The organism is Massilia sp. LXY-5, assembly GCF_059801075.1.
In genome coordinates, this window is sequence record NZ_JBNNEH010000005.1 from 621,598 (window position 1) to 736,940 (window position 115,343).

At 66.5% G+C, this 115,343-nt stretch carries 84 protein-coding genes and 2 pseudogenes (1 of these 86 running past the window's edge); 45 read left to right on the top strand and 41 right to left on the bottom strand.

Translation table 11 applies throughout. The features are described from left to right. From proA to ACI48I_RS17910, 5 genes are all read left to right on the top strand, one after another. Positions 1 to 4,875, top strand: partial view of an anti-phage protein ProA gene (proA, locus tag ACI48I_RS17890; RefSeq protein ID WP_498574966.1) — the 3' portion only. The gene continues 1,065 nt to the left of window position 1, outside the view; 4,875 of the gene's 5,940 nt are visible here — the last part of the coding sequence; the start codon falls outside the window, past its left edge; the stop codon is at positions 4,873 to 4,875. A 19-nt stretch (positions 4,876 to 4,894) separates the two neighbouring features. Beyond that, on the top strand, positions 4,895 to 5,566 hold the full coding sequence (locus tag ACI48I_RS17895; protein ID WP_193686065.1) for an MOSC domain-containing protein: 672 nt from the start codon (positions 4,895 to 4,897) through the stop codon (positions 5,564 to 5,566). 148 nt (positions 5,567 to 5,714) lie between these two features. Continuing rightward, entirely contained in the window at positions 5,715 to 6,209 is a 495-nt protein-coding gene (locus tag ACI48I_RS17900; protein ID WP_193686066.1) for a dihydrofolate reductase, read from the top strand. Further along, a complete protein-coding gene (locus tag ACI48I_RS17905; protein ID WP_193686067.1) occupies positions 6,206 to 6,829 on the top strand; it encodes a DUF4337 domain-containing protein in 624 nt (207 codons plus the stop codon). Before ACI48I_RS17900 ends, ACI48I_RS17905 begins: the two co-directional genes overlap by 4 nt. 181 nt (positions 6,830 to 7,010) lie before the next feature. Further along, a complete protein-coding gene (locus tag ACI48I_RS17910) occupies positions 7,011 to 9,266 on the top strand; it encodes an arginine/lysine/ornithine decarboxylase (RefSeq protein ID WP_193686068.1) in 2,256 nt (751 codons plus the stop codon). Positions 9,267 to 9,331: 65 nt separating this feature from the next. On the opposite strand, the gene ACI48I_RS17915 is transcribed toward ACI48I_RS17910, so the two are convergent. The 5 genes from ACI48I_RS17915 to ACI48I_RS17935 form a co-directional block, all read right to left on the bottom strand. After that, positions 9,332 to 9,994, bottom strand: coding sequence for a cation efflux transmembrane domain-containing protein (locus tag ACI48I_RS17915; protein WP_193686069.1), 663 nt, complete (start codon positions 9,992 to 9,994; stop codon positions 9,332 to 9,334). Between the two features lie 15 nt (positions 9,995 to 10,009). Continuing rightward, positions 10,010 to 10,576 (bottom strand): dCTP deaminase, encoded by a 567-nt coding sequence (gene dcd, locus ACI48I_RS17920; protein ID WP_193686070.1) that lies wholly within the window; start codon positions 10,574 to 10,576, stop codon positions 10,010 to 10,012. Between the two features lie 65 nt (positions 10,577 to 10,641). After that, complete coding sequence (locus ACI48I_RS17925) at positions 10,642 to 11,475, bottom strand: alpha/beta hydrolase (protein ID WP_193686071.1); 834 nt, start codon at positions 11,473 to 11,475, stop codon at positions 10,642 to 10,644. A gap of 75 nt (positions 11,476 to 11,550) precedes the next feature. Further along, positions 11,551 to 12,411 (bottom strand): dioxygenase family protein, encoded by an 861-nt coding sequence (locus tag ACI48I_RS17930; RefSeq protein WP_193686072.1) that lies wholly within the window; start codon positions 12,409 to 12,411, stop codon positions 11,551 to 11,553. A gap of 15 nt (positions 12,412 to 12,426) precedes the next feature. Next, the gene (locus ACI48I_RS17935) at positions 12,427 to 12,945 is read right to left on the bottom strand and encodes a Spy/CpxP family protein refolding chaperone (RefSeq protein WP_227496484.1); all 519 of its coding nucleotides are present in this window, start codon (positions 12,943 to 12,945) and stop codon (positions 12,427 to 12,429) included. Positions 12,946 to 13,128: 183 nt separating this feature from the next. On the opposite strand from ACI48I_RS17935, the gene ACI48I_RS17940 reads away from it, so the two are divergent. Both ACI48I_RS17940 and ACI48I_RS17945 read left to right on the top strand, forming a co-directional pair. Then, positions 13,129 to 13,818, top strand: a complete 690-nt coding sequence (locus ACI48I_RS17940; protein ID WP_193686073.1) for a response regulator transcription factor — start codon at positions 13,129 to 13,131, stop codon at positions 13,816 to 13,818. A gap of 11 nt (positions 13,819 to 13,829) precedes the next feature. Then, positions 13,830 to 15,341: a sensor histidine kinase gene (locus ACI48I_RS17945; protein WP_498574967.1), complete on the top strand. Its 1,512-nt coding sequence runs from the start codon at positions 13,830 to 13,832 to the stop codon at positions 15,339 to 15,341. On the opposite strand, the gene ACI48I_RS17950 is transcribed toward ACI48I_RS17945, so the two are convergent. The 8 genes from ACI48I_RS17950 to ACI48I_RS17985 all read right to left on the bottom strand — a co-directional run bounded on the left by ACI48I_RS17950 (position 15,265) and on the right by ACI48I_RS17985 (position 28,165). Further along, positions 15,265 to 17,610, bottom strand: coding sequence for a DNA internalization-related competence protein ComEC/Rec2 (locus tag ACI48I_RS17950; protein WP_498574968.1), 2,346 nt, complete (start codon positions 17,608 to 17,610; stop codon positions 15,265 to 15,267). The genes ACI48I_RS17945 and ACI48I_RS17950 overlap by 77 nt on opposite strands. A gap of 29 nt (positions 17,611 to 17,639) precedes the next feature. After that, on the bottom strand, positions 17,640 to 19,370 hold the full coding sequence (locus ACI48I_RS17955; RefSeq protein ID WP_498574969.1) for a T6SS immunity protein Tli4 family protein: 1,731 nt from the start codon (positions 19,368 to 19,370) through the stop codon (positions 17,640 to 17,642). After that, positions 19,367 to 21,106, bottom strand: coding sequence for an esterase/lipase family protein (locus ACI48I_RS17960; RefSeq protein WP_498574970.1), 1,740 nt, complete (start codon positions 21,104 to 21,106; stop codon positions 19,367 to 19,369). The genes ACI48I_RS17955 and ACI48I_RS17960 overlap by 4 nt, the downstream gene beginning before the upstream one ends. Positions 21,107 to 21,129: 23 nt before the next feature. Next, on the bottom strand, positions 21,130 to 23,898 hold the full coding sequence (locus ACI48I_RS17965) for a type VI secretion system Vgr family protein (RefSeq protein ID WP_498574971.1): 2,769 nt from the start codon (positions 23,896 to 23,898) through the stop codon (positions 21,130 to 21,132). A gap of 182 nt (positions 23,899 to 24,080) precedes the next feature. Next, complete coding sequence (locus ACI48I_RS17970) at positions 24,081 to 24,884, bottom strand: TatD family hydrolase (protein WP_498574972.1); 804 nt, start codon at positions 24,882 to 24,884, stop codon at positions 24,081 to 24,083. 9 nt (positions 24,885 to 24,893) lie between these two features. After that, positions 24,894 to 25,616: a lipoprotein-releasing ABC transporter ATP-binding protein LolD gene (lolD, locus tag ACI48I_RS17975; RefSeq protein ID WP_498574973.1), complete on the bottom strand. Its 723-nt coding sequence runs from the start codon at positions 25,614 to 25,616 to the stop codon at positions 24,894 to 24,896. Continuing rightward, positions 25,609 to 26,886, bottom strand: a complete 1,278-nt coding sequence (locus ACI48I_RS17980; protein ID WP_498574974.1) for a lipoprotein-releasing ABC transporter permease subunit — start codon at positions 26,884 to 26,886, stop codon at positions 25,609 to 25,611. The genes lolD and ACI48I_RS17980 overlap by 8 nt, the downstream gene beginning before the upstream one ends. Before the next feature lie 10 nt (positions 26,887 to 26,896). Beyond that, positions 26,897 to 28,165, bottom strand: coding sequence for a lipoprotein-releasing ABC transporter permease subunit (locus ACI48I_RS17985; RefSeq protein WP_498574975.1), 1,269 nt, complete (start codon positions 28,163 to 28,165; stop codon positions 26,897 to 26,899). Positions 28,166 to 28,435: 270 nt separating this feature from the next. Between ACI48I_RS17985 and ACI48I_RS17990 the strand changes: the two genes are divergently transcribed. The 4 genes from ACI48I_RS17990 (at position 28,436) to ACI48I_RS18005 (ending at position 33,109) form a co-directional block, all read left to right on the top strand. Further along, complete coding sequence (locus ACI48I_RS17990; RefSeq protein WP_498574976.1) at positions 28,436 to 29,473, top strand: hypothetical protein; 1,038 nt, start codon at positions 28,436 to 28,438, stop codon at positions 29,471 to 29,473. A 44-nt stretch (positions 29,474 to 29,517) separates the two neighbouring features. Further along, the gene (recJ, locus tag ACI48I_RS17995) at positions 29,518 to 31,167 is read left to right on the top strand and encodes a single-stranded-DNA-specific exonuclease RecJ (RefSeq protein ID WP_498575045.1); all 1,650 of its coding nucleotides are present in this window, start codon (positions 29,518 to 29,520) and stop codon (positions 31,165 to 31,167) included. A gap of 174 nt (positions 31,168 to 31,341) precedes the next feature. After that, positions 31,342 to 32,073, top strand: a complete 732-nt coding sequence (locus ACI48I_RS18000; RefSeq protein ID WP_498574977.1) for an SDR family NAD(P)-dependent oxidoreductase — start codon at positions 31,342 to 31,344, stop codon at positions 32,071 to 32,073. Positions 32,074 to 32,116: 43 nt separating this feature from the next. Continuing rightward, a complete protein-coding gene (locus ACI48I_RS18005; RefSeq protein WP_498574978.1) occupies positions 32,117 to 33,109 on the top strand; it encodes a Bug family tripartite tricarboxylate transporter substrate binding protein in 993 nt (330 codons plus the stop codon). Positions 33,110 to 33,170: 61 nt separating this feature from the next. Here ACI48I_RS18005 and ACI48I_RS18010 read toward each other — a convergent pair whose 3' ends face one another. Next, entirely contained in the window at positions 33,171 to 33,629 is a 459-nt protein-coding gene (locus ACI48I_RS18010; protein ID WP_498574979.1) for a YybH family protein, read from the bottom strand. 135 nt (positions 33,630 to 33,764) lie between these two features. Between ACI48I_RS18010 and ACI48I_RS18015 the strand changes: the two genes are divergently transcribed. The 5 genes from ACI48I_RS18015 (at position 33,765) to ACI48I_RS18035 (ending at position 38,049) form a co-directional block, all read left to right on the top strand. Further along, entirely contained in the window at positions 33,765 to 34,202 is a 438-nt protein-coding gene (locus tag ACI48I_RS18015) for an antitoxin Xre-like helix-turn-helix domain-containing protein (RefSeq protein WP_193686085.1), read from the top strand. Positions 34,203 to 34,204: 2 nt separating this feature from the next. Continuing rightward, a complete protein-coding gene (locus ACI48I_RS18020) occupies positions 34,205 to 34,888 on the top strand; it encodes an RES family NAD+ phosphorylase (RefSeq protein ID WP_498574980.1) in 684 nt (227 codons plus the stop codon). 16 nt (positions 34,889 to 34,904) lie between these two features. Further along, a complete protein-coding gene (locus ACI48I_RS18025; RefSeq protein ID WP_498574981.1) occupies positions 34,905 to 35,225 on the top strand; it encodes a DUF2288 domain-containing protein in 321 nt (106 codons plus the stop codon). Between the two features lie 228 nt (positions 35,226 to 35,453). Continuing rightward, complete coding sequence (locus ACI48I_RS18030; RefSeq protein WP_498574982.1) at positions 35,454 to 37,064, top strand: methyl-accepting chemotaxis protein; 1,611 nt, start codon at positions 35,454 to 35,456, stop codon at positions 37,062 to 37,064. Positions 37,065 to 37,299: 235 nt separating this feature from the next. Next, entirely contained in the window at positions 37,300 to 38,049 is a 750-nt protein-coding gene (locus tag ACI48I_RS18035; protein ID WP_193686089.1) for a GAF domain-containing protein, read from the top strand. A 60-nt stretch (positions 38,050 to 38,109) separates the two neighbouring features. On the opposite strand, the gene ACI48I_RS18040 is transcribed toward ACI48I_RS18035, so the two are convergent. Both ACI48I_RS18040 and ACI48I_RS18045 read right to left on the bottom strand, forming a co-directional pair. Beyond that, positions 38,110 to 38,481, bottom strand: a complete 372-nt coding sequence (locus ACI48I_RS18040; RefSeq protein WP_193686090.1) for an SEL1-like repeat protein — start codon at positions 38,479 to 38,481, stop codon at positions 38,110 to 38,112. After that, positions 38,478 to 40,490, bottom strand: a complete 2,013-nt coding sequence (locus ACI48I_RS18045; RefSeq protein ID WP_498574983.1) for a bifunctional 2',3'-cyclic-nucleotide 2'-phosphodiesterase/3'-nucleotidase — start codon at positions 40,488 to 40,490, stop codon at positions 38,478 to 38,480. The genes ACI48I_RS18040 and ACI48I_RS18045 overlap by 4 nt, the downstream gene beginning before the upstream one ends. Before the next feature lie 122 nt (positions 40,491 to 40,612). Here ACI48I_RS18045 and prfB point away from each other — a divergent pair. The 3 genes from prfB to lysS all read left to right on the top strand — a co-directional run bounded on the left by prfB (position 40,613) and on the right by lysS (position 43,993). Continuing rightward, positions 40,613 to 41,735 (top strand): peptide chain release factor 2 gene (gene prfB, locus ACI48I_RS18050; protein ID WP_193686092.1). Its coding sequence is split into 2 segments (ribosomal slippage): positions 40,613 to 40,693 and positions 40,695 to 41,735, totalling 1,122 coding nucleotides; the frame shifts between segments, so codons are not numbered across the junction. Further along, positions 41,732 to 42,409: an HAD family hydrolase gene (locus ACI48I_RS18055; protein WP_498574984.1), complete on the top strand. Its 678-nt coding sequence runs from the start codon at positions 41,732 to 41,734 to the stop codon at positions 42,407 to 42,409. The genes prfB and ACI48I_RS18055 overlap by 4 nt, the downstream gene beginning before the upstream one ends. A 39-nt stretch (positions 42,410 to 42,448) precedes the next feature. Then, positions 42,449 to 43,993 (top strand): lysine--tRNA ligase, encoded by a 1,545-nt coding sequence (gene lysS, locus ACI48I_RS18060; RefSeq protein WP_498574985.1) that lies wholly within the window; start codon positions 42,449 to 42,451, stop codon positions 43,991 to 43,993. A gap of 69 nt (positions 43,994 to 44,062) precedes the next feature. Here the strand turns inward: lysS and ppnN are convergent, their stop codons facing one another. Then, positions 44,063 to 45,433 carry a nucleotide 5'-monophosphate nucleosidase PpnN gene (gene ppnN, locus ACI48I_RS18065; RefSeq protein WP_193686095.1) on the bottom strand — a complete coding sequence of 457 codons (1,371 nt, stop codon included), beginning with the start codon at positions 45,431 to 45,433 and terminating at the stop codon, positions 44,063 to 44,065. Positions 45,434 to 45,715: 282 nt separating this feature from the next. Between ppnN and ACI48I_RS18070 the strand changes: the two genes are divergently transcribed. Beyond that, positions 45,716 to 47,221, top strand: a complete 1,506-nt coding sequence (locus ACI48I_RS18070) for a peptide MFS transporter (RefSeq protein WP_498574986.1) — start codon at positions 45,716 to 45,718, stop codon at positions 47,219 to 47,221. Positions 47,222 to 47,277: 56 nt separating this feature from the next. Here ACI48I_RS18070 and ACI48I_RS18075 read toward each other — a convergent pair whose 3' ends face one another. After that, positions 47,278 to 48,189: a LysR substrate-binding domain-containing protein gene (locus tag ACI48I_RS18075; RefSeq protein WP_193689095.1), complete on the bottom strand. Its 912-nt coding sequence runs from the start codon at positions 48,187 to 48,189 to the stop codon at positions 47,278 to 47,280. Positions 48,190 to 48,294: 105 nt separating this feature from the next. Between ACI48I_RS18075 and ACI48I_RS18080 the strand changes: the two genes are divergently transcribed. After that, a complete protein-coding gene (locus tag ACI48I_RS18080) occupies positions 48,295 to 49,215 on the top strand; it encodes an NAD-dependent epimerase/dehydratase family protein (RefSeq protein ID WP_498574987.1) in 921 nt (306 codons plus the stop codon). A 135-nt stretch (positions 49,216 to 49,350) separates the two neighbouring features. Here ACI48I_RS18080 and ACI48I_RS18085 read toward each other — a convergent pair whose 3' ends face one another. Further along, positions 49,351 to 51,621, bottom strand: coding sequence for an OPT family oligopeptide transporter (locus ACI48I_RS18085; protein ID WP_498574988.1), 2,271 nt, complete (start codon positions 51,619 to 51,621; stop codon positions 49,351 to 49,353). 214 nt (positions 51,622 to 51,835) lie between these two features. On the opposite strand from ACI48I_RS18085, the gene ACI48I_RS18090 reads away from it, so the two are divergent. Continuing rightward, on the top strand, positions 51,836 to 54,181 hold the full coding sequence (locus ACI48I_RS18090) for a penicillin-binding protein 1A (RefSeq protein WP_498575046.1): 2,346 nt from the start codon (positions 51,836 to 51,838) through the stop codon (positions 54,179 to 54,181). Between the two features lie 72 nt (positions 54,182 to 54,253). Here ACI48I_RS18090 and ACI48I_RS18095 read toward each other — a convergent pair whose 3' ends face one another. The 3 genes from ACI48I_RS18095 to ACI48I_RS18105 form a co-directional block, all read right to left on the bottom strand. Further along, on the bottom strand, positions 54,254 to 55,567 hold the full coding sequence (locus ACI48I_RS18095; RefSeq protein WP_193686099.1) for an MFS transporter: 1,314 nt from the start codon (positions 55,565 to 55,567) through the stop codon (positions 54,254 to 54,256). A gap of 164 nt (positions 55,568 to 55,731) precedes the next feature. After that, positions 55,732 to 57,006 carry an MFS transporter gene (locus ACI48I_RS18100; RefSeq protein ID WP_498574989.1) on the bottom strand — a complete coding sequence of 425 codons (1,275 nt, stop codon included), beginning with the start codon at positions 57,004 to 57,006 and terminating at the stop codon, positions 55,732 to 55,734. A gap of 10 nt (positions 57,007 to 57,016) precedes the next feature. Beyond that, positions 57,017 to 58,228: an AMP-binding protein gene (locus ACI48I_RS18105; RefSeq protein WP_498574990.1), complete on the bottom strand. Its 1,212-nt coding sequence runs from the start codon at positions 58,226 to 58,228 to the stop codon at positions 57,017 to 57,019. Positions 58,229 to 58,410: 182 nt separating this feature from the next. On the opposite strand from ACI48I_RS18105, the gene ACI48I_RS18110 reads away from it, so the two are divergent. The 4 genes from ACI48I_RS18110 to ACI48I_RS18125 all read left to right on the top strand — a co-directional run bounded on the left by ACI48I_RS18110 (position 58,411) and on the right by ACI48I_RS18125 (position 62,552). Further along, complete coding sequence (locus tag ACI48I_RS18110; RefSeq protein ID WP_193686102.1) at positions 58,411 to 58,797, top strand: PAS domain-containing protein; 387 nt, start codon at positions 58,411 to 58,413, stop codon at positions 58,795 to 58,797. Next, a complete protein-coding gene (locus ACI48I_RS18115) occupies positions 58,794 to 60,161 on the top strand; it encodes a sensor domain-containing diguanylate cyclase (protein ID WP_227496487.1) in 1,368 nt (455 codons plus the stop codon). Before ACI48I_RS18110 ends, ACI48I_RS18115 begins: the two co-directional genes overlap by 4 nt. Beyond that, entirely contained in the window at positions 60,124 to 61,935 is a 1,812-nt protein-coding gene (locus ACI48I_RS18120; RefSeq protein ID WP_498574991.1) for a putative bifunctional diguanylate cyclase/phosphodiesterase, read from the top strand. The genes ACI48I_RS18115 and ACI48I_RS18120 overlap by 38 nt, the downstream gene beginning before the upstream one ends. A gap of 266 nt (positions 61,936 to 62,201) precedes the next feature. Next, complete coding sequence (locus tag ACI48I_RS18125) at positions 62,202 to 62,552, top strand: hypothetical protein (protein ID WP_193686103.1); 351 nt, start codon at positions 62,202 to 62,204, stop codon at positions 62,550 to 62,552. 90 nt (positions 62,553 to 62,642) lie between these two features. On the opposite strand, the gene ACI48I_RS18130 is transcribed toward ACI48I_RS18125, so the two are convergent. From ACI48I_RS18130 to ACI48I_RS18150, 5 genes and pseudogenes are all read right to left on the bottom strand, one after another. Beyond that, complete coding sequence (locus ACI48I_RS18130; RefSeq protein WP_498574992.1) at positions 62,643 to 63,284, bottom strand: response regulator; 642 nt, start codon at positions 63,282 to 63,284, stop codon at positions 62,643 to 62,645. Positions 63,285 to 63,334: 50 nt separating this feature from the next. Beyond that, positions 63,335 to 64,225 (bottom strand): GGDEF domain-containing response regulator, encoded by an 891-nt coding sequence (locus ACI48I_RS18135; protein ID WP_498574993.1) that lies wholly within the window; start codon positions 64,223 to 64,225, stop codon positions 63,335 to 63,337. Continuing rightward, a complete protein-coding gene (locus tag ACI48I_RS18140; protein ID WP_498574994.1) occupies positions 64,222 to 69,318 on the bottom strand; it encodes a PAS domain S-box protein in 5,097 nt (1,698 codons plus the stop codon). Before ACI48I_RS18140 ends, ACI48I_RS18135 begins: the two co-directional genes overlap by 4 nt. Before the next feature lie 361 nt (positions 69,319 to 69,679). Continuing rightward, positions 69,680 to 70,531: pseudogene (locus tag ACI48I_RS18145) on the bottom strand (putative bifunctional diguanylate cyclase/phosphodiesterase); the annotation flags it as partial. A gap of 192 nt (positions 70,532 to 70,723) precedes the next feature. After that, positions 70,724 to 71,179, bottom strand: a pseudogene (locus ACI48I_RS18150) (GAF domain-containing protein); the annotation flags it as partial. A 226-nt stretch (positions 71,180 to 71,405) separates the two neighbouring features. Here ACI48I_RS18150 and ACI48I_RS18155 point away from each other — a divergent pair. Continuing rightward, the gene (locus ACI48I_RS18155) at positions 71,406 to 72,392 is read left to right on the top strand and encodes an HDOD domain-containing protein (protein WP_498574995.1); all 987 of its coding nucleotides are present in this window, start codon (positions 71,406 to 71,408) and stop codon (positions 72,390 to 72,392) included. Next, complete coding sequence (locus ACI48I_RS18160) at positions 72,376 to 73,335, top strand: 5'-nucleotidase (RefSeq protein ID WP_193686107.1); 960 nt, start codon at positions 72,376 to 72,378, stop codon at positions 73,333 to 73,335. The genes ACI48I_RS18155 and ACI48I_RS18160 overlap by 17 nt, the downstream gene beginning before the upstream one ends. Here the strand turns inward: ACI48I_RS18160 and ACI48I_RS18165 are convergent. After that, positions 73,324 to 74,262 (bottom strand): diguanylate cyclase, encoded by a 939-nt coding sequence (locus tag ACI48I_RS18165; protein WP_498574996.1) that lies wholly within the window; start codon positions 74,260 to 74,262, stop codon positions 73,324 to 73,326. The two genes, ACI48I_RS18160 and ACI48I_RS18165, sit on opposite strands and share 12 nt — an antisense overlap. Before the next feature lie 280 nt (positions 74,263 to 74,542). Here ACI48I_RS18165 and ACI48I_RS18170 point away from each other — a divergent pair, with 280 nt between their 5' ends. After that, entirely contained in the window at positions 74,543 to 75,292 is a 750-nt protein-coding gene (locus tag ACI48I_RS18170; RefSeq protein ID WP_498574997.1) for a DNA-binding protein, read from the top strand. A gap of 101 nt (positions 75,293 to 75,393) precedes the next feature. On the opposite strand, the gene ACI48I_RS18175 is transcribed toward ACI48I_RS18170, so the two are convergent. Next, positions 75,394 to 75,861 carry an Lrp/AsnC family transcriptional regulator gene (locus tag ACI48I_RS18175; RefSeq protein ID WP_193686110.1) on the bottom strand — a complete coding sequence of 156 codons (468 nt, stop codon included), beginning with the start codon at positions 75,859 to 75,861 and terminating at the stop codon, positions 75,394 to 75,396. Between the two features lie 298 nt (positions 75,862 to 76,159). Here ACI48I_RS18175 and ACI48I_RS18180 point away from each other — a divergent pair, with 298 nt between their 5' ends. The 11 genes from ACI48I_RS18180 (at position 76,160) to ACI48I_RS18230 (ending at position 89,739) form a co-directional block, all read left to right on the top strand. Next, a complete protein-coding gene (locus ACI48I_RS18180; protein WP_498574998.1) occupies positions 76,160 to 77,026 on the top strand; it encodes a DMT family transporter in 867 nt (288 codons plus the stop codon). An 84-nt stretch (positions 77,027 to 77,110) separates the two neighbouring features. Further along, positions 77,111 to 80,557 (top strand): transcription-repair coupling factor, encoded by a 3,447-nt coding sequence (gene mfd, locus ACI48I_RS18185; protein WP_498574999.1) that lies wholly within the window; start codon positions 77,111 to 77,113, stop codon positions 80,555 to 80,557. 5 nt (positions 80,558 to 80,562) lie between these two features. Then, complete coding sequence (gene serB, locus ACI48I_RS18190; RefSeq protein WP_498575000.1) at positions 80,563 to 81,405, top strand: phosphoserine phosphatase SerB; 843 nt, start codon at positions 80,563 to 80,565, stop codon at positions 81,403 to 81,405. A gap of 247 nt (positions 81,406 to 81,652) precedes the next feature. Beyond that, positions 81,653 to 82,039: a hypothetical protein gene (locus ACI48I_RS18195; RefSeq protein WP_498575001.1), complete on the top strand. Its 387-nt coding sequence runs from the start codon at positions 81,653 to 81,655 to the stop codon at positions 82,037 to 82,039. 285 nt (positions 82,040 to 82,324) lie between these two features. Then, on the top strand, positions 82,325 to 83,482 hold the full coding sequence (locus ACI48I_RS18200) for an ABC transporter substrate-binding protein (protein WP_193686113.1): 1,158 nt from the start codon (positions 82,325 to 82,327) through the stop codon (positions 83,480 to 83,482). 114 nt (positions 83,483 to 83,596) lie between these two features. Next, entirely contained in the window at positions 83,597 to 84,487 is an 891-nt protein-coding gene (locus ACI48I_RS18205) for a branched-chain amino acid ABC transporter permease (RefSeq protein ID WP_193686114.1), read from the top strand. Position 84,488: 1 nt separating this feature from the next. Then, complete coding sequence (locus tag ACI48I_RS18210; protein ID WP_498575002.1) at positions 84,489 to 86,441, top strand: branched-chain amino acid ABC transporter ATP-binding protein/permease; 1,953 nt, start codon at positions 84,489 to 84,491, stop codon at positions 86,439 to 86,441. 11 nt (positions 86,442 to 86,452) lie between these two features. After that, complete coding sequence (locus ACI48I_RS18215) at positions 86,453 to 87,181, top strand: ABC transporter ATP-binding protein (protein WP_193686116.1); 729 nt, start codon at positions 86,453 to 86,455, stop codon at positions 87,179 to 87,181. Between the two features lie 12 nt (positions 87,182 to 87,193). Then, on the top strand, positions 87,194 to 88,105 hold the full coding sequence (locus tag ACI48I_RS18220) for an EamA family transporter (RefSeq protein ID WP_193686117.1): 912 nt from the start codon (positions 87,194 to 87,196) through the stop codon (positions 88,103 to 88,105). A gap of 38 nt (positions 88,106 to 88,143) precedes the next feature. Next, the gene (locus ACI48I_RS18225; protein WP_193686118.1) at positions 88,144 to 88,464 is read left to right on the top strand and encodes a hypothetical protein; all 321 of its coding nucleotides are present in this window, start codon (positions 88,144 to 88,146) and stop codon (positions 88,462 to 88,464) included. A gap of 219 nt (positions 88,465 to 88,683) precedes the next feature. After that, entirely contained in the window at positions 88,684 to 89,739 is a 1,056-nt protein-coding gene (locus ACI48I_RS18230; RefSeq protein ID WP_498575003.1) for a PEP-CTERM sorting domain-containing protein, read from the top strand. 10 nt (positions 89,740 to 89,749) lie between these two features. Here ACI48I_RS18230 and ACI48I_RS18235 read toward each other — a convergent pair whose 3' ends face one another. From ACI48I_RS18235 to ACI48I_RS18245, 3 genes are read right to left on the bottom strand one after another with little or no spacing between them, the layout of a single operon-like run. Beyond that, on the bottom strand, positions 89,750 to 90,166 hold the full coding sequence (locus ACI48I_RS18235) for a hypothetical protein (protein WP_227496490.1): 417 nt from the start codon (positions 90,164 to 90,166) through the stop codon (positions 89,750 to 89,752). Then, positions 90,163 to 90,915, bottom strand: coding sequence for a Mut7-C RNAse domain-containing protein (locus ACI48I_RS18240; protein ID WP_498575004.1), 753 nt, complete (start codon positions 90,913 to 90,915; stop codon positions 90,163 to 90,165). The genes ACI48I_RS18235 and ACI48I_RS18240 overlap by 4 nt, the downstream gene beginning before the upstream one ends. 18 nt (positions 90,916 to 90,933) lie before the next feature. Continuing rightward, entirely contained in the window at positions 90,934 to 91,677 is a 744-nt protein-coding gene (locus tag ACI48I_RS18245; RefSeq protein WP_498575005.1) for a DUF72 domain-containing protein, read from the bottom strand. Positions 91,678 to 91,828: 151 nt separating this feature from the next. Between ACI48I_RS18245 and trxC the strand changes: the two genes are divergently transcribed. The 3 genes from trxC (at position 91,829) to ACI48I_RS18260 (ending at position 93,752) form a co-directional block, all read left to right on the top strand. Further along, the gene (gene trxC, locus ACI48I_RS18250; RefSeq protein ID WP_193686122.1) at positions 91,829 to 92,263 is read left to right on the top strand and encodes a thioredoxin TrxC; all 435 of its coding nucleotides are present in this window, start codon (positions 91,829 to 91,831) and stop codon (positions 92,261 to 92,263) included. Between the two features lie 90 nt (positions 92,264 to 92,353). Further along, positions 92,354 to 92,716, top strand: coding sequence for a DUF4870 family protein (locus ACI48I_RS18255; protein ID WP_193686123.1), 363 nt, complete (start codon positions 92,354 to 92,356; stop codon positions 92,714 to 92,716). Between the two features lie 76 nt (positions 92,717 to 92,792). Continuing rightward, positions 92,793 to 93,752: a chemotaxis protein gene (locus ACI48I_RS18260; protein WP_193686124.1), complete on the top strand. Its 960-nt coding sequence runs from the start codon at positions 92,793 to 92,795 to the stop codon at positions 93,750 to 93,752. An 84-nt stretch (positions 93,753 to 93,836) separates the two neighbouring features. Here ACI48I_RS18260 and ACI48I_RS18265 read toward each other — a convergent pair whose 3' ends face one another. From ACI48I_RS18265 to rimO, 5 genes are all read right to left on the bottom strand, one after another. Beyond that, a complete protein-coding gene (locus tag ACI48I_RS18265; protein ID WP_498575006.1) occupies positions 93,837 to 95,207 on the bottom strand; it encodes an HlyD family type I secretion periplasmic adaptor subunit in 1,371 nt (456 codons plus the stop codon). A 61-nt stretch (positions 95,208 to 95,268) separates the two neighbouring features. Next, positions 95,269 to 103,491, bottom strand: coding sequence for a beta strand repeat-containing protein (locus ACI48I_RS18270; RefSeq protein WP_498575007.1), 8,223 nt, complete (start codon positions 103,489 to 103,491; stop codon positions 95,269 to 95,271). A 36-nt stretch (positions 103,492 to 103,527) separates the two neighbouring features. Next, entirely contained in the window at positions 103,528 to 105,690 is a 2,163-nt protein-coding gene (locus ACI48I_RS18275) for a peptidase domain-containing ABC transporter (RefSeq protein ID WP_498575008.1), read from the bottom strand. 244 nt (positions 105,691 to 105,934) lie between these two features. Beyond that, positions 105,935 to 107,104: a cystathionine beta-lyase gene (locus ACI48I_RS18280; RefSeq protein WP_498575009.1), complete on the bottom strand. Its 1,170-nt coding sequence runs from the start codon at positions 107,102 to 107,104 to the stop codon at positions 105,935 to 105,937. Between the two features lie 14 nt (positions 107,105 to 107,118). Next, on the bottom strand, positions 107,119 to 108,546 hold the full coding sequence (gene rimO / locus ACI48I_RS18285) for a 30S ribosomal protein S12 methylthiotransferase RimO (protein ID WP_193686129.1): 1,428 nt from the start codon (positions 108,544 to 108,546) through the stop codon (positions 107,119 to 107,121). 195 nt (positions 108,547 to 108,741) lie between these two features. Here rimO and ACI48I_RS18290 point away from each other — a divergent pair, with 195 nt between their 5' ends. After that, positions 108,742 to 110,409 carry a methyl-accepting chemotaxis protein gene (locus ACI48I_RS18290; protein WP_498575010.1) on the top strand — a complete coding sequence of 556 codons (1,668 nt, stop codon included), beginning with the start codon at positions 108,742 to 108,744 and terminating at the stop codon, positions 110,407 to 110,409. A gap of 209 nt (positions 110,410 to 110,618) precedes the next feature. Here ACI48I_RS18290 and phaR read toward each other — a convergent pair whose 3' ends face one another. Together phaR and phaC are read right to left on the bottom strand one after the other, a co-directional pair. Beyond that, a complete protein-coding gene (gene phaR / locus ACI48I_RS18295) occupies positions 110,619 to 111,179 on the bottom strand; it encodes a polyhydroxyalkanoate synthesis repressor PhaR (protein WP_193686131.1) in 561 nt (186 codons plus the stop codon). A 209-nt stretch (positions 111,180 to 111,388) separates the two neighbouring features. Next, complete coding sequence (phaC, locus tag ACI48I_RS18300) at positions 111,389 to 113,146, bottom strand: class I poly(R)-hydroxyalkanoic acid synthase (RefSeq protein ID WP_498575011.1); 1,758 nt, start codon at positions 113,144 to 113,146, stop codon at positions 111,389 to 111,391. 69 nt (positions 113,147 to 113,215) lie between these two features. Between phaC and ACI48I_RS18305 the strand changes: the two genes are divergently transcribed. Continuing rightward, complete coding sequence (locus ACI48I_RS18305; RefSeq protein ID WP_498575012.1) at positions 113,216 to 113,452, top strand: hypothetical protein; 237 nt, start codon at positions 113,216 to 113,218, stop codon at positions 113,450 to 113,452. A gap of 15 nt (positions 113,453 to 113,467) precedes the next feature. On the opposite strand, the gene pgeF is transcribed toward ACI48I_RS18305, so the two are convergent. Next, a complete protein-coding gene (pgeF, locus tag ACI48I_RS18310; protein ID WP_193686134.1) occupies positions 113,468 to 114,244 on the bottom strand; it encodes a peptidoglycan editing factor PgeF in 777 nt (258 codons plus the stop codon). Further along, positions 114,244 to 115,287, bottom strand: a complete 1,044-nt coding sequence (locus ACI48I_RS18315) for an RluA family pseudouridine synthase (RefSeq protein ID WP_498575013.1) — start codon at positions 115,285 to 115,287, stop codon at positions 114,244 to 114,246. The genes pgeF and ACI48I_RS18315 overlap by 1 nt, the downstream gene beginning before the upstream one ends. Positions 115,288 to 115,343 lie beyond the last annotated feature (56 nt).

A 115,343-nucleotide genomic window follows, 5' to 3' on the forward strand; every position in this document is an offset into this window, starting at 1 on the left:
GCCCTGCCCGCGCTGGAGGCCGGCGCGCCGGCGATCGAAGAGATGCCGCCCCTGCCGCCGCTCGATCCCGGCCTCCTTCCCGTGCGCGAGCTCGCAGCCGACACCCCGGAAGGCCGCCTCGCCAAGTGGAAAAGCCGCCTGCTCGACCTGACGCTGCGTAACCGCCTGCTCAACTTCAAACCATCGAAGACGACGCTGCGCGTGATCTGCCCCGACCTGGGTGCGTTCGAGGACAGCCTGGCCGAGGGCAAGGAATTCAGGATCAGGGCGACGCCGCCGCTGATGACGGGCGTCGACCAGCGCGATGCCGCCGTCTACAGCGCGCGCCATGGCGCGACGCCGCTCGACGCGCTGGCGCTTGACGCGCTCGGCCGCGGCGAGATCGTCGTCGACAGCACGGGCGACGCGCTGGAGGCGCGGCTGCTGGAATTGTTCCGGACCGCCTCGACCGGCCTGGAGGAAGGCGGCGCGAACACCCTGTTCCTGGCCTTCGGTTTCCTCCAGTGGCAGGAAAGCGCGGACGCCGAGGCGACCCACCTGGCGCCGATCCTGCTGGTTCCGGTCACGCTCTCGCGGCAGTCGGTGCGCAGCGGTTTCCGCCTGGCCCGCCACGACGACGAGGCATTGGTGAACCCGACCCTGCGCCAGAAACTGGCCCAGGACTTCGACCTGAAGATGCCCGCGTTCGACGTGTTGCCGGGCGACGAAAAAGGCATCGACGTCGCGGCCATCCTGCAAACCTTCCGCCTGCACGTGGGCGAACTGAAGGGATGGGAAGTGAAGGAGACGGTCGAACTCGGGATCTTCTCGTTCACCAAATACCTGATGTGGAAAGACCTGCAGGACCGCCATCGGCAGCTGCAGGAAAACAGCGTCGTCGCCCACCTGATCAACAACCCGGGCAAGGCCTTTGCCAGCGAGCCGCTCGGGTTCGAGCCGCGTACGCTCGATGCGACGCACAGGCCGCACGACCTGTTCGCGCCGATGCTCTCGGACTCCTCGCAGCTGCGCGCCATTTGCGTGGCCAGCGGCGGCAAGAACCTGGTGATCGAGGGCCCGCCCGGTACCGGCAAGAGCCAGACCATCACGAACCTGATCACGCATCTGCTGGCTACCGGGCGCACCGTGCTGTTCGTCTCCGAAAAGATGGCCGCGCTCGACGTCGTGCACCGCCGCCTGAGCAGCCTGGGACTGGGGGCCTTCTGCCTCGAGCTGCACTCGGCCAAGGCACGCAAGGCCGATGTGCTCAAGCAGCTCGGCACGGCACTCGACGCCGCCGGCACGCGCACCGTGCGCGACTGGGAGCTCGAAGCCGGGCGCCTGTGGGCGCTGCGCCAGGACCTGAACGGCGTGGCCGAAGCCCTGCACCGGGTGCACCGCAACGACCTGACAATCTACGACGCCATCGGCACCACGGTCGCGCACCCGCTGTGGCGCCCCGCGCACATGAACTTCCCGTCGCTCGACGCGCATTCGCGGGAGGAACTCGATGCGCTGCGCGCCAGTTGCCGCCAGATGGCCGCATTGGCGGGCCAGCTCGCCCAGCTGGCCGGCCATCCGCTGGCGCTCATCTCGCGCCGCGACTGGACGCCGGCTTGGGAACAGGCGCTGCTGCAAGGAGCCGCCGGCCTGGAAGCGAAGGCTGGCGCCCTCCAGGATGCGGCCGGCCGCTATTTCGGCTTGCTGGGCCTGGACCACAGCGGCCTGTCGCTGGCCGAACTGGCCCTGCTCGACGAACTGGCCGATATCCTGTTGACGGCGCCGGCCGTGCCGCCGGGAGTGGCGCGCGCCGCCCACGACGAAGCCGCGCGCAGCCGCCTCTCCGTATTGCGCGGGCACGGCCAGGCACGCGCACAGGCGTGGGATACGCTCGGCGGTGCCTGGCGCGAAGACCTGGCCACCCTCGACGCGCAGGCGCTGCGCCTCGAATGGAGCGCCGCGACCCAGGCCTGGTGGCCAAAAAGCTGGTTTGCAAAACGCGCTGTCCTCAGGCGCATGAGCGCTTACCGCAGCGATGGACAGCGTCCGTTCGAGACCGCCATGCCCGGCCTGCTCGATACCCTTGCCACGCTCAACGCCGAGGACGGCGCGCTCGACGCGATGGCGCCCGAATCGGCAACCCTGCTCCAGCAGGATTTCGCCGGCCACAAGACCGACTGGACGAAAATCGAGGCGGCCGAACGCTGGGCGGCGCGCTTCGCCCAGGCCGTCCTGCGCCTGGGCGGCGGCGACCCCGAACTGGCGGCGGTGCTGCGCGAGAAGCTGGGCGCCCTGGTCGACGGCCAGCGCGCACTGCTGGGTGGCGACATGGCCCATGGCCGGACCCTGCTCGCCTATCGCGAGGCATGGCGCGCATGCGCCGGTGCCATGGACCAGGTGGGGCAACTGGCAGGCGGCACAGGCCTGGCGGGCGACGATTCCACCCCGGCAGCGCTGGTGCGCCTGCTCGCGATGCTCCAGGGCTGGCGCCAGGCTGCGCGCCAGCTCCAGCCCTGGAGCCTGTGGCAGCGCGCACGGTACGAGGCGCTCGGCAACGGCCTGCAGGGCATCGTCGACGCCCTGGAAGCGGGCGACACGCCGCTCGCGAGCGTGGCGGACTATTTCGAATTCAGCTACCGCAACTGGTGGGTGCGCGAGGCGATTGGCGCCGAGCCGGTCCTGTGCGCCTTTTCGAGTGCGGACCACGAGCGCAAGATCGCGGAATTCCGCCAGGCCGACGCGCGCTTCCAGGCCTTGACCCAGCAGTACGTGGCGGCGAAGCTGGCCGGACAGATCCCGGCGGCCGGCAGCGTGGCGCCGGGTGCCGACTCCGAGATGGGCAAGCTGCGGCGCGAGCTGCAAAAACAGCGCAAGCACATGCCGGTGCGCCAGCTGGTGCAGAACCTCCCGACCCTGATGCCGCGCCTGAAACCCTGCCTGCTGATGTCGCCGCTGTCGGTGGCGCAGTATCTCGACGCGGGCCACGCCCAGTTCGACGTCGTCATTTTCGACGAAGCCTCGCAGATTCCGGTATGGGACGCGGTCGGCGCGATCGCGCGCGGCCGCCAGCTGGTCTGCGTGGGCGACCCCAAGCAGCTGCCGCCGACCAGCTTCTTCAGCAAGGTCGATGAAGGCGAAGGCGACACCGGGGAGGAATTGCAGGACCTGGAAAGCATCCTCGACGAGTGCCTCGGCATCGGCATGCCGCAGCTGACGCTGCAGTGGCATTACCGCAGCCGCCACGAAAGCCTGATCACCTTCAGCAACGTCACCTATTACGACAATGCGCTGGTCACCTTCCCCTCGCCCTACACCGCGGACACGGGCGTGCGCTTCCAGCGCGTGCACGGCGTGTATGACCGCGGCGGCTCGCGCACCAACCGCGCCGAAGCCGACGCGATCGTGAAAGCCATCGAGGCGCACTACCTCGATGCGGCGCGGCGCCGGCAGTCGGTCGGCGTCGTCACCTTCAACCAGGCGCAGCAAAACCTGGTCGAACGCCTGCTCGACGAGCGCCGGCGCGCGTCGCCGCAGCTCGACGCGGCGCTGGCGCAGGCCAGCGCCGAGCCGCTGTTCATCAAGAACCTGGAAAATGTGCAGGGCGACGAGCGCGATATCATCTATTTCTCGATCACCTACGGACCTGACGCCGCCGGCAAGGTGAGCCTGAATTTCGGGCCGCTGAACCTGGAAGGCGGACACCGGCGCCTGAACGTGGCGGTCTCGCGCGCGCGCCAGCAGGTCGTGGTCTACAGCACGCTCATGCCCGAACAGATCGACCTGTCGCGCGTGCGCGCCAGCGGCGTGCGCGACCTCAAGCACTACCTTGAGTTCGCCATCCGCGGTCCGCGCGCGCTGGCCGAGCAGCGCATCCCGACCGGGCGCGAGCCGGACAGCCCGTTCGAGCGCCAGGTCATCGCGCTGCTGCGCGAACGCGGCTGGGAAGCGCACCCGCAAGTCGGCGTATCGGGCTTCAGGATCGATATCGGCGTGGTCGATCCGCGCGCGCCCGGCCGCTACCTGCTCGGAGTCGAATGCGACGGCGCGAGCTATCACTCGGCCGCCAGCGCGCGCGACCGCGACCGGCTGCGCAGGCACGTGCTCGAGGGCCTGGGCTGGGAATTGCACCGGATCTGGTCGACAGACTGGTGGATCAACCCGGAAGAACCGGCACGCCGGCTCATCGCGCGCCTGGAGGCGCTGGCGAGCCAGCCGCTCGAGAGCGAGCCCGAGGTCGTTCCCGAGCCGGACTACAGGCCGGAGGCGCCTGGCGAGGACGCCACGCCAACGACGGACGCGGCGGGACCGTCCGAGGCCACGCCCACCTCGGGCATGGCCCCTGGCCTGGCCCCCTATTGCGCCACCCCGATCGACGGCGGCGACGCCGATCTGTTCTACGAAAAGGCATCGATTCCGCTGATCCGCGCGCAGCTTGCGAACGTGATTCGCTACGAAGGACCGGTGAGCCGCGACCTGCTCTTCCGACGTGTGGCGCGTGCCTGGGGCGTGGCCCGCCTGACCCGCCGGGTCGAGGAACACCTGGCGCGCCTGGTGCCGCATGCGCCCGTCACGGCGGACGGCGAGGCCCCGGTATATTGGCCGGAAAACGTCAACGCGGCCGATTGGGAAGGCCTGCGTGTCCCGGACGGGAATGCCGATTCGCGCCGCGCGATCGACGATATCTGCATCGAGGAACTCGGCAATGCCGCGCTGTACGTGCTGGACCGGCAGGGCGCGACCGGCAAGGATGGGCTGGCGCGGGCGGTGTGCAGGCTGTTCGGCATCAGCCGCACCACGGCCGACGCGGAAGAACGCATCGCACGCGCGCTGCTGGCCGAACCGGCGGCAAGCCGGATCGCTATCGAGGGCGGCGTCGTGCGCAGCCTGCGGCGCTAGCCTGCGTACTGCGGACGCCATGGAGATCGGTACCGTTGCCGGGCTGGCGGCGCGCTTGGCGCGCGGCGCGCCGCCACGCTCGTTCGAGCGCCTCGTTACCCACGCGGGCATCGGCATCGTAGGCGACGTCCATGCCGACGCGCTGTCCCCGCGCCAGCTGCTGCTCGCGAGCAGCGGTGCCTATGCGGACTTCGATTTGCCGATGCATGCGCTGCGCGAGAACCTGCTGATCGACGCCGACACGGCGCAGCTGGCGTCGGGCACGGTCCTGCAGATAGGCGCCGAGGTGCGGCTGCGGATGATGTTCCAGTGCGAAGCCTGCGGCCAGCTCGACGCCACGGCGCCGCGCCTGGCGCAGCGCATCGGGAAGCGGCGCGGCATGCTGGCGCGCGTGCTGGCGGGTGGCGTCATCCGGCTGGGCGACCAAGTGTGCGACCTGGGCATGCTGGAATCAGCGTGGTCCGACGATTGGCGCGAGCGCGTGCGGCAGGTGCTCGACGCAGCGCCCGACGGCACGGTGATCGAATACCGCGCGCTCGCGCGCCTGGCCGGCATCCAGTCCAGCTATTGCCGCGCTTTTCCACGGCTGTTGGCCAGGCTGGGCGAGCGCTACGCAGCGACGGCGGTGTCGTCGCAATCGCCCGTTGCGCTGCCGCGCTGGGAAGGCGCAGGCCTGTTCGAGCGCTTCTGACCCGCCGCCGCGGCTGGCGCAGCCCACAGAAAGCTTGACACGCCGCCGCGCTCGCGACACCATCTGGCCTCCCATTTGCCCAATCGACAAGGACACCCGACATGCGCCTTCCCGCCCCTGCCTTTTACCGTTCCACAGGGGATGCCCGATGAGCCGCCTGACCCTGGTCGTGGCGATCGACGCGCAGCGCGGGATCGGTATCGACAACAAGCTGCCCTGGCACCTGCCCGAAGATCTCGCCCACTTCAAGCGCGTCACCCTCGGCCAGCCGATCATCATGGGCCGCAAGACCTTCGATTCGATCGGCCGCCCGCTGCCGGGCCGGCGCAACATCGTCGTCACCCGCAACGGCGACTGGAGCCACGCCGGCGTGGAGGCGGTGACCTCGCTCGAGGCGGCGATCGCACTCGTCGGCGAGGAACCGGCCAGCATCATCGGCGGCGCGCAGATCTTCGCCCAGGCGATGGACGTCGCCGAGCGCATGATCGTCACCGAGATCGCCCACAGCTTCGCCTGCGATACCTTCTTCCCTCCGCTCGACCCGGCGGTCTGGCTTGAAACCGCGCGCGACACCCATCATTCGGACGCGAACGGCTACGACTACGCCTTCGTGACCTACGAGCGCAAAGGCAGCGCACAGTGAAGCCGCCAGCTTCGCGTGCCGGCGACGGCTTCGCCGGCAAGGTCGCGGTCCTGATCGCGGTGCTGGCCACCATCGGCACGCTGTTCGGTTTCCTCGGCAGCAGCATGCACAACGACGCCTCGCTCTACAAGAGCAATGCCGCGATCGACAAGACCAGCGCCACCAACGCCTGGAACCATTACCAGGCCAAGTCGAACAAGCAGAACCTCGCGGAACTGGCCACCAATATTCCCGGCGTGGACAAGGCGCGCTACCAGCTCGAGGTGGACCGCTATCGCCTCGAAAAGGAAGAGATCCGCAAGGAGGCCGAGCGCTGGGAAGCCTCGTCCAGCGAGTGGAACGCGAGATCCGAACGGGCGCTGCACCGCCATCGCCAGTGGCTGCTGGCCTCGGTGGTCCAGCAGGTCGCGATCTCGCTGGCGGCCGTCGCCCTGCTGGCGCGCCGCACCTGGCTCCTGACCGCCACCTGCGCGGTGGCGACCTTCGGCCTGACCCTGGGCGTGTTCGCCGCCCTGCGCGCCGATCCGATGCCGATGATGGTCGCCCCCTTCGGCGCGGCCTTCGGCGCCGTCGTGCTGGCCGCGCTGTTCCAGCGTTTCGGGCGGGGCCGCCGGGGCTAGCTCACTGCATGGCATACTGATGTGCGCCATGCCGGGCCGCATCCCTATAACCTAGTAAAAAAATCTACACCGGACAGCGGTTTTTCTGCGAAAATCCGCTTCTTATTTTTCGGTGCCGTGCGTGGCAGGCCGTCCAACCCGGGCGCCCCTGCTCCCACGGCGCTTCGCATTGGAGCTGTCAATGAAATTTCGTTTCCCCATCATCATTATTGACGAGGACTTCCGGTCCGAGAACACCTCGGGCCTGGGCATTCGCGCCCTCGCCGCCGCGATGGAAAAGGAAGGCATGGAAGTGCTGGGCCTGACCAGCTACGGCGACATGTCGTCGTTCGCCCAGCAGCAGTCGCGCGCCTCGGCCTTCGTGCTGTCGATCGACGATGAGGAATTCGGCGGCGGCTCGCTCGAGGAGACCGATACCGCGCTGACCCGCCTGCGCGCCTTTGTGGAGGAAATCCGCCACAAGAACTCGAACATCCCGATCTACATCTACGGCGAGACCCGCACCAGCCGCCACATCCCGAACGACATCCTGAAGGAGCTGCACGGTTTCATCCACATGTTCGAGGACACGCCGGAATTCGTCGCGCGCCACATCATCCGCGAAGCGAAAGCCTATCTCGATTCGCTGGCGCCGCCCTTCTTCCGCGCCCTGGTCAACTACGCCTACGACGGTTCGTATTCCTGGCACTGCCCGGGCCACTCGGGCGGCGTCGCCTTCCTGAAGTCGCCGGTTGGCCAGATGTTCCACCAGTTCTTCGGCGAGAACATGCTGCGCGCCGACGTCTGCAACGCGGTCGAGGAACTGGGCCAGCTGCTGGACCACACCGGTCCGGTCGCGAAATCCGAGCGCAACGCCGCCCGCATCTACGGCGCCGACCACTGCTATTTCGTCACCAACGGCACCTCGACCTCGAACAAGATGGTCTGGCACTCGACGGTGGCGCCGGGCGACATCGTCGTCGTCGACCGCAACTGCCACAAGTCGATCCTGCACTCGATCATCATGTGCGGCGCGATCCCCGTGTTCCTGATGCCGACCCGGAACAACCTCGGCATCATCGGTCCGATCCCGCTCGAAGAGTTTACGGAAGAGTCGATCGCCCGCAAGATCGAAGCCAATCCGTTCGCGCGCGAAGCCAAGGACAAGAAGCCGCGCATCCTGACGATTACCCAGTCGACCTACGACGGCGTGGTCTACAACGTCGAGACCCTGCGCGAGATGTTGGACGGGAAGATCGAGACCCTGCACTTCGACGAAGCCTGGCTGCCGCACGCGACCTTCCACGACTTCTACAAGAACATGCATGCGATCGGCCGCGACCGCCCGCGCGCCAAGCAGTCGATGATCTTCTCGACCCAGTCGACGCACAAACTGCTGGCCGGCCTGTCGCAGGCTTCGCAGGTGCTGGTGCGCGAATCGGAAACCGTGAAACTCGACCAGGACGCCTTCAACGAAGCCTTCCTGATGCATACCTCGACCTCGCCGCAGTACTCGATCATCGCTTCCTGCGACGTGGCCGCGGCCATGATGGAAGCGCCGGGCGGCACCGCGCTGGTCGAGGAATCGATCCTGGAAGCGCTCGACTTCCGCCGCGCCATGAAGAAGGTCGACGCCGAATTCGGCCAGGACTGGTGGTTCAAGGTCTGGGGTCCGGATGTGGAGTCGGAAGAAGGCATCGGTACCCAGGACGACTGGATGATCCGCGCCGAGGACGACTGGCACGGCTTCGGCAACCTGGCCCCGGGCTTCAACATGCTCGACCCGATCAAGTCGACGGTCGTGACCCCTGGCCTGTCGCTCGACGGCCAGTTCGGCGAGACCGGCATCCCGGCCTCGATCGTGACCAAGTACCTGGCCGAGCACGGCGTGATCATCGAGAAGTGCGGGCTGTATTCGTTCTTCATCATGTTCACGATCGGGATCACCAAGGGCCGCTGGAACACGCTGGTGACGGCGCTGCAGCAGTTCAAGGACGACTACGACCGCAACAAGCAGATGTGGCAGGTGATGCCGCAGTTCGCCGCGGCCAACCCGCGCTACGAAAACAGCGGCCTGCGCGACCTGTGCAACGGCATCCACAGCTTCTACAAGCAGTACGACGTCGCGCGCCTGACGACCGAGATGTATCTGTCGGACCTGGTGCCGGCCATGAAGCCGTCGGACGCCTTCGCCAAGATGGCGCGCCGCGATATCGAGCGAGTCGCCATCGACGACCTCGAAGGCCGCACCACGGCGATCCTGCTGACGCCTTATCCGCCGGGCATTCCGCTCCTGATCCCGGGCGAGCGCTTCAACAAGATCATCGTCGACTACCTGCGCTTCGCGCGCGACTTCAACGAGCGCTTCCCGGGCTTCGAGACGGACGTGCACGGGCTGGTCAAGCGCGAGGTGAACGGCAAGCGCGATTACTTCGTGGACTGCGTGCGCCAGGATTGATCGGCGCGATACCGATGTGAAAAGAGGAGCCGCCGGCTCCTCTTTTTTTGGGGGCCACGCAGAGGTCAGCGGCGTTTCAGCTCGACGACCGGCGCCGGCGCTGCAACTGCCGGCGCCGCACTGATCTCGCTTCTGGCCTGCACGATCACGCTGCGCGCCGCGGTCAGCCCGAGTACGCCCATCACGCTGGCCACGAACAGGTCCGGCAAGCCGCTCCCCGCCTGCCACACGCCCAGCGCCGCCAGCAGCACGGCGACGTTCCCGATCATGTCGTTGCGCGTGCACAGCCAGACCGAGCGCATGTTGGCGTCGCCGTTGCGGAATGCGAACAGCAGCAAGGCGACCAGGCCATTCGCCGCCAGGGCGGCGACGCCGATCGCGCCCATGGTCTGCGCCGCGGGCACGGTGCCGCTTGCCAGGTGAGACAAGGCGGAACCGATGACGAAGACGCCGTAGGCGCCCATGGTCGCGCCCTTCACCAGCGCGGTGCGCGAACGCCAGACCGGCGCCAGGCCAAGCACGAACAGGGAAATGCCGTAGTTGGCGGCATCGCCGAAGAAGTCGACCGCATCGGCCAGCAGCGAAACCGAACCCGCGGCCCAGCCGCCGAGCAGTTCGACGCCGAACATCAGCGCGTTGACGACCAGCGCTATCCAGAGCACGCGCCGGTAGCGCGGATCGACCGGCGGTTTATCGAGCGAGCAGCCGCCGCTGCAGCAATCGGCCATGGCAGGCCTCCCGGATCAGGTTTTCGGCAGCGTCACGCCGCGCTGGCCCTGGTACTTGCCGCCGCGGTCCTTGTACGAGGTCTCGCAGACTTCGTCGGATTCGAAGAACAGCACCTGGGCGCAGCCTTCGCCGGCATAGATCTTGGCCGGCAGCGGGGTCGTGTTCGAGAACTCGAGCGTCACATAGCCTTCCCATTCGGGTTCGAAGGGCGTGACGTTGACGATGATGCCGCAGCGCGCATAGGTCGACTTGCCGAGGCAGACGGTCAGCACATTGCGCGGGATGCGGAAGTATTCGATGGTACGCGCGAGCGCAAACGAATTCGGCGGGATGATGCAGACGTCGCTTTTGACGTCGACGAAGGAGTTCGAATCGAAGTTCTTCGGGTCGACGATGGTGCTGTTGATGTTCGTGAACACCTTGAATTCGTCGGCGCAGCGGATGTCGTAACCATAGGACGAGGTGCCGTAGGAGATGATGCGCCGGCCCTCTTCTTCGCGGACCTGGCCAGGGGCGAACGGCTCGATCATGCCGGTTTCTTCCGCCATGCGGCGGATCCATTTGTCGCTCTTGATTGCCATGCTGGATTCTTTCAGGATTGCTTGGAATCCCGCGATTTTACGCGAAAAGCGGCGCGCGGTCGCCCTCAGGCTTGCCGCTTCGCCAGCATTGCCCTGGTTTTGACTTCGTGTTTCAGGAGGCGTGTAATCATCTCGTGCGTCAGCCGGGCGGCGCGCGCCGGGTGCTCGAGCGGATACAGGTGGCTGCCCTCGGTCATGACGAAGTTCTCGCCGACCAGCTTGCGGGTCGAGCCCAGCCCCGCCTGGCGCAGCTCTTCCGAACGCGTCGCGCCGATGAACCCGACCGGCACCGGAAAGCCGCGCCCGATCAGGTCGCCCAGGTGGTGCGGCAGCGAATTGTAGATGGCCGTCTCGACGCCGCGGTCGAAGCGCAGCTGGACGCCTTCCGGGTGGGGCTTGAGGCCGACGTCTAGATAGTCGTCCAGCACCCCCGGCGCCCAGGCCTTGAAAATATCCTTCGACATGAAATGCGCGTGCGCGGCGGCGCGATTGGGCCAGACGTTGCGGCGCCGTTCCGAAAAGCGCGCCGGCGAGAAGCGCGTGCCCTTCCCCAGCAGTTTCACGAAGCGCCATGCCAGCGCGCGCCAGCCCGCCACCACCGGCGAATCGAGCATCACCACGCAGCGCGCCAGGTCCGGCCGGCGCGCGGCCGCCATCGTGCCGAGCATGCCGCCGAGCGAGTGGCCGACCAGGATCGCCGGCTGGCCATGGCGCTCGATGTCGGCAATCAGCTCGTCGACCAGGTTGCTCCAGTTGTCGTCGACGGGGTAGCGCGGATCGTGGCCGACCATGTCGGTCTGGCGTACCTCGTAATGCGCGCCGAGCGCGTCGAGCATCTGGCGGTAGGTGCCGGAGGGGAAGCTGTTACCGTGACAGAAATGCAGCAGGGGCTTGGTCATGAAGCGCGCCGGTGGGTCGAAGGAGCTTCGATTGTAAGGTCAGGACAAACTTCCCTGCCTGCTCGCGGGCCTCCTTTAGAGGGAAACACCTACAGTCAGGTCGGCCGTGTAGCCGTTGACGGTGTCGCCCCCCATGCTTGCCATCTGCAGCGCCGTGCCGTCGCTGAACACGTTGTCCGTGGCATAGCTCATGCGCGCGAGCTTGCTCACGCTGGCGCTGTAGCCGGTCGCCGTGTAGACCGTATTGAGGGTGGCCAGCGGGAAGGTGAACTGCGAGGTCTTGACCCGGTTGGCGGCGCCCGTCGCCTTGGCCAGCGTCGGGTAGACCTCGAAGTGCACGTGCGGCATGCGTCCGTCGTAGCAGCCCGGGAAGATGGTGGTGAAGGTGACGTAGCCGTCGGCGTCCGCCTCCTGCACGCCGCGCAGGTAGTTCTCGCCTTGAACCGCGCTCGAATACATCGAGTAGTTGCCGTCGCGGTCGCAATGCCAGAGGTAGACCGTGGCGCCGGCGGCGGCCGCGCAGCCGTTCGCGACGTTGACGATCTTTAAACGGATCGTCAGCGGCACGCCCATCGCCACGCCCGCTGCCCCGGCCACGCTCCAGCGGATGTCCTTGCGCACGATGCCCGACAGGGTCAGGGCATTGGCGACCTTGCCGTTGCTCGAATTGGTGCCGTCGGCCGGGTACGGGCCGCCGGTCTCCTCGGGGATGAGCGAACAGGCCGTGCCGGCGGCGGTGTTGGTGGTGGTTGCCGGCGTGCTGACGGCAACGGTGGCCGTGCTGCCGCTGTCGGTGGACGCGCCGCCGCAGCCATGGAGCGGCACGGCGGCGGCGCCGGCGAACAGCCAGCGCAGGCTCTGGCGCCGGCTGGCGGCCGTGTTCAGCAGTTTGTCGAGGTCGGACTGCAGGTCGCCGTGATGGTGATGGGTGCTCATGATCCCTCCTTTCGATCAGCGTTGCGCGCGAGGTGCGCGTTCCTGTTTGAGCTGCGCGCGCTGCTCCGGCGTCAGCAGCGCCATGATCTGGCCGGCGGTACGCACGCGCAGCAGCTCGCGGGCGGCGATCGCCTGGCCCAGCGCCTTCGTCTGTGCCGACGCCTTTGCCTCGTTGAAGTCCCCGGCCTCGAACATCGCGCGCAGCGCTTCGTGCGCCTTGCGTTCGGCCTTGTCCTGTTCGCGCATTTGCGGCGCTTCGGCATGCAGGATGACGAACAGGCGGTCCTGCTGGGCTTCGCTCAGGTCGATGCCGCGCAAGAACGGCAGGCCGGGACCACTCATGCCGGCATGGGGACGGTGGCCGCCCGGGCCGTGGCGTTCGCCCGGGCCCGGTCCGGCGTCTGGTGCGCGATCGCCATCCGGCGCGGCCATGTGTCCGCCCGGCGGCGCCGGCAGCGGGTCGGCAAATGCGCCCGGCACGGCGCTGAAGGCGGCGGCGGCCAGGATCGTGGCGGTGATGCGAAAGCGGTTCATTGTGGCTCCTTGACGGTGTCTCGAAAAGCTTCATTCTCCGGCGGCCGCCTGTAAATCGCTGTAAATCGAAGGTAAAACCGCGTAAGGAACGCGCCGGGATCAGCCGCAACCCGCTTTGTAAAGATCGGTAAAAGCGCCCTGCCGCCGGGCTCCCGCGCGCCCGGCTTTGTTATCATCCCGGGGATGAATACCGTGCTGCTGATCGACGACGACACCGAGCTCGTCGCCATGTTGACCGAATACCTGGAGCAGGAAGGCTTCACGGTCGCCTGCGCCCATGATGGCGTGGCGGGAGCGCGCGAAGCGCTGAGCGGGCGCCATGCGATCGTGGTACTGGATGTGATGATGCCGGCCCTGAACGGCATCGAGACGCTGCGCCGCATCCGCGCTGCCAGCAAGATCCCTGTCCTGATGCTGACCGGGCGCGGCGACGATGCCGACCGCATCCTCGGGCTGGAACTGGGCGCCGACGACTACGTCACCAAGCCCTGCACGCCGCGCGAACTGACCGCCCGCGTGCGCGCCATCCTGCGCCGCACCCACGACGCCCAGCCGAACGCCAATGCCGGCGTCGTGCTCACCGTCGGCAAGCTGACCATGCTGCCCGAGCAGCGCCGCGCCACCTGGGACGGCGCCAACCTCGAACTGACCAGCACCGAATTCAACCTGCTGGAGGTGCTGGCGCGTCACGCGGGGCGCCCGGTCAGCAAGAACGAACTCTCCGAACAGGGCCTGGGCAGGCCGCTGGCGCGCTTCGACCGGAATATCGACGTCCATCTTTCGAGCCTGCGCCACAAGCTCGGCCTGCTCGACGATGGCCGCTCGCCGCTGCAGACGGTCTACCGTCTCGGCTACCAGCTGATCCGCCTGTGACGATGGCGCGCTTGCGCAAGCGGCCGGCGGGACGGCTGTTCTGGAAGTTCTTCCTCTCGATCCTGCTGGCGCAAATCGCGGCGGCGGCCGGCATCGGCAGCTATTTCTGGCTGCGCGAGCAGGCGCACCTGAAGAACAGCGTCATCGGCATCGAGACCGGACCGCCGGCCGCCTTCATGCTCGATTCGGCCGCCGTCGCCCTCAAGTATGGCGGCCTGCCGGCGCTGCGCGAGATCGTCAGGCCGGGCAGCCGGCATACCGTGCTCGTGGTCGACCCCAAGGGCCGCGAGCTGCTCGAACGCGAGGTCGCGCCCGCCGTGCTGGCGCAGGCGCGGCGCGAACTGGACGCCGACCGCCCCTTCCAGCCGGTGCGTGAACTGGTCGCGCCGGATGGCCGGCGCCTGCTCGCCTTCGTGCCGCGCCAGTTCCGGGCCGGGCCGGACGGCGTACCGCTGGCGGATCGCCCGGGAGCCGACGCCGGACCACGCTCTCATGGCGACGCGCACACTGGTGCCGGCGGTCCGCGCGGGCCCTTCGGGCCGGGCTGGCAGTTCAGCAAGCCGATTCCGCTGCTGGCCAGCGTGATCGTCAGCCTGCTGTTCGCTTTTCTGCTGGCCTGGTATTTCTCGCGCCCGATCCGCGCGCTGCGCAATGCCTTCGAGGCCGCTGCGGCCGGCGACCTGGCGCCGCGCTTCGCCGACGCGCGGCGCGGCGGCGACGAACTGAAGGACCTTGGCCGCGACTTCGACCGCATGAGCGCGCGCCTGCGCGCCCTGATGGACGGCCAGCGCCGCCTGCTGCACGACGTCTCGCACGAACTGCGCTCGCCGCTGGCGCGGCTGCAGGCGGCGATCGGCCTGGCCCACCAGCAGCCCGACAAGATCGCCACTTCGCTCGCCCGCATCGAACGCGAGAGCGTGCGCATGGACAAGCTGGTCGGCGAGCTGCTGACGCTGTCGCGCCTGGAAGCCAACCCGGAGCTGCCGAAGGCCGAATCCATCGACATGGCCGAACTGCTCGACGGCATCGCGTCGGATGTGCGCTTCGAGGCGGGCGAGGACGGCCCCGCAATCCATGTCGATATCGAGGGCGAGGCACAGGTGGCCGTGCGCGGCGAACCGGACCTGCTCTGGCGCGCCATCGAAAACGTGGTGCGCAACGCCGTCAGGCACGGCGGCGCCGGCGGCAGCGCGGAGATCAGGCTGCGCGCCGACATGCGTTTCGTGCAGGTCGAGGTGCTCGATCGCGGCCCCGGCATCGCGCCCGCGGACCTGCCGACGATCTTCCAGCCCTTCTTCCGCTCGAATCCGTCGAACAACAACGTCGACGGCCATGGCCTGGGCCTCGCGATCGCCGAGCGCGTGGTCCACGCGCATGGCGGGACGATCCAGGCAAGGAATCGGGAAGGCGGCGGGCTGCAGGTGGCGATCGCGCTGCCGCGGACGCCTAGGGCTCGTACCAGTAACGGGCGTACTGGCGGCGGTAATCCTCCGCGCCCACCTGCGGTCCGAAGTCGAGCGTGATCGCGCCCGATTCGTCGGTGCGCAGGCGGCGGATGTGCAGGTCGCCATAGCGCTCGAACACCTCCTTTTTCGGATGACGGTAACGGTTGCGGTAACCGACCTGGAAGATGCCGATCGACGGCCCGACCGCTTCCAGAAAGGCGGGCGTCGACGAGGTGCCGCTGCCGTGATGCGGCGCCAGCAGGACGTCGGCGCGCAGCTTGTCCGGCTCCTGGCTGACCAGGGCCGCTTCCTGCACCGCTTCGATATCGCCCGCCAGCAGCAGCGCCCTTCCCCGCGCCTCGATGCGCAAGGTGCAGCTGCGCGCATTCGCCTTGAGCTCCGTATCCGCATAGCTGGCGGGCGCCGGCTGCAGCATCTCGAAGACCACCCCGTCCCATTCCCAGCGCTGACCCGCCACGCAGCGCTCGTGCCGGCGCGCCGCATGCACGACCCGGTGCCCTTCTCCCAGCGAACTGCTCACCCGGTCGACCGCGAGCGCCTCCAGCAGCGTCAGCGCGCCGCCCACGTGATCGACGTCGCTGTGCGAGACGACGACCGTGTCCAGGTGCTTGATGCCGCGTGCGCGCAGGTAGGGCAGGATCACGCGCCCGCCCGCATCCTGGCCGGGCGCGTACTGCGGGCCGGTGTCGTAGAGCAGCCGGTGGCCGCTCGTCTCCACCAGCAGCGCCATGCCCTGGCCGACGTCGAAGGCGGTCACGGCAAACCTGCCGGGCGCCGGATGCGCCGGCTGCAGCAGGAACAGCGGCAACCATGCCGCCGCGCCGGCCCAGCGATGCGGCCAGCCGCGCGGGGCCAGCATCCAGCCGGTGCCGGCCAGCGCCAGCACGAACAGCCAGGGCGGCGGCGCCGGCGCGCTCCAGACCGCAAGCGGCAGCGTCGCCAGCCAGCCCAGCGCCGCGGCCAGCCATTCAAGCACGCCGTGTGCGCACCACAGCACCGGGCCGGCCAGGGGCGCCGGCAGCAGGCTGCCGAGGAGCGCCAGCGGCGTGACGACGAAGCTCACCACCGGAATGGCGAAGGCGTTGGCGATCGGACCGACGAGGGACACCTGCGAGAACAGCAGCAGCGTCAGGGGCACCAGTCCGAGCGTGACCGCGTACTGAGTGCGCGCCGCGAGTGCCAGCGTGCTACGCCAGCCGGCGCTTGATTCATCCAGGCGCCCGAGTCCCGCGTACAGGATCACGCCGACCGCACCGAAGGACAACCAGAAGCCCGGCCACAGCACGGCCCAGGGGTCGAGCAGTACGACCAGTCCCAGGGCAAGGCAAAGGATGTGCGTCACGCTCGTCAGGCGCCCCATCCACAGGGCCGCGGCAACCACCGCCAGCATGTAGAGGGTGCGCTGGGCCGGCACGCCGAAGCCGGCCAGCAGCACGTACACCAGCGCCGCGCAGGCGCCGCTGAGGGCTGCCACCTTCTGCGCCGGCAGCAGCAGGGGCAGCTGCGCGTTCGTGAAGAATGAGCGACGCCACAGGGCCGACAGCGCCAGCGCGGCAAGTCCTGCCACCATCGTGATGTGCAAACCGGAGATGGCGACCAGGTGGCTGACGCCGGTGCGGTTGAAGACATCCCAGTCCGGCTGCTCGATTCCGCGCTGGTCGCCGACGACGAGCGCCACGATCACGGCGGCATACGGCTTGCCCTCCAGCGCCGCGAGGATGCGGGCGCGCAGGATATCGCGGCAGCGCTCGACGAGGTGGCCGGGCGTGACGACGAACGCGTCGAGGCGGCGGTTGCCTGGCGCTGTGCGCACGTAGCCGGTGGCGCGGATGCCTTGCCCCAGCAGCCAGGCTTCGTAGTCGAAGCCGTGCGGGTTGGCATTGCCGTGCGGGCGCTGCAGGCGCACGGTCAGGCGCCAGCGTTCGCCGGGGTGCAGCTGCAGGGCTTCGCTCCCGGCGCGGTACCAGGACAGGGCGAGCATCGGCGGCACCTTCGCGTTGGTCGTCATGACCTGTCCGACCGCGAACTGGAAGCGCACGCCCTGGCCGAAATCGTGCGGGAGTTTGGCGACTGTCCCGACGATCTCGATGTCACGGCCTTCGTCGGCCTTGTCGAGCTGGGACCCAAGAGCCAGGTGGGCGACGATCGCCGCCCAGGCAAAGCCGGCCAGCGCGCCGGCGACCGTTGCGCGCACCGGACCGCGCAGGGCCAGCAGCAGCGCCAGCGACGCGCACAGGCAGGCCGCGATCTGCCAGGTGCCGGGGAGCGCGGCGCGCGTTTGCAGGAAAGCGGCGCCGGCGACGAAGCCGAGGATGGTGGAGCGCATCGTGCGCTGCGGGCGGCGGCGTGTGAGGCTCAGGCACCGGGTCCGTCGCCACTCCCGGCCTGCCGGGGTGCATCGGCAAGCCGCACCAGGCGCCACGCACCGCGGCGCTCGATCGACCTGGCTCCGTGGGCCGGGCGGCCGAAGGCGCCGGGCGGAAGTACAAAGGTTGCGGACGGCAGCAAGCTGCCCCGTGCGAACCAGCGCGTGCCGTCCAGCGCGCGCGGGTCCTCGCAGCGCCACCAGCCGCTCGCCGGACACGGCACGCCGGTGGCGGCGAAGCTGCCGACCGCGACGCCCTGCTCTTCCATGATGCGCGGCCCGATGCCGGACCCGCTGATGCCGGCAGCGGCCACCGGCGTGGCCGGCGCCAGCGGCACGGGCGACGGCACGCGTTTGCGGTTGCGCTTGTCGACAAGTTTCCAGGCGGTCTGGTTCTTCGACTCGTAACTCGGCTGCATTCCCCTGAGCTTTTCCCACAGGGTCTGCGGCGGCAGCAGCAAGGCCTGCGGCATGCGCTCGCCCTTCCTGATGTACTGGCGCTGCCCGCCCAGCACGCCGACGCCCCTGCCGCCGTCGCCGCACAGCCACCAGCCGCTCTCGGGGCAGCGCTCGCCGGCCAGGGCGTAGGTGCCAAGTGGGGTCGGCGGCGGTTCGGCCGCGACTGGCTTGCGTTCTTGCGTAGGGCGTAGCCGGATGCTGGACGAAATCTTGTCCCATAAGGCCATGGCGGCGTCCTGCGACAATGACGAGGGAACTGGTCCATTGTTGCTCTTGCCGGTCTCCATCGTAAAGGAAAGGTGCGGGAGCAACACATTGTCGGCAGTCCCATTTACTTCCCACCAAAAGGTGTAGACGATTGCATCGTTTTTCTCTGCGAATCGCGTAATCAGCTCGTCACCCGCGATGCCGCTGATCGTTCGTGGCGCTTCGCGCAAGTTAGAAACATGCATCCTGTCGGCGGCCGACAATTTCGCGTCCGTCTCCGCGCTCCTCTGCAGAAGGCTTTGCCGGTCAGGCTTGTTCCCCGCGGCCAGAATGAGCATGAATTGCATGTCGGGGTGATTGGGCAACCCAGCGCGCATAATGATTTCTTCACCCTGTCCGGCGCTCAGCGGATCGCGAAACCAGGCCCGATGGACACAAAAACCCGATTCGGATGGCGCCCGATTTTCCGGGTTCGGGACGAGCTTGGCGACGAGCTTGGACAGGTTTTCGATAAGGTCAGGATCATAATCGGATGCTGACACATCGAAACTCATGCCTTGTCCATGCACGAGGGCTTCGACTGCGACGCCTTCGTCGCGGTAGCGCTCCAACTCCAGTCCCCTCAGACGGGTTCCTTCCGCGACGTTTCGGCTGTGTACGAAAATTTTGCCGCTTACACCGTTTTCCGTCTTGACCTCCCGGACAGATTCGAGGTTCTTGTTTCCGCCGAGCCGGTCCGGGGCGGCACGAAGGCGCGCCTCGCGTTGCGCAAGTCGGTTCCGGAAGTCCGCCTCCGGCTCATCAAATGACGAAATATCGAAGCCATCGACGCGCGGCCGGACCAGCTCCAGCCTTGCGTCTTCCGGCATGTCGAGAAGAAATCTGCCGATACACACCGTTTTCATTCCCTTGGTCATTCGCGCTACCTCTTGTTCATCCCGACGTGCCGTCTCCCGCTTTTCCCGAACCTCTCCAAAGGCCCAGGCGCCTGTTAATCCGACGATGACGATCCCGGCCAGCAGTTTGGCCAGCCCGTTACGGAACCAGTGCGTCACGGCGTCTCCTGAACGATCTTCACAATCAAGCGGAGCGTCAGCTTCAGCATGTCCTGGTTGTTATAGGATCCTTGATGGTCATATCCTTGCGTCGCGAAAGTCTGCTTGACCTTTCCGCTCGGCCCCATGCCCGATTCGCGAGGGACCGTACCGTCACCTCGGGCATCTTGCTCCTCCAGCTCGAAGAGCAATTCCGCTTTTTCTTCCACCCGAACGCGACGCTGGCCAGCAGGAGTGCACCCGAGGAAACGCGCAGCGCCAAGGTTGGCGGCTGTGACAACGGCTGCAGCGCTTCTTTGCTGCCTTGCGACCCAACGCACCTGCCCATAAGATCGTTTGTGCCGGTCGTCGCCGTAAAACGCGTAGGTATTCGGGTGGTAATAATCGCCCAAGGATCGGTGGAATTTTTCTGCGGTTCCGATCGCCGACCTGATCGCTTTTTCCACACCGTCCCGTGTTTCTCGGTACTTCCCGGCGGGGTCGGCCAGGGCCGGGTTGATCAGGCGATACCAGGGCGTCATATCTCGGTAGAGATCATATGGATTCGGAGCCCTCGCGTTCGGAAAGTGCAAATAGTCGCCGCGGACAGGACCGCTGGCGGAGGCTTGAACGTTGATTTCCCGACCAGCATGCTGCGGTTTTCCATCCGCCGCTGTCACCCGGACGTGAAGCCACGGCCCAGGATAAAGGTGATTCGGAAGCAGCTCGAGCGCGCCGGGCGAGGTCGCCAGCACGGCAGTGGTTTTCTCGGTCGTATCTCCCAGGATTTTCGCCAGTGCGGCAGCGGCCAGGTTATCGAGCGGCCCGTTATCGGGACTCGACCTTTCTGTCCCGCAGGCCATTCGGCGGTATGCGGCCGGCGCTCCCAGTGCAGGCATGACACCGTGGATTACGCCCGCAATCTTGTCAGGGATGCGCTGGGCGCATGCTCGTGCGACCAAGCCCCCCATTGAGTGTGTGACCAGGATGACCTTGTCGCAGCGACGTTTAGCCGTCGTCCAGAATTCGATAATCTCGAGAATGCGCTTTTCCAGCCGCTGCGACGACTCCCCGCAATCTTCCAGCCAGTTGTAGCCAACCGCGTAGACGGGAAAATAGTGCTTCGCATGTTTCTTGAGATGATCTTCCTTCAAGGGTTCAAATTCTCGCAGCCCCCACTGCTGCGGCGTACAGGCCATCACCTCCTTCCAATGCGGCTGGATAAAAGGCTTTTTTTCATGGTCATCAAAACCGAAGGTCTGGTTCAGGCGCATTTGCAGCGCATGCAGCAATGGGCCGTATGAATCGGCGTGTACTTCCCCCCAGCCGCGTTCACGTACCTCCGCGTCCGTCAGTTCGTATCCGTTGACCGGATCGGGCAGGATGATGGCGCCAGTGTCGTCCACTTCCAGGGTGGGACCATCGAACAGTTTCTGGCGGACGGCCGGCGCGCGTTTTTCCCATATGAGCGATTCCTGGTACCCGTCCGTCAATCCGTTAGGCGGGCGCCATACCGGCACTCCTGCGTCGACCTGCCGGTTCTTTTCATTGATTGGTCTTCCCAAGCGGGGCTGACGCTTCGCCCTCAGATTCGTCCCCATAATACCGGGCACCACGATCACCGGAATAATATGATTCGCCGGCCTGAGTCCCAGCCCCCGGATTTTGTACTCGGTCGACGACATGAACGAATTGACTTCCCAACCGCCGTTGGACAAGGGGATCAGCGGGGGTAGCGGCCGGGTCGATTCACTCATGGGATGCGTGAGAATGCTGGCGTTCAGGGCAGAAGCTCGAAGCGCACCGGCCCGAGCGTGGCGCTCTGGACCAGTGAGGTACGTCCGCTCTCGTCGCTGACGCCATCGATGGTGCTGCCGTCCTCCAGATGCGCGATATAGCGCTGGTTCGGGATCGGTTCGCGTGTCTGCAGGTCGCGCACCACCATTCGCTCATCGGTGCGGATGCTGGACTTCGCGAAATCGAGGGTCGCCGGCGTGCCGCCGCCCGGGCCGCCGTGGACGACCGAGGACGCTTTGACGACGTGCTTGCCGCTGCCCTGCTGGGTGATCGTGCCCTCGGCCCATTCGGTCTGCGCGCCTCTGGAGACGATCCGCACCAGCGGCGCCTCGATGTGGATCGCTTCGGCCGAAATCAGGCTGATGCGGTTCGAGGACTTGATCTCGACATTGCCCTGGTGCGCCTCGAGCGTCACGTTGCCGCGCGCCGCCACCAGCTTGATGCCGAGTTGATGCGCAAAAGCACTGATACCGCGCGCCGCGCGCAGGAAGACGTTGCGGCCGGCCGAGACCTGGGCGTCGCCGCCGCTCGCCAGGTCGACCTGCTTCTCCGAGCCGAGCGCCACATTGTCCTGGCTGGCCAGCACGATGCCGGCGGGTGCCGTGATGGCGACGATCGGCGCGGCGCCGCCGCTCCCCGGCGCGACATTGGTGCCGCTGTCCCAGCCTTTCAGCTTGTCGACCAGCTCCGCCAGCCGTCCGCTGCCCGCCTCGTCGCCAGCATGCTGCCCGGCCAGTTTCGCCATCTCGTCCACCACGCTCTGCATCAGCTCCGTCAGGCCGATCAAGCCGGCGCGCGACAGCTGCTGCCCTTCGTCGGCAGGCGATGCCTCGGCAGTGACCAGCACGCCTTTGCGACCGCGGATCGCCACCGCCTGCTCGCTGCGCAGTTCCGCGCCCTCGCCGCGCGGCTTGCCCTCGCCGTTCGCGCGGGCACGCGAGAGCCAGCCGAGGTTCAGTTCGGACGCGCCATGGTCGCTCGCCAGCTGCACGCCGATCTCGCCGTGCGTGTCGTCGAAACGCAGCTGGCTGCCGCGCTGCCCGTTCACTTCGCGGCTGCGCAGGCCGGACAGGTAGCGGTTGCCCGGCAGCTCGCCGTTCGGGCTCAGCGCCGGTGGAAGCGCCTGTCCGTTGAACAGCTGCGCCAGCACGATCGGCTTGTCCGGGTCGCCGCCGAGGAAGGCGACCAGCACCTCGCTGCCCACCCGCGGCAGGCCGAGGGCGCCGCATTGCTGGTGGCTGCCCGGGCCGTTGCCGGCCCAGTTGGAGGCGACGCGTACCCAGGCCGAATCGAGCGGCGAGCCTGACGCGCCGGCGCCGTGCGCATGTTCGTGGTCGTGCGTACGCATGCCGGGAAAGCGGATTCTTACGCGCCCCAGGCTGTCGCAATGCACTTCTTCGCCCGCCGGGCCGACGACCAGCGCGCTTTGCAGCTGCGGATGCGGCAGGTCGGTGCGCTCGTCGAAGGCGGGGACGACCGGCACGCCGCGCCGCACGGCAGTGAAGCGTACCCGCACCGGACCGCCTGCCGGCGCGGCGGGGACAACCCAGCCGCTGCGCGCGAGCAGGCGTTCGATACGTGCCGTCATGTCGCCTGGCAGGTTGTTGCGCACGCTGGCCTGCAGCTCGGTGATCAGGAATTCGCGCTCGGGCGCGGGGTGGGTATCGATCTCGGGATGTTCGGCCAGCGTGAAGTACTGGCCCGCGCAGAAGTCGCGCACCGTTCCCTCGCCGTGGAAGCACTTGGCGTCGAAACCGTGGCGGGCGATGCGCAGCTGGCCGAGACGGGTATGGTCGTCGACGTCGTTGCCGGCGTGGGGCGCCTCGACCAGGTAGTCGTCGAGGCTTGCCGCCAGGGCGTTGCCGTGCCCGCCCTGGTCGAACCCGGCGCGCGCGCTCGTTTCCATGAAGCGCGCGCCGCCCGGGTGCTTGTAGTCCCAGCTGTGGCGCGAGGCCGAGCCCGGCTGCAGGCTACGGGCGGCGCTCCAGGCGGTGATGGTGTCGCGCTCTTCGGTGGCGTCGTCGCGGTGGTAGCGCACGGTGCCCGCCTTGTTGACGGGGAGCTTGGCAGCGTCCGCGAACAGCACCAGCGTGTGCGCCGGGATGCGGTCATCGGCTGCTTCGACCGCGCTGCCCCGGCTGCGCCCCGGCCGCACGCACCAGCAGATGCCGCGCCGGCGCAGCAGGCGCCGGACGAAAGCGGCGTCGGATTCGTTGTACTGCATCGTCTGCTCGCGCGCCGGGTACGCGCTGAGGTCGAGCAGCGGATCGAGTTCGTATTCGAAGGCGCCGGCCAGCACCGCGTTCGCATGGCGCCACTCGTCGAACAGCACCTGCACGATCGCCAGCTCGTTCTGGTTGCGGAAGATGCGGCTGTTGACGCGCTTTTCCATGATCGCCAGCGCGTCGCGCAGCACCAGCTGGTAGGTGGCCAGGGACCCGTCGCTGTCGCCGGCACGTGCTTCGGTGACGATGCCGCAGATGCTGCGCAAGTCGCCGCGGTCGGTGACGATCTGGATTTCGGCGGGCAGCGCGATGAAGCTTTTCAGCGGCAGCGCCGGGTCGCTCGCGACGCAGGCGACGCGGTATTCGAGGCCGCCGCAAACCGACTCGGTGCCGACGATCTGCTGCGGCAGCAGGGCCTCGGCTTCCAGGCCCTGGGCATGCGCGAGGCGCAGGCGCAATGCGCGGTGTGCCGTACTGAGCGACTGTTCATGCCGCAGCACCCGCAGGAATGCACTCGCGCTGTCCACATCCGTCTCCCCGGCCGAAAGAGCCATGGTCCCACGAACCCGACAATACCCGGTTGCGCCGTATCATTGTGTCCAGGCACAATGTGGCGAACTTCGCACTGTCTGGATCGTCGTCTGTATGCCTGCACAGCCGAGTCCGGCCAGCGCAAATAGTTCCGCTCGAGGCCGATTTGAGGGCAGTTTTATTCCGCGACCAGGGCCGCCAGGCGCGGCAGCGCGGCCAGGGAGCTGCGCCAGGCGGCGGCGCTGATCTCGGCCGGGTCGACGCCGCGCAGTCCGGCCAGCGCCGCGCCGATCGCGGGCAGCTGCTCGGGGCTGTTGCGCGCCGGGTGGATCCAGCTGGGCGAGATGTCCGGTGCATCGGTCTCGAGCACGATGCGGTCGAGCGGCAGGCCGGCCGCCAGCCGCCGGATCTGGAGCGCCCTCGTAAACGTCATGGCGCCGCCGAACCCCAGATGCATGCCCAGCTTGATGAAGGACTGCGCCTGCTGCTCGCTGCCGTTGAAGGCATGGGCGATGCCGCCCGGCGGCGCGATCTGGCGCAGGTGCTTCAGGACCTGGTCCTGCGAGCGGCGCACATGGGTCAGCACCGGCAGATTGAAGTCGCGCGCGATGCGCAGCTGCTCGCGAAAGAAGCGCTCCTGCTTCTCGCGCATCGCCGGCTCGCACAGCATCGGGATGAAGAAGTCGAGCCCGATCTCGCCGATGGCGACGAAGCGCGGATCGCCCAGCGCCGCTTCGACGGCAGTGCGCAGCAGCGCCAGGTCTTCGTCGCGCGCCTGCGGTACGTAGATCGGGTGAATGCCGAGCGCATAACTGGCGTTCGGCGCGGCATGGGCAAGCGCAGCAACAACGTCGAAGTTACCGCGTTCCACCGCCGGGATCACAATCATCGACACCCCCTGCTCAGCGGCGCGGCCCGCCACGGCGAGCGAGTCCGCGCCGAATTCGTGCGCGTCGAGATGGCAGTGGGTGTCGATCCACATCGTCGAACCTCAGTCCTCGAGCGGCACCAGCCCGTGTTCGGTCAGGCGCAGCGCACGGTCGCAGCGGCGTGCCAGTTCCATGTCGTGGGTGACGATGACGAAGGCCGTGCCGAGGGTGCGCGACAGTTCCAGCATCAAATCGAAAATGACGAGCGCCGTCGTGTGGTCGAGGTTACCGGTAGGCTCGTCGGCCAGCACGCAGGCGGGTTGCGTGACCAGGGCGCGGGCCAGCGCCACGCGCTGGCGCTCGCCGCCGGAGAGTTCGCCGGGACGGTGCACGACGCGCTTGGCCAGGCCGACTCTGGCGAGGATCGCTTCGGCCTGTTCGACCGCCCGCGCGCGCTTCTCGCGCCGGATCATCAGCGGCATGGCGACGTTGTCGAGCGCCGAGAATTCCGGCAGCAGGTGGTGGAACTGGTAGACGAAGCCGAGCGACGAATTGCGCAGGTCGCCGCGCCGGGTCTCGGACAGGGTCGCGAAGTCCTCGCCCAGCAGCGTCACCGCGCCGGCGCTCGGCGTATCGAGCCCGCCCAGCAGGTGCAGCAGCGTCGACTTGCCCGAGCCCGAGGCGCCGACGATGGCGACGCGTTCGCCGCGCCTGATCGCGAAATCGATCTTGTCGAGCACCTGCACCTGGTAGTCGCCCTGCCTGAAGGTTTTACTGAGGCCACGGCAGGCCAGCACCGGCGCATCTGTCTTCACTTCGGCCATCACGTTCGTTGCATCATTCATAGCGCAGCGCCTCCGCAGGCTTCACGCGCGACGCCGACCAGCTCGGGTAGAGCGTGGCGGCAAACGACAGGAACACGGCGACGACGCCGATGCGTGCCACGTCCGGCCAGCGCAGGTCGGACGGCACGGACGTGAATTGGTAAATATCCTTGGACAAGAACTGCACTCCCAATAACTGTTCAATGAATGGAACGATGACGTCGATGTTCAGCGCGACCAGCACCCCGCCGCCGACGCCGAGCGCGGTGCCGAGCAGGCCCGCGACTGCGCCCTGCACCATGAAGATCTTCATGATCGAACGCGGCGACGCACCCAGCGTGCGCAGGATCGCGATGTCGGCCTGCTTGTCAGTCACGGTCATCACCAGCGTCGACACGAGATTGAAGGCGGCCACCGTCACGATCAGCGTCAGGATAATGAACATCATCTTCTTCTCGGTCTGTACGGCGCCGAACCAGACGGCGTTGAGCTTGGACCAGTCGCGCATGACCAGGTCGCCCGACATCGATTTTTTCAGTTCGTCCGCCACCTGGGGCGCCTGGTGCATGTCCTTGATGCGCAGGCGCAGGCCGGCGGGCGCGCCAAGGCGTTCCATCTTCTCCGCGTCCTCCAGGCTGATGAAGGCCATGCCGGAATCGAACTCGGTATGCCCTGCCTCGAAGATGCCGGAAACGGTGAAGCTGCGCATGCGCGGCAGGAGGCCGGCGGGCGTGGCCTGGGCCTGCGCCAGCAGCATGGTGACCTTGTCGCCCACGTGCAGGTTCAGGGCGCCGGCCAGCGCATAGCCGAGCACGATATTGAAACTGCCGGGCGTGAGCGAATCGAGCCGGCCCTGGCGCATGGTGTTGGCGATCTCGGAGACATTGCGTTCGGCTGCGGGAAGGATGCCGCGGATGATGGCCGGACGCATGGCGCCATCCACCTGCTGCAGCAAGGCGTCGCTCTGCACGAAAGGCGCGGCGCCGAGGACGGCCGGATTGCGCAGCGCTTCCTGCGCGGACTCGCGCCACTGCGGCATGTCGCCACGTGCATCGAACACCTCGATATGCGCCAGCACCGACAGCATGCGGTCGGTGACCTGTTTCTGGAAGCCGTTCATCACCGACAGCACGATGATCAGCGCCGCCACGCCGAGCGCGATGCCGGCCACCGAGATCAGGGAGATGAAGGAAATGAAGCCGCCGCCGTTGTTGCTGTCGCCGCCCTTGCCGGCGCGCGTGTAGCGCAGGCCGACCAGCCATTCGAACGGGAGTTTGTGGATGATGCTCATGCTTTTCTTCTCATTCGTAGCGTAATGCCTGCGCCGGTTTCACGCGCGCAGCGGCCCAACTCGGGTAGAGCGTCGAGAGGAAGGCCAGCAGCACGGCCAGGCCGCCGATGCTCAAGACGTCCGGCCAGCGCAGCTCGGACGGGATCTCGCTGATCAGGTAGATCTCCTTCGAGAGGAACTGGATCCCGAACAGGCGCTCGATGAAGGGCACGATCACGTCCACGTTCAGCGCCACCGTCACGCCGAGCAGCACGCCCAGCGCGCTGCCGAGCAGGCCGACGAGCGTGCCCTGCACGATGAAGATCTTCATGATCGAACGCGGCGAGGCGCCCAGCGTGCGCAGGATGGCGATATCGGATTGCTTGTCCTTCACCGTCATCACCAAGGTCGAGACCAGGTTGAAGGCGGCGACCGCGATGATCATCGCCAGGATGATGAACATCATCCGTTTTTGCGACTGCACGGCGGCGAACCAGACGCTGTTCACCTGCGACCAGTCGCGCAGCACGAGTTCGCCCTGCAGGCTGCGCCGCAGTTCGGCCGCCACGCGCGGCGCCTGGTGCATGTCGCGCAGGCGCAGGCGCACGCCGGCGGGACCCTCGATGCGCGCAGCCTGGATGGCATCGTCGATGTAGGCAAAGGCGAGCGTGGAATCGAATTCGTAGTGGCCGGCCTCGAAGACGCCGGCCACGGTGAAGGTCTGGGTCCGCGGCGCGGCCGGAGCGCCGCCAGCCTGTCCCACGCTGCCGAGCAACATGGTCACGCGTTCGCCGACCGTCACATCCAGTGATTTCGCCAGCGCGCTGCCGAGCACGATGTTCATCGAACCCGGCGTGAGTTTGTCGAGGCTGCCCTGGCGCATCTGGTGCGCCACTTCCGACACCTTCGCTTCCTCGGCGGGCAGGATGCCGCGCAGCAGGGCCGGCTTCATCACGCCGTCGCGCAGCAGCATGCCCTGGACGTCGGCAAACGGTGCGACGGCCGCCACTTGCGGATTGCGCACGGCCTCGCGTCCGACGGCGCGCCAGTCGGGCATGGCGCCGCGCGCGTCGTAGACCTCGACGTGCGCCAGCACCGACAGCATGCGGTCGGTGACTTCCTTCTGAAAGCCGTTCATCACCGACAGGACGACGATCAGGGCCGCCACGCCGAGCGCGATGCCGGCCACGGAAATCATCGAAATGAAGGAAATGAAGCGGTTGCGGCCGCTGCGCTTGCCGGCGCGCGTATAGCGCAAGCCGACCAGGGCCTCGTACGGCAGCTTGTAGATGATGCTCATGTATTTAAGTGTTTGACAACCGACCCCGCAGTTTGCCACAAGAAGCTCATCCGTGACAGCACGCCACGCGTGGAACTTCATGCGCGCAAGACCTGTCGAACGGGTCAGTCCGCACGGAGGACGCACTGGAGCGCACCCGAGATGATGCGTGAAGCGACCGGCGAGCCGTATTTCGACCCGCACAAGCGGTGTGGCCTGGAGAGCACGTCCCGGCCTTCCGGAAGGGCGATCAATTACGCCCCGACAGCCCATTTGGCCTACAATCACGGGATGTCCCAGATTACGCTCGTCCTGCCCTTCGCCCTCCCGATTCCCGAATTCGCCCCCGACCTGGTGGGCGCCCTGCAGGCGCCGGCCCTGTCGGCGCTGCTGTCGCGCACCAGCAGCCATGCGCGCCTGCCGGCCAACGACGCGGTGCGCGCCCTGCCGCACGAGCAGTGGCTGGCGCGGGAGCTCGGCCTGGCGAACGGGGGCAGGCCCGCCTTTGCGGCGGCGGCGATGCGCGCGGCCGGCGTCGAAGCCGGTATCGAGCCCCTGAGCGGCACCTGGTTCATCGTCAACCCCATCCATATCGAGATCGCGCGCACCCACCTGATGATGGGCGACCTGCGCAATCTCGGCTTGACGGAGCCGGAGAGCCGCGCGCTGTTCGAGACGGCCCGGCCCTACTTCGAAGAGGCCGGCCACACCCTCGTGTATGGCGACGCCGGGACCTGGTTCATGCGCGCCGACGAATGGGCCGGGCTCGACACCGCCACGCCCGACGCGGCGCTCGGCATGGACCTGACGGACTGGATGCCGGAAGGCAGAAGCGCCGCGGCCTTCCGGCGCCTGCAGAACGAAGTGCAGATCCTGTGGCATACGCATCCGGTGAACGCGGCGCGCGAGGCGCGGCGCCTGCCGCCGGTGAACGCCTTCTGGGCCTGGGGTGCGGCCGATGCCGGGACACTGCCTGCGCCGAATGCACCGGCCTTGAAGACTTTCGACGCGGGCGGCGCGGTGCAGGCGCTGGCCGGCGCGCAGCCCGATGCCCTGCCGGACTTCGGCACGCGCCTGGACGGCGACACCATCCTCTACTGCGGCAGCGCGGCTCCCTACGCGGTCGGCGCCGACTGGGGCGGCTGGGTCGCCCAGCTGCAGCAGCTTGAAGCGGCGCTGTTCGCACCCATCTTGGACGCATTGACCAAAGGCCGCGTACGCGAAGTAAGACTGGTGCTGAGCCACCGCGACGCGCATGCCGAGTTCACCACCACCGCCCTGGCGCAACGCAAGTTCTGGCGCCGCCCTACCCTGGATCGACTGCTTTGAAAACCCGTATTGCCACCCGCCCCTGCCCGTTCCGCCAGTCCGAAATGCTGCGCCAGGGCGGCGTGCACCCTGTCCTGGCCCGCATCTATGCCGCACGCGGCCTGCTGGACGTGCGTGAACTGTCCTGCGAACTGACGGCCCTCGTGCCGCCGAGCGGCCTGAAACACATCGACGCCGCGGCCGTGTTCCTGGCCGACGCGATCGCCGCGAATAAAAAGATGACGATCGTCGCCGACTACGACTGCGACGGCGCCACCGCCTGCGCCACCGCCCTGCGCGGCCTGCGCGCGATGGGCGCGAACGTCGACTACATCGTGCCCGACCGCGTGGTGCACGGCTATGGCCTGACGCCGGAAATCGTCGAGCTGACGGCGCGCGAAAAGGCGCCCGACATCATCGTCACCGTCGACAACGGCATCGCCAGCGTCGACGGCGTGATGGAGGCGAACCGGCGCGGCATCGAGGTGGTCGTCACCGACCACCACCTGCCGGGCGACGCCCTGCCGCCGGCGCGCGTCATCGTCAACCCGAACCAGCCCGAGTGCGGCTTCCCGAGTAAACACCTGGCCGGCGTCGGCGTGGTGTTTTATGTGCTGCTGGCCCTGCGCGCGGAACTGCGCCGGCGCGGCGTGTTCGACGCCCAGAGCCAGCCCAAGCTGGACAACCTGCTCGACCTGGTGGCCCTGGGCACCGTGGCCGACGTCGTGAAACTCGACGCCAACAACCGCATCCTGGTCGCGCAGGGCATCAAGCGCATGCGCGCCGGGCGCATGCACGCCGGCGTGGCGGCCCTGTTCCGCGTCGCCGGGCGCGAGGCGCGCTGCGCTTCTCCCTTCGACCTCGGCTTTGCCGTCGGCCCGCGCCTGAACGCGGCCGGCCGCCTGGAAGACATGGCGCTCGGGATCGAGTGCCTGACCACCGACGACGAGGGCCGCGCCTGGACGATCGCCCAGCAGCTCAACGAGATCAACCTGAAGCGGCGCGAGATCGAGGCCGAGATGCAGGACACGGCCCTGCTGCACCTGGATGCCTTCGAGCCGAGCGACTCGAGCACCATTGCCGTCTTCGACGAAAGCTGGCACCAGGGCGTGATCGGCATCGTCGCCTCGCGCCTGAAGGAGAAATTCTTCCGCCCGACGATCACCTTCGCGCCCGGCGGGCTGGGACTGATCAAGGGCTCGGGGCGCTCGATCCCCGGCTTTCACATGCGCGACGCGCTCGACCTGGTGTCCAAGCGCGTACCCGGCCTGATCGAGAAATTCGGCGGCCACGCGATGGCAGCCGGCCTGACGATCAGGGCGGAATCCTTCGACGCCTTCCAGCAGGCCTTCGAGGCGGTGGGGCGTGCCTGGCTGACCCAGGCCCAGCTCGAGCGCGTGGTCGAGACCGACGGCCCGCTCGAGGACGAGTTCTATTCGACCGCCTTCATCGAGCTGTGCGATGGCCAGGTCTGGGGCCAGGGCTTCGCGCCGCCGGTATTCTGCGACGAATTCCGGGTGCTGAGCCAGCGCATCCTGAAGGAAAAGCACCTAAAACTCCTGCTGGAACGGAACGGGCGCCGCTACGACGCCATCTGGTTCGGCCGCACCGACGGCCTCGGCGAGCGCGCGCGCGTCGCTTTCCGGCTCGATGCCAACGAGTACAACGGCGTCACCAAGGTGCAGTTGCTGGTGGAGCATGCCGAGCCGGTGTGAGGCCGCGGTCCATTTGCAGGCCTTGCGGCTTGCCGGCGCACCGTAGGGTGGGCTCTCGAGCCCACGCGTTTGGTATGGACGCACATCCGCGGCGCCGCTCATCAACCGCTATCAACATGCTAATATCGACCCGTGCCGGGTCATGTGGCCCGGCTGGTTCGAGGAGCTGCATGCATGAGCGAAGCACAGCAAGTTACCCTGGTCACGGGCGGCAGTTCCGGCATCGGCCGCGCCATCTGCGAAGCCCTGCTGGCCGAGGGCCGCACCGTCCTCAATCTCGACCTCAAGGCGCCCGACTGGCGCCATGAACGGCTGATCTCGCTGCAGGCCGACCTGACGCGACAGGACCAGGTCGAGGCCATCGCCCGCGACATCGCCGCCCGCTACGCCGTCACCGCGCTCGTCAACAATGCCGGCGCCACCCGCCCCGGCAGCATCGACAGCGCGACCATGAGGCAGCTCGACGACGTCGTCGGCCTGCACCTGAAAACCCCGATCACCCTGGTCCAGGCCCTGCTCCCGGCGCTGCGCGCATGCGGCCATGGACGCATCGTCAACATCTCCTCGCGCGCCGCGCTGGGCAAGCCCGAGCGCATCGTGTATTCGGCCACCAAGGCCGGCCTGATCGGCCTGACGCGCACGCTGGCGCTGGAACTCGGTGGCGACGGCATCACCGTGAACGCCGTGGCGCCGGGTCCGATCGCCACCGAACTATTCAGGAACAGCAATCCGGAAGGCGCGCCGCAGACCCGGCGCATCCTCGACAGCATCGTCATCAAGCGCCTCGGCACGCCCGAGGACGTCGCGCGCGCCGCCCTGTTTTTCCTGGCGCCGGAGAACGGCTTCGTCACCGGCCAGGTGCTGTATGTCTGCGGCGGCACCACACTCGGCGTCGCACCCATCTGAATTCGCAGTCCTTTCCAACACAACAACATCCCGGAGACCCACCATGCACACTCTCGTACCGAAGCACCGCAAGCTCGCCCTGTCCATGCTCGCAACCGGCGCCCTCGCGCTGGCGCCGTTCGCCGCCCAGGCCCAGGCTTTCCCCTCGAAGGCGCTGACCATCGTGGTGCCGTTCTCCGCCGGCGGCACGACCGACATCCTGGCGCGCGTGGTCGGCCAGTACATGGCCAAGGACCTGGGCCAGCCGGTCATCATCGACAACCGCGCGGGCGCCGGCGGCAACATCGGCGCCCAGATGGTGGCGCGCGCCGCGCCCGACGGCTACACGCTGCTGATGGGCACCGTCGGCACCCACGCCATCAACCAGAGCCTGTACAAGAAGATGCCCTTCGACCCGATCAAGGACTTCGCACCGATCACGCGCGTGGCGCTGGTGCCGAACCTGCTGGTGGCGAATCCGTCGCAGCCCTTCAAGACCGTCAAGGAACTGATCGCCTACGCCAAGGCCAACCCGGGCAAGGTGAGTTTCGCTTCCTCGGGCAGCGGCACCTCGATCCATTTGTCGGGCGAGATGTTCCAGCAGATGGCAGGGGTCGAGATGCAGCACATCCCGTACAAGGGCAGCGCGCCCGCCCTGACCGACCTGCTCGGCGGGCAGACCGCGATCATGTTCGACAACATGCCCTCGGTGATCAGCCACGTCCGCGCCGGCAAGCTGCGCCCGATCGCCGTGACCACGCCGACCCGCTCGCCGGCCCTGCCGGACGTGCCGACGATCGCCGAGTCGGGCGTGCCGGGCTACAGCGCCACCTCCTGGTTCGGCATCCTGGCGCCAGCAAGCACGCCGGCGCCGGTCATCGCCAAACTGAACGCGTCGATCCTGAAGGCGCTGGCCGATCCGGAAGTGAAGAAGAAGCTGGCCGAGCAAGGTGCGGAGCCGCATGGCGAGAAGCCGGAGCAGTTTGCGGAGTTCATTCGCAGCGAGACGGCGAAGTGGGGGCAGACGGTGAAGGTGTCGGGCGCGACGGCGGATTAAGGACGACTGCGTGGGCGTAGGGTGGACTCCCGAGTCCACGCGTTACGGCGCTGGCAAACGGTCAGCGCCCGCAATCGCACCCGCGATCGAAGACCACCCTCCAGGTCCCCGGCCCCTCCAGCCGCCAGACCGAATTGAAACGCCCGATCTGCTTGCCCGCCGCATCCCGCACCGGCCCGCTGGAAAACGCCAGCGTGCCTGAGGCCAGCACCTCGACATCCACCGGCTCCCAGGAAAACGGCGCTGCCGGCTTGTCGAAATAAGCGCGCCAGGCCTGGGCCACGGCGTCCTTGCCGCGCGTCGCGCCGCCCGAACTCATGAACACCGCCTCGCGCGACAGGTAAGCCGTAAAGGCCTCGAAGTCGCGCCGTGCCATGCTGGCGGCGAAGCCGCGCTCGGCCTCGACCACCTGCTGGCGCAAATTGCCCGGCGCCATGCGCGAGCCGCGCGCCATGCCGATGGCCGCTGCCGCCACGCAGGCCACCACCAAAAAAAGAAGTCCCGCCGACCGCAACCTCATAGGTTAACCTTTAAGTTCGAGAATTTTCCTTTCGACAACTCGGCGCCAATTCTGTCACGCCGCACACGGCTTGACAACCGTCAGTTGCGAGCACTCCGAAAACAGAGTATAAATACTCCGAAACTGGAGGAAACAATGAACCTGGCCTATTCCTATCCGAGAAGCCGCTTCGAGCCCGCGGTGCTGGTCGACCTCAATTCCCGCGCCGAACGCGCGCGCCTGTCGAAGTCGGCGCTGACGGGTTTCTTCAAGCTGGCCGCCGCCTGGCAGCTGCGCGACGAGGATGCGCGCGAGCTGCTGGGCGGCCTGTCGCCCTCGTCCTTCTACGACTGGAAGAAGAACCCGGACCGGGTGCTCGAAGTCGACCGCATCACCCGCATTTCCTACCTGCTCGGCATCTACAAGGCCTTGCACATCCTGTACGGCGACAAGCTCGCCGACGAATGGGTGACGCTCCCCAACAGCAATCTCATCTTCGGCGGACGCACGCCGCTGGCGCATATGCTGGGCGGCGGCCTGCTGGCCATGCAAACGGTGCGCCAGTTGCTGGACGCACGCCGTGGGGGCCTGTGATCTTGGCGGTACTTCCGAAACTCACGAGCCTGCGCCAGTTCGACACCTGCCGCCTGCTCCCCCCGCGCTTTGCCGACCTCGAGGATTCGGTGCTCGCTCCCCTGGCCGACAGCGACGCCACCCTGCGCGACCTGTTCGACCTCGATAACGCGACCAACGAGCGCCTGCGCGGCGAAGCGGGCCTGCTGCCCGGCATCGGCATGGACGAACTCGTATTCGGCGTCCCGAATTTTCGGATCATTAACGCGGCATACACGTACGCGCGTCCCGAGGGCAGCCGCTTCAACGATGGCCGGCGCGGCGCCTGGTATTGCGCATTCGAGGCCGACACGGCGCTGGCCGAGGTGAGCTTCCACAAGACGGTCGAATACCAGGAAATCGGCCGCTTCGACGACAGCGTCACCTACCAGGCGATGCTGGCCGATTTCAACGGCAGCTTCCACGACATCCGCGGCGTGCGCGGCTTCGCCAGATCGCTCGATCCGCGCAGCTACGTCGCCTCCCAGGAACTGGCGAATACCCTGCTCGAGCTCGGCTCGATGGGCGTCATCTACCCGAGCGTCCGGCATCCGGGCGGCACCAATCTCGCCTGCTTCCGCCCTGCCCTGGTGGGCAATGTGCGCAGGGGCCAGGCGTATCGGTTAACATGGGCGGGGTCGCCCGTTCCGACCGTCGAGATAATCTAAGTAAATAAATACCAGCATGAAAACCAAGCCCGAAAACGATACCGAATTACATGACAAGATCAACCGCGAAACCGGCCGCATCCAATGGAGCGAGCTGGAACGCCATTTCGCCCAGGGCAATGTCATCTATGTCAGCGAAGAACTGGACCTGATCGACGTCGCGGTGCGCGTCTCGCACGACGACAAGGAGAACATCGCGCGCTGGATGAATGAGGGCAAGGTTGCGAAAGTCTCGGACCTGCAGGCGCAGACCTGGGCGGCCGGCGAAATCGCGCTGTGGGCGGCGGTCGTCCATCCCTTCATCCTGGTGCAGCTAGAAAAGAAGCAACTGCACTGATCCGCCCTGCCGGCGGCGCCGTCCGCGTGCCGCCCTCCCTGCACTATTGCATCAATACAATTATTCCATGTTGCAATTTTGCTGCATAGCATCATTTTTGCTCCCGTGCTGGTATACTCCCTCTAAACAGCCGAGCTCAGCTGCAGTCCAGCTCCACTTGCGCCGGCCGGTCCCCGACCGTTCCGTCTTCAACCGCGGCCACCGCCGCTCATTCATCAGGAATCCAACGTGAAGAACCTCAAGATCGGCGTCCGCCTGGGCGTCGGATTCGCCATCGTCCTCGCATTGCTGCTGGCGGTCACCGTCACCGCCCTGCTGCGCATGCAGGAAGCGGGCGACATGACGAACCGGCTCGTGCAAGTGAGCATGAAGAACCAGCGCGCCGTGGCCGAATGGGGCAAGCTGATCGAACTCAACCGGGCGAGCCTGGAAACCGCCTACGTGACCGACGACAGCGCCGTGATCGAACGCGTGAGCGCGCGCATGAAGGAAGTCTCGGCGCGCTCCACCGAACTGCAGAACATGATCGAAAGCTCGCTGCGCAACGAAGCGGTCCGCGCCCAGTTCGCCCATGTGAAGACGGCGCGCGATGCCTACCTGAAGGCGCGCACCGCGCTGCTGGACGCCAAGCGCGCCGGCGATGTCCAGGGTGCAGACAGGATCTACACCGGACAGCTCACCCCGCAAAGCGATGCCTTCCTGGCCGAGATGAACAAACTGGCCAAGATGCAGATCGAAGCCTCCGACGCCGTTGCGGCCTCGATCCTCGAGTCCTACGCGAACACCCGCGTGATCCTGATCGCCCTCGGCCTGACGGCCCTGCTGCTGGGCGTCGCCTGCGCCTGGGTCATCACGCGCTCGATCACGGTGCCGCTGCGCCATGCCGTCGGCTTCGCCCAGCGCGTGGCACGCGGCGACCTCACCAGCCGCGCCGCCGCAACGGAGCGCGACGAAACCGGCGACCTGCTGCGCGCCCTCGGCAGCATGTCGAAAGCACTGGCCGAGATCGTCGGCCACGTCCGCAGCGGCACCGGCGCGATCGCCACGGCCTCGAATGAAATCGCCAGCGGTAACGCGGACCTGTCCGCACGCACCGAGCAGCAGGCCGGTTCGCTGGAAGAAACCGCGTCCTCGATGGAAGAGCTGACGTCGACCGTGCGCCAGAACGCCGACAACGCCCGCGAAGCAAACAAACTGGCCCGCAATGCCGCCGCCATCGCCGGCGAAGGCGGCGCGGTGGTGGCTGAAGTCGTGGCCACCATGGGCTCGATCAACGCATCTTCGCGCAAGATCGTCGACATCATTTCGGTCATCGACGGCATCGCCTTCCAGACCAATATTCTGGCCCTGAATGCGGCCGTGGAAGCGGCGCGTGCCGGCGAACAGGGCCGCGGCTTCGCGGTCGTCGCCGGAGAAGTGCGCAACCTGGCCCAGCGCTCGGCCGGCGCGGCGAAGGAGATCAAGGCGCTGATCGACGATTCGGTCAGCAAGGTCGCCGCGGGCACCGGCCAGGTCGATCGCGCCGGCGCCACCATGGGAGAAATCGTGCGCAGCATCGAACACGTCACCGGCATCATGGCCGACATCGCCAGCGCCAGCGAAGAGCAAAGCGCCGGCATCGAGCAGGTCAACAGCGCGATCGTCGACATGGACAGCGTCACCCAGCAGAACGCGGCCCTGGTCGAGGAAGCCGCGGCCGCCGCGGAATCGATGCAGGAACAGGCCGAGCGCCTGGCGCAGGTGGTCAGCGCCTTCAGGCTCGACGACCTGGCCGGCGCGCCGTCGCGCCCACGCTCGGCTGCCGCTGCCGGCGCACAGTTGGCGCTGGCCGCCGCCTGAAGCGGTGCTCAAGGTGCCGGCAGCGAGCTTGCTGACCGGCCCTTCGATCTGGCAGGGCCGCGGCTGCGCGAAGGGTTGCATTGATGAAATCGGTGCGCGCCCTGAGGGGCAAGTGCCTTTTTGGTAATGAAAATTGCGTAAATTGTTGTCTCGATCATCATATTTTTCCGATAGAAACGAATCCGCAGATAGATTCATCAAATCGGCTATACTTCCATAAACTGTAGGAATATTGATGAACAGCAATTTAATCGAAGAGGACCCGATCCTGACCACCAGCGCCGCCGCGCGCCTGCTCGGCGTGGCGACCAGTACCGTCCAGCTCTGGATGGAAAGCGGTGCGATCGAATCGTGGAAAACCCCGGGCGGACACCGCCGCACGCGCGAGAGCCATATCCGCGCCCTGATGAACAAGGTATCCGGCCAGTCCGGCAACCTGGAGCGCCGCCTGCCGCCGACGCCGACCGATCCGGAATTCCTGCCGAATCCCGACCCGGGCTTCCCGGTGCCGGAAGAGGAAGCGCAGCGCCTGGCCGCGCTGGCCGCGACCCGGCTGGTGGACAGCTTGCCGGAAGAGCGCTTCGACCGCATCGTGCGCCTGGCCTCGAAAGTGACCGAGTCGCCGATCGCCCTGATCTCGCTGCTGACGGCACGCCGCCAGTGGTTCAAGGCACGGGTCGGCCTGCCCGCCCAGCAAACGCCGCGCGAATGGGCCTTCTGCACCCATGCGATCCTGCAGGACGGACCCTTCGTGGTGGAAGACGCGCTGACCGACGGGCGCTTTACCGACAACCCGCTGGTGCTGGCCGACCCGCACATGCGCTTCTACGCGGGCGTGCCCTTGCGCGACCCGTCGGGCATGGCGATGGGCACCCTGTGCGTGATCGACCGCGAGCCGCGCAAGCTGCGCGCGTCGGAATTGCAGGCGCTGATGGACCTGGCCGCGATTGCCGCGAGCGAGATCGAGGCCTCGGGCGAGCATTAAGCCTGGTGGTCGCCCACAGTTGACCTGAGCATGTGTTTGCTGGGCGGGGGACCGCCCACCCTACCGGTGCTGCAGCGCATGCGCCGCCTGGCGCATCAACAGCTCCGCCTTGCGCGGATCCGGTTCGCGCAAGGCCAGTTCCTGCAGGGCCGCCGGATAACCCAGCGCGGCCGCCTCTTCCAGCCAGCGCCGTGCCGCCGCGTCATCCTGCTGCACACCCTCCCCCGCCGCCAGCATGTTCGACAGCGTGAACATCGCGGCGGGCACCTGCGCCCGCGCAGCCGCCTCGATCAGGCGCGCCGCCCGGACGGCGTCCGCAACTACACCTGTACCGTTCCGATACTTCAGTCCCAGCCGGTAATCAGCCTGCGCATCGGCGGCCTGCACGGCGCCGCAGCATACGATGGCCAGCAGCAGCGCAGCGCCTTTCATTTCGCCAGGTCCAGCGCGTACAGCGCAAACCCCTTGCCGAGGCCATCGTCGGCGCGCACCTGGCTCAGGTTGTCGAGCCCCGCGTCCTGCGCCAGGCCGAGCATGCCGGGCGCCGAATGGAACACGACCGGCCCGGCCGTCTTCACCTTCGTGAAGCGCCAGCTGCGCGTCGCGCCATGCGCCGCACGGGTCAGCTGTTTCACGTCGCGGATATAGGCGATCAGGACGTCGCGGCTGGTGTCGGGCGAAGCGAGGACCGTCTTGCTGCCGTCCAGCCCCGGGAAATTGCCGCCGCCGCTGGCCCGGTAGTTGTTCGTGGCGACGATGAATTCCTGTTCCGGCGTCACCGGCACGCCGCGCAGGGACAGCTTGCGGATGCGCGCGCCCGGCGCCTGGGTGACGTCGATCTCGTAGCTGATCTCGCCTGAAGTCGGCGTATCGAAGTTATAGCTCGGCACCGCGGCGTTGACCAGCTCCTGCGGCTCAGTCCTGCCCGGGTCGATCGTATTGAAGCGGCGCGCCGAGGTCTCGAGCCAGGCTTTCAGGCCGGCGCCGTCGATCTTCACCGCATACAGCGCATTCGGATACAGGTAGAGGTCGGCGGCGTTGTTCAAGGCGAGGTTTCCGGCCGGGACGTCGGTGAAATCGAAGGCGCCGGCCAGGCCGCTCTTGAACGGCGCCGACATCGACAGTACCGGCAGCTTCGCGTACTGCGGCAGGTTGGCCGCCACATAGCTCTTCACGTACCGGGTCTGGGCCGCGTTCACCACCTGCAGCGCCGAGGGGTCGCCGACATCGGCGAAATAGGTGGTCATGCGGAAGTCGGTGCTGCCGACCGGCGTCTTGACGTAGCCGATGGTGGCCTCGTGCTCTTCGCGAATCAGGTCCGACACCGCCGGGTCGGGCGCGACGAAACTCTTGTCGGCGTTCTGTGCCGCGCGCGCTTCGACCACGGTCTTGTCCTTCTCGACCGTCCAGCCCTTGCCGCTCGCCCGCAGCTGCAGCGCGATCACGCCCAGGTGCTTGCCCCATAAATTCGCCATCACGGTCGGTACGCCGTGCACCAGGCCCTTCGCCTTGTCGACGCCCGGCAGGTTGAACTGCGGCGCCGTGCTGGCGGCGTTCGGGAACAGCTGGTGCGAATGGCCGAGCAGCATGGCATCGACGCCCGGCACCTGCGCCAGGTACCAGCCGGCGTTTTCCATGCTCGGCGTGTACGGATTGGCATCGAGCCCGCCGTGGGCGATGGCGACGACGATGTCGGCGCCCTTCCTGCGCATCTCCGGGATGTATTTCAGGGCCGCTTCGCGCACGCCCGTCGTGTAGACCTTCCCCTCGAGCCAGCGCTTGTCCCAGGACATGATGGTCGGCGGCGTGAAGCCGATGATCCCGACCTTGACGAGCGCCTCGATCGGCCGCCCGCTTGCGTCCGTCGCCTTGACGCGTTTTTCGATGATGCGCCAGGGTTCGAAGATCGGCTTCTTCGTCTTCACGCTGTAGACATTGGCCAGCACCTGCGGGAAGGCGGGACCGGCGCAGCGCCTGGGCTGGTCGACGCCCGCCACCTGGAAGCGGCTGCCCGTCACCTGGCTGAGGTAGGCCAGTCCATAGTTGAATTCGTGGTTGCCGATCGAGGCGCCGTCATATTTGAGGGCGTTCATCACCTTGTAGATGCCCAGCGTCTGGTCGCAGCGCAGCGGTTTCACCAGCGCCTGCCAGTCGGCCAGCGCATTGCCCTGGATCGTGTCGCCGTTGTCGAACAGGACCGTGTTGGCGAATTCCTCGCGTGCCTGCGCGATCAGGCGCGCCGTCCGGTCCAGGCCGATCGAGGGCTCGGCGGCGAGCTTGAAATAGTCGTAGCCGACCACGTTCGAGTGCAGGTCGGTGGTTTCGAGCACGGCGAGGGTCGCGCTGGCACCCTTGGGGGCGGATGTTGCGGCCAGGGCGGGGGCGGCGAGGACGGCAAAGAGGCCGGCGATGCCGATTTGACAAGGGATGGAGTGGTGCATGGGGCTGCTTTGGTTAGAAGTTCAGATGTGATGCGCCCAATGATACGGTGGCGGCACGAACCGGGGCAAGCGCCTGGGGTATAATCGAAGGTTCGATTCAACTCATTCAAATTGCCAAGATCATGGAAGCTGAACGCATCAACGCCATCGCCGCCCTGCTGAACGACCTGACCGGTCGCGAGGCCGAACTTCGGAGGTATCTTTGACTTCGATCGGAAGGCAGAGAAACTAGAGCAGGTCAACGAAGAACTCGAGGATCCGACCGTCTGGAACGACCAGAAACGGGCGCTCGACCTCGGTAAAGAGAAAAAGGCGCTGGAAGGCGTCGTGCTGACGCTCGAGAAAGCGAAAGCCGATCTCGCCGACGCATCCGACCTGTTCGAGATGGCGCGCGAGGAAGGCGACGACGACACGATCGAAGCCGTCAGCGCCGACGCCGACGCGATCGCCAAGGTCATCGAGGGCATGGAATTCCGCCGCATGTTCGGCAACCCGATGGACCACGCGAACTGCTTCATCGACATCCAGGCCGGCGCCGGCGGTACCGAAGCCCAGGACTGGGCCTCGATGCTGCTGCGCCAGTACCTGCGCTATTGCGAACGCAAGGGCTTCAAGGCCGAGATCCTGGAACAGTCCGACGGTGAAGTCGCCGGCATCAAGACCGCGACCATCAAGGTCGAGGGCGAGTACGCCTACGGCCACCTGCGCACCGAAACCGGCGTGCACCGCCTGGTGCGCAAGTCGCCGTTCGACTCGGCCAACGGCCGCCATACTTCGTTCACCTCGCTGTTCGTGTATCCGGAAGTCGACGAATCCTTCGAGATCGAGATCAACCCGGCCGACGTTCGCATCGATACCTATCGCGCATCCGGCGCCGGCGGTCAGCACATCAACAAGACCGACTCCGCAGTGCGCCTGACGCACGCGCCGTCGGGCATCGTCGTGCAGTGCCAGAACGACCGTTCCCAGCACCGCAACAAGGCCGAGGCCTTCGACATGCTGCGCGCGAAGCTGTTCGAGCTCGAGATGCGCAAGCGCATGAGCGAACAGCAGAAGCTGGAAGACTCGAAGACCGACGTCGGCTGGGGCCACCAGATCCGCTCCTACGTGCTCGACCAGTCGCGCATCAAGGACCTGCGGACCGGCTTCGAGACCGGGAACACGAAAAACGTGCTCGACGGCGACCTGGACGATTTCATCTCGGCCTCGCTGAAGCAGGGCGTAGGCGCAGGCGCCAGCGCATGACGGCACGCACCACGGCTCCTGACAAGCGCGCCCTGATCTTCGACATGGACGGCACCATCGTCGACAACATGGCCTTCCACACCCAGTCGTGGATCACCTTCTTCGAGCGCCGCGGACGCGCCATCGATGCGGACGAATTCTTCCGCACGACGGCCGGCCGCCAGGGCAAGGAGATCATCCGTTCCCACATGGGCGAGCACCTGGAAGACGACGAAGTGGCGCTGCTGAACCACGAAAAAGAGGCCGTCTACCGCGAGCTGTACGCGCCGCACCTGAAGGCGGTCGATGGGTTCGAAGACCTGATCGCCGACGCGCGCTCGCAGGGCATCGCCCTTGCGGTCGGCACGGCCGCGCCGCCTGCGAACGTCGAGTTCACCCTCGACGGCCTGGACCTGCGCCGCCATTTCGAGACCGTCGTCGGCGCCACGGACGTCCCGCGCGGGAAGCCGCATCCGGACGTGTTCCTCGAAGCGGCCAGGCGCTGCGGCGCGGAACCCGCCAACTGCATCGTGTTCGAAGACGCGCCGCTGGGCGTGGAAGCGGCGCGGCGCGCCGGCATGCGCGTGGTGGTGATCACCACCACCCTGCCGCGCGCAGCCTTTGCCGAATTCGACAACGTGATCGCCATCGTCGACGATTTTTCGAGCCTGTCGCTCGAGACGCTGTTCGCCTGAGTTTGGCGCGACCATACACCAACAAGAGTTGAACCAACCATGACTACGGAAAACCAAGAGAACACGCCAGTGCCAGCAGTGGCAGCGGCCGACGAAAACAAGATCATGACCGAGCGCCGCGCCAAGCTGGCTGCCATTCGTGGACAAGGCGTCGCCTTCCCGAACGACTTCAAGCCCCAGCACAAGGCGGCCGAGCTGATCGAAGCCTACGGCGCCCTGACGCGCGAAGAGCTGGAAGAGAAAGCGATTCCCGTGGTGCTGGCCGGCCGCATGATGCTGAAACGCGAAGCCGGCAAGAAGGCGGCCTTCGCCACCCTGCAGGACGCCTCGGGCCTGCGCGCCGACGGCCGCATCCAGATCTACGTGACCCTGGACGCCACCGGCGAAGCGGCAATGGAAGCCTTCCGCAGCTACGACCTGGGCGACATCCTGGGCGTCGAGGGCACGCTGTTCAAGACCAAGGTCGACGAGCTGACGATCAAGGTGTCGAAGCTGCGCCTGGTCACGAAATCCCTGCGCCCGCTGCCCGACAAGTTCCACGGCCTGGCCGACCAGGAAACGAAGTACCGCCAGCGCTACGTCGACCTGATCATGAACGAAGAGACGCGCCGCACCTTCAAGGCGCGTACCGCCGCGCTGTCGTCGATGCGCCGCTTCATGGAAAAGAACGGCTTCATGGAAGTCGAGACCCCGATGCTGCACCCGATCCCGGGCGGCGCCGCGGCCAAGCCTTTCATTACCCACCACAACGCGCTCGACATGCAAATGTTCCTGCGCATCGCGCCCGAGCTGTACCTGAAGCGCCTGGTGGTCGGCGGCTTCGACCGCGTGTTCGAAGTGAACCGCAACTTCCGCAACGAAGGCGTCTCGATCCGTCACAACCCTGAATTCACGATGATGGAGTTCTACGCGGCCTATACGGACTACACCTGGCTCATGGACTTCACCGAAGCCGTGATCCGCCAGGCCGCGGTCGACGCCCAGGGCACGGCCGTGCTGTCGTACGGCGGCCGCGAGCTGGACCTGTCCAAGCCCTTCCACCGCCTGACCATCGTCCAGGCGATCAACAAGTACGCGCCGGGCTACACGGACGAGCAGCTGAACGACGCCGAGTTCATCAAGACGGAACTCAGGAAGTTCGGCGTCAAGCCGTTCGCGAATGCAGGCCTGGGCGCGCTGCAACTGGCGCTGTTCGAAGAGACGGCCGAAGCGCAGCTGTGGGAGCCGACCTATATCATCGACTATCCCGTAGAAGTCTCGCCGCTGGCCCGCGCCTCGGACACCCGTGCCGGCATCACCGAGCGTTTCGAGCTGTTCATGGTGGGCCGCGAAATCGCCAACGGCTTCTCGGAGCTGAACGATCCGGAAGACCAGGCCGCGCGTTTCCTGTCGCAGGTCGAGGCCAAGGACGCCGGTGACGAAGAGGCGATGTACTACGACGCAGACTATATCCGCGCGCTGGAATACGGCATGCCGCCGGCCGGCGGCTGCGGGATCGGTATCGATCGCCTGATCATGATTTTGACGGACTCGCCGAACATCCGCGACGTGCTGCTGTTCCCGCACTTGCGGAAAGAGGACTGATCTTCTTGATCAATGAAAAACGGGGCGCTGCGGCGCCCCGTTTTTGTTGGCCGCGACGCGACGCCGTGTTTATTGCACGATCGTATAACAAGGCACATACGCCTTGCCCGGCAACTTCATCCGGCTCTGCTCGACGAACGAGGCCAGCAGCGCGTCCATCGGCACCATGATGTCGCTGTCGCCGTGGATCTCGTACTTGCCGTGCTTCTCGATCTCGCGGATCCCCTCTTCCTTCACGTTGCCGGCCACGACGCCCGAGAACGCGCGGCGCAGGTTTGCGGCCAGCAGGTGGGTTTCCTGGTTCTTGTGCAGCGACAGGTTGCGCATGTTCTCGTGGGTCGGCTTGAAGGGCTTCTGGAATTCGTGGTCGATTTTCAGCAGCCAGTTGAAGTAATAGGCGTCGCTCCTCGCCTTGCGGAATTCGCGCACCTGCTTGATCCCGGCCTGCATCTCGCGGGCGACCGCGTCCGGGTCGTCGATGATGATCTTGTAGCGCGCCTGGGCGCGCACGCCGAGGGTCTGGGCGATGAAGTCGTCGATCTGCTCGAAGTATTCGCGGGCGGTGGCTGGGCCCGTGAAAATCAGCGGGAACGGCATTTCGGCATTGTCCGGATGGAGCAGGATGCCGAGGATGTACAGGATTTCTTCGGCGGTGCCGGCGCCGCCCGGGAAGACGACGATGCCGTGGCCGGTGCGGACGAAGGCCTCGAGGCGCTTCTCGATGTCCGGCATGATGACCAGGTCGTTGACGATCGGGTTCGGCGACTCGGCCGCGATGATGCCCGGCTCGGAGATGCCGAGGTAGCGCCCGACCGCCAGCCGCTGCTTCGAGTGGCCGATGGCGGCGCCCTTCATCGGGCCCTTCATCGCGCCCGGGCCGCAGCCGGTGCAGATATCGAGTTCGCGCAGGCCGAGCGCGTAGCCGACCTGTTTCGAATAGTTGTACTCGACGCGGTTGATCGAGTGCCCGCCCCAGCAGACGACCAGGTTCGGGTTGCGCTGCGGCTGCAGGATGTTCGCGTTGCGCATGATGTGGAACACCGCATCGGTGATCCCTTCCGGCTTGGCGAGGTTGAATTTCGGGTTGTCGGTGACTTCGAAGTGAACGTAGACGATGTCGCGCAGGACGGCGAACAGGTGCTCGTGGATGCCCTTGATCATCTTGCCGTCGACGAAGGCGATCGACGGCGCGCCGCGGATATCGAGCTTGATGCCGCGCTCGCGCTGGATGATGCTGATCTCGAAGCTGCTGTAGCGCTCGAGCAGTTCCTTGCCGTCGTCGATCGAACTGCCGCAGTTCAGGACGGCGAGCGCGCACTTGCGGAATATGTTGTAGAGGCCGCCCTGGCTGGTGTCGAGCAGCTTGGCCACCTCGGCCTTGGACAGGACTTCGAGCCGGCCTTCGGGGGAAATAAGGGTGTCGACGACTTCGTAGTTCATGCAGGTCTTCCTTTCAAATGCGCCGGAAATAAATGCTTCCGGAAATAGTGCTGGCTGTTTCACCAATATACGACAAAGGCGCCGCGCATGCCTGCGCTTGTGTGCGTCAATGGTGCAAGCTGGCAACGCCTTGCACCGCCCGCGCGCGTGTTTACCACAAGGCCAAATATTTTTCTTATGGTAAGAAATTTCCACTAAAATGCGTCCCAACTGGAAATTCCGGCTGATCCCGGATTCCAACAAAACGGACATTCTCAAAACACTATTTTCGGGAGAACCCGCATGAGCGGTGCAGCAGTTTCACCAGGCAAAGAGGTTGCCATTCCAGAATTCAAACAGATCATGGGCCATCCGGCGCCGCTGTGGATGCTGTTCATGACCGAGTTCTGGGAGCGTTTCGCTTTCTACGGCATCCGTTGGGCGCTCGTGCTCTACATCGTCGCCCAGTTCTACGGCGGCGCAGCGGTCGGCCAGGCCGACGCCAACCTCACCTACGGTTCCTACCTCGCCCTGGTGTATGCCGGCGCCGTCTTCGGCGGCCTGATCGCCGACCGCGTCATCGGCTACCAGCGCTCGATCCTGATCGGTGCCGTCTTCATGGCGGCCGGCCTGTTCATGATCACGCTCCCGAACCCGGACATCTTCAAGCTCGGCCTGGCGACCATCATCGTCGGCAACGGCATGTTCAAGCCGAACATCTCTACCATGGTCGGCAAACTCTACGCGCTGAACGATACCCGCCGCGATTCCGGCTTCACCATCTTCTACATGGGTATCAATGCGGGCGCCTTCATCGCCCCGATCCTGACCCAGATCCTGGCGCAGAAACTCGGCGACGGCACGACCCCGGCCTACAAGGTGGTGTTCTTCGCAGCCGGCGTCGGCATGCTGGTCAGCCTCGTGTGGTTCTACATCGGCCGCAAGACCCTGCAGGGCATCGGCGCACCGGACGCCAACGCACAGGGCACCGGCCGTCCGATCGCCGTCATCATCGGCAGCGTCATTGCGATTCCCGGCGTGTACTTCCTGCTGAAACTCGGCGCCAACACCCTGCAGGTCATCCTGACCGTGCTCTTCGTCGCGCTGGCGCTGATGCTGATGATCGAAGGTATCCGCAACGGTAAGGTTGCGCGCGACAAGACCATCGCCATGATGATCATCTTCGCCTTCAATATCCTGTTCTGGATGTTCTTCGAACAGGCCGGCAGCTCCTTCACCTTCCTGGCCGACCAGATCGTCGACCGCAACCTGGGCGGCTTCATCTTCCCGGTGGCCTGGTTCCAGAGCGTGAACTCGATCGCCATCATCGCCTTCGCCCCGATCATCGCCGCCATCTGGGTCATGCTGGGCCGCCGCAACGCGAACCCGTCGATCCCGCGCAAGTTCGGCCTCGGCCTGATCTTCAACGGCCTCGCTTTCGGCCTGCTGATGTACGCGCTGTCGACCCTGGTCGACATGAACGGCAAGATCCCGTTCTGGACCCTGTTCACGGTCTACTTCATCCAGTCGGTCGGTGAGCTGTGCCTGTCGCCGATCGGCCTGTCGATGGTCACCAAGCTGGCGCCGGTGCGCCTGGTCGGCCTCGGGATGGGCGGCTGGTTCCTGTCGACCGGTATCGGCAACAACCTGTCCGGCATCTTCGCCTCGCACGTCTCGGGCGAATCGGGCATGTCGGTCGCTTCGGCGCTGGGCGGCTACACCTTCGGCTTCTGGTCGCTGGTGGGCGGCGGCGTGCTGCTGTTCCTGATCGCGCCGCTGATCCAGAAGCTGATGCACGGCGTGAAGTAAGCGCTTTGGCTCGACACAAATAACGGCAGCTTCGGCTGCCGTTTTTTATTGCGCGCTCACGAGGACCTGGGCTTCCTGTCCAGTGCCAGCTCCATCTGCGCCATCTCCTCCTCGATCCAGGCGCGGAAGCGCTGCACCTTCCCCATATTCTCCTTGTGCGGATTCGCCAGGAAGCGGTAGCCGCTCTCGAAGCGCGCGCTGCGGCAGGCGATCTGGCGCAGCGCGCCCGAGGCGATGTCCTGGCAGGCGATCCCGTAGGGCACCAGCGCCACGCCCTGCCCCGCCACCGCCGCCTGCACCAGCACGCCCCAGTGGCTGTAGGCGCGCGAAAAATCGTAATTCCCCTTCAGGGCCCGGTTCTCGTTCAGCAGCTGCAGCCAGCGCTCGGGCGACTTCTCGTACAGCAGCGGCCAGTCCTTGATGTCGGCCAGCGTCAGCTCGGCCTGGCCCGGCGCAAGCAGCTCCGGACTGTAGACCGGCACCAGCCGCTCGCGGAACAGGGTAGCCGGGTCGCCATCGCGCACCGGGCCGTAGCGGATCGCAACGTCGGTGCTGTCGGCCTCCATGTCGACCGGCGCGTCGTTGGAATCGATGCGGATATCGAGTTCGGGATACAGCTTGGTAAAACGGTGCATGCGCGGTACCAGCCACTTGATCGCGAACGAGTGCGTGGTCGAGATGCGCAGCACCGATTCCTCGTCGCCGCGCTGCAGCGCCGCCACCTTGCCGCGCAGGTCGGCCAGCATGCGGCCCACCGCGATCGCCAGTTCCTGGCCTTTCTCGGTGAGCGCGATATGGCGCGGGTGGCGCACAAAGAGCGCGAAGCCGATCGCCTCTTCCAGCTGCTTGACCTGCAGGCTGACCGCCGCCGGTGTCTTGTGCAGCTCGCGCGCGGCCAGCTTGAAGCTGCCCCAGCGCGCCGCACAGTCGAAGTCGATCAGGCCGGACAGGCTGCGCAGCGGCTTCATGCGGCCCCCATGCATAAATTTATCTTATTCATAGCGCTCGGTTTTTCTCGGTTGTGCGTTTCCACTGCTGAGCAGAAAATATACTCGATTCGTCAAGGAGAAGCCATGCACAAGGATATATTAGTGATCGGCGGGACCCGCTATTTCGGCAAGCTGCTCGTGCAGCGCCTGGTACGCGCCGGCCACCGGGTGACGATCGCCACCCGCGGCTACGCCCCCGACCCGTTTGGGGCGCGCATCGAACGCATCCGCGTCGACCGCCGCAACGAGACCGCCATGCGCGGCGCCTTCGCCAATAAACGCTACGACCTCGTGTTCGACCAGATGTGCTACAGCCCCCTGGACGCGGCGATCGCCGCGCGCACCTTCGCCGGCAAGGTCGGGCGCTACGTCATGACTTCCACGATCGACGTCTACCGCGGTATCCAGCCGTCCGGCGGCGCCCTACTCGAAACCGACCTGCCTGTGCTGGCGCAGCCGATCGACACCGGCTATCCCTGGCACGATCCGAAGCGCGCCGTCGAGAGCTATGTGGCCGGCAAGGTGCAGGCCGAGGCCTACCTGTACCGCGACGGCTCGCTGCCGCTGGTGACGGCGCGCCTGGCGCACGTGCTGGGCGGGCCGGAGGAGTTCACGGGGCGGCTGTCCTGGTATGTCGACGCGTTGCGCTCGGGGGTGGCGCTGCGCTATACGGATGCGCAGGCGAAGCTGTCGTTCCTGGGCACGCAGGAGGCCGCGGCTTTCCTCGACTGGGCCGGTGCCCAGTCGTTCACCGGGCCGGTGAATGCGGCGTCGCACGGGGCCTTGTCGGCGCACGATCTGTTCGGGCGGGTGGCCGACGTGCTCGACGCGCGGGCGGGCGCGCAACAGGTTGCCGGTGCGGCTCCTGGGGTCTTGTCGCCGTTCGATGCGGGACAGGCGACGGTGCTCGATACGGCACGCGCGTCGTCATTGGGATTCAAGTTCAGCCAGACGGACGAGTGGCTGGATAACGTGATTCGCCAGCACGATCTGGCGTTTGTGTAGGCCGCGGATGCTCGAACGGTGAACCGCGTGGGCTCGAGAGCCCACCCTACGGTGCACCGCCGTTGCAGGGTGGGCACTTGGGCCCACGCGGTTCACCCCACATAAAAGAACGGGCGCCTCGAGCGCCCGTTTCACTTACTGCTGCGGCTTCTCGCGCGCCACCCAGTACAGCAGCAGCACGATCGCCGCATACGGTATCAGGGACAGCAGATCCGCATGCGCCCCCGCGAAGAACGGGTTCGACGACTCGGCCCACTTCGCCATCATGCTGTCGAAATTCGTCATCACCCCCGCCGTGATCGCGATGATGATGCCCGCCAGCGCACCGCCGGCGATATAGCCGGAAGCCAGCAAGGTGCCCGAGCTGCGGTCCCCGGCAGCGGTGCGCTCTTCGTCGTTCAGCTTCGCGTACTGCGGCAGCTTGTTGTTGCGGCGGTCGGCCGCCCAGCGCACCGCGCCGCCGACCGCGATCGGCAGCGTCGACACCAGCGGCAGGTACACGCCCACCGAAAACGCCAGCGCCTGGATGCCGGCCATTTCCAGCACCACCGAGATCATCACGCCGAACAGCACCAGGGTCCACGGCAGCTGCTGGTCGAGGATGCCCTTGATGATGTAGGACATCAGCACGGCCTTCGGCGCGTCGTATTTCTTCACTTCGGTGCCGTCCGGACGCGTGTGGTGGTGGCCGTTGATGCCCGGGTCGACCAGGTAGGCCAGCTTGCCGTCCTCGCCCACCAGGTATTTGCCTTCCGGTCCGCCGGCGGTGCCGACCTTGCGCCAGACTTTATAGGTTTTATTGTCGCTCTCGGCCTGCGGGCCTTGCAGCTGCGCCGTCTCGGTCAGCTTCGACGCGTCGACCGTGATGCCGGGCGCGACCTGGGCGGCCGGCACATAAACGGTGCCGGCATCGTTCAGCTTCAGCAGGATCGGCCCCAGGATCAGCGCCGAGGCAAAGGCGCCGCACAGGATGGCGTACTGCTGCAGGCGCGGCGTCGAGCCGACCAGGAAGCCGGTCTTCAGGTCCTGGGAGGTGGTGCCGGCGTTGCTGGCCGCGATGCAGACGATGGCGCCGACCGACAAGGCGGTGACGTAATAGCGTCCGCCGGTCCAGCCCATGACCAGGAAGATCAGGCAGGTGAACAGCAGCGTGGCGACCGCCATGCCGGAAATCGGGTTCGACGAGGAGCCGACTTCGCCGGTCAGGCGCGAGGAGACGGTCGCGAACAGGAAGCCGAACACGAGGATCAGGAGTGCGCCCAGCAGGTTCATGTGCAGCGGCGTGGCGAAGGTGATGATGGCGATGATGGCCAGGCAGCCGATCGCAACCCATTTGAACGGAATGTCCTGGTCGGTACGCAGCGAAGGATCAGCTCCGGCTGCAGCCGTCGTCTTCTTTGCGCCCATGCCCGCCAGGCCGCCCTTCAGGCCATTCCAGATCGACGGCAGCGAGCGCACCAGCGAAATCAGGCCGCCCGCAGCCACGGCGCCGGCGCCGATGTACAGCACATAGGCGTCGCGGATGTCGTCGGGCGACATGTCCTTGATCAGCATCGTCCCGGGCGACAGCGGCACCGTCAGCAGCTCGCCGAAGAACTTGATCATCGGGATCAGCAAGAGATAGGACAGCACGCCGCCGGCCGCCATGGTAAAGGCGATGCGCGGACCGATGATGTAGCCGACGCCCACCAGCTCGGGCGAGATCTCGGCACCGGCCGAACCGGCCTTCAGCGGCGCGCCGAATTCGAAATTGGCGACATCCTTCCAGCCCTTGAACGAGACGTTGGCCACCTTGTACAGCAGGCCGAGGCCGAAGCCGCCGAAGATGATGGCAGCGCGGCGCCGGGCGTCGCGCGCGGCGTCGGACCCCGCTTCGCGCACCTCGCCCGCCGCTTCGCGCGAGGTTTCGGTGGCGGCCGCCTTCAGCACTTCGGCGCAGGCAGTGCCTTCCGGGTATTTCAGTTCACGGTGGGCGTCGACGATCATCGTGCGCCGCATCGGGATCATCATCAGGATGCCGAGAAGGCCGCCCAGCACGCCGACCAGCATGACGCGCGAGATCTCGAGGTCGAAGCCGAGGATCATAATCGCCGGCATGGTAACGCCCAGGCCGAAGGCGAGCGACTCGCCGGCCGAGCCGGCCGTCTGCGTGATGCTGTTCTCTAAAATGGTCGACTCGCGCCCGCCCATCTTCTTGAACATGCCGAACAGGGTGATGGCGATCACCGCCACCGGAATCGAGGCGCTGACCGTCAGGCCGACTTTCAGGACCAGGTAGAGCGAGGAAGCACCGAAGATCATGCCCAGCACGACGCCCATGACGAGGGCGCGGATGGTGAATTCGGGGAGGTTCGAGTTGGCCGGTATGTACGGCTTGACGGCGGCGGGAGCGGGATCGTAGGGCATCGTATTCCTGGGTTCTTGGGGCGCCGGGCAGTCGCAGCAGACTTAAGGCAGCCTGAAGGCGTGACTATGGCATAGCCGGAGGGCGAAAGAAAGCGGATTATAATGCGCGGCCGGGCCTGCCTTTTGCGCAGGCCCACAGCAGGAGAACACTGTCTTGACCAAGTCCCCACGCGCACCGCGCCAGCTCCGCCGTTTTAACAAGCAAGGCGGTTTCATCTTCTTCATCCTCGCCGCCATCGTCCTCGCCGTTGCCTGCGCCGCAGTCTGGTTCCTCATGACGATCGTGCCGAACGTGCCTTCGATCGACGCCGTCACCGACTACAAGCCGAAGATCCCGCTGCGCATCTACACCGCCGACAACCAGCTGATCGGCGAATTCGGCGAGGAGCACCGCGACTTCGTCCCGATCGACCAGATCCCGCCGATGATGAAAAAGGCCGTGCTGGCCATCGAGGATGCGCGCTTTTATGAGCACAAGGGCATCGACTGGATGGGCGCCGCGCGCGCCGTGAAGGCCAACGTGACGGGCGGCTTCGGCTCCGGCGGCGCCTCGACCATTACCATGCAGGTGGCCCGCAACTTCTTCCTGACGAAGGAAAAAGTCCTGTCGCGCAAGCTCAACGAAATCGTGCTGGCTTATAAAATCGAGGATGCGCTGACCAAGGACCAGATCCTCGAGCTGTACATGAACCAGATCTATCTCGGCCAGCGTTCCTACGGCTTCGCCAGCGCCGCGCGCAGCTATTTCGGCAAAAGGCTCGACCAGCTGACCATCGCCGAAACGGCGATGCTGGCCGGCCTGCCGCAGAATCCCTCGCGCCACAATCCGGCCGTGAACCCGAAGCGCGCCAAGCTGCGCCAGGAACAGGTGCTGCGCCGCCTGCGCGACCTCGGCGACATCGACGAGGCCCAGTACGCAAAGGCCGTCGCCGAGCCGCTGCGCGTGCATTCGAAGCCGCAGGAATTCGGCACCCATGCGCAGTACGTGGCCGAGCTGGCGCGCCAGGCCGTATTCGCCCAGTACGCCGAAGAGTCGTACACGCGCGGCATCAAGGTGATCACGACGATCGATTCGAAAGCCCAGGAAGCGGCCTACGATTCGGTGCGGCGCAACGTGATCGCCTATGACAGCCGCCATGGCTACCGCGGCCCGGAAGCGCGCATCGAGCTGCCGGCGGATGCCGAAGAACGCGAAGACGCCATCGTCGAGGCGCTGCAGAAGCGCCCGTCCAGCGACGGCCTGGAGCCGGCCGTGGTGGTTGCCGCTTCCACGAAATCGGTGAAGGTCGAGACCATCGACGGCGACGCCATCACGATCACGGGCGCCGGCCTGAAGTTCGCGGCAAGCGGCCTGTCCGAGAAAGCCAAAGAGGCGCAACGCATTGCGCCCGGCGCCGTGGTGCGCATCACGAAGGCCGGCAAGGCCGAATGGGCCATCACCCAGGTGCCGCTGGTGGCGGCCGCCTTCGTCGCGCTCGACGCCGACACCGGCGCCTACCAGGCCCTGGTCGGTGGCTTCGACTACAACCTGCAGAAGTTCAACCACGTGACGCAGGCCTGGCGCCAGCCGGGTTCCGCGATCAAGCCCTTCGTGTATTCGGCCGCGGTCGAAAAGGGTTATTCGCCAGGCACCCTGATCCTCGACGAGGCACTGACCATGCCTGGCGAGAACGCCGGCGCCGACTGGTCGCCGGGGAACGACGACGGCGTATTCAGCGGTCCGATCACGATGCGCTATTCGCTGGCGCACTCCAAGAACGTGCCGACCATACGCCTGCTGCGCGCACTGGAGGTGCCCTACACCCACGACTTCCTCGGCAAGTTCGGTTTCGACCTGGCGCGCCATCCGAAGAACATGACGCTGGCGCTCGGCACCGGCGCCGTGACGCCGCTGCAGATGGCGGGTGCGTATGCGGTCTTCGCCAACGGCGGCTATGGCGTCAAGCCCTACCTGATCGCGCGCATCGAGGACGGCGACGGCAAGGTCCTGGTCGAGAACAAGCCGCCGGCCGCGCGCCAGGAAGCCGCGCGCGTGCTCGACCCACGCAATGCCTTCGTCACCGATTCCATGCTGCGCGACGTCACGCGCTACGGCACCGGCGCCGCCGCCACCAAGCGACTCGGCCGCAGCGACATCGCCGGCAAGACCGGCACCACGAGCGACGCCATCGACGGCTGGTTCGCCGGCTATGGCGGCAATATCGTGGCCGTGGCCTGGATGGGCTATGACGAACCGCGTTCGCTGGGCGGCCGCGAATTCGGCGCCACCCTGGCCCTGCCGATCTGGATCGACTACATGCAGGTGGCGCTCGCCAAGCGGCCGGAGGCGGAGCGTCCGCAACCGGAAGGCATCATGCGCGAGAACGACGACTGGGTCTATGCGGAGTTTGCGGAGCGGCCGGAGCTGCACACGATCGACATCGATCCGGCGACCCTGAATGCACCGCAGCCCTACCTGACGGACGACGAAGAAACCGGCAGCGAGCATCCGCGCGCGGACGGTTTCGCGAAGCCGCCCGAGCCACCGGCGGCGCCGGTATTCGTGCCGGCGCAGCAGTGACAGGGCGAGCGATGCGACCGGCACTCCCGGCGGCCGGTCCGGGATGCTCCCGGAGCCGGCCGCCTGCCGCCTTCATCGATTGACCAGGCTAGGCGGCTGCAACAAGGCAAGCACCGAGCCCAGCAACAACGCAGCGGACACGACGTACATGCCTGCATCCGTGCTGTTGGTCACGTCCTTCATCCAGCCGATGATCGATGGGCTGACGAAGCCGGCAAGGTTGCCGATGGAATTGATCATGGCGATGCCGGCGGCGGCGGCCGTGCCGCCGAGGATGGCGCTCGGATAGGTCCAGAAGACCGGCATGGTGGCCAGCAGGCCGGCGGTACCGAGCGAGAGCGCGGCCATGGCCAGCGTGACGTTATTGCCGTAGATGGTGGCCAGCAGCAGGCCCAGGCCGCCCAGGGCGCTGGCGATGGTGAAATGCCAGCGGCGCTCACGGGTGCGGTCCGCGCTTTTCGCGACCGCCAGCATCGCGACCACGGCGCAGCCGTAAGGAATGGCGGTCAGCAGGCCGACGTTGAGCGCATCCTTGACTCCGGCCGCCTTGATCAGCGTCGGCAGGTAGAAACCGACGCCATACAGGCCCATCATGCAGCAGAAATAGATCGCCGCCATCAGCCAGACACGGGGGTTGCCGAAGACGCCGGACAGCGCGTGATCCTCTTTCCCGGCGTTCTCCTTCGCGATATTGTCTTCCAGCAGGCGTTTCTCATCGTTGCTCAGCCATGAAGCAGCGCGAATGCTGTCGGGCAGATAGAAGAGCGTGACCACGCCGAGCAGCAGCGAGGGCACGGCTTCGACCAGGAACAGCCATTGCCAGCCCGGCATCCCGTGGAAGCCGTTCATGGAATTCAGGATCCAGCCCGACAGCGGCCCGCCCACCACGCCGGCCACCGGGATGCCGATCATGAACAGCGCATTCATGCGGCTGCGCCGCTGCGCCGGAAACCAGTAGGTCAGGTACAGCACGATGCCGGGGAAGAAGCCGGCTTCGGCCACGCCCAGGAAGAAGCGCAGCACGTAGAACACGGTCGGGCTGCTCACGAAGATCATGGCGCCGGACAGGATGGCCCAGGTGATCATGATGCGGGCAATCCAGACGCGCGCCCCGACCTTGTGCATGATGATGTTGCTCGGAACTTCGAACAGGAAGTAGCCGATGAAGAAAATCCCGGCGCCAAGTCCGTACACGGTTTCGCTGAACTGCAGGTCGCTCAGCATCTGCAACTTGGCGAAACCGACGTTGACGCGGTCGAGGTAAGCCGCGACGTAGGAGACGAACAGGAAGGGCAGCAGGCGCGCCGTCACCTTGGCATAGGTGGTGGTTTCCAGCTGCTCCCGCTGCGCGATGCCGGCCTCCTGCGAGAGGGTGGGTGAATCCATTTTATTGACCTCACTTGATCGGATGAACAAAGCGCCGGCGGCCAATGCGGTCGCGGCGTCTACACAACGCAGTGTAGAACGCCTGTTGCCATCCCAGCAAGCGGCGCACCGCAGGAAGCGCCCCGTCCCGGGCCTGTCGTTCCCCGGGCTTGCGCAGTGTGCCGTCACGGTGTCGCGGGCGGCATCTTCGCAGTACTGCGCTCCCGGATTTCCCGGTTGACCTGATTCACCAGGAAGGCGCCGGCAATCGTCGTCGCCACCAGCACCCACCCTACCCTGTTGAATCCGTGCAGCCTGCCATCCGCCCCGATACTGACGAGATGCCCGGCAATCACGGCCGCGACGCCACCCGACAACTGCTGGATGGACGCGCTGATCGCATTGAACGAACCGCGCATCCGCGGTTCGGGCACCGAGGCGGACATCGCCTGGTAGGGAATCATGCGTGCGAAAATTCCGATGAACATCGTGACGTTGACCAGGACCAGTACAGGCAGGGACACGCGCCCCAGGTTCGTGTACACCAGCACCATCGCGATGGTGACTCCGCTGCCGGCCAGGAAGACCGGCATCCGTCCGACCGCATCGACCATCTTCCCGACCAGGGGCGCGGTCAGGATGGTGCACAGGCCGGTCAGCAGGTAAATGGTCGGCAAGTCCGTGCTGGCCAGGCCGACATTGTTGACGATGAATACGCTGCTGAAGGGCATGATCATGAAGCCGCCCGTCGTCAGCAGGACGGTGGTGGCAAACGCAGGCAGATGACGCCGCGACACGATCGTGTCGACCAGATGCCGGACCGGATGGACCTCGTGCGCACCGTCCAGATGGGCCGTGACCGGCTTCAGGCGCCACCCGACGAGCAGTCCTCCCAGCGCGCCCAGTCCGACCAGCAGGAAGAACGGCGCATGCCAGTCCCAGCGGGTCGACGCCAGCAGCGCCAGCGGCAGGCCCAGCACCTGGCTGGCGGAAAACGCCGTCTGGATGATCCCCATGACCCGCCCGCGCAGCGCAGGCGCGAACAGGTCGGTTGCGATGGCCAGCACCACCGAGCCGATCACGCCGCCGAACAAGCCCGTCACGATACGCGCCAGCAGCAGGGACGGAAAGGTTTGGGCCAGGCCGCACCACAAGGTCCCTGCGAGAAATCCGACATAAAAGAACAACAGCAATTTTTTGCGGTCGAAGCGGTCGGCGAATCCGGCCGCCAGCAAGCCGCTCAGGCCGGCGCTGAACGCATAGGCCGAGACGATCATGCCGAAGCGCGCCGGCGTGATAGCGAGCGCGGGAATGATCAGCGCGCCGAGCGGCGCCATGACCATGAAGTCGAGGATCACCGCGAATTGCAGGAAGGCGAGCAGGCCCGCCACCAGCTTCTGGTAGCCGCTGAACTTGCCGGCGGTGGCCGGCTCGGTTGTCGTTTTCGGTGCGTCGGGCATGGTATTCCTTTCAGTTCCAGGCGTCGATGATCCAGTCCGCCGGCTTGCCGCCCGGTCCGCGCGGCAAGGCGGGGCCGAAAGAAAACGCGGCCGGCCGCTCGGGCGGGCTCAAGCGTTCGGCGATCCAGCCGTCCAGTTCCTGGCGCAGTGCCGCCGTCGCGACGCCCTCGCCCGCCACCACGAAGGCTTTCAGGCGGGCGCCCTCGTCCGGACGCATCGGGCGCACGACGCATTCGCGCACGTCCGGATGCAGCGCCAGCACCTCGGCCACATAGGCTGGATACACGTTCGTGCCCCCGACCTGCACCGCCTGGTCGATGCGCCCGTCCGGCACGAAGCGCTCGGCGTCGATCCACTCGAGCCGGTCCTGCAGCGGAAAACCCTGGTCCCCGCGTTCGATCGTATTCTCCTGCGCACCCCGGCGCCAGTACGGGAGCAAGCGATACGGCGCACCGGCCTCCTCCCTCCACCCGACGCCCGCCGTCTCCGAACTGCCGTAGACCTGCAGCAGGCGCATCCCGGTTGCGGCAAGCGTGCGTGCCGTCGCATCCGCACACGGCGCGCCGGAACTGACGCCGGCCACGTCGCCGGGAAAGCCCGGCGCCAGCGCCGCCACCTGGTGCCAGAAGTCGGGATGCGCCACCACCAGGTCCCCCGGCGCCAGCTGCGCGGCCAGGGCCGCCGGCGAGGAAGCGCGCAGGTCGAGCACCGGCAGCGGCGCCGCCCCATCCTGCGGCAGCAACACGGTGAACAGGAAACCGTAGATATGATGGGCCGGCACGGCCGCCAGCACGCGGCGCCGGCCGGGCAGCAGGCGCGCCAGTTCGTCGACTTCGCGCCACAAGTCCGCGAGCGTATGCGCACAGCGCTTCGGCGCGCCCGAGCTGCCCGAGGTGCGGAAGGTCAGCACGCCTTCCTCGCGCGCCAGGCTGGCCCGGGCACAGGCGATCCAGTCGGCCAGCCCGGTCTGCGCCAGCAAGGCGTCCTCCATGCCGGCGCGCGCAAATCCCAGCAGGTCGGCCAGGCTGGTCGCGGCGCCCATCAGGTCGAGCGAATCGGCGCCGAGATCGGCCACCAGGTCGAGGCCGGGAGGCCAGGAGGACGGGACAGGAAGCGGCCGTCCGGGCCGCGCGGCCGCCAGTTCCGCCGCGACGAGGTCGCGCACGAGGCGGGCGAGTGCGGGTTCGTGCCGCCACCAGCGTGTCTTTACAGGCGCTTGCATTTGCTTCTTTCGCGACAGTTCGGGGCTGGCGATGGTGCAGCGGGCCGCCTTTTCTGTCAACATCGTGACCGCAAGCGCCCTGCACGATTGACACCCGCGCTCGTGCATGCCAACATTTGTTTCTCAAAATCAATTCGCAAATTCGTCAATTCACCAATTCGGCCATCCGGCGGAGATCCAACATGACCAGTGCACCCCCCACCTTCGACACGCGCGGCCTGGCCGACATCCTCGACGCCAGCAGCCAGGAACAGCTCGACACGCTCGACTTCGGCGTGATCGGCTTCGACGCCGACGCCAGGGTCCAGCGCTACAACGCCTTCGAATCGCAGGCCGCCGGGCTGTCGCCGCAGCGCGTGATCGGCGAGCCGCTGTTCACCAACGTCGCGCCCTGCCTGAACAACTTCATGGTGGCCCAGCGTTTCGAAGACGCCGCCTTCGACGCGGCCGAACTCGACGACACGATCGACTACGTGCTGACCCTGCGCATGCGTCCGATCAAGGTCAAGCTGCGCCTGCTGGCCAGCGCCGCCAGCGGCACCCGCTACGTGCTGGTCCAGCGCCGGTGATCGACTTCTCCAACGACGTGGACGCGAACGCGGAAAGCCTGCGCGCCGAGCACGAAGCCCTGATGCAGTTCCTGTACCTGGCCCCGGTCGGCCTGGTACAAGCCGGCATCGACGGCGAGATCGTGATGATCAACCCGATCTCGGCCCAGCTCCTGATGCCGCTGTCGCCGGACGGCAGCCTGACGAACCTGTTCACCGCGCTGGAAAGCGTGGCGCCCGACCTGCGCCTCCAGTGCGCCCAATACCCGAAAGCCAACGGCATGGTCTTCGAAGGCGAGCACATCCACCTGCGCGCCGACGACAGCATCCGCGGCACGCCGCAGATCCTGTCGCTGACCCTGCTGAAACTGGACGCCGCGCGCGTCATGGCCGTGATCCAGGACGTGACGGCCGAAGTGCGGCGCGAACGCCAGCTGCGCCAGAGCGACGCCTGGCTCAACGCCATCCTGACCCGCATCAGCGACTACGCCCTGGCCGCGGTCGATCGCGCGGGCCGCCTGTGCGACTGGAACGAGAGCATCGCGCGCGTCACCGGTTTCGGCGAGCACATCGTCGGCTCGCCCTATTCCATCTTCTATCCGCCCGACGCGATGACCGGCGAGCACCTGCTCGACCGCCTGCGCGAGGCCGACACCAACGGCTGGAGCATGGACGAAGGCCTGCGCCTGCGCGCCGACGGCAGCCAGTTCTGGTGCAGCGCGCTGATCGCGCCCTTGCCGGACCGCGAAGCCTTCGGCGACGATCCGGCCGCCCCGCGCTACTGCCTGATCCTGCGCGACATCAGCGACAAGCGCGCCGCCACCGAGAAGCGGCGCCAGGCCGCCTTCTGCGACCATCTGACCTCGCTGGCGAACCGGCGCGCCTTTTTCGAAGCCGCCGAGCTCGAACTCGACCGCGCGGCCCATACGCCGCGTTCGCTGGCCCTGATCGTGTTCGACGCCGACCACTTCAAGCACATCAACGACCGCTACGGCCACCCGGCCGGCGACCGCGTGCTGTGCGACCTGGCCAACGTCCTGCGCGACACCTTCCGCGCGGTCGACACGGTGGCGCGCCTGGGCGGCGAGGAATTCGCCGTGCTGCTGCCCTCGACCGGCATCGAGCAGGCGCTGGCCGGCGCCGAGCGCCTGCGCGCGCTGGTGGCGACCCGCCTGGTCGCGGCCGACGGCGCCGAGATCGCCTACACCGTCAGCGCGGGCGTGGCGATCCTGGACGGCACGGCTGGCGGCATCGACCTCCTGATCAAGCGCGCAGACGAGGCGCTTTACCAGGCCAAGGCGCAGGGACGCAACCGCGTCGCGCCCTGGACTCCCGAACTGACTCTTCATGAAAACACTCCACAGCGAAGCCGCAATGCGGATTGAGCAGATCGACGCCTACGAGGCCCTGGTGCAGTTCCTGTACCGGGCCCCGATCGGCCTCGTGCAGACGGGGCTCGATGGCGCTGTCGAGATGCTCAATCCGATGGCCTCGAACCTGCTGATGCCGCTCGCCCGCGACGGCGGACTGGATAACCTGTTCGCGACCCTGGAAGCGGTTGCACCTCAGCTGAAACAGCTGGCGGACGCCTTCGACCAGCCTTCGGGCGTGGTCTGCGAGGCGCTGCGCGTGCCGCTCGGCGACGACCACAGCGCGCCCGGCGCGCCGCAGGTGCTGTCGATCAGCCTCTTGAAACTCGATCCGGAACGCCTGATGGCGGCGCTCACCGACGCGACCCTGGAGATGCAGCGCGAGCAGGAAAACCTGCGCCGGCGCCTGCGCAGCGCGGCGCGGACCGACGCCCTGACCCGGCTGCCGAACCGCGCCGCGGCGCGCGAGCAGCTGCAAGGCCTGCTCGACCGCGGGGCGAGCGCGGAGCGCTTTGCGCTGCTGTTCCTCAATTGCGACCGCTTCCGCCAGATCAACGACACCCTCGGCCAGAGCGCGGGCGACCGCCTGCTCACTTCCATCGGCGACCGCCTGCTGGCGGCGCTGGCCGACCGCATGCGTGCCGGCGGCCTGCCGGCGAACGGCCGGGTCGACCCGGCCGCGGGCGGGACCGGCCTGGTGGCGCGCGTCGGCGGCGACGAATTCGTGGTGCTGCTCGACGGCCTGCGCCACCCGGACGAAGCCGAGCGCCTGGCCCTGCGCCTGCTCGACACGCTGGCGCGGCCGCACCAGGTCGACGGCCATGAAGTGGCCTGCCGGGCGAGCATCGGTTTGTTCTGGGGCGGTGAGCCTGGCAAGGACGGCGAGATCGCCGGCGACGCCGACGCGGCGATCGGCGACGCCAGCATCGCCATGATCGAGGCCAAGCGCGCCGGCGGTGCGCGCCACGTGATGTTCGAGGCGGCCATGCGCGAGCGCGCCGCGCGCCGCGCCGACATCGAGGCGCAGCTGCGCACGGCGCTGGCGGAAGAACAGCTGTTCGTCATGTACCAGCCGGTGGTCGGCCTGAATCCCGACGGCTCGACCGACCACTCGGCCGGCGTCGAGGCCCTGGTGCGCTGGCAGCATCCGACGCGCGGGCTGGTGCCGCCCTTCGACTTCATCGGCGTGGCCGAGGAATGCGGACTGATCGACCAGATCGGCGACTTCGTGCTGGAGCGCTCCTGCGTCGACTTCATGCGCTGGCGCGCGCAGCTGGGCGGGGCCGCGCCGCGCCTGATGGCCGTGAACCTGTCGCGCGCCCAGCTGGCCCAGCCCGACTGGACGGCGAAAGTGGCGAACGTGCTGGCCCGCACCGGCATGCCGCCCGAGAGCCTGCAGCTCGAAGTCACCGAAAGCCTGGCCGCCCAGGACGAGCAGATCCAGGTGCGCCTGCACGAACTGAAAAGCCTCGGCATCAAGCTGGCGCTGGACGATTTCGGCACCGGCTATTCCTCGCTGTCGAGCCTGCACCTGTTGCCGGTCGACACCGTCAAGATCGACCGCTCCTTCGTCTGCAAGGCCGATACCAGCCACCACCACCGGGTGCTGATCGAAGCCACCGTCAAGGTCGCGCAGAGCCTGGGCATGAACACGGTGGCCGAAGGCATCGAAACGGCCGCCCAGCTCGACGCCGTGCGCGCCCAGCTCTGCGCCAAGGGCCAGGGCTATCTGTTCAGCCGGCCGCTGGTGTCGAATGCGCTGGTGGAGTGGATCGGCGCAAATCGCTGACACCGAGGCTGGCACCGGGGCTGACGCTGTCCGGCCCGTCCTACACGGCGGGCCTCCCCCTTCCTATGGCGCCCCTTTGCGCGCCGTCGCATCATGCCATCCACCGGGGGCGCGGCTATGAATCAGGCGCGCCGCGCTGACATGCGGTCACCGCTGCACATTAACTGTCCGGTATCTCCTACACGTATTCACGTTCCCTTCCTATGGCGGCGGCAAACGGGCGCTCGCATGATAAAGACCTCAAACCAATCTGGAGGGAAAAGAATATGAAACGAACCACACTGAGCATCATCCTCGCCGCCTCGATGGGCCTGGGCCTGGCCGCCTGCAAGTCGACCGACACGATGGACAGCTCGTCGGGCAGCAGCACGATGGGTTCGACGAAGAGCGGCAGCGGCGCCATGACCGAACGCGGCAACCCGACCACCGGCGCTACCGGCAGCACGCCGACCACCAGCTCGACCGGCACCACCACGGGCTCCGGCGCCTGGGGCAGCGGCACGGCGGGCGCAGCCGGCACGACGGGCACCAGCGACACCAGCGGCACCAGCGGCACGACGGGGACGACCGGCACCACCAGCACCCCGCCCACGACGGGCACGGGCACCGGCCGATAGTTCGGCTTCACCCGCGGCTTGACCGGCACGCCTCCCCTGCGAGGCGGAAGTGCCGGCAGAGCGCCGGTCGCCGGCATGGCGACCGGTGCCCTACCCCAGCAAGCCATGCTCGATCGCATAGCGGGTCAGCTCGGCGTTACTTTTCATTCCCATTTTGTCGAGCACCCGCGCACGGTAGGTGGTCACCGTACTCGGGCTCAGGTGCAGCTGCCCGGCGATCCTGACCAGGCTCTCGCCTTCCGCGAGCCGCTTCAGCACCTCGAGTTCGCGATCGGACAGCAGCGCGTGTGATCCCAGCCGGTCGCCGCCGAGCATGCCGGCAAACCGTTCCATCGTCTCCGGCGTCAGGTATCTGCCGCCGGCAGCTGCTTTGCGGACCGCGGCAACGATGACGTCGGTGCTGCTGTTCTTGTTCAGGTATCCGGCCGCGCCCTGCCTGAAGGCGCGCAGCGCGTAGGTTTCCTCGGGATAGGCCGTCAGCACGACGGCCGCGGTTTCCGGCTTCAGCGTCCGCAAGCGCTTGATCAGATCCAGTCCGCTTTTGTCGGGCAAGTTGATGTCCACGAGAACGACATCGACGTCGTGCTCGTTCGCGAACTGCAACGCGTCCTGTGCCGTCTCCGCTTCGCCGACCACTTCGATGTCGTCGGCCGTTCCCAACATCAGGCGTATGCCGTTACGCACGACGCGATGATCGTCCACCAACAAAATGCTGATCCTGTCAGTGTTCATCCGTTTCACCCCTCCCACACCCAGCTGCTCCCCGCATCATTCCGCCCACATCACTCCCCGGCCAGCTCGATCCGGTTGCGCCCGCCCGCCTTGGCGCGATACAGCGCCGCGTCGGCCAGCTGCAGCAAGCCGCTGCAGGACAAGCCCTGGCCGGGACCGGCGGCGGCGACGCCGATGCTGAGCGAACTCGGAATCGCGCCGAACCCGGTCTGTACCGGTTGCGCGGCCACCGCCGAGCGTACCCGTTCGGCGACCTCCATCGCACCGGCGGCATCGCAGGCCGGCAGCACGATCAGCAGCTCCTCGCCGCCATAGCGCCCAAGGGAATCATAGGGCCGCAGGACGCCGCCCACGCGCCGGGTCACTTCGCGCAGCACCGCGTCGCCGGCCAGGTGGCCATACACGTCGTTGGTGCGCTTGAAGTGGTCGAGGTCGCCGAAAATGACCGCCACCGGCTGGTGCTCACGGCCCAGGCGCACCAGCTCCTTTTCGAGGATGTCGATGACCGCGCCGCGATTGTAGATGCCGGTCAGCGCATCATGGCTCGCCTTGAGCCGTAATTGCTGTTCCAGTTCGCTGATCCGGCGCCCGGCCCGTATCCGCACCTGCAACTCCTCGACGTTGAAGGGCTTGCCGATGAAATCGTCGGCGCCGGCGTTCATCGCCTCCACCACGAACTCGGTTTCGCTGCGCGAGGTCAGCATGATCAGGTAGACATAGCGGTCCTTCACGCGGCTGCGGATCAGCCGGCACACGTCGATGCCGTCCATGCCCGGCATCATCCAGTCGATGATGGCCAACATCGGCGCGTCCGGCTCCTGCAGCCGGTCGCAGGCGCTCTGGCCGTCGGCGACGGTCTCGACCTCGTAGCCCCAGTCTTCCAGCGTGTCCTGCAAATACAGCAGCGAGAGCCGGTCGTCGTCTGCGATTAATACTTTCATAGGTCTTTCTCCGTAAGCTGTGCCAGTTCGGTGGTCAATTCCGCCGCGCGCGCCTGCAAGTCCCTGACCGCTTCCTGCACGCGCCCGGGTTCCCTGTTCTTGCCGATCTGTTCGAGCCGGTTCGCCGCCTCGGCCAGCGGCTCGGCGCTGACGGTGAACGCGGCGCCCCTGAGCCGGTGCGCCAGCCGTTCGACGGCGCGCATGTCGCCGGCGGCAATCGCCAGCTGCAGCTCGGCCAGCGAATCGGGCAGGTCCTGCAGGAACAGGGCTGCCAGCTGTTTCAGCAGCGTCAGCTTGCCCCGGGTCCGTTTCAGGGCCGATTCCAGGTCGAAGGCCGTCGGTGCGCCCGTGGGCGCGGATGGCGCAGGCAGGGCCTCCGGGCCCGGCTTGCCGGGCCTGCGCTGGGTAGCCTCCAGCCGTTCGATCAGCTGATCGGTGTCGATCGGCTTGGTCAGGTAGTCGTCCATGCCGGCGGCCAGGCAGACTTCCCGGTCATCCTTCATCGCATTCGCGGTCACCGCGATGATGTGCAAATGCCTGCCGTTCAGCTGCTCGCGGCGCCGGATCTCGGCAGTGGCCTGGTAGCCGTCCATTTCCGGCATCTGGCCATCCATCAGGACCACGTCGAATGGCTGGCCGGGCGGCTCGTGCTCGAGCAACTGCAAGACCTCCAGGCCGTTCCTGGCGATCGAGAAGGAATGGCCCAGCCCGGACAGGATGGCCGCGATCAGTACCTGGTTGATGTGGTGGTCTTCGGCGACGAGCACATTCAGTTTGCGCGCCGGGACCGCGCGCAGCGGCAATGGGTGCTCCGGCGCCCCGCCCCTGCCGGCCGGGGCGGCGCTGGCGGCCGAGGCGATCGCATCGAACAGTTCCGACTGCTTGACCGGCTTGCGCACGAAGCGGGTCACGCCCAGGGCGTTGCAACGGGCGATTTCCGCCGACGCGTCGCTGGAGGACAGCATCATCACGGTACCGCCGGCCAGGACCGGCGACGCCTTGATTGCCTTGGCCAGCTCGAAGCCGTCGAACTGCGGCATGCCGGCATCGAGCAGGACCAGCGGGAACGGGGTGCCGCGCGCCGCCTGCTCGCGCATTTCCGCGAGCGCCTGGCGGCCATCGGCCGCCAGCACCGGCTGCATGCCCCAGCTGACCAGGATCTCGGCCAGTATCAGGCGGTTCGAGCGGTTGTCGTCGACCACCAGCACCGGCATGTTCTTCAAGGCCGGCGCCTGCTGCCCGATGCCGGGGGCGGGCTGGTGTTCAGGCAGCCCGAGGCGCACCGCAAGATGGAAGGTGGTTCCCTTGCCGGGTTCGCTTTCGACCCGGATCGTGCCGTCCATCAGTGCAACCAGCTGGGAAACGATGGTCAGGCCGAGCCCGGTTCCGCCGTACTGGCGGGTGGTCGAACTGTCGCCCTGGGCGAAGGCGGCGAAGATGTGGGCCTGCTGCTCGGGCGACATGCCGATCCCGCTGTCGGCCACGCTGATATGCAACAGCGTGCCCGTTTCCCCTTGCGGCTCGCCGGCCACGCGCACCACCACCTCGCCCTGCCTGGTGAATTTGAGCGCGTTGCCGGCGAGGTTGACGATGATTTGCGCCAGCCGCCCGGGGTCGCCCACCAGCAGGGCCGGCACGTCGGGCGCGACGTGATAGGCCAGTTCGAGCCCCTTTTCGCTGGCGCTCGCCGAAAACGTCTTCAAGGTATTGCCGACCGCCTCGCGTACGTCGAACTCGACCGCATCGAGTTCCAGTTTGCGCGCTTCCATCTTGGAGAAGTCGAGGATGTCGTTCAACAGCCGCAACAGCGAATCGGCCGACGATTTCATCAAGCCCAGGTATTCGCGCTGCTGCGCGGACAACTGCGTGTTCAGCACCAGGCTGGTGAGCCCGATCACGCCGTTCATCGGCGTGCGGATCTCGTGGCTCATGTTGGCCAGGAACTCGCTCTTGGCCTGGTTGGCCGCTTCCGCCTTGTGCTTGGCATCCTCGAGTTCCTGCTCGTAACGCTTGAGCAGGGTGATGTCGTGATCGCTGCCGCGATAACCGAGCAACTCGCCGTCTTCGCTCAGCATCGGGACCGCACTCGACTGCGTGTAGCGGTCGCTGCCGTCCTTGTGGCGCCAGCGCAAGACCAGATTGGTCCAGGTGCCCTTGCCCGCGGCCAGCCTCGACAGTTCGGTGGCGACTTCCCGTTGCGCGTCCGGATGCAGGCAATCGACAATCGTCGTGCCGATCAGTTCTTCCGGCTGGAAGCCGAGAATATCGGTGACCGCCGGGTTCGCATACAGGACGCGTCCCTGCGTGTCGATCGACCAGATCCAGTCCATCGTGGTTTCCACGATCGAACGGAATTTTTCTTCGCTCTCGCGCAGGGCCTCCTCCGCGCGCTTGCGTTCGGTGACGTTCGTCAGGAAGCAGAACAGGTGCGCCTCGCCCTCCAGTTCGACCAGGTTCACCGAGATCAGCAGATCGAGCACCCTGCCGCCCCTGGCGCGCGCGCGCATCGGGAAGTCCCGGACCGAACCACGGGCATGGATCCGCGCGACCATGGCCGCGCGTTCCTCGGGCGACAGCCAGAAATCGATGCTCAGCGACGTCTGGCCGATGACTTCGTGGCGCTCATAGCCGAGCATCTGCAACAGGGCATCGTTGACGTCGAGGAAGCCGCCGTCGGCAACACGGGTGACCGTGATTGCAACCGGGCTCAGGTTGAAGACCTCGGAAAAACGCGATTCGGACTGGCGCAGGCGCGCTTCGGCCTCCTTGCGTTTGGTCACGTCCATCATCGCACCGATCGCCCTGGTCGGGTTGCCGTCCTCGTCACGGATGATGTAGGCGCGGTCGTGAATGTGCATGTAGCTGCCGTCGGCCCTGGCGAAGCGATAGTCCTGGGCCCAGGACCGGCAGCCGCTCGCCAGCTCCCGGTCGACGACGGCCAGCAGGGCGTCGCGGTCTTCCGGGTGGACCCGGTCGCGCCACCACGCCGGCCCGCTTTCGACCTCCTCCGGCCGGTAGCCGAACTGATGGGTGATGGCTTCGTTCCACCACGTCTGCTCGGTCGCGAAATCGAGATCCCACACCACGTCGTTGGTCGCCTGCGACACCAGCCGGAAGCGCTCTTCGGCCTTGCGCATCTCCTGTTCGGCATGCCGGCGCCGGCTGATGTCGCGCACGATGCCGACGAACAGGCGCTGGCCTTCGACCCGCATTTCGCGAATCGCAATCTGCATCGGGAACTCGCTGCCGTCCTTGCGCTGGCCGTGCACGTCGATCGCCGCGCCGCCGATGATGCTGGCGGTACCGGTGCGTGCATAGTCCGCCATGAACCGGGCATGGTTGCGCCTGAAGCGCGCCGGGATCAGCATGTCGACGTGACGGCCCGCGGCCTCGTCCGGCTGGTAGCCGAACATTGCCGCCGCGGCGGGGTTGACCGACTCGATCCTTCCCAGTTCGTCGATGGTGATCAGGCCGTCGGCCACGTTGTCGACCACCGACCGGATCCGCGCTTCATTGATGTCGGCCTTGCGCTTGGCTGCCAGCAAGGAGGTCACCAGCGGCACCAGCTGCCAGCGCAGCAACAGCAGGCTGGCGGCGACCAGCAGCGTCAACAGCGCCAGCAGATCGGTCATCTGCGCCCTGATCTGCGCAAACAGTTCGGCCGTATCCTGCTTCACCACCACGCCCAGGCCGAAGCCGGGTACCGGACCGTGGGCCGCGATTACCTGCTGCCCGCGCCCGTCCGCCAGCGTGACCACACCGGCCTCCCCGTCCAGCGCACGGCTGGCGGGCCACGGCTGGCCTTTGGTTACACGGTCGATGACGGGATAGCCGGACAGCACGAGGCGGGTCGGCAGGCAGCGCATCTGCCCGGCGCTGAGCGCCGCGCAGATGATGATGTCGCCGGTTTCCCCCAGCAAGCGGGCATCGGCCAGCAATTTGTCGATTGCCGGCATGGCGTTCTGCAGCACCAGTGTCCCGAAACGCTTGCCCTTGTGGATGACCGGCACCTCCACCTGCATGATCGCGTGCTCGTCCCAGAGCAGGGTCGCCCCCTGGCGCATGGGCAGGGCCAGGCGCGCCTGGCGCACCAGGTGGCCGCGCTGCAGGATCGCCGCGCCGTCGGCCGCGAGCACCGCCATGCCGGCGTCCATGTCCCCCATGACGTGCAGGTCCATCTTTGCCAGCGCTGTGGCGCGGTCGCGCGCCGGGTGGGCCGCGATCTCCTGCAGCGAGGCCAGCACGGATGGGTCGGATGCCAGCGCACGCGCCAGCTTGACCCGGTCGTCGAGGACGATTTCCAGTAATTGCGTGCGATTGGCGAGCGCCGCTTCCAGGTTCTGCTTGAGCGACGCCTCGGTGCGCTGGATCGACAGCACGAATCCCGCCAGTCCGCCGGTGAAGGCGAGCACGAACAGGATCAGGGTGGCGAATGCGGCAATCCGCTTGTCCTCGCGGTCGGCATACACGCCGTTGAGCTTGAGTGTGCGGAACCAGAGCGCCCACAGTCCGGCACCGAGCAGGATGAAACCGATTGCCGTGTGCGGCGCCATGCGCGCAAACCGGTACCAGTTATAAAGCAGTTCGAGCTTGAGCGAATAGCCGACCAGGCTGAAGATCCCGGCCGCGAGGATACCGTGGACCAGCACCTGGAGGGCGAGCTGGGCCGCCCGCGAGGAGCGCAGCCGCTGCATCAGCAGCAGACAGGCGCCGGTCAGGATGAAGCCGGCGCTGGTCAGCGGCGCCATCCGGCCCGGGTGCGGGTTGCCGTCATCGAACCACTGGGTGACGAACAACTGGTCGATGCCGAAATCCGTGCCGAGAACGTCCTGCAGCAAGATTGTGGCGGCAAGGGTGGCCACCAGCAGGCCGGCCGCCTGCTGGCCCCTTTCGCGCAGATCCGGTCGCGATTCCGGCAACACCAGAGCGCCGCCGGCCACGAAGAAGCTCAGGGCGACGTTGAACAGCATCGGGAAATAGTTGGGCGTGAGATGGACCAGACGCGTCTGGCCGGTCCACCAGCCCGCCATGACCACCAGGCCAAGCAGTGAAACCAGGATACCTGCCGCCTGGTGCGGCCGAAGCTTGCGCATGGAGTGTACGTTTGAAATCAGGTTGGCGTGACCGACCACCGGCGCCCATCCTGAAAGGCGTGCACAGGCAGTCGGTCCACAGCGCGGAAAACACTTGCCGCGGATGATGAAGAAGGGACAGCCGTCGGTAAAGACGTCCCGCATTTTGCCCCAGCGGCCAACAAAAAGATAGCCGCAGGGCAATTTTGTAATATTTGATTCGCAGGCTTTGTAACCATTGGTGGAATGCCGGCACCGGCCCCGCACCGGCTGTCACCCCCGACCCGGCAGCATGTGCTGCGGAACAGGGACCGAAAGTAGCACCCGTTTGTTGCGGTGCAACAACGGCTGCGTCCCGCCCGATGCAATGCGGTGCGCGCCGCTAGCGCGTCCGCGCCCCCATGAAGGCGTCGATCAGGTCCGCTGCAAGTGGCCGGCTGAACAGGTAGCCCTGGAACGCGTCGCACTGGTGCTGCGCCAGGAAATCGCGCTGCGCTTCGGTCTCCACGCCTTCCGCGATCACCGCCAGCCCCAGGCTCTTTCCCAGCGTGATGATGGTGCGGGCAATCGTGGCGTCGTTGCCGCCGGCCAGCACGTCCCTGACGAAGGACTGGTCGATCTTCAGCTGGTCCAGCGGCAGCCGCTTGAGGTAGGCAAGCGAGGAATAGCCGGTGCCGAAATCGTCGAGCGAGAAGCCGACGCCCTGCGCTTTGAGCGCGATCATCCTGGCGACCGTCTCTTCGACGTTGTCGATCAACAGGCCTTCGGTCAGCTCCAGCTTGAGGCGGCGCGGGTCGGCGCCGGTCCGTTCGAGCACCGCCAGCACCTGGCGCACGAAATCCGGATGGCGGAACTGGCGCGCGCTGACATTGACGGCCATGGTCAGGCGCGCAGTCCCGGGACGCGCGCCCCAGCTTGCCAAGCGGGTACAGGCCGATTCGAGCACCCACTGCCCCAGCGGCAGGATCAGTCCGGTTTCTTCGGCCAGCGGGATGAACTCCGCCGGCGACACGAGGCCGCGCCGCGGGTGCCGCCAGCGCACCAGCGCCTCGGCGCCGGTCGGGTAGCCCCGGGCATCCACCTGCGGCTGGTAGTGAAGCAGGAACTCGCCGCGCTCCAGGCCAAGGCGCATGTCCGCCTCCAGCGCGGCACGCGTGGCGATCGCGGTCTGCATGTCGGGGTCGACAAAGCGCAAGCTATTCTGCCCGGCCGCCCTGGCCTGGTACAGCGCGAGGTAGTGGACCGGGAGCACGCTTCCATTCTTGCTCCAGGAAACATCAGCGTCGCACTGGCCGTGACGGCCGGTGTGCGAAGCCTGGTGGCTGGGGCAGGCGTGGACCGGATACGGGTCGCCATGCGCGTGCTGGTAATCCGTCACCGCGCTGTCGAACAGGCGGGCCAGGCGGCGATACTCGAGCGCCACCATCACTTGCCGTGCGAGTGTGGACAGGGCCGCGGTTTGTGCTTCGGTGAGGGCGCGCGGCACGCGGTCGATGACGGCGATGGTGCCGAGCGCGAACCCGTCGGGCGACACCAGAGGCATGCCGGCATAGAACCGGATGCCGGTCGTGCCGGTGACGAGCGGGTTGTGCGCAAACCTCGGATCCTCATATGCGTCAGGCACCTCGAACAGTCCGGTGCCGGCAATGGCATGGGCGCAGAACGCGATCGCGCGATCGGTTCCTGCCATATCGACTCCCGTCACGGCCTTGAACCATTGGCGCCGTTCGTCGACAAAAGTGATCGCGGCAACCGGCGCCTCGCAGACCTGGGCGGCCAGGCGCACCAGCTGGTCGAAGTCGGTCTCCCGCGGCGTATCGAGGATAGCGTATGACTTGAGTACATTCAGGCGACCTTGCTCGTCGCGTACGGCTTGGATCATGGGTCGATGCTCGCTTCAGGTTGGGCCTTGCTGCAGGCAACTCGAGCCAGGCCCGGCTCCGGCCCGGCGGCGTAGCGATTGGCGGCAGTATGCGCGCACCGGCCAGGGACCGGTATCGGCGATCCAACGACGTTTTGTAGTGGTTCAGCTACAAGCGATCTCGCCGCTGCGATCGCGCTCCTGTCGGGTAGAATCGGGGTTTGCTGGCGCCGACGGATAGCTGACGATGAAAAAATGGCTTGCACAATGGTTCGGCGGGACGCACTCCGTCCCGGTGCCTGCGGCCGTCCCCGCACCCGCGCCCCGGGCGGCGGCGCTGCGCGGCGCCGGCGCCGAGGTCGGCATCGCCTTCCTGAAGTGGCTGGCCGGCCCCGCGGCCGACGAGGCCCAGGCACCTGCCGCGCGCCTGGTTCTCGACGAGCTCGCGCGCCTCGCGCACACGCCATCCGCCGCGGCCGGCCTGGTGCCGCGCGTCCCGGCCGTCATTCCCCAGCTCCTGCGCAGCCTGCGCGACGACAGCGTCTCGGCAGCCGACCTGTCGCGCCAGCTCTCGCAGGACGTGGTGCTGGTGGCCGAAGTGATCCGCGAAGCCAACAGTCCGTACTACCGTTCGTCGACCCCGGTGCGCACCATCGAAGGCGCCGTCGTGATGCTGGGGCAGAACGGGATGCGGATGCTGCTCGCGCGCGTTGCCTTCCGCCCGATCATCAGCATGCAGACGGGCCGCCTGGCGCGCCAGGTCGCACCGCAGGTCTGGAGCCAGTCCGAGAAATGTGCGCTGGCCGCCAGCCTGCTGGCACCCGCGCTCGGCGCCAATCCCTTCGAGGCTTACCTGGCAGGCTTGATGAAGAACGTCGGCCTGATCGTCGCCTTCCGCGTCATCGACCAGGCCGGTCCCGGCGACAGCTTGCCGCAGTCGGACGGGTTCCTGGGCGCGCTGCTGGTGTCGGCGCGCGCGCTGTCGGCTGCGATCGCGCGCGAGTGGGAATTTCCGCCCGGGGTGGTGCAGGCGATCGGGCAGGCCTGGGATGCGGAGGCGCCGCCGCTGGCGCAGGCACTCGCGCAAGGCGATCGGCTGGCCACCCTGCGCGTGCTGGCCGATGGCGGCGTGCTCGGCGACGACGACCCGCAGCTGGTGGACGGTATGGACGCCGTCCAGCGCAGCTGTTTCGACAAGCTCCATGACAAGGAAAACGATGCCGTTCCCGATTGAGCACAAGCTGGTCATTGGCGTCGCCTCCAGCGCCCTGTTCGACCTCTCCGAATCGCACCAGGTCTATCTCGACAAGGGCCCCGAAGAATACCGGCTCTACCAGGAAGCGCACCTCGACGCCATCCTCGGCAAGGGCGTGGCCTTTCCCTTCATCCGGCGCTTCCTGAACATCAATGCCTGCTTCCCGGACGAGTCCCCGGTCGAGGTGGTGCTGTTCTCGCGCAATTCGCCGGAAACGGGACTGCGCGTGATGCGCTCGATCGCCCATTACGGGCTCGACATCTCGCGCGCCGCCTTCATGGCCGGCAAGTCGCCGTATAGTTACCTGCCCGCCTTCAACGCCTCGCTGTTCCTGAGCGCGAACGAGGAAGACGTCAGGAGCGCGATCGCCGTCAACTACCCGGCCGGCCTGGTCCTGCCTTCGCAGATCGACGACGGCGAGGAGGACCTGGAACTGCGCGTGGCCTTCGACTTCGACGGCGTGCTGGCCGACGACGAATCGGAAGCCGTCTTCAAGCGCGACGGCCTCGACCGATTCCACGCCCACGAGACCTTGCACATGGAGCGCCCGCACAGTCCGGGGCCGCTGGCGAACATGTTCCAGAAACTCGCGATGATGCAGCGCCTGGAAGAGCGCGCGCAGCGCCGGGACGCCGGCTACCGCCGCATCGTCCGCATCGCCATCATCACCGCGCGCAGCGCGCCCTCGCACGAGCGCGTCGTGACGACCCTGAAGAGCTGGGGCGTATCGGCCGACGAAACGTTTTTCCTGGGCGGGATGGACAAGGCGCGCGTGCTCGAGGTGTTCCGCCCGCATATCTTCTTCGACGACCAGCTGACCCATTTGCGCGCGACGCCGGGCGGGACGATCCCGATGGTGCATGTGCCCTTCGGGGTGGCGAACCGCGCCGCGGCGCCCGGGCCGGAATCCTCAGTCGCCTGAGGCGACGATGCGCTTGCGGCCCTCGCCCTTGGCGCGGTACAGGCGGCGGTCGACCAGCTCGATGAAGGCCTCGGGCGCATCCTGCCCGCCAGGCACGATCGTCCCCACGCCGACGCTCACCGTCAGCACGTCGTCCACGCGCGAATTACGGTGCGGGATGGCCGCACGCGCAAGCAGGCGCGCGAAACGTGCCGCGATGGCATGCGCCGCCTCCGCATTGGTGGCCGGCAGCAGCATGACGAATTCCTCGCCGCCCAGGCGCGCGCACAGGTCGCGCGTCCGGGAAGCCGTGTCGTCGAGCAGGCCGGCGACCTGCTGCAGGCACAGGTCGCCCTGCGGGTGGCCGAAGCTGTCGTTGTACTGCTTGAAGAAATCGATGTCGAGCATGACCAGCGACAGCGGCTCGCCGCAGGCGCGTGCCTTGCTCCACTCGACGTCGAGAATCCTGTCGAACATGCGGCGGTTGGCGATGCCGGTCAACGCATCGCGGTAGGACATCGTCTCGAGCTCTTTCTGCAGCTGCAGGATCTTGTCCTCGGCCGCTTTTCTCTCGGTGATGTCGAACATGAAGCCGACCAGGCAGTCGACGCTGCCGTCCGGATGGCGCTTGACGTGCACCACGTCGCGGATCCACACCAGATCGCCGTCGCGGGTCAATGCCTGGTAGTCGGCTTCGTGGTCGACGCCCTGCATCGACTGCGCCACGCAGAAGTCGACCGTCTTCTGGCGGTCGCTTTCATGGATACGGTCGGCCCAGTCGTTCACGGTCTGCCAGCTGTCCTGGCGCCAGCCGAGCAGCGTCTCGATCTGCGGCCCGATATAGGTGAAGCGCATGCTGGCCCAGTCGATCTTCCAGGGAATGGCCTTGGTCGATTCGAGCAGCGTGCGGTAGACGCCGGGGTCGTCGTAGGTGGGGCTGGAGTTCATGCGGCCTCGTGGCAAGCGGTTGGCTGGAAGCTGCCGTCGGCGAGCAGGACACGGGCAACATCGAGGAGTGCGGCGGGAGCGTCCATGCGATAGATTCCGTGGGATTCCATGCATGTTACATCATGATAATGACAAATTCTTACAATGAGGCAATCGCACCACACTCGGGCGCCGGAGGCGGCGCGCAAGGCCTGCCAGGACTGGTTACGACGCCGGGGCACCCGGCCCTCGCGTATGATACCCATCTTTATACGGCCCACCTTCCATTTCTTTTCGCTCCATGACCACCGATTCATCCAGCCAGGACCTCAGTTTCGACGAGGTCGCCTCCGCCGCTTCCGCCCTGCAGGGCGCCGGCACGCCGGTCACCCTCGACGCCCTCGTCGACGCCCTCGGCGCCGCGCCGAGCGCCATCGGCCGCCACCTGCGCGCCTGGCGCCTCGAACACGAGCAGCCGCCCGCGCCGGCCCCGGCCGAACTGCCGCCCGCCCTCCTCGCCGACCTGGCGAAATGGGCGCAGCAGCACGCCGTCGACGCCGGCGCCGGAGCGCGCGCAATGCAGGCGCGCCTCGAAGCCGACATGGACGACCTGATCGCCGCCGGCGAGCGCCTCGAAGCCGAGCGCGCCGACCTGTCCGCGCAGGTCGAGAGCGCCAGCGACGCGCGCGACGCGGCGCAGGCAATCGCCGATGAACGCAACGAAGAAATCGAGCGCCTGAACGCCGAACTGCGCAATGCGCGCCAGGTCGCGATGGACGCCCTGGTCAGCAAGGCCAAGGACCAGCTGGCGATCGACGGCAAGGATGCCCAGCTGGCCGACCTGCGCGGGCAGCTCGAGCGCAGCGTCGCCGCCTCGTCGGCCCAGTCGGATGCGCGCTTGGCTGCAGAGATGGAACTGGTCGGCGCGACCACCGCGCGCGACAGCCTCGCGCTTGAAGTCAAGGACTTGCAGGCGCAGCTGGCGGCGGCGAAAAGCGACCGCGGCGCGCTGCGCATGGAACTGGACGCGCTGCGCAAGAAGGCGAAATAAGCCAGGTAGGGTGGGCTCCGCCCACGCGGCGATACGTACCGGCTCGGTTGTCTCGCCGGATGATCTTGCGTCGAACTATCACCGCGTGGACTCCGCCCACCCTACGGCGTCACCGATACCGTCCGCTTCAGGCAGCGCAAGGTGAACGTCGAGCGCGTGTGCTTCACGCCCGGCAGTTTATATAGCTTCTGGCGCAGGAAGCGTTCATATCCTTCCGTCCCCGACACGGCTACCTTGATCAGGTAGTCGTATTCCCCCGACAGCAAATACGCTTCCATCACTTCCGGCAGCTCGGCCAGCGCGTCCGAAAAAGCCTGCAGGATCTCATCGTCATGACGGTCGACCGTCACCTCGATGATCACCGTGTCCGGCACGCCGAGTGCGCGCTGGTCGAGCACCGCGACGTAGCCGCTGATGTGCCCCGCTTCCTCCAGCGCCCGCACCCGGTGCCAGCAAGGCGTCGGCGAGAGGTTCACCGTCTCGGCCAGCTTCTGGTTGCTGATGCGCCCGTCGCGGCTGAGCGTACGCAGGATCTTCCTGTCGATCTCGTCGAGTATTCCTTCCTTCATCGGCAGCGCCTCCTGTCTATACGAGCATAAATGGACAATCCTCCTGCATTTTATCCGATTCGAAGAAGGACCATCCACATCGGCCCGCTTTTGGCCGGGTGAACGAAAGAATATTTTTTGTGCGCTGCAGTAAAATTCTTGTTCGCCATCCCAGCAGGATGAAGCCCCGCAATCCGTCGCCAAAAGCATCGTTTTGCCCGCAATGCAGCAACCAGAATTCGGAGTAGTCGTGTCGGAAGCAGTTTCACGCGCAGGTCTGGGCTACCGGGATGATTCCCTCGGTGCCGAACTGCCGCTCATGTTGGTCACCCCCGCCCTCTTCGCCGCCAACCTCGTCGTCGCCCGCTGGGCCGAGAGCGCGGCGCTGCCGCCCTTGTTCCTGGCCTTCGGGCGCTGGGCGCTGGCCTTTGCGATCCTCCTGCCGAGCGTCGGCCCGCGCCTGTGGGCGCTGCGCGCCACGATCATGGCTAACTTCCCGCGCCTGATGCTGCTGGCCGGCCTCGGCATGGGAATGGCCGTCGGCCCCCAGTACATCGGGGCGCGCCACACCAGCGCCGCCAACATCGCCATCATCTTCGCGGCTTGCCCGGCGCTCGTCATGCTGCTCGAAACCCTGGTCTGGAAGGCGCCGCTCGCACGCAGGCAGGCCGGCGGCATGCTGCTCGCCGTGTCCGGCGTGCTGGTCGTGCTCTCGAAAGGCGACATTGCCGCGCTGGGCGGCCTGGCCTTCGGCACCGGAGATTTGTGGGTCGTGCTGGCCGCCTGCGGCTGGGCGCTCTACACGGTGCTCGGCAAGCGCCTGCCCTTGCCGGCGCTGCCGAGCACCGTCAAGCTGGCGGCCCTGATCGGCGGCGGCGCGCTGGTACTGGCTCCGTTCGCGGTGCTGGAAGCCTCGCTCGGCGACGTCGCCAACTTCCACGATCCGCGCCTGTACATCGCGCTCGGCTTCCTGGCGGTGGTGCCGAGCCTGGGCGCCTATTTCTGCTTCGACCGCCTGGTTGCGATCGCCGGTCCGGCACGGGCCAGCTTGTCCGTGTACCTGATCCCGCTGTTCGCGACGCTGGCCGCCTGGCCGCTGCTGGGCGAAGCGCCGCGGCTCTACCACGCGGCGGGCTTTGCCATCATCCTCGGCGGCGTCGCCTTCGCGGCCGGACGGCGCCGCTGAGAGGCTGGCGTGCGCGGGGGCGCGGCCGTATCGGTTCGTCTATAATGAACGACCCATCGGCCCGACCTCATACCGCACGCCTGCATGCCTTTCGATCTCAAAAAGCACCTCCCCAAGCCCGGTAACCGTTTCGTCCTGCCCGCGCTGGCGGGTTCGTCCGATGCCTATGCGCTCGCCGTCGCCGGCCTCGAATGCAAGGTCAGCAAACAGATGCTCACCGTCGTCGTGGCGAATGCCAGCGACGGCCAGCGCCTGCTCGACGAAATTGCCTGGTTCGCCGACGGCAAATTGTCCTGCCACCTGCTGCCGGACTGGGAAACCCTGCCTTACGACGCCTTCTCGCCGCACCAGGACCTGGTCTCCGAGCGCCTGGCGACCCTGCACGAGATCCGCAACGGCCAGTGCGACGTGCTGGTGGTGCCGGCCACGACTGCCCTGGTGCGGCTGGCGCCGCCCTCGTTCCTGGCGGCCTACACCTTCTTCTTCCGCCAGGGCGAGAACCTGGACGAAGCGAAACTCAAGGCGCAGCTGACCCTGGCCGGCTATTCGCACGTGTCGCAGGTGATGTCGCCCGGAGAATACTCGGTGCGCGGCGGCCTGATCGACCTGTTCCCGATGGGGTCGGCCCTGCCCTACCGCCTCGACCTGTTCGGCGACGAGATCGAAACCATCCGCACCTTCGATGCCGACACCCAGCGCTCGCTGTACCCGGTGCGCGAAGTGCGCTTGCTGCCGGGGCGCGAATTCCCGATGGACGAGGCGGCGCGTACCGCTTTCCGCAGCCGCTGGCGCGAAAGATTCGAAGGTGACCCGTCGAGGGCTCCGGTGTACAAGGACATCGGCAGCGGCATCGCCTCGGCTGGCATTGAATACTATCTGCCGCTGTTCTTCGAAGAGACGGCGACCCTGTTCGACTACCTGCCGGAAGACGGCCCGCTGGCCCTGGTCGGCGACATCGACGCGGCCATTGCCCGCTTCTGGACGGACACCGAATCGCGCTACCGCTTCCTGAAGAGCGACCGCGAACGTCCGCTGCTGGAGCCGCGCGAGCTGTTCCTCTCCAGCGAGCAGTTCTTCACCTGCGCCAAGCCGCACGGGCGCTGGAACATCCCGCGCGACCCGAACGCGCCCGCATCGGAACTGTCGGCGCCGATTCCCGACATCGCCGTCAACCGCCGCCTGGACGACCCGCTGGCTCCCCTGCGCGCCTTTATCGCACGCACTGGTTGCCGCGTGATGATCTGCGCCGAGTCGAACGGCCGGCGCGAAACGCTGCAGCAGTATTTCAACGAGTACCACCTCGACATCGTGCCCGTGGAGGGCTTCGAGGGCATGCGTGCCAGCGATGCCAGGGTGGCGCTCGGCGTGGCGCCGCTGCAGGCGGGCTTCGAGCTGTTGGAGGAATCGAGCGGCTGCATCGCCTTCATCACCGAGACCGAACTGTATGCGGGCTCCGGCCGGCGCGCCGGCAAGAAGAAGCAGGAAGCGACCAGCCAGGTCGAATCGATGGTGCGCGACCTGTCCGAGCTCAAAATCGGCGACCCGGTCGTGCACATCAACCACGGCATCGGCCGCTACATGGGCCTGATCTCGATGGACCTGGGCGAAGGCGAGACCGAGTTCCTGCACCTGGAATACGCGAAGGACACCAAGCTGTATGTACCGGTGTCGCAGCTGCATGTGATCTCGCGCTATTCGGGCACCTCGCCGGAAGACGCGCCGCTGCACTCGCTCGGCTCGGGCCAGTGGGACAAGGCCAAGAGAAAAGCGGCCGAGCAGGTGCGCGACACCGCGGCCGAACTATTGAACCTGTATGCGCGCCGCGCTGCCCGTACCGGCCACTCGTTCGAGTATTCGGCGACCGACTACGAGAACTTCGCCCAGAGCTTCGGCTTCGACGAAACGCCGGACCAGGCCGAAGCCATTTCCAACGTCATCAAGGACATGACCTCGGGCCGGCCGATGGACCGCCTGGTCTGCGGCGACGTCGGCTTCGGCAAGACCGAAGTCGCGCTGCGCGCCGCTTTTATTGCCGTCATGGGCGGCAAGCAGGTGGCGATCCTGGCGCCGACCACGCTGCTGGCCGAACAGCATGCGCAAACCTTCGCCGACCGCTTCGCCGACTGGCCGGTAAAAATCGCCGAGCTGTCGCGTTTCCGCACGGGCAAGGAGATCAACAACGCGATCAAGGGCATGGCCGACGGCACGCTCGACATCGTGATCGGCACCCATAAACTGCTATCGCCGGACGTGAAGTTTACGCGCCTGGGGCTGGTCATCATCGACGAGGAACACCGCTTCGGCGTGCGCCAGAAGGAAGCGCTGAAAGCCCTGCGCGCGGAAGTCGACGTGCTGACGCTGACCGCGACGCCGATCCCGCGGACGCTGGGCATGGCTCTGGAGGGCCTGCGCGACTTTTCCATCATCGCCACCGCGCCGCAGAAGCGCCTGGCGATCAAGACTTTCGTGCGCAGCGAAGACGGCTCCATCATCCGCGAAGCCTGTTTGCGCGAACTGAAACGCGGGGGCCAGATCTACTTCCTGCACAACGAAGTCGAGACGATCGAAAACCGGTATTCGATGCTGCGCGAGCTGCTGCCGGAAGCGCGCATCGGCGTGGCCCACGGACAGATGCACGAGCGCGACCTGGAAAAGGTGATGCGCGACTTCGTGGCCCAGCGTTTCAATATCTTGCTGTGCACGACCATCATCGAGACCGGCATCGACGTGCCGACGGCGAACACGATCATCATGCACCGCGCCGACAAATTCGGCCTGGCCCAGCTGCACCAGCTGCGCGGCCGTGTCGGCCGTTCGCACCACCAGGCCTATGCCTATTTGCTGGTGAATGACGTGCAGAACCTGACCAAGCAGGCGCAGCGCCGGCTGGACGCGATCCAGGCGATGGAAGAACTGGGCAGCGGCTTCTATCTCGCGATGCACGACCTCGAGATCCGCGGCGCCGGCGAAGTGCTGGGGGAGAACCAGTCGGGCGAGATGCTCGAGATCGGGTTCCAGCTCTATTCCGACATGCTGAACGAGGCCGTGCGTGCCCTGAAAGCCGGCAAGGAGCCGGACCTGGCCGCGCCGCTGTCGACCACCACCGAAATCAACCTGCACGTGCCGGCCCTGCTGCCGGCCGACTTCTGCGGCGACGTGCACGAGCGCCTGTCGATCTACAAACGCCTGGCCAATTGCGAAAGCCAGGGCAAGATCGACGACATGCAGGAAGAACTGATCGACCGCTTCGGCAAGCTGCCGGAACAGGTCAAGGCCCTGATCGAGACCCACCGCCTGCGCGTCGCAGCGAAAACGGTCGGCATCGTCAAGATCGACGCCCACAGCGAGGCGGCAAGTCTTCAATTCATGGAAAAGCCGCCGATCGATCCGATCAAGATCATCACGCTGATCCAGAAGAACCGCCACATCAAACTGGCCGGCCAGGACAAGCTGCGCATCACCGCCGCCATGCCGGACCTGGCTGCGCGGGTGCTGCAGGTGAAGCAAACGATCAAACAACTACTGGCATGACGTATATGAATCTCGTGTTACAGGGGCCGCAGGCCGCGCAGGACGTATTGAACTCCATCGCCGCGCTGGCGCGTCCGGCGTGTGCAAGCGCATTGTCGGCGCACGCGCTGCGTTGCGAAGATGTCGCCTCTTCGCCCGAGGTGGTGGAGGCGGTGCACGCGGCGGCCCTGGCTGCGCAGGTCGATGCGACCTTCATCGAGGCGGGCCGTTCGCTGTCCGACTTCGCGCTGGTGGCGATGGACATGGACTCGACCCTGATCACGATCGAGTGCATCGACGAGATCGCGGACATGCAGGGTCTGAAAGCCCAGGTCTCGGAAATTACGGAAGCGGCGATGCGCGGCGAGCTCGATTTCGCGGCCAGCCTGACGCGGCGCGTGGCGCTGCTTGAAGGGCTGGAAGCGACGGCCCTGGAGCGCGTGTACGAGGAACGCCTGCGGCTGTCGATGGGCGCCGAAAGCATGCTGGCCGCGGTGCAGGCAGCCGGCCTCAAAACCTTGCTGGTGTCGGGGGGCTTCACCTTCTTCACCGACCGCCTGAAGCCGCGCCTGGGACTGGACTACACGCATGCGAATGTGCTCGAGATCGAGAACGGCCGGCTCACGGGGCGCGTCGTTGGCGGCATCGTCGATGCCGAGGAAAAGATGCGGACCGTGCAGCGCGTGTGCGCCGAGCTGGGCGTGCCCACCTCGCGCGCGATCGTGATGGGCGATGGCGCCAACGACCTCAAGATGATGGGCGTCAGCGGGCTGTCGGTGGCGTTTCGCGCGAAACCGGTGGTACGGGCGCAGGCGGACGTGGCGCTCAACTTCAGCGGACTCGACGGGGTGCTGGCGGTGCTGGGCTAGCAAGCGTCCGCGTGGGCGGGGGACCCGCCCACCCTAGGTCTCTCCGGGCCAATTCTCATCCATTTCTGCGCCAGCGCAAATCCCCTGCCGTGCGTCCCTTGAGTCTCCCGCCTCTCCCCCTTTAGATTGGTCACTGTGCCGGCACCCGTACGGCGCATGTATCAGTCCAACCCCAGGTGTAACAAGCTGTAATTCCGCGCCAAAATGGACACGAAAAAACTATCATGGCGACATCAGGAGGACCGCCATGAAAAAACTTATTGTTGTATTTGCTTCGCTGGCTGCCCTGGCCGGCTGCGCCGTGCCGGGTCCGGGCCCGGCCAACTACGGCACCCGTGCCTATGCCCAGTCCAACGATCCGGACGGCTGGCAAACCGTGTCAGTGACGCCGGTGCCGATGGGTACCGGTGCCCGTGCGGGCGACGCCGGTGTGGTGACCAGCTCGAACGTCGTCGTCAACCCGGCCCCGGTCTACGCGGGTCAGCCGGTTTACGTGGCGCCGCCGGTCTACGTCGCCCCGCCGGTCTACGTGCAGGATCCGTTCTGGTACCCGCCGGTCTCGATCGGGCTGGGCTTCAGTTTCGGGCGCAGTTGGGGCGGTTACCGTCATCACGGTGGATATCGCCACCGATAATCGGCAGCGCCGGCCGCGCGATCCATCGCGCTGCCGCAAAAATGCACCAGAACAGGGAGGCCGCACGGCATGTGCGGCCTCTTTTATTTTGTGCGTCCATACGCTCTTTTCCTTACCGTTTTCTTACGCTGATTTATCTGTGTTGCATGGTGCGATGCATCATAGCAATCGATTGCTGTTGGCCAATTGCTAACCTACAATGGGTCGGTCGATGGCATCGCACATGGGTATTTTCCCCCGCGGTACAACGTACGGCATGACCAAAAACACACTACGGAGACGGCAATGAATTTCAAGCTGAAAGCATTGGTTGCAGGGGTAGCACTGGGTTTTTCGATGTCTGGCATGGCCGCGGAGCCGATCAAGATCGGCGTGTCCGGTCCCTTCACGGGCGGCTCGGCGCCGATGGGCGTCTCGATGCGTGACGGCGTCAAGCTGGCCGTCAACGAGATCAATGCCGCCGGCGGCGTCCTCGGCCGCAAGCTCGAAGTCGTCGAGCGCGACGACGAAGCGAAGAACGAACGCGGCGTGCAGATCGCCCAGGAGCTGATCAACAAGGAGCACGTCGTCGCCACCGTCGGCTACATCAACACCGGCGTGGCCCTGGCCTCGCAGCGCTTCTACCAGCAGGCGCAGATCCCGGTGATGAACAACGTCGCCACCGGCTCCGTCGTTACCCAGCAGTTCGCCACCCAGCCGATGAATTTCGTCTTCCGTAATTCGGCCAGCGACGCCATCCAGTCGCAGATGATCGTCGACGAGGCCATCGGCCGCCGCGGCTTCAAGAAGGTCGCCATCCTGGCCGATTCGACCAACTACGGCCAGCTCGGCCGCGCCGACCTGGAAAAGGCGCTGGAGAAGAAAGGCATCAAGCCGGTCGCCGTCGAAAAATACAACCTGCAGGACGTCGACATGACCTCGCAGCTGCTGAAGGCCAAGCAGGCCGGCGCCGAAGCCGTGCTGACCTACGGCATCGGCCCGGAACTGGCGCAGATCGCCAACGGCATGGAAAAGCTGGGCTGGAAAGTGCCGATGATCGGCAGCTGGACGCTCTCGATGGCCAACTTCGTCGACAACGCCGGCAAGAACGGCGAAGGCACGCGCATGCCGCAAACCTTCATCCAGGATCCGAGCACGCCGAAGCGCAAGGCCTTCATCGACGCCTACGTCAAAGCCTACAACCCGCCGGGCGGCCGCATGCCGTCGGCCGTGTCGGCAGCCCAGGGCTACGACTCGATCTACCTGCTGGCCGCGGCCATCAAGCAGGCCAATTCGACCGAAGGACCGAAGATCGTCGCGGCGCTCGAGAACCTGAACACCAAGGTCGATGGCGTCGTCACCACCTACGACAAGCCGTACAGCAAGACCGACCACGAAGCCATCAACTTCAACAACACCGTGTTTGGCGAAGTGCGCGGCGGCCGCGTGGTGCAGGCCAAGTAAGGCAGCTGCAGTAACTGCCGATCGTGGCCAGCCAGGACAGTCCTGACTGGCCATTTTCTTGTTGACCGGAGGCGCGGGGGTGCAATTCCCGGGCGCCTTCTTCGGGTGAGAATCATGGATATCCTTTTGCAGCTGGTCTTCAGCGGAATCGCGCTCGGCATGATCTATGCCGTCGTCGCATTCGGCTATCAACTTACGTTCGCCACTTCCGGCACCCTCAATTTCGGCCAGGGCGAGGCGCTGATGCTCGGCGCCCTGGTCGGCCTGTCCCTGGTCGGCGGCATCCACGGCGGCCCCTACATGAGCTACTGGCTGATGATCCCGCTGGTCATCGCCTTCGGCGCTCTGCAGGGCATGTTCGTCGAATGGATCGGCGTGCGGCCGGCAATCCGCATCAAGTCCGAATTCGGCTGGATCATGTCGACCATCGCGCTCGCCATCATTTTCAAGAACGTCGCCGAGAACATCTGGGGCAAGGACGTGCTGCCCTTCCCCTCGCCGCTCTCTTCCACCCCATTCCAGTTCATGGGCGCGAACGTGCAGCCGATGCAGGTGGCCGTGATCATCGGCGCCCTGGCGATCATGCTCGCGGTCGAGCTCTTCAACCGCAAATCGATCTACGGCAAGGCCGTCGTCGCCACCTCGAACGACCGCGACGCGGCCGGCCTGATGGGCATTAACACGGGCCGCGTGATCACCTTCTCGTATGCGCTGTCCTCGGCCACGGCCGCCTTTGCGGGCGCCCTGATCGCACCCCTGACGCTGACCAGCGCCACCATGGGCGCCTCGCTCGGCCTGAAGGCCTTTGCGGTGGCCATCATCGGCGGCCTGACCTCGGGCATGGGCGCGATTGTCGGCGGCCTGATCCTCGGCATCGCGGAAACCGCGACCGGCTATTACATTTCGACCGGCTACAAGGAAGTGCCGGGACTGATCCTGCTGCTGCTGGTGCTGGCGGTGAAACCGTCCGGCCTGTTCGGCAAGGCCGCGATCAAGAAGGTCTGACATGACTAAATCGAAACCCCTCCTCATCGCCAGCGTGCTCGGATTGATCGTGCTGGCCGTGTTCCCGCACGTGTTCACCAATCCGTATTACATCCACCTGGCCGAAACCATCCTGATCTACGCGATCCTGCTGTTCGGCCTGGACATCGTGGTCGGCTACACCGGCCAGGTCTCGCTCGGACACGCCGGCCTGTTCGGCGTCGGGTCCTATGTCACGGGCGTACTGGTGATGAAGCTGGGCGCGCCCTGGTTCCTGGCGATCCCCGCCAGTATCGGCATCTCGGCCCTGTTCGGCGCGGTGCTCGCATTGCCGGCGCTGCGCGTCACCGGCCCGTACCTGGCGATGGTCACGCTGGCCTTCGGCACCATCGTCCAGATCATGATCAACGAGATGACCTTCCTCACCGAAGGCCCGCTCGGCATCATGGTCCCGAAGCCGAAAGTGCTCGGCGCGGACCTGAGCGAGACCCAGTATTTCTACATGGTCGCCGTGTTCATGGTGCTGTCGCTGGTGGTCGTGCACCGCCTGCTGAAATCGAACATCGGGCGCGCCTTTGAGGCGCTGCGCGACAGCCCGATCGCCTCGGACTGCATGGGCGTCTCGGTGTACCGCTACAAGGTCTACGCTTTCGTGATCAGCGCCGGTTTCGCCGGCCTGGCCGGCAGCCTGTACGCGTATTCGGAGCAGTACATCTCGCCGAATACCTATAACTTCGAGCTGACGATCCTGTTCCTGCTGGCCGTGATCATGGGTGGACGCAAGACCCGGGTCGGCGCCATCCTCGGCGCCATCATCGTCGTCATGCTGCCCAGCCTCTTGTCCGACATCGCCCTGTTCCGCCAGATCGCGGTGGCGGCCGCCGTGCTGGGCGTGATCGGCTCCGCAGTGGCGCTGGCAAAGAAACGGGCCACCCCGCGCAAGGTGCTCGTTCCTCTGGTCGCCACGATCGGCCTGGCGTTCTGGTCGTACCGGATCCAGAACATGACCGACTGGCGCCTGACCATCTTCGGCCTGATGACGCTGTTCGTGGTCTACTACCTGCAGGACGGTATCGTCGGCTTCTTCCGCCAGCTGCTCGGACGCCGCGTTGCGCATACGAAGTCGGTCGGGCTCGACGCGACGGCCGATGCCTTCGAGGGCGTGGCGAAAGTCGAGGCGGGCGGCGACCTGCTGCGCGCCGAAAAAATCCTGATGCAGTTCGGCGGCCTGAAAGCCCTGAACCAGGTCGACCTGAACGTCGCGCGCGGCACGGTGCACGGCCTGATCGGCCCGAACGGTTCCGGCAAGAGCACGATGATGAACGTCCTGACCGGCATCTACAAGCCGACCGCGGGCGGCGTCGTGTTTGCCGGCCAGCCGATCACGGGCCGCACGCCGTCGCAGATCGCGCTCGGCGGCGTGGCGCGCACCTTCCAGAACGTGCAGCTGTTCGGCGAGATGACGGCCACCGAGAACGTGCTGGTCGGCCTGCATCACACCTTCCGTTCGACCGTCTTCGACGCGATGGTGACCACGCCGCGCATGCGCCGCGAGGAAGCGGCGGCAAGGAAGCGCGCCGCGGCGATCCTCGACTTCGTCGGTCTCTCGGACCTGGCCGACGAGGAGGCGCGCAACCTCCCCTACGGCAAGCAGCGCCTGCTGGAGATCGGCCGCGCGCTGGGCCTGAACCCGCACCTGCTGCTGCTGGACGAACCGGCGGCGGGCCTGACGGCGCCGGACATCCGCGAGCTGATGGCGATCATCCGCAAGATCCGCGACCACGGCATCACCATCATCCTGATCGAGCACCACATGGACGTCGTGATGTCGATCTCGGACACGGTCACCGTGCTCGACTTCGGCCAGAAGATCGCCGAGGGGATCCCGGCACGCGTGCAGGCCGATCCGAAAGTCATCGAGGCCTATCTCGGCGGCGCCAGCGAAGCCACCCCACCGGCCGCGGCCGCGGTATAAGGAGACCGATCATGTTATCGATTCAAAACCTGGAAGCGGCCTACGGCAAGGTGCAGGTCCTGCACGGCATTTCGCTGGAAGTCCCGCAGGGCAAACTGGTCACGCTGATCGGTTCGAACGGCGCCGGCAAGACGACGACCATGCGCGCCATCTCGGGCATGATCAAGCCGAAGGCCGGCAGCATCACCCTCGGCGGGAAGGACATCACGGGCCTGGACTCGCACCGCATCGCGCGTGCCGGCCTGGCCCATTCGCCGGAAGGCCGGCGCGTGTTCGCCACCATGAGCGTCACCGACAACCTGCTGCTGGGCGCCTTCCCGCGCTTCACGCGGGCCCGTCCGAAAGGCGACGTGCAGCGCGACCTGGAAAAAGCGATGGAGCTGTTCCCGCGTCTGAAGGAAAGGCGGAACCAGCTGGCGGGCACGCTGTCGGGGGGCGAGCAGCAGATGCTGGCGATGGCGCGCGCCGTCATGCTCAACCCGGACGTGGTGCTGCTCGACGAACCGTCGATGGGCCTGGCGCCGATCCTGGTCGAGGAGGTGTTCCGCATCATCACGCGCCTGAAAAGCGAAGGCGTGACGATGCTGCTGGTCGAGCAGTTCGCCGCGGCCGCGCTGAACGTGGCCGATTACGGCTATGTGCTGGAGAACGGGCGCATCTCGGTGCACGGCCCGGCCGAGAGCCTGAAAAACGACCCGAAGGTGGTGGCGGCCTACCTCGGCGGCGGACAGGCGCACTGATGAGCCGCATCGATGCGTGATGCCGGGGCGCTCGAGGGCCGCGATTACGCCGCCGCCCTGTGCGTCGTGCTGGTCTGGGGCACCAACTTCGTGGCCATGAAGCTCGGCCTGCGCGAAGTCACGCCCTTCCAGCTCGGCGCCGGGCGCTACTTCTTCGCGCTGCTGCCGCTGCTGCTGTTCGTGCGTCCGCCCAAACTGGCGCCGCGCTGGGTGGTGCTGTACGGCCTGTTCCAGGGCGTTGGCCAGTTCGGCCTGCTGTTCCTGGCGCTGCGCGCCGGCATGTCGGCCTCGCTGGCGCCGGTGATGCTGCAGATGCAGGTGTTTTTTACCGCCCTGTTTGCGTGGGTCGTATTGAAAGAGCCCGTCAGCGGGCGCCTGCAGGCGGCGATGGGCATCGCCGCAGTCGGTCTTGGCTGCCTGTGCGTCGACGCGTTCGGGCGCGGCTCGGCGGTCACCTTGACCGGTTTCATCCTGAGCATCCTCTCGGCCGCGATGTGGGCAGCCTCGAACATCGTCGTGCGTATCGCCCAGCGCAGCACACCGCAATTCGACGTGCTGCCCTTCATGGTCTGGAGCTCGATGGTGCCGATCCTGCCCTTCGTCCTGCTCTCGCTCGCCTTCGACCCGCCGTCGACCAGCTGGAACTGGCGCGCCGTGTCGGGCACCGCCTGGGCCTCGATGGCCTACCTCGGCTGGTTCGCCACCATCCTCGGCTATGCGATGTGGACGGGCCTGCTGAAGCGCCACCCAGCCAACCGGGTCGCGCCCTTCTCGCTGGCGGTGCCGCCGGTCGGCATCGCGGCCGGCATGCTCGGCCTCGGCGAAGCGGTCACGCCCTGGCAATGGGCCGGCATCGTGCTGGTCGTGGCCTCGCTGGCGCTGGTCATGTTCAGGCCGCGGGTCCGCGCCGCCGCCCCGCAATGAATGCACCCTTATAATGCGGTTTTGACAGCAGGCTCCCGATGACGACTTCCAAATTTTCGCGTTACACGGCCTCCCGCATTTTCTGGTTCCTGTTCGGATGCGGCCTGGGCAGCATGGGGCTCTGGAGCGGGATGCGGCAGAACCTGATCGGCGAGACTTTCATCGGCGTCGGCCTGCTCCTGCTCGGCATCCAGGGCCTGCTGCGCCCGGTCGTATTGAGCCGGGCCGGCAAGATGAGCAAGGAAGAAATGACGCGTGAAGTGTCGATCGGTTCCGACGTCCTGCACGGCGCCCTGTCGCTGGCGATGGCGGCCTCGCTGCTGGTCGGCTTCGTGCTGAAATACGTGGTCAAGATCTGAGGCGGCACAGCGGCCGGCAAATTATGCATCCTTGCCGGTAAGGTAAAGTTTCCCCGCTCGACCTACTATTTCCAGTAGCCAATTTTTCTCGACATTCCGTCGTATTTCCCCCACGACATATGCGCTCGTCAGTAAAAAACTGATGAGTTTACCGACCAGCCGTAGATAAGCCTGCCACGATGCCGTACTCTGTAGGACATCTCCTACCCGAGGCTGCGCATGGACCGTTCGTATCCGTTTTCCCGTCGTATCGAGCAGCGTGTGCACTTCCGGCGTCGCGCGCTGGCGGCCACGTCCGCGGGAATAGCTGCCTGCGCGGTAGCGTACGGGATGCTGCCGGCGCAGGCGCCCTACGCGCCCTTGACGCTGGAGTCCGGTATGGCGGCCCTCCAGCCAATGACGGTCCCGGTCTCCGATCCCCTGCCGATGGCGCGCCGCGTCTACCGCTACTCGGTCGTGCCGGGCGGCGCGGCTGACCGGGCCGAGCTGGAACGCATCCTGCGCACCGACAAGGTGGTCGCAGCCCACTACGCCGGCTTCGAGGTGGCCCGCGCCCGTGCCGTGACGGTGTCCGCGCCACGGGCGGTGTACGTCTCCTATCGCAAGGGCGACCGGATTTACTGGACCAGCAGGAAGGTCATGCTGCAAGTAGGCGAAACCCTGCTTACCGATGGCCGCAACGAGATGCGCGCGCGTTGCGCGAACCGTATCTCGGATGTGCCGCGTTTTCCGGTCGAGCCGCACGCGCCCAACCCCGACGAGCTCGATGAGCCGGTGGACGCCACCGAGGGCGAGCTCACCCTTGTCAACGCACCCGAGCCGGATGTGGATCCGCCGGAGCTGACGGGCCAGCCCTTCAAACTGGTGTGGCCAGCCAACTCGCCCCCGACCGACGATCCAAGGCCTGGCCGCAGGCCCTTCGGCAACGAGCCTGCGCCAGGTCTGCCATCGCCGCAGACGGGCTGGCTCGGCAGCGCGAGCATTCCGCCGCTGGCGCGTGCCACGCCAGGAGATCGGCTGCTCGCTTCGAACACGCCGCCGCCCCTGTCGCGCGCCATCACGGTGCTCCCCGAGCCGGGTGATTCCGCGCCCGGGATGCCGCCGCCCGTTACCGACATCGACCCCTTCGTCCCGCGGCCCGACCCGAGCCAGCCGGCTACGCCGTCGAACCCGCCGCTCGATGAGCAGCAGCCGGCCGATGTGCCCGAACCGGCCAGCACATGGCTGTTTGCAGGGGCACTGCTGGCGATGCTGGTGCGGCGCAAGAGGCGCTAGTTCGACCCGGCTAGTCCGAACCGAACAGGTTGCCCGCGTCCAGGATGGCCCAGGCGATCTCGGGCTTTTCCTGCAGGCGCTTGCGGACTGCCGCCGGTACCGATTGCCGCACCTTCTTGCACAGCCCCGGCTTTTCCTCGAGCACGATGATGATGCCGCGCATCGTGCGCACCTCGTTCGGCCCCGGCGCGATGCGCAGCTCGGCACCGATGTTCCGGCGGATGAGTTCCTGCACGTGCTGCAGGTCGGCATAGCTGTCGATGCGCTCGATGCGCTCGATCAGTTTCATTTCCTGCTTGCGGTCGAGCGCCAGCGGCCGGATGTCGGCACCCGGCTCGGCCAGCAGGCGCTCGCGCTCGCAGACGCAGGCGCCGGGCGGGCACTCGGCACGGATCGGAAACGGCAGTGGGGGCAAGGAGGCGGTCACGGGCGCTTGTCTGAAAATTCGCTCTTGGTGGGAGACCCTGACGATTCTAGCGCGTTCGCTGCGTCGAGCATCGCCAGCATGCGCTTGTGGTGCGAGCCTTTCCAGAATACGCGACCACAAGCGTCGCAAGTGGTGAACTCGGTGTGCTGCTCGCGCACGGATTCCGGCAGGCGCTCCAGCACCTCCTCCCTGGCAACCGGCCGCAGCGGCAGGTTGCAGTGCAGGCATAGGGTGAACGGCCGGGCCAGCGCAGCCAGTCCAAGTCGCTCGAACAGTTCCCGCAATTGCGCCTCGGGCCGGATCGTGTGCAGGTAGCAGCCGTGTTCGACCTCGCGCCGTTTCAGGAGTTCGCGGTCGCGCGTGAGCACGGTGCGCGCCTCGCGTCCGGCAATCGCCGCGATTTCCTCGTCCTGGTACCCGTTCTCGTAGAGCGTATCGAAACCGGCCATGCGCAAGAGGCGCGCCAGGCCGCCGAGGTGGGCGTCGGCGACGAAGCGGATGCCGGCCGCCGCACTATCCCGAAGCGGACAGACGAGGACATCGTCGCCGTCTTCCAGCAGCCGGTCGAAGCGGCTCGCCTCGCCATTCACGAGGATGCGCCCGACTTCGGTATGCGGCACGCCCAGCGCCTCGACCATGTGCTTGGTCGTCGCGGCCCGCGCGCAGGGCGTGGCAAAGGCGCGGTCCCTGCGCTCGCGCGGCAGGAAGTCGTTCAGTTCCCCGACAAAGCGGAAGCTCGCCTGGACCATGGAAGATTCACTGCGCCGTCAGCCGCCGCCGGTGGCACGCAGCACGTCCAGCGCGTTCGGCACCGCCTCGCCGGCGGCCGTGTTATCGAAGATGCACCACACCTGGCGCCCGGCGGCGCGGTGCACCTCCAGGTCGCGCACCAGGGCATCCAGGTAGTCCTGCGAATACGAGGAATAATAGATGCGCGGCGCCCCGTGCAGGCGCACGTAGATGTCGTTCGTCGTCGGCACGTGCGGCCCCGGCTGGCCGGCGGCCGGATCGGCGATCACGCGCGTCACCTGCCGTTCGCGCAGCACCTCGGTGGCGATGTCGCTGAACCAGCTCGGATGCCGCCCCTCACAGGCGACCATGCAGCCGAAGCTGTCCTGCAGTTTCTGGAAGAACGCGCGCGCGGTCTCGTCGTGGAAACCGAGTTTGGGCGGCGTCTGCACCAGCAGGCAGCCGAGCTTGTCCTTCAGCTCCTTCACCTCGCCGGCAAAGCGCGCCAGCAGCCCGTCGATGTCGCGCATGGCCGCATCGTGCGTGATGGCGCGCGGCACCTTGACCGCAAAGCGGAAATCCGGCGGCACGCTCTCGGCCCAGCGCGCATAGGTCTTGGGCTGGTGCGGCTTGTAGAAGGACGAGTTGATTTCCACCACCGGGAATACGGCGGCGTAGCGTTCGAGGTGGCTGCCGGCCGGCGGAAAGGCGGCGGCGGCTTCCTTCGGGATGTTCCAGCCGGCGCAACCGATGAGGGGCGCGGCATCGCTCTGATTCATCATCGAGGCTCTTGCAATAATGTTACGCCGATTGTACGCCGCCCTTGCTTGCCGGGGCGCATGGTTGAGCCAGGGCGGCGGTCAGGCACGGGACGCCGCCCGCCTCCGGTCCGTCTTACAATAGCGCCAACGCGTTCTTTTCAAGGAGTACCCCGTGTCAGATGCCATCCACATCGTCTGCCCTGCCTGCGACGCCGTCAACCGCCTGGCCCCGGCGCGGCTGGCCGACAATCCCGTCTGCGGCAAGTGCAGCGCGCCCCTGTTTGCCGGGCGCCCGCTCGACGTCACGTCCGAACGCTTCAATAAACACATCGGCCGCAACGATATCCCCGTGCTGGTCGATTTCTGGGCCGAATGGTGCGGCCCCTGCAAGATGATGGCCCCGGCCTATGCCCAGGCGGCAACGCGGCTCGAGCCGCGCGTGCGCCTGCTGAAAGTCGATACCGAGCGCGCCCAGGACCTGTCGGCGCAGTTCGGCATCCGCAGCATTCCTACCCTCGCCCTGTTCCGCGGCGGCCGCGAGGTGGCGCGCCAGCCAGGAGCCATGGACGCCGGCAATATCGTGGCCTGGGTCCAGTCGAAGCTGTAGGCTTGCAACGTTAACGAAAATGCCACTAATGGCTGCTACAATGGCCCGCAAGCGGGGTCGTCCCGCCGGTAGCACACAAGGGAGCCATTCATGTCGCAACAACTCGTTATGGACAGCGGTACCGAGGACGCCAAGCAGATGGCGCGCATCCTCTACCTGGTCCACGCCTGCACCTTCTTCTTTTCGCTGGGCATGCTGTCCTTCCTGCCGCTGATCGTCAACTATATCAAGCGCCCGGACACGAACGGCACCATCGTCTACAGCCACCACAGCTGGATGATCCGCTCGTTCTGGTTCTACGTGATCTGGATGGGCGTCGGCTTTGTCTTGTTTGCAACGATCATCGGCATCCCCGTCGCCTGGCTGGTCTGGGCCTTGGCGTGGTTGTGGAAGGCGTATCGTCTGATTCGTGGTTTTTTGGATCTGAACAGCAACAAACCGATGCCGGTCTGAGGCTTGTTCTGCGCTTTTCGGCAATTTCACGGCTAGAATACTTTCCTGATGGCACCACCACTATTCGGGATGAAATATGAAATCGGTTCAGCAGGAAGTCGACGAGCGCAGCAATCTGACGGGCACCAACAAATTCGAGCTCCTGCTCTTCCGCCTCGGCGGGGATGAGAACGGCGAGCGCAGCGAGCTGTTCGGCATCAACGTGTTCAAGATCCGCGAAATCGTGGCGATGCCGCAGATTACGGCCGTGGCCGGCTCGCCGGCCCACGTGCTTGGCGTTGTCAACCTGCGCGGCCAGATCATCCAGGTGCTGGACCTGCCGGCGATCGCCGGCGTCAAGCCCAAGACCGGCCTGAACATCATGCTGGTGACCGAGTTCGCGCGCACCACCCAGGCCTTCGCGGTCGAGAGCGTCGAAGAAATCGTGCGCCTGGACTGGAGCCAGGTGATGTCGGCCGAAAAGAGCGCCGGCAGCGGCATGGTCACCAGCATTGCACGCCTCGAAGGCGAGAACGGCGAGCCGGGCCGCCTGGCCCAGGTGCTCGACGTCGAGACCATCCTGCGCAACATGAATCCGGATTCGGGTCCCGAGATCAGCCAGCAGTCGGTCGGCGCGAAAATCCAGATCAAGCCGGGCTCCGTCGTCCTGGCGGCCGACGATTCGGTCGTCGCACGCGCCCTGATCGAACAGGGCCTGGACGCGATGGGCCTGCCCTTCATCATGACCAAGAGCGGCAAGGAGTGCTGGGACCAGCTGAACACGATCGCGAACGCGGCCGAAACCGAAGGCAAGAGCGTCTACGACCGCGTGGCCCTGGTGCTGACCGACCTCGAGATGCCGGAGATGGATGGTTTTACGCTGACCCGCAACATCAAGAAGAACGCGCGCCTGGCGAATTTGCCGGTGGTGATCCACTCCTCGCTGTCGGGTACGACCAACGAGGAACACGTCAAGAACATCGGCGCCGATGCCTATGTGGCGAAGTTCTCGGCCGAAGACCTGTCGACGACGCTGCGCCGCGTACTCAAGCAGTAAGCGAACGCTCGATCAGGACAAAGGGCGCGTGGAGTTTTGCTCCACGCGCCCTTTTCGTTTTGCCGCGCCGCCCGGCGCTTGTCCTCAACGCTCGCGGGCCGCTTCGTGCCAGGCCTTCTGCATCGGCGACAGCAGGTATTCGATCACGGTGCGGGTGCCGAGCAGGATTTCGGCGTTCGCCTGCATGCCGGCGCTGAGCGGGAAGCGCGTGCCGTCGGCTTCGAGCGCCGAGGCGTCGAGCGCGACCAGCGCCTTGTAGGTCGAACGCGGCGTGGCGCCGGGCGCGGCGGCCGGCGCGCCCTCCTGCGCGGCGTCGACCGCATCGGCGCCGATGTGCTCCACCCGCCCCTGCACCATGCCGTACTTCTGGAACGGGAAGGCGGCGAACTTCATCCTGACGGTCTGCCCTTCCTTCACGAAACCGATGTCGTCGTTCGACAGCCAGACTTCGGCGCGCAGGCTTTCGTTACGCGGCACCAGGGTCAGCAGCACGGTGCCGGGCTGCACGACGGTGCCGATCGAATGGGTCGCCAGGTCCTTGACCACGCTGTCCTGGGTCGCCTTCAGTTCCATCAGTTCCTTGCGGTGGGTCTGCTTGGCCAGCTCCTGCGACAGCTGGTCGACGGCGCGCTGGGCCTCGCCGCGCTCGACGTGCAGCTGGCGCCGGTAGTCGGAGTCGATCTGGACCAGCTTCATCTCCGATTGCCGCACGCCGGCCCGTGCCGATTCGATCATGTGCGACTGGGTCGCGAGCTCCTGCTCCTTTTCGATGCGTTCGCGCCGCTTGTCGCTGACCAGCACGCCGTTCGCGAAACCGTCGCGGCCGAGCTTTTCGAAGGCTTTTTCCTGTTCGCGGTAATGCGGGAGGATGGCGCTGAACTTGTGCTCGACCTCGAGGGCGGCTGCCAGGTCCTGGCGCGCCTTGGCCAGGCGGCTGCGCTCCTCGGCCAGTGCCGCCTCGAAAGCGGCGCGGTCGGCCCGGTACTGCGCCTGCGCGGCGGCGGCGAGGTGGGCCGAATCGCCCGCCTGGCTGTGGAAAGGCGCATCGGCCAGCTCGGCATCGATACGGCGCAGCGCCAGGCGCTTGCCCTGCAGGTCGGACTGCACGGAGTTGGCGTCGGCGTCGGTCAGCAGCGTATCCATGCGCATCAACACCTGCCCGGCGCGCACGCTGTCGCCTTCGCGCACCAGGATCTCCTTGACGATGCCCGACTCGGCGGGCTGGACGATCTTCACATAGCTCTGCGGCACGAGCTTGCCCTCCGCGACCGCGACGATGTCGAGGCGGCCGACGATCGACCACACCGCCATCCCGGCCAACAGCAGCAGCAAGGCCCACAGCACCTTGCGGCCAAGCGGATTCGGCGCCTTGCCTTGCAGGCGCAGCAGCGGCGGCGAGAAATCGAGTGCGCTGGCGGGGTAACCGGACCACGCGCTGGTTTTTTTGCTGTTCACGGACGATGACTCATCTGGTTAATGTAAGGTGGCCGGGACCCGCGGTCCCGGCCTTCCGGACTTACTTGATTTTCTTCGTACCCTTGCCGAGGCCTTCGAAGCCCTTCAGCTCGACGCCGCCGATCGCGGCCAGCGAGGCCTGGCCGCCGCCGAAGGCGGTGGTCGAGCCGAGGAAACCGCTGCTCGCCTGCGCCAGCACCGTGGTGTCGACGCCATTGCGTTCGTCGGCCCAGGTCAGCGTCTTGCTGTCCGCCTGCGCCTTCGAGACCGCGAGATCGACCGCCAGCCAGGCGCCGAAGGCCTGCGCCGAGGTCGTGTTGGCGACAACCGGGGCGGGCAGCGCGAACTCGGCGACCTTGTTGAAGTTCAGGTAGCTCGGCACCGCCGGGCCGCTGGCAGTGCCGGCAGCGGGCGCTTCGACCGCGGCGGCAACCGCGAGGGTCGCCACGCCGTTCGACGCCGTGACACCAGCCGACAGCGACAGCTTCTTGCCGGCCGAACCAGGGTTGCCCGGCGACGTGCCCGGGCCGTCGTTCTGGTTGGTGTCGTGGCCCGCCGGTGCAGCGTCCTCGCCATTGCCCAGGCCTTCGTTGCCGTGGCTGACCGCCAGCGTGAACACGTCCGACGCCGACAGGCTGCCGGCCGTGCTGCCGTCGGCAGCGGCGTCGGTGGCCGTGACGCGCACATCGATCTTGCCGACCTGCTTGGGCGAGGTGCCCGAGAAGGTGCCGGTGGCCGCGTCGAACTTCAGCCAGGTCGGCAGCGCGCTACCGTCGGCCAGGGCGGCCGTGTAGCTCAGCGTGTCGCCCTTGTCGATGTCCTTGAAGCTGCCGGCCGGGAGCGCAAACGAGAAGGCCTTGTTGAAGGTGACGTCATGGTCGGCCAGCGGCGTCACCACGATCGGTGCGTCGTTCACGCCGGCGACAGTGATGTCCAGGGTCGAGGCGGCGCCGGCGATGCCGTCGCTGGCCTTGACCACGAAGCGCTCGGTGACGCTCGCATTGCGGCCCAGCGACTGCGCAGCGGCGGTGTCGAGCTGGTAGCTGTAGCTGCCGTCCTGGGCCAGGGTCAGCTTGCCCAGGCTGCCGGTCACGGTGCCGGCGTTGGTCAGCGCCAGGCGGGTGCCGGCGTCGACATCGCGGTCGTTGGCCAGCAGGTTGCCGCTCACGCCGGCCGCGTCTTCGGTCAGGCGCGCGCTGTCGGCGGCCAGCACCGGCACGTCGTTGGTGCCGGTGATGGTGACCGCGAACTGCGAGGCGGCATTCGCCTGGCCATCGGTGGCGAGGTAGCTGAAGCTGTCGACCACGGTCTGGCCCGCGGCGAGGGCCTGCACGACCTGCGAGCCGTTGTCCAGGCTGTAGGTGTAACTGCCGTCCTGGGCCAGCACCAGGCTGCCGTAGATGCCGGCATAGGTGCCCGGCGCCGCCACTGCCAGCACGGAGCCGGCGTCGACGTCGTGGTCGTTGGCCAGCAGGTTGCCGCTGGCGACGAGCGTGCCGTCCTCGCCCACCTGGGCGGTATCGGCGCTGACCAGCGGCGCGTCGTTGGTGCCGGTGATGGTAATGGCCAGTTCCGATGCCGACTGTGCGCTGCCGTCGGTGGCGAGGTAGCTGAAGCGGTCGACGACCGTCTGGCCGGCGCCCAGCGCCTGCACTGCCTGCAGGCTGTCGTCCAGGTTGTAGCTGTAGCTGCCGTCCTGCGCCACCACCAGGCTGCCGTAGATGCCGGCATAGGTGCCCGGTGCCGCCACGGCCAGCGTGGTGCCCGTGTCCGCATCGCGGTCGTTGGCCAGCAGGTTGCCGCTGACGGCCGGGGCCAGGTCTTCGCTGACCTGCGCCACGTCGGCGCTCACCGCCGGCGCGTCGTTGGTGCCGGTGATCGTAATGGCCAGTTCCGATGCCGACTGCGCGCTGCCGTCGGTGGCGAGGTAGCTGAAGCGGTCGACGACCGTCTGGCCTGCGCCCAGCGCCTGCACTGCCTGCAGGCTGTTGTCCAGGGTGTAGGTGTAGCCGCCGTCCTGCGCCACCACCAGGCTGCCGTAGATGCCGGCATAGGTGCCCGGTGCCGCCACGGCCAGCGCGGTGCCCGCGTCCGCATCGCGGTCGTTGGCCAGCAGGTTGCCGCTGACGGCCGGGGCCAGGTCTTCGCTGACCTGCGCCACGTCGGCGCTCACCACCGGCGCGTCGTTGGCGCCGGCGATCGTGATGGTCAGGTTCGCTGCGCTGCCGGCGATGCCGTCGGTCGCCACGTAGGCGAAGGTGTCGGTCACGGTTTCGCCCGCGTTCAGGGCCTGCACGTTCGCGGCCCCCGCGTTCAGGGCGTAGCTGTAGCTGCCGTCCTGGGCGATGGTGAGATTGCCGTAGACGCCTTCATACCTGCCCGGCGCGGCCACCTGCAACACGGTGCCGCGGTCGATGTCGCTGTCGTTGGCCAGTACGTTGCCGGTCACCGCGGCGGCATTGTCTTCCGCCGTGGCGGCGCTGTCGCCGGCCGTCACCGGACCGTCGTTGACGCCGACGATGCGCACGTGGGCCGTCGCGGTCGAGGTTTCGCCCATGGCGTCGGCGATGGTGTAGGTGAAGCTGTCTTCCACAACCTCGCCCGCCGCCAGGCTCTGGTAAGCGTCGCCGATGTCGTAGCCGAGCATGCCGTCCTGCAGGCTCAGGTCCACGCCGAGCGCCGACTGGCCGACCGCGATCACGGTCACCACGTCGCCGGCGTCCGGGTCGGTGTCGTTGGCCAGCAGCCGGGTCACGGGGACGTTCAGCAGTCCGTCGTCTTCGCCCAGCGCCAGCAGGTCGTCCGCTGCGGTCGGCGCCGCGTTCAGCAGGCCGGCGATGCCGCCATGGTCGAGCGTGGTGCCGTCGTCGAACACGATCTCCGTCACGCCCTCGGACTGGACCAGCCAGTCGGCCAGCACGATGCTGTCGCCGGTGGCGACGATGGTCAGGACGAGGTCATTGCCGGACTGCCCGGCATGCAGGTCGGCGGCGGTGAGTCCGCCGCGGATGGCGAGCGTGCCGCTGCCTTCCGAATCGATCACGCGGTCGTTGCCGTCGCCCGCGCCGAACAGATAGGTATCCTTGCCCGCGCCGCCCAGCAGCAGGTCGTTGCCGGCACCGCCGGCCAGGGTGTCGTTGCCGGCCATGCCGGACAGGAGATTGTCGCCGCTGTTGCCGGTCAGGACGTTGTCCGAGGCGTTGCCGCTGCCCTGCAGGTTGGCGCCGCCGGTCAGGACCAGGTTTTCCACGTTCGCACCCAGCACGTGGCTGGCGCTGGCGTAGACCGTGTCGACGCCAGCGCCGGCCGCTTCGACGACGGTGTCGCCGGCGTTGTCGACCAGGTAGACGTCGTTGCCGGCGCCGCCCTGCAGCATGTCGGCGTCAAAACCGCCGTCCAGGCGGTCGTCGCCCGCGCCGCCCAGCAGGGTATCGCTGCCGGCGCCGCCATTCAGGATGTCGTTGCCCGCGCCGCCGTCGATCAGGTTGGCGCCGCTGTTGCCGGTGATGGTGTTGTCGAGCGCATTGCCGCTGCCGTTGATGTTGGCGCTGCCGGTCAGTACCAGGTGCTCGACGTTCGCCGACAGCAGGGTCGTCGCACTGGCCAGCACGGTGTCCACGCCCTCGCCCGCCGCTTCGATCACGACGTCGCCGGCGTTGTCGACGATATAGGTATCGTCGCCGGCAGCGCCGGCCAGGGTATCGGCGCCGAGGCCGCCGTCAAGGACGTTGGCGCCGCTCGTGCCGAGGATGCTGTTGGCCAGCGCGTTGCCGGTGCCGTTCAGGTCGCCAGTGCCTTGCAGCACCAGGTTTTCGACGTTGGCGCCAAGGGTGTAGCTGAAGCCCGCGCGCACCGTGTCGGTACCGCCGCCCGCCGCCTCGACGACGGTGTCGGCCGTGTCCACTTCATAGATGTCGTCGCCGCTGCCGCCCTGCAGGCTGTCCGCGCCGGCGCCGCCGACGAGGGTGTCGTTGCCGGCGCCGCCGACCAGGGTGTCGTTGCCGGCGCCGCCGTCGAGAACGTTGTTGCCGCCGTTGCCCGTGATGAGGTTGTCGGCATCGTTACCGCTGCCGTCGAGGTTGGCGCTGCCGGTGAGGGTCAGGTTCTCGAGCTGTTCGCCCAGCGAAGTCGAGAAGCTGGACTGGACCGTGTCCACGCCCTCGCCCGCGTTCTCGACGATGCGGTCGGCCGCGTTGTCGATGACGTAGGTGTCGTTGCCGCTGCCGCCGATGAGGACGTCGTTGCCGACGCCGCCGTCGAGCGTGTCGTTGCCGGCGCCACCGAGGATGGTGTCGTTGCCGGCCATGCCGGAGAGAACATTGGCCGCGTCGTTGCCCGTGATCAGGTTGTCCTGCGCGTTGCCGGTGCCGTTGATCGCGGCGGCGCCGGTCAGGACCAGGTTCTCGACGTTGTTCGAGAGCGTGTAGTTCGCGCTAGCATAGACGATGTCGGTGCCGGCGTTTGCCGCTTCCGTGATGAGGTCGGCCGTGTTGTCGGCGATATAGGTGTCGTCGCCGGCGCCGCCGGCCATGGTGTCGATGCCTGCGCCGCCGTCGATCAGGTTGTTGCCGGCGTTGCCGGTGATGCTGTTGGCCAGCGCGTTGCCGCTGCCGGACAGGTTGGCGGCGCCCGTCAGCACCAGGTTCTCGACATTGGCCGTCAGGGTGTAATCGATCGAGGACTGCACGGTGTCCGTGCCGGCGCCCGCGCCCTCGACGACGGCATCCTTCGCATCCTCGACCACATAGGTGTCGTTGCCGACGCCGCCCTGCATCAGGTCGGCACCGCTGCCGCCGTCGAGGATGTCGTCGCCGCCGTTGCCGACCAGCGTGTCCATGCCCGCGCCGCCGTTCAGGGTATTGGCCGCATTGTTGCCGGTGATGACGTTGTCGAGCTCGTTACCGCTGCCGTTGATGACCGCGCCGCCGGTGAGCACCAGGTTTTCGACGCTGTCGGTCAGGGTATAGGTGATCGAGGACTGGACCGTGTCGCTGCCCTCGCCCGCGTTCTCGACAACCAGATCGCCCGCATTGTCGACGACGTAGACGTCGTCCTCCGTGCCGCCGGCCATGCTGTCGGCACCCACGCCGCCGTTGAGCAGGTCCTTGCCGGCATCGCCCTGCAGGCGGTCGTCGCCGAGGTCGCCGTTGAGGGTATCGTCGCCGTCGCCGCCGATCAGGGTATCGTTGCCGAGGTTGCCATTGATGGTGTCGTTGCCGGCCTTGCCGTCGAGGACGTTCGCGCCGGTGTTGCCGTTGATGATGTTGGCCAGTTCGTTGCCATTGCCGTCGATGTCGAGCGTGCCGGTCAGGGTCAGGTTTTCGACATTGTCGGTGAGGGTGTAGGTGATGCTCGACTGGACCAGGTCGGTGCCCTCGCCCGCCGCTTCGACGACCAGGTCGCCGTTGTCGTCGACCACGAAGGTGTCGTCGCCCAGGCCGCCCGCCATGCGGTCCGCGCCCGCGCCGCCGTTCACGATGTCGTTGCCGGCGTCGCCGAAGAGTTGGTCGTCCCCCGCCTCGCCGTAGAGAACGTCGTTGCCGTTGCCGCCGCTGATGCTGTCCTTGCCGGCACCCGCGTAGACGGTGTCGGCGCCATCGCCGGCGGCGGCGGTGTTGTTGCCGCTGTTGCCGGTGATGATGTTGTTGAGCGCGTTGCCGGCGCCGTTCAGGTCATCCGTGCCGGTCAGGGTCAGGTTCTCGACGTTGGCGGTAAGCGTGTAGTCGATGCTCGAATACACGGTGTCGGTGCCGGCGCCGGCCAGTTCTTCCACGACGTCGCCCGCATTCTCGACGATGTAGGCGTCGTCGCCGTAGCCGCCCTGCATCAGGTCGGCGCCGAGGCCGCCGTCGAGGGTGTCGTTGCCGTAGAGGCCGGCCAGCGTGTCCTTGCCTTCGAGGCCGAACAAGCTGTTGTTCGCGTTATTGCCGGTGACCGTGTTGTCAAGCTCGTTACCGGTGCCGCGCGTGCCGGCGCCGCCCGTCAGCACCAGGTTCTCGGTGTTGGCGGTGAGGGTGTAGTCGACGCCGGACTGCACCGTGTCGAGGCCTTCGCTTGCGTTCTCGACCACCAGGTCCAGCACGCTGTCGACGATGAAGGTATCGTCGCCCAGGCCGCCGGCCATGCGGTCGTTACCCGTGCCGCCGTTGAGCACGTCGTTGCCGGCGTCGCCTTGCAGCTGGTCGTCCCCGCCGTCGCCGTTCAGGGCGTCGTTGCCTTCGCCGCCGATCAGGGTATCGTTGCCGAGACCGCCATTGAGGGTGTCGTTGCCTGCCAGGCCGTCGAGGACGTTGGCGCCGGCATTGCCGTTGATGATGTTGTTCAGCTCGTTGCCGGTGCCCGCGATGTCCTGGGTGCCGGTCAGGTTCAGGTTCTCGACGTTGTCGGTCAGCGTATAGCTGATGCCCGCGTTGACCAGGTCGGTGCCTGCGCCCGCGCCTTCGATGATCAGGTCGCCCGCATCGTCGAGGATGTAGGTATCGTCGCCGCTGCCGCCTTCCATGCGGTCGGCGCCGAGGCCGCCGTCGAGGAGGTCGTTGCCCGCTTCGCCCAGCAGCAGGTCATTGCCGGCGCCACCGTTGAGGGTGTCGTTGCCGGCGCCCGCCGCGAAGCTGTTGTTGCCGGCGTTGCCGGTCATGACGTTGGCCAGCGTGTTGCCGATGCCGTCCAGGTCTTCGCTGCCCAGTAGCACCAGGTTCTCGACGTTGTCGGTCAGCGTGTAGCTGATGTTCGAGCGTACCGTGTCGTTGCCGACGCCCACCGCCTCGGTGACGCGGTCGCCCGCCTGGTCGATCACATAGGTATCGTCGCCTTGCCCGCCGTCCATGGTGTCGGCGCCGAGGCCGCCGTCCAGGGTGTCGTTGCCCGCGTTACCGAAGAGGACGTCGGCGCCGTCCATGCCGAACAGCAGGTTGTTGCCATTGTTGCCGCTGATCGTGTTGTCGAGCTCGTTGCCGGCGCCGGTGCCGGCACTGCCGGTCAGCGTCAGGTTCTCGACCTCGGCGCTCAGGGTGTAGTTGACGCCCGCCAGCACCTTGTCGATGCCTTCGCCGGCCAGTTCGCTGACCACGTCGGCGCTGTTGTCGACCACATAGGTGTCGTCGCCGCTGCCGCCTTCCATGCGGTCGACGCCGGTGCCGCCGTCCAGGGTATCGTTGCCGAGGCCGCCGACCAGGCGGTCGTCGCCGCCGTTGCCGTTCAGCGTATCGTTGCCCTCCAGGCCGTACAGGACGTTGGCGCCGCTGTTGCCGTTGATGACATTGTCGAGCGTGTTGCCGCTGCCTTCGAGCACGGCGCTGCCGGTCAGCACGAGGTTCTCGGTGTTTTCCGTCAGGGTGTAGCCGATGCTCGACTGCACGGTATCGACGCCAGCGCCGGCCGCTTCGACCACCAGGTCGCCGCCGTTGTCGACCACATAGGTGTCGTCGCCACTGCCGCCTTCCATCGTGTCGGCACCCAGGCCGCCATCGATCAGGTCGTTGCCCGCTTCGCCGACCAGGCTGTCGTCGCCGGCCTGGCCGTTGAGGATGTCGTTGCCGTCGCCGCCGAAGACGAAGTCGTTGCCGGCGCCGGCATTGACGGTGTCGGCACCGGCGCCGGCCTGCACCGTATTCGCGCCGCTGTTGCCCGTAATGAGGTTGTTGAGCGCATTGCCGCTGCCGGCCAGGTCGGCCGTGCCCGTGAGCGTCAGGTTCTCGACGTTGTCGCCCAGGGTGTAGTCGATGCTCGACTGGACGGTGTCGCTGCCGCCGCCCGCCGCTTCGATCACGCTGTCGCCGGCGGCATCGACCACATAGACGTCGTCGCCGGTGCCGCCGCTCATGGTATCAATGCCGGTCCCGCCGTCGAGGGTGTCGTTGCCGGCCGCGCCGATCAGGGTGTCGTTACCGTCCAGGCCGCTCAGGATGTTGGCGCCGTTGTTGCCGGTGATGACGTTATCGAGGGCGTTACCGGTGCCGTTGACGGAACCGGAGCCGGTCAGGGTCAGGTTCTCGACGTTGTCACCCAGGGTGTAGGTCACGCTGGACTGGACCGTATCGGTGCCTTCGCCCCCGTTCTCGACCACGCGGTCGCCGGCGTTGTCGACCACATAGGTGTCGTCGCCGGCCGCGCCGATCAGCGTGTCGGCGCCGCCGCGGCCATCGAGGACGTTGGCGCCGCTGTTGCCGGTGATCGTGTTGTTCAGCGCATTACCGGTGCCGTTGATGTCGGCACTGCCCGTCAGGATCAGGTCGTCGACGGTGGACGACAGCGTGGTGGTGACGGACGAATTCGTGGTGGTCATGGGTTTCCTCTTGTTTTACGTCGGAAGGCTGGGGAATCAGGCGGCGGGTGCTTGCGCGGCGGGCGGCACGACCTGCATTTTTGCTGCGGGATGGCTGCGGGTTGCGGCGGAGCGGTCGAAGCTGAACACTTCGTCGACCTGCAGGCCACGCGGAATCTGGTGCGTGATGAAGACCATCGTGACCTTGCCCTTCAGGGAGTTCACGGTACGCGCGAAGCCCTCGGCGGTCTGCTGGTCCAGGTTCGACACGGCTTCGTCGAAAATCAGGATGTTCGGGTTGCGCAGCAGTGCGCGCGCGATCGCCAGGCGCTGGCGCTGGCCGCCGGACAGGCCGGTGCCGCGCTCGCCGATCTCGGTCTGGTAGCCCTGGGGCAACTTGTCGATGGTGTCGTGGATCTCGGCGGCCTTGCAGGCGGCGATGACGTCGTCGAAGCTGGCATGCGGATGCGCCATCACCAGGTTGTCGTAGATCGTGCCGGAAAACAGCACGGTCTCCTGGGGCACGACGCCGAAGCTGCGGCGCAGTTCATTCGCGGCCAGGAAGCGGATGTCGCGCCCATCGAGCAGGACCTGGCCGTCGCCCGGCTGGTAAAAGCCCAGCAGCAGCTTGGCGAGGGTGCTCTTGCCGCAGCCCGAAGCCCCCATCAGCACGGAGAGGCGCCCCGGCTTGAACGACAGGTTCAGGTTGCGGTACAGCCAGGGGTGGTGCTCGGAATAGCGGAAGGCCAGGTTGACCAGCTCGAGCGCGCCCTGCCCGCGGGCTTCGCGGCTCGGCACCATCGCGTGGGGCTCGGTCGGCATGTCCATCATGTCGCCCAGGCGCTTCACGGCGATGTTCGCCTGTTGGAACTCCTGCCACAGGCCGGACAGCCGCAGCATCGGCTGGCTCATGCGGCCGGCGAACATCTGGAAGGCGACCAGCATGCCGATGGTAAAGCCGTCGTTACGCATGACCAGCAGCGCGCCCACCAGCAGGATGGACAGCGTCATCGCCTGCTCGACCGCATTGGCGGCGACGTTATAGGTGTTGCCTACCTGCTTGGTCGAGAAGCCGGCTGCCAGCGACTGGGCCAGCAGGTCGCCGTACTTGCGGTCGACGTCCGGTTCCATCTGCAGCGATTTCACGGTGCCCATGCCGGCCAGGTATTCGGTCAGGAAGGCCTGGTTGCGCGCGCCCAGCATGAACTGCCTGTTCAGGCGATCGCGAAACAGCGGCGTGACCAGGATGCCCATCACGGCGATGACGCCGAGCAGGCCGAGCGCGATCAGCGAGAGCTGCCAGCTGTAGCTGAACATCACGGCCAGGAAGATCAGCAGGAAAGGCAGGTCGAGGATCAGCGTGACGGCCGCGCCCGAGATGAATTCGCGGATCGTCTCGACGCCATGCAGGCGCGCGACCAGGGTGCCGGTCGGACGCTGCTCGAAGTAAGGCAAGGGCAGGCGCAGCAGGTGGCGGAACACCTCGCTGCCGAGCACGGCGTCGATCCGGTTTCCCGTATGCAGCACCAGGTATTGGCGCAGCCAGGTCATGCCCGAGGTAAAGACCATGAACATCAGCAGGCCGACAGCCAGCACGGCAAGGGTATTCTGGGTCTGGTGCACGACCACCTTGTCGATGATCGCCTGGGTGAACAGGGGCGTCGCCAGGCCGACCAGCTGGATCGCCAGCGAGGCGAGCAGGATGTCGCGCCAGATCGCCTTGTGTTTCACCAGCTCGGGCAGGAACCAGCGGAAGCCGAAGGGCTTTTTTTCGCTGCTAAAACCGGCGATCTCCGCGTCCGGGCCGGCTTCGATCGTCGTTTCCTTGCCGAACAGGAGCAGCTCGGGCGCGAAGCGCAGGCCGGCCTCGTCGATCGCGATCGATTCGGCGACCTCGGAACCGGCACGAAAACAGCTCAGGGTCTGCCCATCGGTCTTCAGGATGAGCAGCAGGGAATGCACTTCGCTGCCGTCCGCCTGCGGCGTGCGCAGGAAAGCGATGGCAGGCAGGGGAAGCTGTTGCCAGTCGAGGCCGGCGACGGCGCAGCTGCCCGTGCGGATGCCGACGGCGCGCGCCATCTCGTGGAAGCTGGCAACGCAATATGGGGGTGGAAATTGCTGGGCGACCAATCCACTGTCGAATGGGAGCCGATACAGGCCGCACAGGCTCCCCAATGCCCACAGGACTTCCTCACGCCGAACGATGTCGGTAAGCGCCATAAACCCCAGTTTCTCTCTGCGTTGAATGCGAAGACCATGCTGTTTCGACAAGCGGTCTTTCTAATGAGAAATATTTTATCATGGAGTTGCCGTATGGCAATGGTCTTCCTCAAGGCGCCGGGCGTGCGCGCCACCTGCCGGAGGAATGTGTTGCGCGGAGCAGACAGTGGGGGATCGAGCGAGCCGGGCCCAGATGTAAAAAAAACCACCGCATGCGGTGGTTTCCTTGTCCAGACCAGGTTGCTTACTTCTGTAGCTGGCCGAGCGCCTGCTCGATGTCGGCAATCAGGTCGTCCGTACTTTCAAGGCCGATATTGAAGCGTACCAGGGTCCCCTTGCCTTCCCAGTTGCGGCGGATCGCCGCCATCCGGTAGGGCATCACCAGGCTGTTCGCGCCGCCCCAGCTGTAGCCGAGGCCGAACAGCGCGAGCGAGTCGACGAAGCGGTCGGTCTGCTCCTCCGTGTAGCGCTCGTCGAAGATGACCGAGAACAGGCCGCCGGCGCCGCTGAAGTCGCGCTGCCAGGTAGCGTGACCCGGGCAGTCCTCGAAGGCGGGATGCAGCACGCTGGTGATTTCGGGACGCGCCTTGAGCCAGGCCGCGACCCGGCGTGCGCCGGCATCGTGGGCCTCGAAGCGCAGCTTCATGCTCGGCAGGCCGCGCATCACCAGATACGCGTCGTCCGCGCTCACGCCGAGGCCGAGGCGCATGTGGGCCATCGCCAGCCTGTCGTGCACGGCGCGGTCGCGCGTCATCACGGCGCCCATCAGGACGTCCGAGCCGCCCGACTGGTATTTGGTCAGCGCCTGCATGATGATGTCCACGCCCAGGTCGAAGCCGCGCAATGCGAGGCCCGCCGACCAGGTGTTGTCGAGCGCGACCAGCACGCCGCGCGCATGCGCCGCGGCGCAGATCGCAGGCAGATCGGGCACTTCCATCGACACTGAACCCGGCGCCTCGGTCCAGACCAGCTTCGTGTTCGGCTGGATCAGGTCGGCGATACCGGCGCCGACCAGCGGATCATAATAGCGTGCGGTGATGCCGAAATCGTTCGACAGCCAGCGCCCCAGTTCGCGATTCGGGTTGTAGACGTTATCGGGCAGCAGGACGTCGTCGCCGGTTTTGAGCAGCGCGAAGTCCACCATCGCGATCGCCGCCAGGCCCGAGGGCGCGAGCAGGCAGTGGCGCGCGTCCTCGATCTCGGCCAGGCGCGCTTCCAGGGTGAAGGTGGTCGGCGTGCCGTGCAGGCCGTAGGTATAGGCGTTCTTCTCTTTCCACTCGCCCGAGCGCATCGCCGCGACGCTCTCGAACAGCACGGTGGAGGCGTGGTGGATGGCCGGCGGGAAGGCGGCGAAGCCGCCCGGGGCCGTGTAATCCGTGTGGATGATCTGGGTCTGGAGCGACTTCTTCGTCATGGTCGGCGCGTCCTTTAGGCCAGGGTGGCCCACAGGTCGTGGGCGTCCGCCTTCGTGACGACCACGTCGGCGAACTGGCCGACGGCCAGCTTCGATTTACCCGGCACCAGCGAGCGCTTGATGTGGACCACGCCGTCGATTTCCGGCGCGTCGGCGCTCGACCTGCCGATCGCTTCGCGCGGACCGACTTCGTCGACCAGCACGCGGATGGTCTTGCCGACCTTCGCCTGCAGGCGCTTGAGCGAGATTTCTTCCTGCAGCAGCATGACGCGCGCACGGCGCTCTTCGCGCACTTCCTGGGGCACCGGGTTGGCCAGTTCGTTGGCGGTCGCGCCTTCGACCGGCGAATAGGCGAAGCAGCCCAGGCGGTCGATCTGCGCTTCGCGCAGGAAGTCGAGCAGGTATTCGAACTCGGCTTCCGTCTCGCCCGGGAAGCCGGCGATGAAGGTCGAGCGGATCGTCAGGTCCGGATTCATCTTGCGCCAGGCCAGGATGCGGTCCAGGTTCTTTTCGCCGGAAGCCGGACGCTTCATGCGCTTCAACACGTCCGGGTGCGCGTGCTGCATCGGGATGTCGAGGTAAGGCAGCACGTGACCGTCGCCCATCAGCGGGATGACCTGGTCGACGTGCGGATACGGGTAGACGTAGTGGAGGCGCACCCAGGCGTCGTACTGGCGCGCCAGCTGGCCCAGGGCCTCGGTCAGTTGCGTCATGTGGGTCTTGATCGGGCGGCCGTTCCAGAAGCCGGTGCGGAATTTCACATCGACGCCATACGCGCTCGTGTCCTGCGAAATCACCAGCAGTTCCTTGACGCCGGCCTTGAACAGGTTTTCGGCTTCGATCAGCACTTCATGGATCGGGCGCGAGACCAGGTCGCCGCGCATCGACGGGATGATGCAGAAACTGCAGCGGTGGTTGCAGCCTTCGGAAATCTTCAAATACGCGTAGTGCTTCGGCGTCAGCTTGACGCCATGGTCCGGCATCAGGTCGATGAAGGGATCGTGCGGTTTCGGCAGGTGCAGGTGCACCGACTCCATCACTTCGGCCATCGCATGCGGGCCGGTCACGGCCAGCACCTTCGGGTGCACCTTGGTGATGATGTCGTCGCCCGCGGCGTCCTTCTTCGCGCCCAGGCAGCCGGTGACGATGACTTTACCGTTTTCGGCCAGGGCCTCGCCGATCGCGTCGAGCGACTCCTGCACCGCGGCATCGATGAAGCCGCAGGTGTTGACGATCACGAGGTCGGCACCGGCATACGACTTGGCGGTCTGGTAACCCTCGGCGCGCAGCTGGGTCAGGATCTGTTCCGAGTCGACCAGCGCCTTCGGGCAGCCGAGCGAGACGAAACCGACCTTCGGTGCGGCGGCTGGGGCAGCCGAAGGTGCACCAACTGCGGTCTCAGGGTTGGCGGCGGGGACGGGATTGCGGCGGAGTTCGAGCATGGGCAGGAGGCGACAAAGTAAACGGGCAATCTGCGATTGTACCTGAACGCACACGGGGGGACCACCGGGTGGGCGTTTCGCGGCTGTGGATTTCCACAGCTGGTGCCAGGGTGTCGTTTTCTGGAAACCACTGATACTTTCCATGTGGATATACTTTCCGGTTCCCGAACAGCCTACTCTCACCGGTTTCTCCACATGAATATCAATAAACTTGGCGTCGGCAAGCGTCTTGCCCTCGCCTTTTCCATCATGCTCGTCATCATGGTCGGCATGGCCGTCGGCAGCCTGGCCCGCATGGCCACCATCCAGGGCAAACTCGACCGCATCGTCAGCCATGACAACGTCAAGCTCGGCATGATCATGGAGATCCGCCAATCGGTCATGAACGCGATCATGAACGGCCGCAACATCGCCCTGATGCACGACCCGGCCGAGATCGAGGCCGAAAACAAGCGCCTGGCTGCGAACCGCGCAGTCTATGCCGACACCTTCAAGCGCCTCGAAGCCCTGGCCACGACGCCTGAAGAAAAAGCGGCGCTCGACAAGATCACCGCCAGCCGCGCTGCCGCGGTCGACGTGGTCACGAAGATGACCACGCTGGTCAAGGCAGGCGAGCGCGAAGCCTCGAACCGCGTGCTGCTGCTCGAACTGCAGCCGCTGCAGGCCAAGACCATCGAGGCGATGGACGCCATGGTGAAGCACGAGGAAGGCCTGGTCGCCGAAGCCGCCCGCGAAGCCGGCGCCGCCCACGAGGCCGCGCGCGTGCAGACCGCGCTGATCACCCTCGGCGCGCTGGCCATCGGCGCCCTGCTCGCCTGGACCATTACCCGCGGCCTGCTGCGCCAGCTGGGCGGCGAGCCGCTGTATGCCGCGACGATCGCCGAACAGATCGCGCAAGGCGCCCTGAACGTGCCGATCACGGTGCGCGAAGGCGACACGGGCAGCCTGTTGTTCGCCCTGCGCACCATGCGCGACAACCTGGCCAGCCTGGTCGGCCAGGTCCGCGTTGCCACCGACAGCATCGCCCAGGCCTCCGCCGAAGTCGCCGGCGGCAGCGCCGATCTCTCGAGCCGCACCGAATCCCAGGCCGGCACCCTGGAAGAGACGGCCTCGTCGATGGAAGAACTGACCGCGACCGTGAAGCACAATGCGGACAATGCGGCGCAAGCCGACACCCTGGCGCGCGCCGCCTCGAAGGTCGCCGAACGCGGCGGCAGCGTCGTGCTTGACGTGGTCGGCACGATGGGCGCGATCAACCATTCCTCGAAGAAGATCGTCGACATCATCGGCGTCATCGACGGCATCGCCTTCCAGACCAATATCCTTGCGCTGAACGCGGCCGTGGAAGCGGCCCGCGCCGGCGAACAGGGCCGCGGCTTTGCGGTCGTCGCCAGCGAAGTGCGCAACCTGGCCCAGCGCTCGGCCGCCGCGGCCAAGGAAATCAAGGGCCTGATCGCCGATTCGGTGGACAAGGTCGACGCCGGCAGCAAGCTGGTGGACGAGGCCGGCAGCACGATGCACGAAATCGTCGACAGCATCCGCCAGGTGGCGACGCTGGTGAAAGGCATCACGGTCGCGAGCGGGGAACAGTCGCGCGGCATCGAGCAGATCAATGTCGCACTGATCGAGATGGATGGGGTGACCCAGCAGAATGCGGCCCTGGTCGAGGAAGCGGCGGCGGCGGCGCAGGCGATGCAGCAGCAGGCCGGGGCGCTGGCGCAGCTGGTCAGTGTGTTCCAGTTGGGGAATGAGACGAAGGCGCTGGGCCGGGCGGTGTCGCCGCAGCGGCAGTTACCGGCAGTGAAAGCAGCGCCGGCCCGCAAGGCGGTCGCGGCGGGTGCCGACAGCTGGGAAGAGTTTTAATTTATACGAGCGATAACGGGGCTGTTGCCTGCACCGTTATCGTTTTTTTGACTCCGCGTGGGCTCGGGAGCCCGCCCTACGGTTGAGGTCACGGGCTCGCGGCAGCGCCCGTCCGCGGCGTTTTCCGTAGGGTGGGCTCTCCGAGCCCACGCGGATCATGCGGACCAGGAATACCCCACGCAACAGCGCCGCGAAGTCCGCAGACGAGCTTACTTCTTGTCCGTCGGCGGCACCGGCGGAAACGGAAACGCGCTGAACAACACCTTGCTCTGGTTCTGCATCTGCTCCTGCATCTGCATGAACAGGTTCTTGCTCTGGTCGATGTAGTTGTTCATCATGCCCTGCATCATCGGGCCTTGCACGTTCATGAACTGGGTCCACATTTCCGGGCTGAAGGGTTTGCCTTCGAGGGCGCCGGCGGCGTTGCTGGTGAACTTGTTCTGGATGTCGGTGAAGGCCTGGACGTTCTTTTCCAGGTAGGAACCCATCATCCCCTGCATCGCGTGGCCGTAGTAACGGATGATCTGGGCCAGCACGGCGCTCGAGAACATCGGCGCGCCGTTCGCTTCCTCTTCCAGGATGATCTGCAGCAGGATCGCGCGGGTCAGGTCTTCATTCGTCTTGGCGTCGACCACCGTGAACTCGTCGGCGTCGAGGACCAGCTGCTTCACGTCCGTCAGGGTGATGTAGGAGCTGGTCTGGGTGTCGTAGAGACGACGGTTCGGGTATTTCTTGATCAGGCGTTCAGTACTGTTTTTTGCACTACTCATCTCAAGTTCCATGTTGCGTCCGCCTTATGGGCGGCGCTGCGAAGATTGTTCAATAGGCCGGCGTCGGTGCGTCCAGGAGGCCATGGATGTTGCCCAACAGGACGAACCAACTAAAAATACCACGTTCGATGCGCAGGTGCAGCAATTATCGCTTTTGCCACTGAATTTATTTCAAGGCAAGACACACCTGGGTCTCGCACTTTGTCCGTTCAGTCCGCCCGTGCCTTCACATAACGGCCCGGTGCCGGTTCGGTCGGCTGGTATTGCGCATTGCCGAATGCAGTCGGCGCCGGCACTTCTTCGCCACCATTCTCCTGCAGGAAGCGGGCCCATTCCGGCCACCAGCTGCCCTTGTTTTCCTGCGCGCCGGCGAACCATTCGTCGGGCGACAGCGGCCCCTTGCGGCCCTTCTTCTCGTTCAGCTTGTCATTCACCCAGTAGCTGCGCTTGCCCTTCGAGGCCGGATTGATCACGCCGGCGATATGGCCCGAGGCGCCCAGCACGAAGCGGTTCGCCTTCGGCTTTTTCGGGTTCAGCAAATTCATCGAGGCGAACGCGGCCGGCCACGGCACGATGTGGTCTTCCTTGGAGCCGTAGACGAAGACCGGCGCCTCGATGCGCCCGAGGTCGACCGGCACGCCGCAGACCGTCAGTTGGCCCGGCACCCTCAGTTTGTTCTCGAGATAGGTGTTGCGCAGGTACCAGCAGAACATCGGTCCCGGCAGGTTCGTGCTGTCGGCATTCCAGTACAGCAAGTCGAATGCCGGCGGCACCTTGCCCTTCAGGTAGTTCTGCTGGACATAGTTCCACACCAGGTCGTTCGGACGCAGGGCCGAGAAGGTCGTCGCCAGGTCGCGTCCCGGCATGATGCCGCCCTTGGCCAGCGAGGCTTCGCGCCGCGCCACCTGGTCTTCATCGATGAAGACCTCCAGCACGCCGGTGTCGGAAAAGTCGAGCAGGGTCGTCAGCAGCGAGAGGCTGGCGGCCGGCTGCTGGTCGCGCGCGGCGAGTACCGCCAGCGCGCTGGCGGCGATCGTGCCGCCGACGCAGAAACCGAAGACGTGGATCTTGTCCTGGTTACTGATTTCGCGCGTGACCCGGATCGCCTCGATCGCACCGCGTTCGACGTAATCGTCCCAGGACAGGTTCGCCATCGATTTGTCCGGATTGCGCCACGAGACCATGAACACGGTATTGCCCTGCTCGACGACATAGCGCACCAGCGAGTTTTCCGGCTGCAGGTCGAGGATGTAGAACTTGTTGATGCACGGCGGGATCATCAGCAGGGGACGGGCGCGCACGGTCGGCGTCGCCGGGCTGTACTGGATCAGCTGGAACAGGTCGTTTTCATAGACCACCTGGCCGGCGCTGGTGCCGACGTTCTTGCCCACCTCGAAGGCCGATTCGTCGGTCTGCGAAATGCGCCCCTTGCGCAGGTCTTCCAGCATGTTCTGCAAGCCCCTGGTCAGGCTCTCGCCCTTCGATTCGATGAGCTTGGCCTGGGCTTCCGGATTCGTTGCCAGGAAATTGGCGGGCGACATGGCGTCGACCATTTGCTGGACCGTGAAACGGATCTTCTGGCGCTCGCGCGGACCGGCCTCGACCGCGTCGGCCAGGGCTACCATGAATTCGCTGTTGAGCAGGTAGGAGGCGGCCGTGATGGCGGCGAAGGGCGTCGCCGTCCATTCGGAACTGGAAAACCGCTTGTCCTGCAGTTGCGGGGTCTTGCCGACCATGAAATCCTGCCACAAGCGCCCTGCTTTCTGCAGGTAATCCTGGCGCAAGGTGTCGAGCTTGGCCGGGGCGATCGTCACGTTGAAATCCTTGAACACGCCGGCCAGCGGATTGGCGGCGGCGGCCTGCATGCCACCGGCCGCGGGCAGGTTCAACCACCCCTGCCACGCCGAGGGATCGGTGAACTGGTTCATCCAGGTGGTGGCGAAAGCTTGTGGGTCGGGCATATTCATGTCGGCGTCCGTTAGAATCGGCTTGGTTAAGTCGCGTAGTTAAAGTCTGGCAATCAACTGGAGAAACGTATGTGGATCGTCGCAATCGGCTGGAGTTATGTCGTCATCCTGATGGCAGCGACGGAAACGTCCTTCGTCGCGGGCGTGATGACTTTCCTCGTGTACTGCATGATACCGCTGTCTGTACTTTTTTACATCACCGGTGGCAAGCGGCGCCGGGCCCGGCGTGCCGCCGCGCAGGCGGCACCGGACGCTGGACGCCCCGGCGACCGCGTGGAGACCGGGGAGCAAACTGAGAAGTATTGATGACGCGAAAAAACGTCACTTGAGCCAGATCAAACTCGCCTGGCGTCCCGTCACGCCGTCGCGGCGATAGGAATAAAAGCGGCCGGTCTCGGTGTGCGTGCAGCGATCGCCGCCGGCGACACTGGCGACGCCAGCGCGCCCCAGCATCAGCCGCGCCAACGCAAACATGTCCGCCAGGTATTTCCCTTCGATGCCGGGACGCGGCACGAAGGCGAAACCGACGTCCACGCCCGGGAGCGCCGCGGCGAAACTGTCGAACACATCCTGCCCGACCTCGAAGGCCTGCGGCCCGATCGCCGGTCCCATCCAGGCGGTGATCTCGCCGGCGCCCGCCGCGCGCATGGCGGCCACGGTCTGCCCCAGCACGCCGCCGGCCAGCCCGCGCCAGCCCGCGTGCGCCGCCCCCACCACCTTGCCGCCGCGGTCGGCGAACAGCACCGGCAGGCAATCGGCCGTCAGGATGGCGCAGACAATGCCGGGCGCGGTCGCGATGCTGGCGTCGCCCGTGCGCACCGGTTGATCGGGGCCGACGGTGGCGGCATCGACCACGTCGGCGCCGTGCACCTGCGCGATCCAGGCCGGGCGGCCCGGCAGCAGGCCTTGCAGCCGGGCGCGATTCTCCGCCACGTGCGCCGGATCGTCGCCCACGTGCAGGCCGAGGTTGAAGCCGCCGCCGCCGCGCCCGTCGTCATACGGACCCTGCGACACGCCCCCGCGCCGCGTGCTGGCCAGCGCGCCGATATTGGCCGGCGCATCGGGCCAGTCGGGAATGACGAGCTCGGGTGCGTCCATCACACCGATTCCGGCTCGGGGATGCCGGCTTTTGCGATCAGTTCCGCAAAATCGGCGGCCAGCGGCACGACCCATTCGCACTGCTCGCCCGTGGCCGGATGGACCAGGCCGAGGCGGCGCGCCTGCAGCGCCTGGCGGTGGAAGACCGGGGACAGGTGGGTTTTGCCGTAGACGGAATCGCCGACCAGGCCGAAGCCGATCGACAGCATGTGCACGCGGATCTGGTGGGTACGGCCCGTCTCCAGGCGGCACTGCACCAGGCTGACCGGGCGGCGGTCGAGCATGCCTTCGGCGACGCGGGTGTAGTGGGTGATCGCCGGTTTCGCGCCCAGGCTGGTCGAGACCGCCATCTTGACGCGGTCTTTCGGATGGCGCCCCATCGAGGCGTCGATCGTGCCCGACAACTGCGGCGTGCCCCAGACCAGGGCAAAGTATTCGCGCTTCACGGTACGTGCCTGCAGCTGGCGCACCAGGTCGGTCTGGGCGGCCAGGGTCTTGCCGACCACCATCAGGCCGCTCGTGTCCTTGTCGAGGCGGTGCACGATGCCGGCGCGCGGCACCGAGGCCAGCTGCGGCGCATGGTGCAGCAGGCCGTTCAGCAGCGTGCCCGACCAGTTGCCGGCGCCCGGGTGCACGACCAGGCCGGCCGGCTTGTTGATCACAAGGATGTGCTCGTCTTCAAACACGATATCGAGCGCGATTTCTTCCGGCGCGAATGCGGTGTCCTCGGGCGCCGGTTGCGGGCGCACTTCAATGGTTTCATCGCCATAGGCCGTGTCCTTGCCGCGCGCGGTCTTGCCGTCGACCAGGATGTGGCCGCCGTCGAACCAGAGTTGCAGGCGGCTGCGCGAGAACTGCGGCACCAGGGTGGCGACGACCTTGTCCAGACGCTGGCCGCACGCCGTTTCGTCCAGGTGCAGGGTGATCGGGGAGAGGTCGATGCCGCTGGGGGCAAGGAAAGCAACTTCGTCGGCATCGATTTCATCGTCGAAATCGGGGTCCAGGGGCAAATCCGCCGAAATCGGCGCAGGAGTTAATATCACGTCAGTCCCATCGGCTATAATCAGCCGTTCGTTGAATCTCGGTAAAACTTTTCTGC

What these genes read in the sequence shown, in the direction of transcription:
- ACI48I_RS17895 (WP_193686065.1), top strand. Translation starts at nt 4,895, where the DNA reads ATGGAGATCGGTACCGTTGCCGGGCTGGCGGCGCGCTTGGCGCGCGGC.
- ACI48I_RS17900 (WP_193686066.1), top strand. Translation starts at nt 5,715, where the DNA reads ATGAGCCGCCTGACCCTGGTCGTGGCGATCGACGCGCAGCGCGGGATC.
- ACI48I_RS17910 (WP_193686068.1), top strand. Translation starts at nt 7,011, where the DNA reads ATGAAATTTCGTTTCCCCATCATCATTATTGACGAGGACTTCCGGTCC.
- ACI48I_RS17915 (WP_193686069.1), bottom strand. Translation starts at nt 9,994, where the DNA reads ATGGCCGATTGCTGCAGCGGCGGCTGCTCGCTCGATAAACCGCCGGTC.
- dcd (WP_193686070.1), bottom strand. Translation starts at nt 10,576, where the DNA reads ATGGCAATCAAGAGCGACAAATGGATCCGCCGCATGGCGGAAGAAACC.
- ACI48I_RS17925 (WP_193686071.1), bottom strand. Translation starts at nt 11,475, where the DNA reads ATGACCAAGCCCCTGCTGCATTTCTGTCACGGTAACAGCTTCCCCTCC.
- ACI48I_RS17930 (WP_193686072.1), bottom strand. Translation starts at nt 12,411, where the DNA reads ATGAGCACCCATCACCATCACGGCGACCTGCAGTCCGACCTCGACAAA.
- ACI48I_RS17935 (WP_227496484.1), bottom strand. Translation starts at nt 12,945, where the DNA reads ATGAACCGCTTTCGCATCACCGCCACGATCCTGGCCGCCGCCGCCTTC.
- ACI48I_RS17940 (WP_193686073.1), top strand. Translation starts at nt 13,129, where the DNA reads ATGAATACCGTGCTGCTGATCGACGACGACACCGAGCTCGTCGCCATG.
- ACI48I_RS17950 (WP_498574968.1), bottom strand. Translation starts at nt 17,610, where the DNA reads ATGCGCTCCACCATCCTCGGCTTCGTCGCCGGCGCCGCTTTCCTGCAA.
- ACI48I_RS17960 (WP_498574970.1), bottom strand. Translation starts at nt 21,106, where the DNA reads ATGAGTGAATCGACCCGGCCGCTACCCCCGCTGATCCCCTTGTCCAAC.
- ACI48I_RS17970 (WP_498574972.1), bottom strand. Translation starts at nt 24,884, where the DNA reads ATGTGGATCGACACCCACTGCCATCTCGACGCGCACGAATTCGGCGCG.
- lolD (WP_498574973.1), bottom strand. Translation starts at nt 25,616, where the DNA reads ATGAATGATGCAACGAACGTGATGGCCGAAGTGAAGACAGATGCGCCG.
- ACI48I_RS17980 (WP_498574974.1), bottom strand. Translation starts at nt 26,886, where the DNA reads ATGAGCATCATCCACAAACTCCCGTTCGAATGGCTGGTCGGCCTGCGC.
- ACI48I_RS17985 (WP_498574975.1), bottom strand. Translation starts at nt 28,165, where the DNA reads ATGAGCATCATCTACAAGCTGCCGTACGAGGCCCTGGTCGGCTTGCGC.
- ACI48I_RS17990 (WP_498574976.1), top strand. Translation starts at nt 28,436, where the DNA reads ATGTCCCAGATTACGCTCGTCCTGCCCTTCGCCCTCCCGATTCCCGAA.
- recJ (WP_498575045.1), top strand. Translation starts at nt 29,518, where the DNA reads ATGCTGCGCCAGGGCGGCGTGCACCCTGTCCTGGCCCGCATCTATGCC.
- ACI48I_RS18000 (WP_498574977.1), top strand. Translation starts at nt 31,342, where the DNA reads ATGAGCGAAGCACAGCAAGTTACCCTGGTCACGGGCGGCAGTTCCGGC.
- ACI48I_RS18005 (WP_498574978.1), top strand. Translation starts at nt 32,117, where the DNA reads ATGCACACTCTCGTACCGAAGCACCGCAAGCTCGCCCTGTCCATGCTC.
- ACI48I_RS18010 (WP_498574979.1), bottom strand. Translation starts at nt 33,629, where the DNA reads ATGAGGTTGCGGTCGGCGGGACTTCTTTTTTTGGTGGTGGCCTGCGTG.
- ACI48I_RS18015 (WP_193686085.1), top strand. Translation starts at nt 33,765, where the DNA reads ATGAACCTGGCCTATTCCTATCCGAGAAGCCGCTTCGAGCCCGCGGTG.
- ACI48I_RS18025 (WP_498574981.1), top strand. Translation starts at nt 34,905, where the DNA reads ATGAAAACCAAGCCCGAAAACGATACCGAATTACATGACAAGATCAAC.
- ACI48I_RS18035 (WP_193686089.1), top strand. Translation starts at nt 37,300, where the DNA reads ATGAACAGCAATTTAATCGAAGAGGACCCGATCCTGACCACCAGCGCC.
- ACI48I_RS18040 (WP_193686090.1), bottom strand. Translation starts at nt 38,481, where the DNA reads ATGAAAGGCGCTGCGCTGCTGCTGGCCATCGTATGCTGCGGCGCCGTG.
- ACI48I_RS18045 (WP_498574983.1), bottom strand. Translation starts at nt 40,490, where the DNA reads ATGCACCACTCCATCCCTTGTCAAATCGGCATCGCCGGCCTCTTTGCC.
- ACI48I_RS18055 (WP_498574984.1), top strand. Translation starts at nt 41,732, where the DNA reads ATGACGGCACGCACCACGGCTCCTGACAAGCGCGCCCTGATCTTCGAC.
- lysS (WP_498574985.1), top strand. Translation starts at nt 42,449, where the DNA reads ATGACTACGGAAAACCAAGAGAACACGCCAGTGCCAGCAGTGGCAGCG.
- ppnN (WP_193686095.1), bottom strand. Translation starts at nt 45,433, where the DNA reads ATGAACTACGAAGTCGTCGACACCCTTATTTCCCCCGAAGGCCGGCTC.
- ACI48I_RS18070 (WP_498574986.1), top strand. Translation starts at nt 45,716, where the DNA reads ATGAGCGGTGCAGCAGTTTCACCAGGCAAAGAGGTTGCCATTCCAGAA.
- ACI48I_RS18075 (WP_193689095.1), bottom strand. Translation starts at nt 48,189, where the DNA reads ATGAAGCCGCTGCGCAGCCTGTCCGGCCTGATCGACTTCGACTGTGCG.
- ACI48I_RS18080 (WP_498574987.1), top strand. Translation starts at nt 48,295, where the DNA reads ATGCACAAGGATATATTAGTGATCGGCGGGACCCGCTATTTCGGCAAG.
- ACI48I_RS18085 (WP_498574988.1), bottom strand. Translation starts at nt 51,621, where the DNA reads ATGCCCTACGATCCCGCTCCCGCCGCCGTCAAGCCGTACATACCGGCC.
- ACI48I_RS18095 (WP_193686099.1), bottom strand. Translation starts at nt 55,567, where the DNA reads ATGGATTCACCCACCCTCTCGCAGGAGGCCGGCATCGCGCAGCGGGAG.
- ACI48I_RS18100 (WP_498574989.1), bottom strand. Translation starts at nt 57,006, where the DNA reads ATGCCCGACGCACCGAAAACGACAACCGAGCCGGCCACCGCCGGCAAG.
- ACI48I_RS18105 (WP_498574990.1), bottom strand. Translation starts at nt 58,228, where the DNA reads ATGCAAGCGCCTGTAAAGACACGCTGGTGGCGGCACGAACCCGCACTC.
- ACI48I_RS18110 (WP_193686102.1), top strand. Translation starts at nt 58,411, where the DNA reads ATGACCAGTGCACCCCCCACCTTCGACACGCGCGGCCTGGCCGACATC.
- ACI48I_RS18120 (WP_498574991.1), top strand. Translation starts at nt 60,124, where the DNA reads ATGAAAACACTCCACAGCGAAGCCGCAATGCGGATTGAGCAGATCGAC.
- ACI48I_RS18125 (WP_193686103.1), top strand. Translation starts at nt 62,202, where the DNA reads ATGAAACGAACCACACTGAGCATCATCCTCGCCGCCTCGATGGGCCTG.
- ACI48I_RS18130 (WP_498574992.1), bottom strand. Translation starts at nt 63,284, where the DNA reads ATGAACACTGACAGGATCAGCATTTTGTTGGTGGACGATCATCGCGTC.
- ACI48I_RS18135 (WP_498574993.1), bottom strand. Translation starts at nt 64,225, where the DNA reads ATGAAAGTATTAATCGCAGACGACGACCGGCTCTCGCTGCTGTATTTG.
- ACI48I_RS18140 (WP_498574994.1), bottom strand. Translation starts at nt 69,318, where the DNA reads ATGCGCAAGCTTCGGCCGCACCAGGCGGCAGGTATCCTGGTTTCACTG.
- ACI48I_RS18155 (WP_498574995.1), top strand. Translation starts at nt 71,406, where the DNA reads ATGAAAAAATGGCTTGCACAATGGTTCGGCGGGACGCACTCCGTCCCG.
- ACI48I_RS18160 (WP_193686107.1), top strand. Translation starts at nt 72,376, where the DNA reads ATGCCGTTCCCGATTGAGCACAAGCTGGTCATTGGCGTCGCCTCCAGC.
- ACI48I_RS18165 (WP_498574996.1), bottom strand. Translation starts at nt 74,262, where the DNA reads ATGAACTCCAGCCCCACCTACGACGACCCCGGCGTCTACCGCACGCTG.
- ACI48I_RS18170 (WP_498574997.1), top strand. Translation starts at nt 74,543, where the DNA reads ATGACCACCGATTCATCCAGCCAGGACCTCAGTTTCGACGAGGTCGCC.
- ACI48I_RS18175 (WP_193686110.1), bottom strand. Translation starts at nt 75,861, where the DNA reads ATGAAGGAAGGAATACTCGACGAGATCGACAGGAAGATCCTGCGTACG.
- ACI48I_RS18180 (WP_498574998.1), top strand. Translation starts at nt 76,160, where the DNA reads ATGTTGGTCACCCCCGCCCTCTTCGCCGCCAACCTCGTCGTCGCCCGC.
- mfd (WP_498574999.1), top strand. Translation starts at nt 77,111, where the DNA reads ATGCCTTTCGATCTCAAAAAGCACCTCCCCAAGCCCGGTAACCGTTTC.
- serB (WP_498575000.1), top strand. Translation starts at nt 80,563, where the DNA reads ATGAATCTCGTGTTACAGGGGCCGCAGGCCGCGCAGGACGTATTGAAC.
- ACI48I_RS18195 (WP_498575001.1), top strand. Translation starts at nt 81,653, where the DNA reads ATGAAAAAACTTATTGTTGTATTTGCTTCGCTGGCTGCCCTGGCCGGC.
- ACI48I_RS18200 (WP_193686113.1), top strand. Translation starts at nt 82,325, where the DNA reads ATGAATTTCAAGCTGAAAGCATTGGTTGCAGGGGTAGCACTGGGTTTT.
- ACI48I_RS18205 (WP_193686114.1), top strand. Translation starts at nt 83,597, where the DNA reads ATGGATATCCTTTTGCAGCTGGTCTTCAGCGGAATCGCGCTCGGCATG.
- ACI48I_RS18210 (WP_498575002.1), top strand. Translation starts at nt 84,489, where the DNA reads ATGACTAAATCGAAACCCCTCCTCATCGCCAGCGTGCTCGGATTGATC.
- ACI48I_RS18215 (WP_193686116.1), top strand. Translation starts at nt 86,453, where the DNA reads ATGTTATCGATTCAAAACCTGGAAGCGGCCTACGGCAAGGTGCAGGTC.
- ACI48I_RS18220 (WP_193686117.1), top strand. Translation starts at nt 87,194, where the DNA reads ATGCGTGATGCCGGGGCGCTCGAGGGCCGCGATTACGCCGCCGCCCTG.
- ACI48I_RS18225 (WP_193686118.1), top strand. Translation starts at nt 88,144, where the DNA reads ATGACGACTTCCAAATTTTCGCGTTACACGGCCTCCCGCATTTTCTGG.
- ACI48I_RS18230 (WP_498575003.1), top strand. Translation starts at nt 88,684, where the DNA reads ATGGACCGTTCGTATCCGTTTTCCCGTCGTATCGAGCAGCGTGTGCAC.
- ACI48I_RS18240 (WP_498575004.1), bottom strand. Translation starts at nt 90,915, where the DNA reads ATGGTCCAGGCGAGCTTCCGCTTTGTCGGGGAACTGAACGACTTCCTG.
- ACI48I_RS18245 (WP_498575005.1), bottom strand. Translation starts at nt 91,677, where the DNA reads ATGATGAATCAGAGCGATGCCGCGCCCCTCATCGGTTGCGCCGGCTGG.
- ACI48I_RS18255 (WP_193686123.1), top strand. Translation starts at nt 92,354, where the DNA reads ATGTCGCAACAACTCGTTATGGACAGCGGTACCGAGGACGCCAAGCAG.
- ACI48I_RS18260 (WP_193686124.1), top strand. Translation starts at nt 92,793, where the DNA reads ATGAAATCGGTTCAGCAGGAAGTCGACGAGCGCAGCAATCTGACGGGC.
- ACI48I_RS18270 (WP_498575007.1), bottom strand. Translation starts at nt 103,491, where the DNA reads ATGACCACCACGAATTCGTCCGTCACCACCACGCTGTCGTCCACCGTC.
- ACI48I_RS18275 (WP_498575008.1), bottom strand. Translation starts at nt 105,690, where the DNA reads ATGGCGCTTACCGACATCGTTCGGCGTGAGGAAGTCCTGTGGGCATTG.
- ACI48I_RS18280 (WP_498575009.1), bottom strand. Translation starts at nt 107,104, where the DNA reads ATGACGAAGAAGTCGCTCCAGACCCAGATCATCCACACGGATTACACG.
- rimO (WP_193686129.1), bottom strand. Translation starts at nt 108,546, where the DNA reads ATGCTCGAACTCCGCCGCAATCCCGTCCCCGCCGCCAACCCTGAGACC.
- ACI48I_RS18290 (WP_498575010.1), top strand. Translation starts at nt 108,742, where the DNA reads ATGAATATCAATAAACTTGGCGTCGGCAAGCGTCTTGCCCTCGCCTTT.
- phaR (WP_193686131.1), bottom strand. Translation starts at nt 111,179, where the DNA reads ATGAGTAGTGCAAAAAACAGTACTGAACGCCTGATCAAGAAATACCCG.
- phaC (WP_498575011.1), bottom strand. Translation starts at nt 113,146, where the DNA reads ATGAATATGCCCGACCCACAAGCTTTCGCCACCACCTGGATGAACCAG.
- ACI48I_RS18305 (WP_498575012.1), top strand. Translation starts at nt 113,216, where the DNA reads ATGTGGATCGTCGCAATCGGCTGGAGTTATGTCGTCATCCTGATGGCA.
- pgeF (WP_193686134.1), bottom strand. Translation starts at nt 114,244, where the DNA reads ATGGACGCACCCGAGCTCGTCATTCCCGACTGGCCCGATGCGCCGGCC.